Origin of the sequence: Streptomyces sp. SID12488 (assembly GCF_010548275.1) — a bacterium.
Taxonomy (GTDB): domain Bacteria; phylum Actinomycetota; class Actinomycetes; order Streptomycetales; family Streptomycetaceae; genus Streptomyces.
Genome location: NZ_JAAGLT010000015.1, coordinates 57,672 through 171,957 on the forward strand (window position 1 = coordinate 57,672; position 114,286 = coordinate 171,957).

Sequence of the window (114,286 nt, forward strand, 5' to 3'; positions counted from 1 at the left end):
CTGCTGGGCATCGCGGTACGCGGTTCGAGCGATGACGTACCCCGCCTGTGGGCGCGAAACATCCTCTTCGCCCCGCCTGCGGCGGTCGCCGTCATTTGGGCAGTAGGGCTGCTCGTCTGGCTCTACGTCATCAACATGCCGCTCGATGTGACCAATCAGGTGAGCATCGAGGGCGAACAGCCAGTTCGGCCGGGCAATTCGATTACGGTCAAGCTCCACGCTGGCCAGCCACGCCAGCATCTGGAGATCACTCTCAGGGCTGTCGACAGCGCCCCTGAGCAGCCCATCTGCCTGCCGACCAGCCGGTTTACGGCGACCCTGACGGTAGGCGGCAGCCGGCGCGACTCGCTGGAGCAGCCCCCCGGTACGCCTATAAAGATCGAACTCGGATCCGGGCTTCGTGACATCACGCTGGCTGTGCGACTCGACGCCGAGGAGGGCTGCGCGCTGAACGTTTCGGTCTCCAAGGCGATCCTCAATAACTGACATATCATCAGGAGATGAAGTGACCCTTAAATCGAGGCGCAGTGCCAGCGTACTGGCTGCCCTGGTCCTACTGCTCATCACCGTGGCATGCGGCGATAACGGACCGTATTTGACCGGCGTGGTTCACATTGGGGCGAAGTACGAGCAGCCTGGCTTCGGGATGCATGACGGCGAATCGCACACCGACGCGGGGTTCGATACCGATCTCGCCAACTATCTCGGGGCAAAGATCGGTTTCACGCCCAAGTTTGAAGACGTCCCCTCTGGTAAACGTGTGTCTGCGCTCACCGATAAAACCCACTGGGACGTCAAGCTTGACATCGAGACGTTTTCGATCACTGAGGACCACAAGAAACACATCGACTTCGTCGGCCCGTATCTGCTGACCTATCAAGGGTTCCTGGTGCTCAAGGAGGATCAGTCGATCAAGACGAAGGCCGATTTTAGCTCGGACATGACCATCTGTACGGTTGAGGGGTCGACGTCCGACATGCCCCTACCAGGCGGTGCTCACTTGGACACCAGGTCCGACTACAAGGCATGTATCGAGGAACTCAAGGATGGTAATGCGGCCGCAGTCTTCACGGATCTCTCCATTCTCTACGGGTACGCCCAGGTGGACAAGCAACTGAAGGTGGTACCGAACCTCACCTACGGTCGCCGTCAGCGATACGGTATCGGTCTGGCCAAGGGGCACATAGAAGACTGCAAGAAGCTTCTGCGCGCGCTGCGCGACTACATGAAGGAAGACTGGGCCAAGGACTTCAAGACGGAACTCCCTGCGATCGTGGAGGCATATCCTGATGATTGGGAGACGCAGTTCAGGCCAGACCCGTCAGATCTAAACCAGTGGTCTTCGTGTCAGGCCTGATCGTGAGTCATGCGATTTGATTCAGGTTATCTATGCAGTAGGGGGTTGAGACTCCCACTGGAGGCGGGCATTTCGCCGAGATTTGGCATTTTTTAAGAGTGCGGGCTCAGCGATGAGTGCTCCTGCGGTCCCGAGAAGGACACCGATCAAGGTGAGGACTGTGCCTCCAGCAATGGTCAACGTGACGTCAGAAGCAGGATGCACAACCGCCGCAGAGGGGCCACAGTCTGCGCACTTCCGGGCGCGTGCCGTCAACGTGTGCAACGGACATGCCGTCAGTATCTGTCACGGTAAGCCGGAGGATTCCGTCGGGCCTAGCGATGTTCATGCCCATCCTGATTATTGCGTCCGGATCAGGCCGAAGAAGTACAGGTTCACCTCTGGTGGCCATGGCTGCCCAAAGTGAGAGTTGCTGCGGCATCTCGCCGGTTTTCCGTAGGACTCTGAGCAGGTCCGGAACCGCTCCATTTGCGGCGAAACCATCCTTGGCCTTCCACGTCAGCCCCGTGTAGTGAACCCGAGGATGGTGGCTCATCAAGATTGTCTTGATGAGCCACCGGGACAGCGGAGCGATATCACTCTGTGTTGACGTGAATATCATCCGGCCCTGGATCAACTTCGGCAGGTGCTCAGCGGCCGGCTTTTCGAAGGTCTCGTTCAGCCACTGGTTGCATGAGACACAACAAGGCACCCGGATGGCGCTGAGACTGTTGTCCAGCTTTCTGGTCTCTTTCTCCCTGTGCCCCTGATAGGTCGCGGCGTACATGTCGTACGTCTTGCCAAGAACGAGATTGTTGGCATCGCCCAGGAGCTTCAGCAGTTGCTCAGGCAGAGCATGCTCGCCGGTGGCCTTCTTCACTTGAGCCCGGCAGAGTGCACAGGTGTGCCTCTTCGTCGACATGAGTCAGAATCTTAGCGACTTCCGTGTCTGACACGGCAGCAGTAATTCCGATCATGAGGCGGCGGTGACCTCGTTCCAGTGGCGGTGGCAGGTCGCGGCCTGGTGCTGGTGGCGTCGCCGCCATCTCGACCAGCGCAGGATGTGTTCCGGGTCGGCCACCGGCTGTGGCAGGACGAAAGCCCGCAGGATCCGGAGGAGTTCGGGGCGGGTGAGGGGGATCATGGCGGCCTCCGCCGGAGCGGACTCGTCGGTGTGAGCGACGTCAGCGATGCGGTGGAGGGCCGTGCTCACGGACAGCCGGGCGGCGGCGATGAGGCTGATTAGGCTCCAGCGGTGCCAGGAGTTCCAGCAGGTCACCTGCCCCTGATCGAGACCGGTCAGCGACTTCGCAGCCTGGAAATCCTCCTCGACCCGCCAGCGGGGGCAGACCACGTCGACAAGATCGCCGAGCGCGACCGAGGCAGCGGAGTGACAGCGGTAGAAGGACAGTTGACAGGTGTAGCGGTGGCGGCGGATGAGCAGGAAGCTGTGTCCGGCCTCCTGACCGGGTGGGGTGTCGTCGCCGACAATCTCGATCGTCGCCCAGTCATAGTGCCGGTCGCCCTTGGTGCCGTGTCCGGTCCGCATCCGCTGCCAGGCCCGACGCGGCAGTTTCGCCAGCACGGCGGCGGTCTGCGCACCGTCGGTAGTGGCCGCGGTATTCCTCCTAGTCGTCATGACCATCCAGCACAGTGTCATGAAAGACGCGACCACCAACGCCAGCTCGATGTTCTACCCGGTGCCCTCACCCGAGCGGTACACCCACTCCATGGCCAAGGTGGAAGAGGAGTTGGAGGACCTCCAGGAGGAGATCCGTCTCATCGGGGCTGGTGTCACGCCGTCCTTGCAGGAACACCGGAACCTGTACCGCGAGGAGATGCCGGCCGTCATCGAGCAGTACCGGTCGGAGAGCCGGCGTTACCGCAGAGTCCACAACTCCTTGCAATCGCTGATCATGGTGGGATCCACCGCGGTGACCACCCTGGCTGCCCTGGAAGCGAAGAGCTGGACCTGGCAGACCATCGCGACGGTCAGCCTCGGGTTCTGCGTCACCATTGCCACAGCTTTCACCGGTTACTACAAGTACCGAGAGCGGAGCTACTTCCTCCAGCAGACAGCGGACGCCATCGAGGAGGAAGCCAACGCCTTGATACTCGGTATCGGGGCGTACATCGATCAGCCGGCGGATCAGGCCATGGGGCTGTTCACGCAGCGCGTGGAGGCCCTCCGCAATGAGCAACGCCGCCGACAGCAACAGCTAGATCAGCCTGTCCACCAGGCTCAGGAGTCCGGCCAGCCGGTCAGTTGACGGTCTACCCCACTGCAAGCTTTCGCTACTGCCACTGGCAGCGTAGCGTTGTCAGTCGTCGGGGGTTGGTCCGCCGCGCGGACCCTGTACCGATGCGAATCGCCGCCATGATGTCGCCTGGCCATCCACCTGAGGGTGGTGCGCCCATTCCGGGCGGACGTCGCACCGCCTGTCAGTGGGTACGTCTAGGCTTGACGCCATGCCTGCCAACCGGCCTGCGATGCCTCGCGAACTAGAACGCCGAATCCTTGTTGAAGCTGGACATCGATGCGCCATCCCCACGTGCCGCGCGACTCTTGTCGAGATTGCGCACATTGAACCATGGTGCAAGGTTCTTAAGCATGAATTCGAAAATCTTATCGCCCTTTGTCCTAACTGTCACACCCTCTTCGGTCGGGGAAAAATCGACAGGAAGGCAATGTACGAATATAAAGCGCGCCTGAGTCCATTCTCGACTGCCTATATGGCAAGTCACCCACACCACATCCCACTGTTGGCACAGTGTGCGCACTTCCGCTTCCTATGTGAAGAATATCTAAAGGAATTATTGCGACGACAAGAAGCGGTATTTTCTGGAGCCTCCGCCGAAGAAGTGAAAAAGTTGGCGACCCAGGACGTGGGAGCGTTCGCCAACTTCCTCCTGCTCACGCTGGATCTAAAATCTCAGGTACCGGAATATCTTTACGAAATCATGCTCGCGATATTCTGGCACCTGGCCGAATGGGGAGATGCCTTGAATGAGCCCGACCTCGCCAAATCGAACCACAAACGCGATATACGCGATGAGCTAGCTGATGCTTGGCTGAAGTTGGATCACGAAATCCACAATGTCGTGGAAGGACGCCCGACCCCGCTACCTTCCGAGGCAGGTGGCTGAGCCACGTATGCCAGCATTGAGGACTTGACGTCAAGGCTGGACTGGGGATCTCGATAACAGCGAGCTTTGGATGTGGCCTCTGGCGCCCTTGAATACGCCTCAGAGTTGGTCACAACGTTCGGGCGCGGGAGTGGCACCAGATCACCACGCTCAGTACCTACGGCGGCGAACGCTCCAAGTTCCCCCAGGTCATCGTCGCCGCCGTGGCCTGCCTCTCGGGCGCCAGCCGTACGCCTCAAGGCCGGCGCCGACCGCGCCTGCCCCGTTCCGAGAGCTCAGGCCGTGAGCCGGATCAGGAAGTCGCCCTGTCGCGGGTCGACGGGCAGTCTGCCGACGCCGAGCGCGCTGAGCAGTTCGTACGGGTCTGTGCCGAGGCGAACCGTCTGCGGCGCGTCGTCGAGCCGCACTCGAAGGAGGCCTAGGTCCAGCTCCAGTACATCGGTCAGCCAGGGGACACGCGGGCGGGTCCGTCGGAGGTCGGTAGCGAACGCCTCTGCTTCCTCCGTGGCCAACAACTCGGGTGGATGGGAACTGGTGTAGTCGTCCAGCAGGGCGCGCACTCCTGCCTCACCGAGGGTGAGTAGGAGTAGCCGGATGGTGTTCACGAGCGTGCCAGCCAGTGCGCTCGCCCGGAACTCCATGACGAGTTCCCGCAAAATCGCGATTGCCGGATCGGCCGTCAGCTCCCGGGCGAACGCGCTGTCTGCCTCCCGGCCGATCGTCAGCGTTCCCAGTGAGTGCTCCCATTCCTCAGGGTTCGGTCGAGTGGCCGGTCCGTCGCCGAGAGGGAAGCTTTGCGCCACTGGAGCCAGCAAAGGCCGCCCTGCCGTCAATGACGGCCGCCATTGCTCGCGGACGCGGATCAGCAGGTCCCGGACGGCCTGCGGGTCGAGGCCCGGTAGGGCCGAGCTCATCACCTCGAATAGGACCGCCCGCAGTGCGGGTAGCCGGGGCAGCACCCGCTCCGCTAGGGCGAGCAACTCCTCGTCGGGCATGCCACTGTGCGAGTCCAGCCAGTAGCCGCGGTGCTCGAAGCCACCGGCCAGATGCACCTCCCAGACCCGATCCAGCGGGAGTTCGTCGAGTAGCCGGTCAACGGGGGCCCGGCCGTTGCGCTGGTTGGCGAGGACGTTGTGCAGGTCGAGCAGTAGCCCGCAGCCTGCCCCCTCGGCCACGGCCGCGACGAACTGACCGTCTGGCAATTCGTCGGCGCGAGGCTGTAGGTAGTTGGCGCCAATCTCGACGGCGAGCGGCACCGGCAGGGCGTCAGCCATGACCCGCACCGAGGCCACGCTGCGCCGTACGCCCTCGGGGGTCTGCCGCGGTGGGAGTATGAAGCCGGTGCGGAACCCGTCCCTGCCCCGGCCGGTTCGGTTGAACGCCAGGTGTTCGCTGACCCAGGGTGTATGTAGGCGCTCGGCAAGCTCGCCGACGAGGGCGGTCTGTCGGGGATCGGGGGGCCGGCAACCGCCGACCGGGTTGCCGACGCTGTGCAGGAGCCGAGCACCGGGGAGGTCGGCGAGGCGGCGCAGCGCTTCCTCGTCGCAGATGGTCGTGCCGTCCGGCCATGAGCGCCAGAGCGTCTGTGGTTCGATCTCGACGACCTCCAGCAGGTCGGCGCAAGCTTCAAGGATTGGCTCGGCGCCGGGGACGTGGGTGAGGCCGACGCCGAGTCCCGTCACGTCGGCCTAGCTCACGAACGGCTGGGGGATGGCCGGCGCGACGTTGCCCTTAGGGGAAACCACGAAGTCCAGCGACTGCCGGAACCTCACGTCGAATCCGGAGTGGCACGACGGATGGCCGAGCTGGGTCATCACCTCTTTGAGTGTTTCCGTCATCCGGTCGAAGTTGCCCAACACTCCTGCGGGCACGGTGATGTTGACCTCCCGTCCGGTCCACGTGTCTGGGGGTCCTCCCATGAATTCGCCGTTCGACATCGCGCCTCCTCGCTGTACGCCGCGGCCCCGTGCCGGCGGGTGCCGACACCCTGAGCCCGGCCGGGACACAGCATTCCGCCTGGCTGGCGCGCCAACAACGTACGCGCCCGAAAGGTCACCCAAGGGGCTCACTGGGGTTCCCGCTATCGGGTCACTGAGCTGTGGAAACGCCCGGGGTCGCATTGGATGCGGAATTTTCGCATCCAATGCGATAGGTGGAGAGTGATGAACGGATGGTTGGGAACGTCGTTCATCCCTCGGGGAGGCGGGCCTTCTCCTTGGACGGACCTTGCTGCGCAGATGAGGACCGCCTAAAAGCAGCGATGGTCCGTCGAAACAGTCTGTCGTGTTGCTTCTGCTGCCGTACAGATTCGAGCAACTTCTCTCTGCCGTAGACCAAGGCGGCAGCCCAGTCCTTCTTCTTCACATCGGCGCCGAACGGCCGAGCAGTGATTCGCAAGAGGTCATCGGTCACCTCTTGCACAGCTGGATCGCCCTCCGTTTTGACCGACTCAGCAGAGAAGAAGAAGCCAGCCTGGTCTAGAGGCTTCCCCAGTTCGGTTGGCGACTTCGAAGCCATCCTGTACGCCATGATGCGGCTCAACGCTCGCGTGAACTCGTTCACCGCGCGGTCCAGCTCAGCGGACTTGCGTGCTCGGGACTCACGGTAGCCGCGCGACAGTTCTCCAACAATGACGCCTGCCACCGCGGACAACGGAGCGACCCACCAGGGCGTGGTTGGAGAAGCAGCCAGTACGGTTGACATGCGCGGTCCTTTAAACTCGGTAACCACCGATCCACCCAAAGTGGATCCTATGGGATGAAAGAACCGCTAGCGCCTTAAATGCGGCCAGCTGAGTTTGCCTCCGCAGGGAAGCTGCGGCGTCCAGCCCTCACTCCGTCTCGACTGCCAGGTGCCAGAATCGGCCTTGCAAGGCTGGCACGAAGGGTACGGTCGGCCCGTGGCAGAGAATTCCCTCGGTGAGATCTGCGAGTCAGCGTCAGACCGACTACGCGCCGACTTCTTCAGCTCCAGCGGGTTCGTGCACCGCGGCGAAAAGGGCGGCGCACGCGAGAGACTGTTGGTCGACTTCATCTCGAAGTACCTACAGTAAGGAGGGTTCACGCGTTCGGGACGGCTCACGCGTTCCACAGCTCGGTGAGCAGCGCCTGCACGAGGGGGTTTGAGCTCGTGGGATGCGCGCAGAAGTAGTTCTTGAACTGCGACGCGATGTTCTTCGCCTCCGTGCGGATCGCCGGGGGGTCGTAACGCGCGTACTTGTAGACCCACATGACGTAGAGCGTCGCGCGAGCGAAGCCGCTGCCGGGTTCGAACTTCGCGTCCATGCCGTTGTCGACGGCGGGAGCGCCCGTCCACGCGGTGCACGTGGCGTGGCCGGGGTCACCCGGCTCGTTGTGCCGGCTCTCGTGGTTGAACAGGTACAGCGAATGGACGTACGGGGCGGCCACGGTAGGCGTCGCCGGGTTGTTCCACCACGTGGTGAACGTGCGGTTGAGGTTGATCACTCCGCCGCCCGCCATGTTGAGCGGGGTGTCCAGCGAGACCCGGATGGTGTGCGTGTTCAGCCGCACCTGCTCGTAGGCGGTAGCGGCCGTCCCGTAGGGCAGCGGTTGGGAGAATCGCTGGTGGCGTAGCACGTCGAGCTTGGCGATGACGGCGGTGCGCGACGGGTTCGGGGAAGTCTGGTCGAAGGGAAAACCGGGATACGAGGCCCACTGCTGGGTTGGGTCGCCGGAGGTGCCGTCCACCCAGTAGAACGTGAAGTCTCTGAGTACGCGGCCGATCTCCGCCGGCGAGGGCGCCGCCTGGTACAACGCCCCCAGGTCAGCGAACACGCGTACGGTGACGCTCTGCTTGAGGCGCTCCTTCGAGGCGGTGATCACATGTGTACCGGGTGACAGCGTGACGGTCGGCGAGCCCGTGCCGAGCGCGCCGTCGATGCTCGACTGCCAGGCGACGCCGTCGCTATTCCAGAACGGCCTGGTCGCGTTGAGGATATTCGCGTCGAGCGAGGTGGTCTCGCCGCTGACGAAGCGCTCTCCTTCGAGCAGGCTCTTGATGTTCATGGACCCGCCGAACCACGGGGACATGCTGATGCCAGCGTGGTTGAAGTTGTACCCCAGGCCCATCCGCTTCACGACGCTGCCGCTGAGCGCGAGCGTCCACAGGTAGGAGAAACCGTCCTCCTCGTTCGCCACGAAGTAGAAGAGGTTCTCCGACGGCGAGTGGCACAGCCCGCCGAACACGCGCAACCCGGCGCCGAAGAGCTTGGTCACGGTGCTGCTCTTCTTGATGGAGTAGAACCAGGTGAAGTTGTCCTGCGTGATCAGCGCGTAGAAGGTGTCGCTCGCCTGCACGTAGGTCAGGCCGACGGCCACGCCGAGGGCGATCGTGAACAGTTCGCTGGCCTGGCCGCTCATGGTGATGCGGTAGAGCTTGACAGATCCGTCGAACTCGTTCGAGAGCGCGTAGAAGCAGTCGTCCGCGCCGTGGTAGGCGATCCCGCCGGTCATGTTCTGGCCGGTCGGGCCGAGGATCTCCAGCGCTCCGGCCGTGCTGATGCTGCACAGGAGCGGGCCCTCGGGATTGGTCGGTGCCACAGTGTAGTAGAGCCGCGTCGCCGGTTTGTACGTCAGCCCCGCCAACTGCCGCGCCGGGGTGATGGGTTGGTCCTTTACCGTGCCCTGGATGTCGATGGTGGTCCAGGTGGGATCGGTACCCGGGTGCTGGGAGCCGATCGTGTACAGGTCGATCATGCGAACCGCCGCTTGCCTAGAGGATCGCTGCGCGGGCGAAACTGCCGCGATACGGACAATGCTGGCACGGGCGGCGGGGCTGGTGTGCGAGGCGCGCATGTTTACCCAGGTGACGCGGGGCTGCGCGCGGGGCAGCCGCAGGTGCTCTTCGTGAAGTCGTCTGAACCCTCCGGATGATTCGCCCTGTACGCCCTGTTTCGCTGCACACAGCTCCATGCAAGCATCGACTGGGCCACGCTGCCATTCGATGGCAGGCTCTCCACGACCTCACTGATTTCCTGCCCGAGAGTAGGAAAGGTGGGGTCTGGTTGGCTCCTGGCGCACGTCCGCGCTGAGTTGGCACTGCCAGGGCGTGACCGCCAGCAGCGCGGTGACAGGCCTCATGGCGCTGTCCAGGCCGTCGTTTGCATGCACAACCTCAGCCCCGCGCCCCGAGTGGACAATCCCCAATCACAGACTCTGGCCTGCCCGAGCATGGCCCATGCGTAACGAGCTTGGCGTCCGCCTCGTTGGAACGGTTTCCGCCGAGGTGTGGCTCCTCGTAACGAGTAGAAGACAATCGGCTACGGACAGCGGCGGACGCCGCTACCATCGCGACATGCCAGGGGAAGCGATGCATCAAAAAGGGGCGGATGGAGCAAGACGGGCAAGGCTGTGGCTCATTGCGACAACCCGAGTGAGTCAGTCATGGACCAATGAGGACGCCGTCCAAGCCGCCCGCCTTGAATTCAACTGGCCTCATGGCGAGCAACGACCGTACTCATTCGATGTTGGCGGCATCCTGAGCGGTGGAGAGTTCGACGGGCACTTCTTTGTAGCGGAATGTAAGAACTATAGTAGCGCTGGCGACCAAGGCGCCCACTATGACGACTGGGTTGCCAAATGCTATCTCCTGCGCCGGGATCAGCGACGGTGGGCCGACCACTTTATGTGGATCACTTGGCATCCATTTCGACAGGAGTCATGGAAGGAGTTGTGTACTCCCGCAGCAGTAACTAAGGGACTCCTTGTATCACGCAATTTGAAAAGGGTCTTCGACACCGAAGACGAACAGGCGGCGCGAGAGAAAATTGACCAGGAGATCGTGGCCGAGGTGGCGGAGCGACTCTGGGTGATCGTTCTCTCTGGCAAGCAAGAAAAGCTAGTGATTACTCCTAGGCATCGTGGTCTGTTGCTTTCACACCGAGCCGAGATGGGAGAGATCTGATGAGTGAGTACAGTGTCGCCATTGCTAATCTCGTCGACGACGATCCGGCTCGCAATGTGCAGTCGATTAAGAATGCGGTCATCGCAAACCTTCTCTCCTCCGACTCCTCCGTGAGGATCGAGACGACGGAGTATTTCAATCATACCTATGCGCCCGATCTGGTCCTGCGATGGGATGGAGTCAAAGAGGAGCGTCAGGTATTCCTCAGGACAAACACAAACCCGCAGTATCTGCGTGAAGATGTCGAGGTTATCTCTGAGAAAAAACCCATCCTGATGCCCCTCGCCCCACTGGTGGACCCCAGGAATCACGAGGAATTGGGCCGTGAATCGGCCAACGCCAGAACGCTTGTCGCGGACCCTGACAGCCTGTATGCCTTCTCAGCTGAGGGGCGTGGGCAACGATCAGTTCTAGGACTGTTTTCGCGTGCTGTGCTCCAAGGTGGCAAGGGTCTGGTCGATCAGGAGCGGGCCCGCTCTACCAGCGATGCGGTCGGGCTCGGGTTTGTTGGCGCTCAGCATGCGGAGGTTGACCAGACGCGCGAGGCTGTAGAGGCGACGGAGTCGCTGCTGGACCCGTCCCACGCTGACCAATTCACCCGCTTGCTGCACGCAGTGTGGCTGGGGTCCGGAGCCTCCCCAGCGAGCTTCCCTGGTGCTACCGACGTTAGGGTGGATCTGGATGCTCCCGGCCTAAAATTGCTGCTCGAAATCGCTGTAGCAGATGACAGTGAATTCTGGAGGCGCATTGGCGGCGGCGTCACCCTGAGTCAACTGTGCGAAATCGATATTCCAACCAGCTCGGAGAATCTGCAAAGGCTCGTGAATGTGAACCTAGATTGGTTCAAAGCGAAGAGCTGCCTTGTATCCGACGCTGCGTTGACCGAGGAATACGGGTACGAGCCACGGTGGTTCACCCAGTCCGGACTCCTGGGATACACCACCGACCGGTATCAGACCTTCTTCTCGACAGGTCGAACCTCGTCGCTGCCCTCCGTCGAAGACATTGAGAGCGGTGAGGTGGACCTGCCGGAGCTACTCGACAGGGCCAATGCTGCTGGGTTGAGCATCAGCGAGCTCGTGATTGAGTCCGCCGCGGGTGGTCAGATTGAGTACAGGGCACCGCTCAGCTCGGAGTTCGGCCACGACGAGATCCTTGAGGACCTAAGAGGTGCGCTAGGGAGACGATCATCGGTGAAGGCAGTAGCCATCGCTCTGGGTGGAGGAAGCCGGCACCTGTGGTGTGACCTGATCAAACGGACCGCGTCCGGTCGTACGAAGGCCACTTTCCCCCTTTCAGATTTCATGGCTAGTGCCATTCCGATGCTCAGGAGCCTCCGGCGCGGCGAATACGGAGAGATTTCGAGGCTATTTGAGCCCCTGGACCTGTCGCCAATCGCGCTCCGAGTCGTCGCCGATGAAGAAGCCGAAGACTAGGCCGGACAGCAGAACGGCCTAGTTTCGTCGCATACTGCGTCGCAGGGTGAGGTCTGGCTGCAGACAGGCTTGCCGTGACTTGCTTGGGCCTGATCCCGTTGGCTCAGTCATGGACGACTACAGCCACCTTGACCTGGATGAGATCGACTTCGACATGGAGCCCATGGCGGATCGGCTCGCATTGCTCACCCTGGAGGAAGCGCACGATCTGCGCCAGCTGCTACTGGCCGTCGCGGAGGAGCGAGGACCCGAGTCAGCGAAGGCAGACCGGTGGGCACGGGAGATCGCTGCTCGTGTCCCCTCGGAGGACTGGAACTCGCCCGCAGCCGCATGAGGCCAGCAGGGCTTCCCCTCTTGGGGCAGCATATCGGGGCATATTACGTAAATCTCTGCTTCGGTGAGTGATGGCAAGTGGACGCTCGCAGGAGCATCGCACCCGCTCCAACTGGGCCAGCGGTGCGCGAGCTGTTCTCCCTCCTCCACGAAAGGACGCCTCCCTTTCATGCCCACCAACAACAAGAAGAAGACCGCGTCAGCGCCCAGAGGGGCAGCCTCGTCCGAGGGCAAACTGATCGAGTCCCTGAAGCAGTACATCCGCGTACAGGGGCCGGATCTGCTCAAGGATCCAAACGTGTCGTCCGTCGGCATCGGCCAAAAGATCACGGGCGGCGCACGAGGGAAGCAGGTCGTGCTGCAGTTCACGGTCAAGAGCAAGGCTGAGCCGGAAGCACTCGAAGCCCTGGGCACGACCCGAATCCCGGCAACCATCACTGTCGACGGCAGAGAAGTGCCGACCGATGTCGTTGAACGGCGCTACGAGTCTCACTTCCGTGTGGTGCCCGAGGTCGCAAAGCCGGAGCGGAAGACCCATCTCAACCCGATCGCCCCGGGTGCGAGCGTTGGGGGCGTGACTGTCACGGCCGGCACCATCGGCTGCAAGGTGTTCGACAAGGCTGACGGCACCCCGTACGTACTGAGTAACTGGCATGTACTACAGGGCCCAGACGGTGAGCCGGGCGAAGAAATCGTTCAGCCTGGTCGGTTCGACGACAACCAGATCTCCCACAACCACCTCGGTGTCCTGAAACGATCCCACCTGGGCCCGGCCGGCGACTGCGCCGTAGCCACCATCGACAAGGGTCGTACCTTCGACCCCAAGATCTTGGAACTCGGCGTGGCGCCCGAGGAGTTGGGCGAGCCGGACCTGGGCGACAAGGTCATCAAGAGCGGACGCACGACGGGCGTCACTCACGGGATCGTCCGCCGCATCCACACCATGGCCAAGATCGACTATGGGGGCGACGTCGGCGAGAAGACCATCGGCTGCTTCGAGATCGGGCCTGACGACGAGCACCCGGCGGCGGACAAGCAGATCAGCATGGGCGGCGACTCAGGTGCGGTCTGGCTGTTCAAGCAGAATGGCAGGCCGAGCAAGGTCATTGCAGGACTCCACTTTGGTGGTGAAAGCGCTGGCGAACCGGACGACCATGCGCTGGCCTGTCTGTCGAGCTCGGTGTTCGAGAAACTCGACATCACCCTGCAGCAGCCGTCTCCCGAAGAAGTGCAGCCCCTCCAGGGCTACAACCCTGACTTCCTCGGCGAGCAGATCGACATCCCGCAGCTCACCGCAGAGATCAGCGGTGACGCCGTGCGGCTCAACGGCTCCGAGGCCATCCCTTACACGCACTTCTCGCTGACGCTCAGCAAGAAGCGACGTTTCCCGTTCTGGGTGGGGTGGAACATCGACGGCGGCAGCCTCAAGAGGCTCAGTCGGTCCGGCATCCCGTTCACCAAGGACCCGCGGCTACCCGCGAACGCCCAGGTTGGGAACGAGCTGTACGAGGCCAACCGCCTCGACCGCGGCCACATCGCACGCCGCGCGGATCTGCTGTGGGGCAGCCTGCCCGAGGCGCAGAAGGCGAACACCGACTCGTTCTTCTACACCAACATCACCCCGCAGATGGACGATTTCAACCAGAGCTCCAAGAACGGGCTATGGGGCGAGCTGGAGGACGCAGTCTTCGCGGACGTCGATGTAGACGACCTCAAGGTCAGTGTCTTCGGTGGACCGGTCTTCCAGGACGACGACCACGTCTACCGCGGCGTGAAGATCCCCCGAGAGTTCTGGAAGGTTATCGCCTTCGTAGAACATGGTGAATTGAAGGCCAAGGCCTTCCTGCTCACCCAGGACCTGGACCAGCTCGAAGCCTTGGACCTCAGCGAGTTCCGCGTCTTCCAGGTCACCCTCGACGAGATCGAGGCACGCGCCCACATTCGTTTCCCCACCGCTCTCCACAAGGGCGACCATCTGCTCGTACCCGAGTCGGTCGCTGAGCGGACGCCACTGACGAATCTGGGCGCCATCCACTGGGATTGATCTGTCAACTCCACCAGAAGGGCGGACGCCAGGCATCGGTGTACTTCCGTCTGATCTAAGCGGCGGGGTACACCGATAGGGCCAGTTCGTATTAGACGTACCGGATTCAGCGGGGACAGGGGGCAGTGATGGCGACAGGTCCTACGTCACCCACCTGATCGAGGACGGCCACGACCACGCCTCCACCACGGCGATCCACTCCTCCGTCTCTTCCGACGTCCGCACCCGGTCTCGTCCACCGTGGCGCAGGAGCGGACGGCTACCCGAACGGCGGTTTCTTCCTATATGACACCGTTTTAGTCTGCCGAAAAGGGGAGCGGAGGCGCTCCGCCTCGGCGGACTGGGATCGGGAGGCTCCATGCGCGGCCGGACGACTGGTTTCTGGAACAGACCGGGGGGCGTGCTTCTCGCACTCGTTCTCTGCGCAGCAGCAGCCCTGCTGACCAGCTGCGGCTCCGGCGACGACTCCGATCCGCGCCCGGATACCGACGTGACCGCCCCGACGGCGGCGGAGGACGGGCAGGAGACGGAGCAGGAGAAGCAGGAGAGGCAGGAGAGGGAGAAGCGGGAGAGGGAGAAGGAGAAGGACGACGGGAGCTTCAACCGCGCGGGCCGGCTCTCCGACGGGTTCTCGGGCCACTGGCCGCAGAGCTACAAGAAGACGGTCACGAATCCGTCCTCCGAGACCTACGTGGGCACGCTCGAAGTCCTGGACTGCACACCGGGCGAGGAAAGCCGGCCCGCCATTCCGCCTAGCCAGAGCGTGACCGTGCCCGCCGGGGGCGAGGTCGCGCCGGAGTTCAGGTTCTCGGAGGAGGGCGGGAACTCGAAGTCAACCCGCCAGGTCTGCGCGACGCTCCGGAACGAGGCCGGGGTCGCCGACGAGGTCAGCGAGCCGATCTCTGCAGATCCCGTGCCGCCGCCCGGCGGGACCACCGGCGAAACGACCGGGGAGACAACCGGCGAAACGACGGGCGAAACCACTGGGGAAACGACCGGGGAAACCACGGGCGAGACCTCCGACGGGGGCACATCCGAAACCGGCGGATCCGATGACAACGGCTGAGCCCGCCCACGCGAAGGGGGCCTTATGACCGAAGCGGACTCCGACAGCGGAACGCGCCCCTGGGGCAACTGGGTCGCGACCTTCGCCACACTGGCCGCCCCGACCACGTTCTTCGGCGCCCTGCTGCTCTACTTCGGCTTCGCCTACACCGACGCTCTCTACGCGCACTTCGGCGTCGACGCTGCGACCCTCGGCTTCTCCACCCAGGAGTACGCACTGCGCAGTGCCGGGGCCCTCTACGTCCCCGCGGGCGCAGCGCTCACCGTCGCACTGGCCGGCGTTCTGGTCTACTACGCGGCACGCATGCTGGGAAACCGGGACGCGCCCCTGCCGTCGGGGAGCCGGCTGGCGCCGTATGCGGTCTCGGCCTGCGGCCTGGTCATGTTCATCCTGGGCGTGCTCGGCGGTTTCGCTGTGTGGCGTGCCGGAGCGATGGATACCCCGCTGCTGATCGGCGGCGGTCTGGTGCTTGTCGTGTTCGGTAGGGCCCTGTCGTTCAAGCTCACCGGCGCTGGCTACCCGGTAGCACGCGAGCGGCTGGCGCTCGCCCTCGTCGCCGCGCTGGTCGGCCTATCCTGCTTCTGGGCGGTGCACGCGTACGCGAAGAGGCACGGCGCCGACGACGCTCGGTACCTGGCGCGGCACCTGTGGCTGCGTCCCGCGGTGACCGTCGATACGGCGGAGCGCCTGTACTTTCCCCCTCGACAGGTACGCGAGATGACCCTGCCGGTCAGCAATCCCCCGCAGCGGTTCCGGTACCGATACGAGGGGCTGCGGCTCCTCGCGGAGGTCAAGGACCGCATGTTCCTCATCCCCGAGGACTGGGCGAAGACGGGTGGCCGCGTGCTCGTCGTGCCAGCGGATGGCGCGGTGCGCGTCGCCTTCCGATCGGGCTGAGGAATCCGCGGTGGCCGTGGCCCGCAGTCCGAGCGTTTCTCCCATGCCCTGGTCCTTGAGACTAGGACCGCCGCGGCTCCGGGGCGAACTACGCCTCTTTGCTTTGCCTGCGGGACCGTTCTCCAGGGCCAAGGTGAAGGAACGGGCTAACTCAATGTCATCGCACGTCAGAGCTGGCAGGACGCGCCACGAATGGCCTGCCAGCTTCATGCTGTCACCAATGGTCCCCGGTCCGGCGCGTCCGCTTGAATTCCCGGTGTCGGCGCCAGCAGTTCGGCTGATGCTGCCGCCGACACGGCGGGCCCTCGTCAAGTTGGCAGCTCAGGGGCAATCAGTGAGCGACCTCGTACTTCTCGATCACGTCACGAGGTACCCGGCCGCGGGCATTGACGTCAAGGCCCGCGCTCTTGGCCCATTCACGTACCTTGATGGGGTCCGGGCCATCAGTCCGCTTGCTGCTACCACGGTGACGAGGTGCGCTGCCCGACTTGCGGCCGACCTTGAGGAAGGGCGCCAGGGCATCCAGTAGTAGCTGGTGGCTGTCAGGATTGAGGTCAATTTCGTAGCTGACACCATCGAGGCTGAAAGTGTGGGTAGCGATGTCCTCACCCTCGGTGTCCGTTAGATCGTCGGTGAAGACGGTTACAGTGCGCTGAACCATAGGAATTTCCTCTTTCAAGTTGGACTGTAAGAAGTCTAATAGGCCGAGGGCTCAACTTCGCCATCAGTGTGGGGCATGACTTGTCGTCAAGGCTGGCATGTCGCGCGAGCGGTACATGCCGAAAGAGTCCTATTCGTTGCGAACTGAACGAGCGGACGGGCCCAGTTCGCTTCAAATTGATACTCTTCTCGACGGCCGCGTACTAGCGTTAGAGTTAACGGAAGATTCGGATCGGCTGACTCAGAATTGGTCCAGTTCTTTCCGTGGGTTCGTGCTATGGCTGGCGCTTCAAGCTGGACTGCATCACAGACCATGCAGTGGGTTACGCCTACCTCTGTTGGCGCGTGGCCGGCGTGCGGAGCGGCCACCCAGAGGATGCTCGGTTGGAAGTGAGCTTCGCTTCTGTCAGACCAAGCGTCTAGGCTGCGCCTGTGGTTCAGCAGCTAGAGATGGTCTATGAGTCAGCCCCCGCGGTGGATGAGTCGGCGGAGGGAGACGGGCAAGTGCAGCTGATGCACGGTGACGCCTACGACCTGATGGAGAAGTTGGAGCCAGAGTCCATCGATCTGTTGATCACCTCTCCGCCCTACTGGGGCTTGCGGTCGTACGGCCAAAAGCACAACGAGGACATCCTCAAAGAGTGGCTGGCCGAGGACGAGTCACGAGAACAGACGGACGTGCCGTCGTACGACTGGTACCGCAACCACGGTGGCGTGCTGGGTCTGGAGCCCTTGCCCGAGTGGTACATCGCTCATCTCGTCGAGATCTTGCAGCGTGGCGCAGCTGCCCTGAAGGCTGGCGGCAGCATGTGGATCAACATCGGTGACACCTACTTCGCTCGTTGGTCCAGCATCCGCCACGACGGCCGGCAGGGTCTGGGTGACAACCCGCGCTCCCGGCGCCGCACTCCCATGGGTGGCTATCGCCAGGAGAAGCAGTTGCTGCTGGTCCCTACCCGCTTCGCCATCGCCATGCAGGAGAAGCGGTGGATCGTGCGCAACGACCTCATCTGGCACAAGCCGAACGTGCCGCCGCGGCCCGAGAAGGACCGACTGCGCCTCGGACATGAGCACTTCTTTCACTTCGTGAAGCGGGCCAAAGAAGGCCGTCCGAAGTACTACTACGACATGAGCAAGGTCGAGCCAGGCGCTCTGGACGTGGTGAAGACGATGGCTCGATCTGGCTCGGACGGTCACTCGGCGACCTTCCCGGAAGATCTGATTACGCCTCGCATCCTCAGCTCCTGCCCGCCAGGCGGAACGGTCCTTGATCCGTTCTGTGGCACAGGGCGGTCGCTGTCCGTGGCTGCGAAGTATGGTCGGCTCGGCATCGGCTTCGAGTTGCACGAGCCGTTCCACCAAGCGGCGACAGCCAACGTGGCCAAGGCCGTGAAGGCAAGCCAGCCAGTCAAGCCCACGACGAAGAGCAAGAGGAAGACGGAGGAATAGTTGTCCGGGGGGACCATCCCAAAGCAGAAGCAGAAGAAAGAGCCCAACAACTTCATCGGCGAATGGTTCGGCCATCGGGTCTACCCGGTAGTTGCCCAGACGGCAGAGAGCCTTTACGACCAGGAGCACCAGCGGTGTCCGTTCTTGACGATCGTCAAAGGCGAGGACACCTCATGTACGAAGCGGGAGGCATCGAAGGGCGTCTGCTCGATCAGCAGCACCAGTAACGGGGTGCGGCAAGACTGGTTGGTGTGTCCCCACCGAGCTCTCGACACCTCGATGCTTGAGTCAGCAGCTCACCGTCTGTTCGGCTTCGCCGAAGGCGCAGACGTCGAGGTTTTAGCCGCCACAGTTTTGGACCACAAGGAGACGGCTGAAGCGGTTCGCGAGCGGGTCGCGGCTGGTCTGCCCACCATCGTGTACTTCCAGGAGAAGCTGGGTGGCGAGATCGGGATCAGCGCCGGCCACCGCTCGCCGGAGTTGTCGTTCGACGCGACGATGATCGAGTTGGTGGCCGACGAGCAGGGCAAGCTCTGCCTTGGCCGGTACGGCATCTTTGAGATCCAGACCATGGACTTCCACGGCGGGTACAGCAAGGCCGTGGCTAACCTCAACGCCGCGCTGCACATGCACCAAGAGGGGTTCGGCGATGCGGTCAGCGAGAAGCCGTGGTGGCTGGCGGAGAAGGTCGAAGGGCCGAACATCGCCAACGTCTTCAAGCGCACCTTCTACCAGATGATGTTCAAGTTCCAGCTCGGTGCGGATGATTCGTCGGCCGGCTGTATCTTCGCCATCCCGCGCTCGGTCTGGGACAGCTGGCAGCGGCACCTCGGCAGGCCCGAGTTGATCGACTATGAAGACGGCACTTGGCGCCTGATGAAGCCTGACCACGAGCCGGTTGAGAATCCACCAGCGTGGATCTATGTCTTCGACACCGAACTGTCCGAGACAGAGACTCCGAACTCGTTGAAGCTGTGGCGAATCATTGGCACCGATGCAGCCACGCTGAGCTACTACGCGTTGGAGGTGTCTCCGGACGCGGCTCTGAAAGACGGCACCGCAACGGACAAGCTCCAGCTGTCTATGAAGAGCCGGCTGGGCGAGTTCTTGCCGGAGTTGAAGCCGCCGCGGCCCCCACGCAAGAAGGCGATGAAGAAGGTCGTGGCCAAGCCGCCCAAGACAGAAACGCTGCTCTAACGGCCAGGTGGCATCGAGTAGATGTTCACCTACTCGACGAGAGCAGCAGATCGTCCGTGACTGCTGCTCTCGTCGGGCCCGATGTACTGCCGTGCCACTGCCAACGTCGCGTTCATGACGCTCTCGGTCTCTGCGGGTCAGGCTGTCGATCTACGAGTGCAGCCAGTTGACGAGGTTCTGGATCGCATCGAACGGTGGTGCCTGCCGGGCTCGATTCGACTCCGGTCAGGCCACCACCTTCCAACAGTCGCCTCCCGGGCCTGGCCTTCGCACTCATCGATGACTGGGCACGGCCTACCCGGTGGCGAGGGCCACACCCATGGAGCCCGTGTTGCTTGTTGTCCGCTGGCAGCGGTCGGACGCTGCTACACCTCCGGACCCAGCCAGGCTCATCGGGACTCATTGGAAGGCCTAGGCCGCAGTCCGTAGCATTTGCACGGACCAGCAGCCACGCCCACAGTGGTAGGGAAGGGCTTGCCGCTCGGATCAGCGCCAAAGGATTCGCGCAGCTAAGAAGCCCACCGAAGGTAGGTGCGTTGCCATGCGAATCGTTTCTCGCAAAGAGTTTGAGCATGACCCCGTCCATCAGGTGAGGATCGCGTTCAAGAGCGAGGAGCCCACTCTGATCGGTGACCAGGGTGGCCAACAGATGATTCTGGGAGTCAACACTTCCACTGATATGCCGCCGGTGGATGCGGAAGAAGCCAACCAACTTCCGACCGAGCGCGAGTTCGCCTTGGGTAACGAGGAGGCGGAGGAATGGCTTCGCTAGACGAACCGAGCGGCGACTCAGTGCCGTCACGCGAATCTACGAGTAAACCCCGTCTTCTTAAGTCAGTCCCACGCTCCCTGGCTGATGGAAAGGTGCGAAGTTTCCCCGGCTACGACGACTATGTGCAGTGGCTTATCGAAGACGGCCAGATCGAATCACCTGATGATTTGGCCGCTCGTTCTGATCTGGTCAGCAACATCCTCTATAACTGGATCAGCCAGGGTCAATCCTCTTGTCTGTTCGCAAGTAGCCTCGCTAAAAAATTTGACCGCGCCAACTGGAAATCCGCCTGCATTCCCGGTCGTGTCAATTCGCAACTCTTGCGCCGTGACGTCGCTAACCTTCTCGACGCAGTGGAAGACTCTACTGAAGCCATCCAGATCATATTCCCCTATGTAGACTCACTTGAGTGCTTGATCGAGTTGATCAACGACCTTTGTGAATCTGAACGATGGTGGTGGGAGAAGATCACAGAGGATCAAGATGGAAATCCGACAGCGGAGGATGAAATCATCGTTGGTCTTCGATATGTACTCTTGGGTGAGCAGCACGAAAGCTGGACACTAGGGTTCGCTCCATTTGATTTCATGCCCTTCACTCGGCAGGCTCCACATACGGCACTCGTGCTGCGTGCAAACAGTCACAAACGCGTTTCCAAGGATGTCCCTGGACCCAACGGAATGCTGGCAGTTCACCTTGCCGACATGGACTCATTGCTAACTACTGTCGCACACAAGAACATGACTAAAGAGACCAATAAGAACAAGGGAAGGATCTTGAACGGCGAAATGGCGCACGCCGCACGAGGCCGGGTCACGTTCAGACTCCCAGCTTCGGCCGCTCCGAGCTTGTGCTCCCCGGGCTGGCTCGCCGAGAAGTAAAGACCTCCTGAGGCGCGTGCCCCAAGAGGTGATATTTCTGACTACCGGATAAGTTCCCGCTATTTGTCGAGAGTCGACGCCTCGAATTCAGCAAGGGCTTCATCGTCAGCTTCTGGCATTCTGCCAGCCCCGTCTACGCCCAACACGGCGAAAATTCGTCCGCTGTCGTCCACCACGGCAACCGGCTCTAGTGGGTCAGTGTCAGGGATTTCACTAGAGTGAATCTTTCGCATCTCGACTGTGCTCCTTTCCGGTATGGCTTGAGGTGTGTTTATGTCACCTCTAAACCATGATGTATTTATGCGAAATGGTGATCGCATGCTTGGATCATGATCCAAAGGTGACATCTCGTCAATGTAGCGACAGGTTCATCTGTCAGTGGGGGCGCTTCGAGCCACACGATAGTGGGAGGCAGGTTGAGCGTCAGCGACTGTGGCGAGGGTAACGGGAGTTGTGATCCACTTCCTCGTGATCAGCTCGGGCCGTCCCATGCGGTCAGCGGCATCCACAGAGGCGAGAATTCGGCGTCTCAAGGTCAAGCGGCGTGTCAGTACGTGAACCCGAGCGAGGTCAGCCCTTCAGATCGGCAGAGTCGATCTGAGGCTCCTCCAACCTCAGTTTGGAGGAGCTGGTAGGTGGCTCCGTTGCTCTGTCCCCAGTGCATCGCGGCACGCCACAGCTGCCGTCCCAGTCCCTTGCCGCGATGCTCCTGGAGGACGCCGAAGTACTGGGGCATCAACTGAGGGGTGCCGATCGCGTCGGGCCGGATCTCCATGGGGCCGATGGCGCCAGCTACCTTGCCGTCCAGGACAGCGGTGAGAACCGGACCGACGGTCGCGGCCTGCATCTGCTCGTAGAGGAAGGTGAAGCCGTCGGGGGCCATCTGCTCGGCGAAGGGGGCAAAGGTGCCTCGTACCTCCGCCGGCCACTCGTTGAACGGTCGTACGGGGCCGTCGGGTGCTGGACGGATGGTCGCCCTGAAGTCTTGGAGCTGGATGCGCGTACCGCGCCCCTCCGAAGACTCAGGGCCGAGAAATCGCACGATCCGCGCCTTACCCGCGCCGTGCTCGGCGGCCAGCTTCTGAGCCAGCTCGGTGGCGGCGAAGGCGCTGTCGGGCTCGATGCCGTAGACGTGGACCTTGACTATGCCGGAGCCTCGCCGTGACAGCGTGGGAACCAGCGTCTCGCCGGGCCGGTGAACGATGGCCTCGACGAGAACCGTCTCGTCCTTGCGGTCGGACCAGCGGATGTCCTTGTCGTAGCGCAAGAACCACTGGTTAGTGGAGGCTGCAATCAAGGTGTCCGTGAACAGGTCTTCGGTGAGGACCGACGGGTGGACCGGTCCGATCGTCGGCACGTAGGGCGCCAACACCACTGGACGTAGCCAGTCCCAGCGGAATCGCATGTGCTCAGGGTACTCATCTCGTGCTCAGGGCTCAGGCCCCGACGTAGATCCGTCAGGGCCTGGGCGCAGATGACCGGACGGGGTTCGGTCAGTTCGGGTTGTCGTCGCCAGCCGCGCAGGAGCAGCCGCTGCCTTCCATCAGGGCGTCGGCGTCGGACTCGATGACGAGCGCCGTGGTTGCGACGAGGGTGGTGGGCAGAGCCGGGCGGATGGCTGGCGGGCGGCTGGTCTGGATCTCGACGGGAACGGGACTCATGAGTGGACCATCTCCTTGGTGTCTCCGTGCTGGCAGTAGGTGTTCAGTGGTGCCTTCGCCTCCTGGTAGACCTTGGCGAGCGGTCGGCACACCCGGCAGGAGCCGGAGAGCGAGCAGCCCGTGCAGCCACCGGTGCGAAGCATGAGCCGGTCGGAGATCGCTCCGAGTCGGCGAAGGCCATCGATGCCCTCGGTCATGAGGTTGATCTGGTCGTCGCGGCCGATCTTGCAGATCGAGACCATGGCGTGCGGGTCGGCGTGGAAGAAGGTGACGCCGGCATTGCAGCCCTGGAAGACGGGACGCTTGCGAAGGAATTCGGTGGACTGGACGAGCAGGGGTTCACCCGTGCCCGAGAACGTCGGCTGCATATTGGTGTAGACGTGGTGGTCCAGACCCCAGCTCTTCACCAGGGCCACCATCGCGTCGACCTCGTGGGCGTTGTCCTCCGTGACGACGACGGATACCCGCAGCGGCAGGCCGGCAGTTCGAGCCGCGGCCATGCCCTTCTGGAAGTTCTTCCAGGCGCCCTTGCGCTGGGTCAGCTCGTCGAAGGACTCTTCCGTGGCGCCGTACATGCTGACGACGACGCGATACGGCGGGCAGTCCCGGAACAGACGGAGCAACTCAGGTTTCCACAGGCGCGAGGCGTTGGTGGAGACCGTGAGCATCATGCCCTGGCGGTACGCGTATCGGTAGGCGCCCTCGAAGTCCGGGTCGATCGTCGGCTCGCCACCCGTGATCTGGAGCCAGAGAACGCCCGAGTCGCGGAAGATGTCGATGAGCTTGACCTTCTCGTCCCAGCTCAGACCAGCCAAGGGGCGTTCGCCGAGATAGCAGTGCTTGCAGCCGAAGTTGCAGTAGAGGTTGATCTCCCAACTCGCCCGCGCGAAGGCGAGTTCGGTCGGCTCGCGCACCAGGACCGTCGATTGGGCGGCCTGACCGTCCAGGTCGAGATTCCACGCTTCGGCGGCGGTCCCGACCAGCCAGGCCGGCACCTGGTCATCGGAACCGGCCCGCTGCCGTAACTCCTCGTAGCGCTCGGCTGGCAGTCGCACACAGGTGGCGCTCCCCGGCTGGACGGCCAGGTAGCCATCCAGGAACGGGCTGACGATCAGCTTGTGCATCTGGTACCTCCTGAAGGCTGAGCCCCACCCCGGCTCGTACGGGGGAACCAAGCCGGGGTGGGAGCTACATGGCAGGACGCGCGTCCCACCGCTGGTTGTAGGAGCGGACGACTTGGCGACACCACTCGCAGCAGTCGCCACAAGCGAATGCCGGGGCCGATAGGCCGCCTACTTCGACCGGGCCTATGAAGATCACGAGCTGATCGGAGCGACGGCAGAGCAGACAGGTGCCCCTGACCCACTGGCGCCGGGTCATGCTCCGGCCTCGGCGCGCTCCTGCCGAGTCCGCGTCACAAGGAGCTGGTCCGGGTTGTCGGCCGGCCACTCGGAACGAGCAGCGGCCCGAAGGATGAGCACGCCCTGTCTGACGTCCGTCACGATCGCCCGGCAGCCCGGTTTGTACTCGACCTCGTCTCCGACACCAGGCCGCTCTCTCTGCGTCACTGCAGTGCCCCGCCGTTCCTCTCGACATAGACCCACATCAGGCGTCGGGTGAGGTTGGCTACCTCACGCATGAAGAAGAAGGCAGTGAAGCTCGGCGTCTGTCTGCCGGGGCGGCTGGTCAGGTCCAGCAGCTTGTACGCCTGATGGAACAGGTCCATGACGTCGTCATCGTCGTTCGCGCCCAGCTCTTCGGCCAGGAGCAGGCGCAGGAAACCGATGCCCCTCGTCGTCTTGAAATCGATGTCCTCTCGGGTAGACGTGCTCAGCTCCATCTTGAGCACGTCATCCGTGATGCCTGAGATCAGCTCGACATCGATCGGCAAGCTGTCGACGCCGGCCTCGGGTTCCTCGGTCACGCTCGCCACCACGCTTCTCCCCTCGATGCCGCCTGCGCGGGCTTGGGTTCGAGAACGAACGTAGAACGGCCGCGGTCCAACTCCCAAGAAGATTGCGTGAGTTTGCAGCAAGTCGATTGACGGCCTCGAACAGGCCCTCGACCATCGAGGTGTCGCGCAAACAAGCGCAAGGCAGCAGACAGGAGAGCGCCATGAAGCTACGGTTCCTTGGTAAGAACTCCACCGTGGGCGACTGCCCAACGCTCTACGCCACGGATCGGGAGACGTACCTCGTCCAGGGCTGGAAGATCTTCGCGAACGACCTGCTGATGCAGCTCGACGTTCCCGAGGGGCAGACGGCTGTAGAAGTACCGACGGAGCTGTTCGAGTTCCTGAAGGAGGACGGACTGGCGGCCGGCGAGATCAGGCGGATCGAGGACCCGATCATGATCCTGACGCCTGGCGGCACGTACGTCGTCCAGGGCCTGGAGGTCACCGACCCCGAGGCCCTGTCCCAGATGGAGATTCCGGACTACGAGACCGTGGTCGAGGTCCCCAAGGCCGCGATCACCGCCCTACTGGAGGAACCGCGTGGAGTTGATCTCCAGCGCCAAGCGCAACCGGCTCTTTGAGACCTTCACGGAGGACGCCTTCCATCTGGAGATGAGGGACGACTACTCCGTTCCGGATGAGGACGGCCCGTTCGAGAGCTGGCTCCGCGGAGAGGCTGTCGACTACTCCTACATGGAGCCGTGGACCCAGCTGATCCAGCACGTCACCGGCGAGGGCAAGACCGTCCGTCGCGTACGCGTCATTGCCGAACCGCACACGCCCTACATCCAGTGGGAGTACGCGGCCACCAGCTACAACGAGGCGGCCGGCGAGGAGATCCGGTGGATTCCTCGGCAGCTCGTTCCGCCCGAGCTGGTCTTCCCCGCAGGCGGCAACGACTGGTGGCTGTTCGACAGTCGGCTCCTGGCCGTGGGGCACTTCGGCGACGATGGCCGGGTTGTCGGCTCGGAGCTAATCGAGACGCCTGAGGTCGTCGCCAAGTGTGTTCGTGTCCGGGACCTGCTCTGGGACCTGGCCACCCCGCACCGCGAGTACAAGCCCTGAACCATCCGTGAGCAACCAAGCACAAGAAACGCGCGAGGCACTGGGTGCCCGGCTGCGCGGCTTCCGCAAGGATGCCGGATTCGCCAGTGGCCGGGCCTTGGCGCGCACCCTCGGCTGGCAGGAATCGAAGGTCTCCCGCCTTGAGCACGGCAAGCAGAACGCGAGCGAGCAGGACATCAGAGCCTGGTGCACAGCGACCCGGCAAGAAGAGCACATCCCTGATCTTGTCGCGACGGTGCGCCACATCGACGAGCTGTGGCTTGAGTGGCGCCGGCAGGTCCAGACAGGCGCCGAGCGTCGGCAACAGAAGTCCCTGCCGGTCTACGCCAGGACCAAGGTCTTCCGGATCTGGCATCCCAACATGATCTGGGGGACGTTCCAGACAGCGGACTACGCCGCCGAGATCTTCCAACAAGCGGTCCGCTTCCTGGAGTTCCCCAACGACACCGAGGCGGCCGTTGGTAAGCGACTCGAACGGCAGCGGTACCTGTATGAGGGCAACCGGATCTACAACGTGCTCCTCGGCGAGCAGGCTCTGTACTCCAACGTGGGCGGACCAGAGGTCATGAGGGCTCAGCTCGACCGCCTCCTGGCTCTGATGGGGTTGCCTCGGCTGAGCCTGGGCATCGTCCCTCGTGCCGCCGCCACGGAGATCTGGCTCGGTCACGGCTTCTCGATGTTCGACGACAAGCTCGTCTTGGTAGAGACCTACTCGGCGGAGTTCTCCGTCACGCAGCCCCGAGAGATCGAGCTGTACACCAAGGCCTTCGCCCTCTTGAAGCAGTCCGCGGTCTACGGCACCGCCGTCCGCGACCTCATCCTCACTGCCAACCAGCACTTCGACCAGATGCCAAGCGACTAGGAGAGCACCACCATGCAGCCTGTGACCCCGAACTGGCGTACCAGCTCCTACACCGGGACCGAGAACTGCGTCGAAGTAGCCGACAACGAACCGATGACGGTGATGGTCCGGGACACGAAAGCCCGGGGCCGCGGAGCCCTGGCCCTCCAGCCAGCCGCGTGGTCGGCGTTCGTAGAGTTCGCCAAGAACAGCTAGTGACGAGCCTGGAAGACGGTTGCCAACGCACTACAACTGCTGGTCAGCAGCAGTTGTAGGAGCTCTCACCACACCTTGCCGAGCGCTCCTGCCGCTCCGTGACCCCGTGACCTCGGTCACATGAATGTAATTGAATGATCACTCAGGGTTTGCGCAAACCGCGGCGGATGTGGGGCTGCTTCGGTGGATGTGCAGTTGGCAGGCGTGGCGAAAGGGGTGGCGTAAGCGAGCGGGGGATAGTGCGAACCCATGTGCGGCGTTTGCCGTAACCGGAAGGCTACTCTCCGTTAAAAACTGGTGGTGAGGCGCTCTGCACGAACTGGCCCCCACGCACGGTTTGCTTCTCGCAGGAGTAACGAGGCTCCAGGTGCCGGAAGTTGACGAGTTGGGGACGAACTGCTGACTGGCGCCGTCTGAGATCAAGAGGACCACCAGGTGACACTCGACGACGTTGCCAGCCTTGTGCTGGCCTCGGCCGCCGCGGCTCGGGCGTTTGCGCCCGACGTGCGTTCCGGTTTCCGGCGCCTTCTGAGCGCCGGCGTACGGGTCGGTGCGGCGACTCTCATCGAGCAACAGCAGCCCGTCGCTCGGCCCGACCAGCCCGGGCTCGACGAAGGAGGCCGTCGATGAACGCCCAGCCTCCGGATGATCGCGACGAGCGCGCCCTGCGCGAGCCGAGCGACATGATGCCGCCGGCCTTCTGGGCCTTCCACGAGCTGTACCACCAGGCCTACTTCGAGTACGCCCAGGTTCAGTTGGGCGACAAGGTCGCCGCTGACCGCCTGGTGGACACCACCTTCGTCTTTTTGGCGGTCATCTGGGAGAAGGTGACCGCCCATGAGAACCCCGGCGCTCTGGCTTGGACCCTGCTCAAAGAGCGAGTCGCCAGCGAGCTGGAAGCCCAGGGCCGCGATCCGGCCGCCCAGGCGACACTGGCCTTCGAACGCGCCATACGCGCGGCCTGTGATCCCATCCTGGACAGTTTCCGCCAGGAGTTCCGTGCGCAGGTTACCGAACTTGAGGACGGCTTGGGCCTTTATGCAGCAATGGCCCGCTTACCGGAGCGCCAGTTTGATGTGATGGTGCTCCAGTTCGCCCTCGGCTTCGATACCAAGCGCACTGCGCTGGTCATGGGCATCTGCGAGGCGACCGTCCGTTCGACGCGCCGCGCTGCCAAGCGGCGGCTGGCTGCGGACCTTGGACTGGAGATCGACGAAATCGGGGACGTCGATGATGAGGAGTGACTAACCATGGGCTCGCAACGCCCGCGCACGATCGAAGAAGCGCTCGCTCGGGCTCGCATCTTCGCCGGCTCATATACGTCGGCGGACCTTGAGAGCTCCCAGCAACGCATCACGGAGCAGTTGCTGGAACTGCGTTGGATGCAGGCATTACCGTCCCCCACCATGGTCTCGGGGGGCCGCTCAGCGTGGGCACCGCTGATGCTTCATGAGCGTGCGGCTCACGACCTCCGAGCCCTGTGCCAGGGCGTCATCCACGATGACGATGCCGTCCATCGCCTGGCTCACTTCGATGACGCACGCGATCCTGGGGGCGCCCTCGCCTTCGCCTGTCTGCTCATGCTGGCCGACCGAGAGGAAGGAGCGCAGTTCTGGCTTCAGTTCGCGGCTGGCGGCGGCCAAGCCACCGGAGCTCTGTGCCTGTACCTGCTGCACCTGCGCCGTGGCGAATGGCGCGATGCCCAGCACTGGGCCAGGCAGATGGCCTGCCTCGAACACGAACCCTGCCAGTACTCGCCGGTCGCCCATGAAGTCGTCGAGACGACCTCAGCGGCTGGCGGAGTCACCGTGTTTATCGACTTGCCAGATGACCAAGTGGTTGTACCGGAGGCTGCGGTCAAGGACGCGTTGGAGGACTTGGACGTCGAGCTCATTGATGAGCTCGGGGCAATTCCTCAGCCCAGCCCCGGGCTGGCGCACCAGCTCGAAGATCTGGTCACTGCCGGTCGTTAGCCCTCGGACGCTCATCGTCTGTGTGGTGTGCGACAGGCACGCGATGTCCGAGATCGGCCAGGCTGGTTCGGCGAGGATCAGTTGGCCAGGCGGCGATCTGAACGGGCCCTCGGCGCCATGGGCCTCCTGGAAAACAGCGTTAGTTCGGTACGCCGTGGGCCGGTTGAAGGCGTTCTCGGCCCGACTCGAACTGCGCAAGTACATCCCGGCTGTCCGTGAGTTCCGCGAACGGCCAACCGAACGCCTTCGGGCACACCGGTCGTGGCGGTTCACTCGGCTTCGCCGACCCGGAGTAAGGCATCGCCTTCGGCTCTACGCGGTGAACAACATCATCAGCGGCTCGGAGGACGTGCGCGCCACATTGCTGGTCGAGGCGGTACGAGGTGCTTCGGGTAGCGATCGGAACGGTTTAACGACTCAGCATCTTGAAAAAGAAAGACCAGGCTCCGAATTATGGAACCTGGGTATATTAGTGGCGAGATCCTAAACCTCTGGAAGTGTCATGCCCGCTTCCTCTCGCAAGCGCCGGACGTATTCTCTTATATCGACGACTTCATAAAGGATGCGATCGAATTCGGTCGGAGTCCTTACCGTCGAAGTCTCCGGGAACGGGGTGAGGCCATTTAGGAGGCAAGCTGCCGCCATCTCCCCAACAATTCGTTCCGCCAGATCATGATTCATTGTTTCCTCCGTTGACAGATTCGACAGTCTTCTTCTTTTTGCGGAGTTCTCCGCGTAGCCACTCTTCAATGAATCGCTGCTTGTAGGTTTCTGCGTCCCCGTACTTTGATGGGAAGATGCTCGACCTGATCCTAGAATCGTGCGCTTTCCATGTTACAGCTTCCCCGTCATATTTCAATGGTTGATTTTTCCGCTTGCGAGTGTCATCGATTTTCCTGTGCTCGCTTGAGAATAGTTCCGCGAAGCGCCAGTAGACAAATCCCGAGAAGGGTTCAAATGCGATTTTATCTTGGCGGCTTTCCGTCCCGTAAGCTTCAAGGTAGATTGAGTCGGATTGTAGATCGGCGCCTTTGCTTTTCGGGTAGGGCTCCAAGTAGACAACTCTTCCAATGCCTGTCGCAATGATGTTGCGAGTGCATTCATGACAGGGCAGGGTAGTTGTGAACAACGTTGCGCCCTCGACCGCAATTCCCCTTCTGGCGGCGGCGGTGATCGCTACCATTTCCGCGTGTGTGGTCCGCGTGTATTCAATAACGTCGAGTAGCTTGCAGCCTCGAAGCTGATTGGCCATCGCCACTGCCAGTTTCCTCGGCGCGAGAGTCTTCTTGTCCTCTGGGGCTTCCCAGTTGGCCTCCTTCAAGAGCTCAAGAAGGTCGGTCAAAATATCGATCTTGATATGGTCGCTTGGGTCTCTGCCGAGCTGAAAATCCCTAGCATCGAGTCCGCTTTTCCAGCTTTCTTCATGGTAGGTACCGCCGCCTGCCCTTGGAACCTCGTTTGATCCAACAGCTACAATCTGTTGGCCAATCATGATGGCGGCCCCGACTCTGCGAGATAGTGCTGCTGAAGTCAATGCAGTCTGATACGCAAGTGCCATGCCTAGTTCATCAAGAGTGGGGGCGTGAAATGGGTGGCTAAAAATGCATTGAACGAGGCGAGTGATGATCTCGCGCGTTTTCTCGGGTGCGTCTCCTCGAACGAAAACATCGGCTAGTTCTAGGGTTTCGCCAACTGCAACCCGGTAACGCTTATCGATCTTGCTGCACTGGGCGTCCTTGGATTGTGCCTCGCCAGCGTCGCGATTGATCGCATGGACAGCAGCCTGCATCGCCTCATCTGCGTTAAGGCTGGACTCCATGAATTTTGCCTGCATCTCCTTGAGGCGCATGGATCTGGGGGCATCGCACGCGATCAGAAAGAGTCGACTACCATATGTTGCGCGCAGAACTTCTACTTCGTCTGGGCGTACCAACTTATCGAGAAAGAAGGCAGTCTTTACACCCTTGCGTCGTAGATTACTGATCCGCTCAATGGCGCTGATGGCAAGAGGACCAGGAATCCTGATGGTATTGCGGTATCTGTCGCCAGCGTCCATCAAGGCCTCGTATCGCTCTGCCATGTGCTGGAATTCTTGCTGCCCGCCGAGTTCGTCGCTGATCCTCACAGGCTGGAGGGCGTGACCACATGCGGCAAGCTCGCTCTCCAGATGATGCTGGAGCACGCGGTAGTCGGCCCCAAGCGTGCAGACCAAGGCGAACACCAACTCCGGAGATGAGGCAATCTCGGCCTGCTCCAGAGGCCGTGAAGATTGAGGAAGCGTAGGCCGATCCAGGCCTTGATCGGTAGTTTCACGATTTGGAGCGGGCTCAACACCCTCCGGAGTCGTCATGTACGAACCGTACGGCCACAGGCTTCGAGCGGCCTCTTGGGTAACGCCTACTGGGCGACGAGCTGCCACCGGGCTTGGTGAGAGACCTTGCTGACAGTTCGCCGCTCGCAGCCGCAGAGTCTGATTGCGAATCAGTCCTGTAGCGAGGCTCGACATATGGCCATGGCTTCCTTGAAGCACTCAAACGCCCTCGAACTGTATGCCCCAACCTGGGCGATGTCCGCGTTGCCGGGCGACAGCTCTATGAGCCGAAGTTCATGCACGAGGAGGTAGAGAGCCTCCATGAAGTTTCGAGCCGTACGCACGAGCTCGGGCGGCGCTTCGAGCGCCATGGCGGCTTCGGCTTCCTCGATCTCGTCGTATGCGGCAGAGCACTGCGCGATCAGGGTGCCGAGCTCGCCACTCTCGATGCCGACGAAGCCGATTGTCTGGTCTCGGTCGAGCGCCTCCTGGAACGGCCCATCGAGTGCGCGGCGAGCTTTGATCAGGAACGCTACGTACACGTCCCGTCGGACCTGGCGGAGCCACTGCTCGTGACTGCTCTTGGCCTGAGTGTCGGCTTGGTAGCGGGCTGCGCGGAAGGCGATCAGGGCTGCACCCCAAGCGCCGGCGGCCCCAATCACGCCACCGCCGAGCGCCCCGACGAGTCCTGCGAGTGCTGCGTCCATGAGGGGAATTGTGGCTGATGGACCGAACTTCGATCATGCCGGGGTCGAACTAAAGTTCTAAACAGGTCAGTTTGGTCGTTTCTGGCCGCGCTGGGTGATACGCCTGCTAGCCTCCTGAATCCCGGCCACACCGGTAGGCATGTATGACAACTGCCGTCACTGCTGTGCACTTTGGGCTCGCAAAAAGCGCCGGGTGATCATAAAATGGGACGTATGTAACCCGGGGGAGCAGTGCTCACTAAGATCGTCATCAAGAATTACCGGACGTTTCGAGATTTCAATCTCGATTTCGACCCGAAGATGAACATCTTGGTTGGTGACAACGACCGGGGGAAGTCCACCCTGCTTGAAGCGATAGGCCTGGCCCTGACGGGCCGGATCCGAGGGCGACTCTTGGCACAGGAACTGTCGCCGTACCTGTTCAACAAGGAAGTCGTCGACGAGTACATCGAGGCTTTGCGTGACGGCCTTGAGGCCAAGCCGCCCGAGATCATCATCGACCTGTTCCTCGACGGCAAGAACGCGCCGCCCACCTTGAAGGGAACGAACAACCTTCTCAAGAGCGACGAGCCCGGCGTCCGTATCCGGGCATCGCTCAACCCGGACTACGAGGCGGAGTACCGGGAGTTCGTCAACGACCCGTTGCAGGTCCGTCTAGTACCGACCGAGTACTACAAGGTCGACTGGCTCGACTTCGCGGGCAACGGCATCACCTTCCATCGCATCCCAGCCACGGCCTCCTTGATCGACGCCACCACCATCCACCTCCAGAGCGGTGTCGACTACTACCTCAACGGCATCATTAGCCAAAACCTGGAGGCCAGCGAGCGCGTGGAGCTGGCCCGGGCATATCGGAGCCTCCGAGAGAACTTCGCCGATGACGACTCCATCGTCAAGATCAATCAGAAGTTGCGCGGTGCTCCGCGGGAAGTCAGCGATCGAGACCTGACGTTGGCTATCGACGTCTCCCAGAAGACCAACTGGGAGAGCAACATCGTGCCCCACCTCGACGACTTGCCGTTCCAGTTCGTCGGTAAGGGCGAGCAGAGCACTCTGAAGATCCTGCTGGCGCTGAACAAGCAGGTGGACGACGCGCACGTCGTCCTGGTCGAGGAGCCGGAGAACCATCTGTCGTTCCCGAACCTGGGCAAGCTGATCCGCAAGATCGGCACCAAGTGCGAAGACAAGCAGGTCTTCATCACGACGCACAGCTCCTATGTGCTCAACAAGCTGGGCCTGGAGAACCTCGTTCTGTTGTCCGCCCGGCAGGGCTTCCGCCTGAGCAGCTTGCCGGCCGACACCCAGGAGTATTTCCGCAAGCTGTCGGGCTACGACACGCTACGCGTCGTCCTGGCCCGCCGCTCGATCCTCGTTGAGGGCCCCTCTGACGAACTGGTCGTCCAGCGCGCCTACAGCGACGTGCACGGTTGTCTGCCAGCCGAGGACGCCGTTGACGTGGTCAACATCCGCGGGCTGTCCTTCAAGAGGTTCCTCGACATCGCATCGCTGCTGGAGCAGAACCAAGTCGCGGTTGTCACCGACAACGACGGCAAGGATGCCGCAGATGTGAAGGCGCGGTACGCCGCCTTCGGCGGGTTCGCCAACATCACGGTGCATGTGGGCGAGGACAAAGACTTCCCAACCCTGGAGCCGCAGCTCCTGAAGGCGAACGGGCGAGATGCGCTCAACACCATCTTCGGACAGACCTTCGCCACCGACGACGAGCTGCTCGCGTATATGAAGGCGCGCAAGACCAGCGTCGCGCTGGCCATCTTCGAGGCCGAGGAGGCCATCACCATGCCGGGGTACATCGCCGATGCCGTCGCATGACAACTTGGCCGTCTTGGCCGCGGCCGGCTCGCGCAAGACGCAGCACATCGTGGACTGCGTGCTCAGCGACCCGAGCCAGCGTGTGCTCGTAACCACGTACACCACCGAGAACATGAATCAGCTGGTCGATCGGCTGAGTGCCGGTACTGGCCTGCTGCCGAAGCACGTCACGGTCATGACCTGGTTCACGTTCCTGCTCAACGAGTGCGCTCGCCCGTACCAGAGCGCCGTGCTCGACGAGGTGGGGGTGATGCGTGGGCTGAACTTTGTTGGCGAGCGCAGCAGGTTCATCCCCAAGACAAACGTCAAGCGGTACTACCTCGACACCAACGGCGACATGTTCCGTGACGCTGTGGCCGCCTTCGCTTACGAGGCCGATCAGCGGAGCGGTGGCAAGGTCGTAGGCCGGCTGGCCGACATCTACGATCACATCTACATCGACGAGGTCCAGGACCTCGCAGGCTACGACCTCGAAATCCTCGACCTGTTGCTGAAATCGTCTGCCCCGGTCACGGTCGTCGGGGACCCGAGACAGGCCACATTCGCTACGAACAACGCGACCAAGAATAAGCGGTACAAGGGTAGGGGCATCGCGGACTGGCTGGACGAGCGCAAGGACATCTGCGAGATCGAGCATCGGCTCGAAAGCTATCGCTGCAACCAGGCCATCTGCGATTTCGCCGACGACCTCTTCCCCGACCTGCCGCGAACGATCTCCAAGAATACCGAGATCACCGGTCATGACGGCGTCTCCACGATCACGCCAGCTGAGGTGGCTGCCTACGTCGAGAGGTACGACCCGGTAGTGCTCAGGTGGGACAAGCGGGCCAAGACCCTGGGGTTCGAAGCCATGAACTTCGGTCAGTCGAAGGGATGCACTTTCGACCGGGTGCTGATCTTCCCGACCCAGCCGATGGTCAAGTACTACCGAGGTCGCGATCCGGAGCAGGCCGGCGATCGCTCCAAGCTGTATGTCGCGGTGACGCGAGCTAAGTACAGCGTGGCGTTCGTGATCCCGTAGCGACCGTGCTTCGAAGGTAAGGAATGTGGGCACAGTGATCGCATGAATAGTGCAATCGCGTGGAACCTGCTTGCTCTACTCATATCAGTAGCAGCACTCGCAACTTCCGTAACCATGGCCCGCAGACAGCTCAAGTTGGCTCATGACTCGAACGTGCTGCCAATCATCATTGACGCCTTTCGAGAGACTCGGAGCCTCCCATTTTCTCAGTCCTTAGAATACGTCCGTGATGAGCTAACGCAAAACTATCCGGCTCTGGATGGATACAGAAACCTTCCAGAGCAAGTTAAGGTCCATATTCGTCGTGTCGGCCTGTTCTACGATGACATCGGAAAGCTCGTCGCTCATGGGATCGTCGATGAACAGCTCATCTTGGGTGCGTATGGGCGTGCGATCCTTAAGGCTTGGGATAAGCTTGCCCCTTATGTCTACGCAGAGAGACAGAAGTTCGGAAACCTGACCATGGTCTACTTCGAGGATCTGGCAAGCCGAGCCAGCTTAACCACCATGCAAGACGTTCATGGAATGCTCGGGCTACGCAGTCGACCTCCAGCCTAGAGCGCCCAACCTTAGCTGCTACCGTACTCCTCGGAAACGGCAGCAGAGCTAGGCTAGGCGTCACGGCGGTGAGGCCGGCAAATAACTTAGTCGTGCTCAAGAAGTACGGCGGCTGCGATCGCGATAACAACCACGACACCCCACAGTTGTCCGCCGTTTGCCAACAGATCCTTCTCGGTGATACCGACCCGCTTGGCGATTTCCCGAGCCTCTCGAAAGTCCTGTCTCAGGATTGCGTTTTGAAGATTCAGGTGCTCGTCGGGGTAGCTCTCGAACGAGGACAGGATGGCCCGAAGGTCGTTTACTGCCAGCGTGATCTTGTCGGGGTCGAGGCGATCAGGTAGCCCCATCTTGATCAGCCGCTGCGCTGACGCCGTCACGCCGTTGGTGTCTTGGGGCATGTCATCAAAGCCAGCAACGAGCTTCATGCCGGTGTTCGTGGGCATAGCGCCCCTTCTCTCGTGTAGGCGTCGGTTCGTCTCACCGTGAGCCCGCAGGAAGTGCTTCGCCACTCATATGCGTCATCCAGGTGATCGCGAGGGAGCCGGAGGGCTCGCTGTCTAACGAGATCTCGTGAGGAAACACCGTGTGGCCTGTCGGGTGAGTGCCGGAAAGCTTGTGGATAAATTGGGGCTGGGCCGCTCGGGGAGATCGAGTCGCGGTGGGCTCTGTGTGGGGCCACAATGGAGATATGGCTGGGCCTCGACCGTTCACAGGCACTGTAGTCACGTGCTCTCTCTTGCTGTGGCGACGACGGGCTGTTCCAGTGGCACAGGCGACGTCGGTTCAGGTCCCAGGGAGAGCGGCAGGAGCGCTGCCATAACGGCCTCTGCTATATATCGACACGACCGCTAGAATGCCTACGGAAGCCAAGGTGCTGGGCACTTTCGGTGCTGGTGAGCAGGTCACGCTTGCAGACTCAAACGGATCGAAATTTGCCCACGCAGTGATTGAGTAGTGTCCCTCTGCGGAGATGATTCATCATGTGTTGCGGCAACGCTTCTAACGAGCAGATGCTTTCGAGCGCCAGGGCGACAGTGGAGAAGTATGTAGCGGCAGGCGAATTGTTCAAGGAAGCGGTGGCCCGGGCCGTACTCGGGAAGATGCTATCCCGGGAGGGGCAGGGAGATTGCGCCTTCATTGAACTCAGCCGGGCTGCTCAGATATTCGAGAACCACGGCCCCATTTCTTATGCTGCTCATGCATTCCTCGACTGCGCGCATGAGCTCGCCATCCAGGGCCAGAGACAAGAGAGCTTGCCCTGGATCGAAAGAGCAATCATAAGCTTCAAAAAGGCAGACGACCGGCCCGGTTTGGCTAAGGCCTGGGCTGCCAAGCTGGAAACTCTTAGCGACCTAGAGTGCTGGGACGCCGTCGATGAATGTGTGCAAATAGTCACGCGTATGAAAGGCGCAAAAGATAGGCAGGTGCTTAAGTTGCGCCTAGTAGCCTTTCAATACCTGACTAGGGCGCGAGATTGTGAATACGGTCGCGGTCCGACGACTGCGCCCGATGATGTCCCGTGACGTGGTGTAGCTGATCTTGACTGGGAAGCGCGCCGATTCCCCTTGCCTTGTGTGCCTCGGCGGCCGGTGAATGCTCCCTGGAAACGGGGCAGGGCATCATGCAACTGTCATTGCCGAACGGTCAGTTCGACGAAACGTCAGCTCAGGCCAGACCTGCGTGGACGTTGTACGACGCGTATGCCGACCGGTAGCCCGGGACATAGATCGTAGCTACCGATGGCTCGGTCACTTCAGCTGGTATGTGGTCTCAACCGCGGCCACTTTTCCCTCCGGGTCGACTACTACTCGGATCGTCCCTCCGGAGCAGCAAACACCACGCCCGACGGTGATCTTCTCCGGCTGGATCTCGCCCTCGTCGTTCGCTCGAACGAGACGACGTTCAGCCTTGTCCTTTGACAAGGTTGTCCCCCGCCCTGCGACCAGTTCCACCCAGACATCGGCGCCCGGCTCGAAGCCTTTGCCGGTCAGTAGGAAGGGCTCGCCGGCGGGACCGAAATGGGGCTCGACTCTGACTGTCGTCAGAGGCGAGCGCTGAGTGTCGCGGGACAAGGCGGAGGCCGTGGCGCGCGAGGCCGTCGCCTCGGCGGATTCCGACGACTGCCCGGTAGAGCCGGACTTCGGCGTCACCGGCGCCCCATCGTCCTTGAACCAGGTCGGCACGTTGACGATCAGGGCCACGATGATCGGGACGAGCATGCCTGTGAGGGCCAGCTTCTCTGCCCGCTTCCAGGGCTCCCGGGAATCATCCTTCAGCAAGATGTACGTCGTAAATCGACGCCGTGCAACCAGCGTGATCAGCAGTGTAGCTACGGAGCAGCAGACCGCGCTGACTACCGCGACCCAGCTGAGCATGAGTGAGGTCATCAAGATGGCGGCCACAGCCATAACCGCTTCCAAGGGCAACAGGCACCAGTCGATGATGCGCCGCGTGTGCTTCGGGAGGGTCCGGTGCAGCCAGGAGGAACTCTTCCTGAGGATGGTCTCGACCTCTTCGCAGAACCCGGCCGGGAAGTGCCGGTCTCCCCCTCCAGCCTTGATCTTGATCAGGCCATTTTTGATCTCGAACGTAAAGCTCTTGTCTCCAGTCTGAGCATTAATCGTCAGATTATTGACGAAGGCGGGGTGGCCCGCCGCCTTCATGACACTCTCAAAGGAGGGGTCGTCGTGGTCACCGTCCTCCACCGTGACGGAGAATACTCGTTCTGAAGGTGAGGGGAACTCACGTTCAACGGCCTCAACGAGAAGCTCCAGCTGATCCTTGCGGATCGGCCGCCCGGGGAACTCGCGCGGCACCTTACGCGCCATCGAACCTTTGAACCCTTCGCTCGTATCGCCCGTATTACGGGTTTGAGTGACGAGCACCGGTGGGAGGCTCCCACTGGCGCGAATCAGAACAAAGCACTCTCGGAGGCGCGAGAGGCGGGCCACCTTGAGTCCAGTCGAAGATTAGTGCATGGATGTCGACCTGGCGTGCGCGCTTACGTCGTCACCAAGTCGACATATCGAAGTGTCGTGACAGTTTGCACCAGGTGCATAAATCCGTGGCCAAAGAAGAATCGTTCAGTCTGTGGTGGATATAGAGCCAAACTGGACGTACCCTGCTGCGCTGCTGGTGGAATTCCCAACATGACGGCACGGAAGTCAACGCGCGCGATCGTCAGTTTCTCTGTCCACGACACGCCGGAGGGTTCGTGTTTCTCTCCCTGAACGAGTTACCCGGGGCGTTCTGACGCCTGCATGCAACGCCTGGGTGTGCGGTCAACGCTTGTCCGTTCGAGGATTTAGGGGCGCATGCGCTGGCTCGTGTGCCCCATCCGCGGACACCGTGCCCGTGGGCTGGCTGGCGGCCGGGTATGCCTTTCGGTGTCGCGCGGGGCAAGGTCTAGCGGTCATTGGGGGCTGGTCGTGGTGGCTATGCCCAGCATTCCAAGCAGGGGTGCGGTGGGTACACGCCAAGTCGCCCCGACGCGTAGTACGGGTACCGGGAACTCGCCGCGGCGGACCAACTCGAAGGCCCGCGTGCGCCCGATGCCCAAGGCGCGGGCGGCGGTGACGAGGTCGATGGCGACCGGCAGTTCCAACAGCTCGGCCTGGCTCATGCCAGGCCATGCGGCTCACCTCACCTGCGGTGGTGTGCTCTGTTCTAAGAGCAGATGATTCGCCCTAGTTTGTTGCAAGTCAACCGCTCTTGTTCATGAGCAGATCACGACGTACCGTTGAGTCACCTTCCTCCCAGAGGTGACTCCATGAAACAGACGCCACAAACCCTGCGGCAGGTACTCGGAGCTGGCCTGCGAGAGATCAGGAAGGCCCGTGGCCTGAAGCAAGAAGAGGCTGCCGCACTGTTTCAGCAGCACGGCCTGACGACCTGGATCCGTGGAACCGTCGCCCAGGCGGAAGTAGGGGCTCGGCGCATAGCGCTGGAGGAAGTGCTCCTGCTGGCGCTCGCCTTCGAGGTGTCGCCGGCCGACTTCGTTGCTGGAGCGTCGGATGACCTCGTGGAACTGTCGCCGGGGGCGCGACTAACGGTTGGCGCGGTGAAGGCATTGCTGTCCGGCAATACGGCTGCTGTTCAGGCCATGCCTGAGCGGGCGGTCGAGATCACCGAGTCGCTGGCTCTGGTCAATCGGACGTCTGACTTCCTGGCGGAGGTACAGCGATGTGGGCAGGCAGACCCTGCTCTCGTTGAACGGGCGGTTGCCAGCGTCGGTGAGGCCGAACGGCACGTTGCCCGCAAGGTCGGAACGTCGCCGGAGTGGGTCAACCTGGTGGCGCTGCAACGGTGGAACCGGACCTTGTCGCAGGAACGGGATCGGCGGCTCCAAGAACGCCGGCCCGAGGCATCCAAGGGGCAACTGGCCACCATGCGAGGCCACATCACCCGGGAGTTGCTGACCGAACTGGAACACGACCTCCGTGGAGCCAAACCTGGCGACGCACAGACGGCAAGGCGCCCCTCGCTAGCATCCGATCCCGAAAGCGGCCCAGGGCGTCCTCCCCCAGGGGAGAGCGTCCAGATCGCAGATGGTGCGCTGTCAGGGACTCGAACCCCGGACCCGCTGAACAAGACTCAGTCGAAAGACGATCCGGATGATGCCGAATGAGCCCGGGATCGTTCGTTCTCGTGGGTCAGCAGGTATGTGACTCTGCCGGCTCCATCCAGGACATTTCAGGATCGTCCGGCGGCGCCGTTGGTCTCGCGCTAGCACGGGGACGGTCATGAACACAGTGTCCATTGATCTGTATGCCGTGCTTGGGCTTTCAAAGGATGCGGACCTGGCCGCCATCCGTACTGCTTTCCGCGCCCGGATGCGGCAGAGCCACCCCGATGGTCGCCCGCCCGCGGAGGCCGCAGCGGCCCACGACGAGATGGTCCTACTCAATCTGGCGTACGAGACGCTGATGGACCCCGGCAAGCGGGCTGTCTACGACCTCGACTGCCGGGCAGCAGGCAACGCGAAGCGCGAGCAGTACCGCGAACCGCCTCCACCCCCTCCTCCGGCGCCACCACCGCAGCCCCGCACAATCGTCCTGAATCACCGATACATCAACCTGGGGCCGGTCTGGACGGGTGCCGAGGCGCAGGAGCAGGTGGTAGAGGCGGGCTTCGATGACGGCTCACCGATTCGCTTCGGGCGAGTCCTGAACACGATGGGTTCGTTCTGGCATGTGACGTCGGAGCCCCTCGTGCACGACGCCACATGTCTGATCATCCGCATCCAGGGTGGGCTAGTCGCACCTGACCACGCTCTCGGCCGGCTCACTGAGCGGCTGAACATCCACCTGGACGGCGTCACCGCCACTGTGGGTGTTACCGCTTTCATCCGGACGCCGCCCGCGCCGCCGCCGAGCCTCGCCAACTGGCGCCACATCCGGCTGACTGTCCTGGGCTGGAAGATAGTCCTCGGCTTCCTGGTGCTGTTGATAGTTCTCTTGCTGGGAGCCGAATACATCCTGGACACCACTGTCTGGGAGCCTGACCGTGGCCAGCATCCGCCGACCAAGTACGCCGTGGACCTGGACTATTACTGCTGGCCCGAAACACCGTGGCTCCCTGGCCAGCGCTCCGCCACCGATCTCACCGGCAGACGCATCCATGCTCCGCGCGCCGCGTTCACCTGGTCATGCGGACGCAACGGTCCCAAGCTGACCCAGAAAGACTTCGATACAGCCTGTCAGGATCAGTACCCGCGAACTACGGCGGAACCAGGCGATCGAAACGACGCATACTCCTGGATGTGTCGCTGACGACGACGGAAACCTACGGTTCCCTGCCCCGCACTCCAGCCTTGATGAGGCTCATTGAATTTGGTTCTGACCGCGATTCCGTGAAAGCCCAGGTCAGAGGGTGAATGCAGGAACGTTCACTCGGGGCAGTTCTCGATCATGGGGGCCTCCGCGATCGAAGACGTGCTGTTTCCCGGGATCCATGTGCGGATGGAGGGCGTAAGCGTCACCGCCGCGATGCTGTTCGTCGACGCCGCAGCGTGCGGACGGCCACCGTCCTGCCCGAGCTGCCGATGGCGGGGACGCAGAGTGCACTCGACCTACCGCCGCAACCTTCGGAGCGACCCCTGGGCGGGCGGAAGTTGGTCGTTCGTCTGCGGGTGCGGCGCTTCTTCTGCGATCGCAAATCGTGCACCCGCAGGACGTTCGTCGAGCAGGTCGGCCAACTGACGGAGCTCTACCGCCGCTCCAGCCTCGGGCTGAAGGAGTGGCTGACGACGGTGGCCGTCGAGCTCGGCGGACGGGCCGGCGAGCGGCTGTGCCGCAAGCTGAACCTGGCGGCGGGCCGGACCCGCCTGGTGGGACTGCTGGAGGAGCCGCGGGCGTCGGTACGGCACCATCCTGGTCGACGTTGAGGCAGGTCGGGTGGTCGACGTCCTGCCCGACCGTACCTCGGAGACCTTCGCCGCCTGGCTGACTGCTCACCCCGGAGCAGAGATCATCTGCCGGGACCGAGCCAGCGCCTACACGAAGGCAATCAAGGAAGCCGCGCCGGACGCCATGGAAATCGCGGACCGCTGGCACCTGCTCCAGAACCTCTCCGACGCGGTTGAGGAGACCTGCCATCAGCACCGGCCGTGCCTGAAGAAGCACGCGGAACGGGGAGGCGACCGCCTCATCCAGATGCCGCTGGTGGACGCCTTGCCGCCCACGCGGATCGTGCAGCGAGTTCTCCATCACCACGCCGAGGTCACGCGCATGGTCGTGGTCGGCCATCCGCTCAGTGACATCGCACGCCGCCTCGGTCTCGACCGCAAGACGGTCCGCCGCTACCGTGACACCAGCCGCGACCACCTCCTCAACAGCACCCGCGACCGCCGCCCCAAGAAGCTGGACGGGTTCAAGCCCTTCCTACAGCAGCAGTACGCTGCCGGCATCACCAACGGCCGCACGCTGTTCAAGCAGATCCGCGAACGCGGATTCCGCGGCGGCTACTCGACACTCACGCCCTACCTGCGAACCCTGAAAGCCTGGCACGGCCCCGGCCGCTCCAGCGGAAATCCCGAGCCCGCGCCGGATCACCTCCTGGATCGTGCGCAACCGCGAGCGCCTCAGCCCCCAGGAGGTCGAGCACCTCGACCGGGCCCGCCTCGCGTGCCCGGACATCGCCCGGGCCTGTGACCTCGCCCGAGCCTTCACGGATCTCGTCCGCAACCGCCGAGGCCAACTGTTGCCCGCCTGGATCCGCCAGGCCGAACAGTCCGACGTTCTCCCGGTCGCCAAGTTCGCCGCGTTCCTCCGCCAGGACTTCGACGCCGTCACCGCCGGACTCACCCAACGAATGGAGCTCCGGCAAGGTCGAAGGCCATGTCAATCGCGTGAAAACGATCAAGAGAGCCATGTACGGCCGAGCCGGCTTCCGACTGCTACGGACCCGAATCCTCGCCCGGCCGCGACCTACAGGGCTCGGATCCCGAGAGCCCACACCTTGATTATGTCGTGTGAGGGGTATCCGGCATGGTCTTTCGAGGCGGCAGATACCCCGTGCCCCTCGGGAGTAGACCCATTCTTTTGCGGCCTGAGTAGCATGAGCATCTGTCCGGGTTCGCTGTAACGCACCTCCGCCCCGATTCCGGTTAGAGCAAATCCAAATGGCAGAATTGCTTCTGCTAGCGGGTGATCTGACGGCCCGGCGAATCCGCTTGATACTCCCACTTCCAGGTCGAGCGTTCCTGAGCTTGCCGTGGTCAATTGCTTGGTGATGGCGACAGCGAAGGATGTGATAGTTGCTTCGGAGGGAACGCCGTGATCCTTTGCCTTGACGCTCCATTCCTGATCGAACTCCGGGTATGAGGCAGTGGCCAGGTTTCCGGGGTCGGTTGGCCGCATGTTCACCCGGAAGCCGCCGCCGATCAGGAAGTGAGAACTCAGCGGCGCCTGTGCAGAGGCCATGGGGTGTGCGGCTGAGAGACCCGTCGCATCGGTGACCTGGATTGCGGACACGAGCTGCTCGCGGGTCATGCCTTTCACTTGCATACCCAGGGCGTAGCACGAGAGAAGGTGCGGCGAGCTGACAAGGTGATCCTTGGAGGAGACCAGCCAGGCCCCGAGGTCTCCTCGCGGGTAGGACGCGAACAGGAGGGCACCCGCCCCCGCATTATTTGCTGACCCGCCCCCGATGACTACGGACTCACTGGGCACCTCACACTCATGATCGATGTGGATGCTGGCTGGGGTCGTTGTGTTTTCCCTGAAAACAGACACGCGAATATTTCCTGACGCGTCGAACGAGTCGAAGACATGCGTAGCCATGAGGCGTACCTCCAAGCCGTATCGACCCCTCGGGACACGCTCTCCTGCGCTCGTACCTGTCCAGGCTAGGCCTTATTGATCGGCTGTGCCTGTCTGAGGCGGGCACGCAGGGACCCACCAGCGCGACCGTAGAAGGCCGGCTCTGGCGCCCGGTGGCCGTGCTCCCTCACTTCGGCTGCTCCTTGCAGATGGGCGCCACTCGGGAGGGCGGACGTTAAGGCACGACCGCAGGCCTCAGGCCAGGGAGGTTGCCGAGAGGGCGAGCAGCCCCCTGCGTTCGGTGCCTACATAGACCACTCCGGCTGGGATGACGGGTGTGGAGGTGGCGCTCACGGAGCCGGGCTGATCACGCCGTTCTTGTCCATGACGAAGACGCCCGTGGTCTCGCCGCCGACCTGCCGGTCCTTGATCCACTGCGTCGACAAGTTGTGTAGATTCTGGTGTTGTTGTTCCCAAGGCATCTGGTGGCTGGCACCGAGTGCTCTGACCATCACCTTGTGGGGTCCGGTGATTGCGTCGTACAGCGCGCGGACCGAGAAGGTGAACTCCGTAGAGCTCGGCGGCGTCGTGTTCGCCGTCCTGTCGTGCTCCCCGTCCACGATCAGCACGGGCACGTCTCCGCCCAGGACCCCGCTCTGCCCCGCGGTTGTCTCGTTCCATCCCCACCGGACAAAACTCCTGATGCGGTTCAGGCCTTCCGGTGGTCCCCAGGTCCTGCCGACCGGATCGCTGTCCATGTGCGCCGCCCACACCGCTTCCACCATGCCGGGTTCCCGCTGGTCCGGGGAGCGCAGCTCAAGGTTCCACGCCTTCTCCAGGCCGTATCTCGTACCGAGGGACATCGGAACCCCCGAGCTCGGTAGCGGGCTTGGTGGGCTCGACGTGGCCTGGGGCGGAAAGATCGGCGCCAGCAGGAACATGCTCTCCACGTTCTCCGGGTGCTGGACCGCGTAGGGTCCCATCGTGAACGCTGCTGCGGACCAGCCGACGAAGGCGACTTTCGGCACCTTGCACTCCTGCTTGATGTACTCCACGACGGTGTGCAGCTCGGCTTGGTCGCTGTCGGAGTTGTTCAGCTGGAACGGGTAGCTGGGGCTGCACGGGGTGAAGCCTGGCGGCCGTGGGGTGAGCAGCTCCTGGTCGGTTTTGCTGAGGTTGCACGGGGAGCCCATCTCGGGACGAGGTGACCGCCCGGAGCCCTGGAGGTCCATCATGAAGACGTCGTAACCGGCCTGCGCCAGTGCCTCAGCCCAGCTGTACGTCTTGTACTGGAGATCGAAGCCGGCGAGCACCGGAGCACTCCTGCCGTGAAGCATGAGCACGGGTTTGCGTACCGGTGAGGGCCACCAGTACCTCCGCTCCCGTACGAATAGCTTGACCGCCTCTCGATTGTTCGCGGGAACGCTGGACGTATGGGTGACCTCATGGTCGAAAGTGACGCTCCAATCCCATGTTGGCCATGGCCACCACGGACCCCACCATGACAAAGGCCTTGGCGCTGGTGGCCATGGTTTTGGCAAGGGCCATCTTGGCTTTGGCAATGGACGTGGCCGCCAGTCCCAACCCATGCGAATCATCCGTTCCGTGCACTTGGTCCGGGAGCTCATGCCCCCTTGAGCCAGCATCGGAAGGCTGCCCGCCCAGCGCTACAGCACGGCCGTCGGCCTAGGCCTTTAGGGTGGCGCGACTCTCCGATTGGCGGTCGCCGAGTTACACGCGTGTCTCCCGCTCGTCGGGTCCACAGGTCGGGCACCTCCTGGCCGAAGAGGTCGAAGGCGAGCTGACTGACTGCTGACCATCGCGGGGACTCCTGGTGGGTGAGGATGGGGCGGGGATTCCGGCCGCTGTGCGGGCTTGGTCGGGGCCGTGGCCGCCTCGTTTCCTCGTGGGGTGTAGTGAGGCGGGGCCGGGTGGCCGCTTAGAAACGCAGGTGGGGCCGTGACCGGGCAGGATCGTGGCCGACGATAACCGAGTGGTGCACGAAGAGCGGCACTGGCCGATTTCACAGATCCCTATCAGCCTCGCTGTGTGTGGGCCCGCCTGTCGGCCAGGGTGCTAGAACTTCCACTTGATCTCTATCTTCTCCGGATCGAAGCGGTAACCATGCCAGTGCTGCGTACCGGGTTGACCCGGGTGGACGATGACCCGGTCGACCACCAAGCGCAGGATGTTGCGCCGCCACTCCAGGCCCGAGGTCTCCCATGCGTCCCGGATCGTCTGTGCTGCTGGCAGGTGGGCGAGGGACGTCTCGCTCTGGTAGTGACTCAAAGCTTCTCGGGCTTCCTGGACCGATGCTTCGGCGATGCCTTTGGCCTGGATGAACTGGTCGCGGCTTAGCACGTCGGTGGCGTAGTCGGTGACTAGCTGGTCGAGCTTGCCCTTGCGTCGCTCAAACTCTTGCACCAGGTGGCGCACCTTGTCCTCGTCCACCTTTGGCGAGAGGAATACGGCGACCTTTGGATCGTCGAAGACATGCCAGACGGCCTGCGTCACCAGCAACTCGACCGGCTCGGCGATACGGAAGGTCTTGTTGCACCCACTGGCGTTGCCGTAGTTGTCGTGCGGTCGGCATCGATACCGACGCTGCGACGGTCGCCCGCACTCTGGCCCCCGGCCGCCGCTGTACATCCTGGAACCACACCGGCCGCAGTAGATGAAGCCGGTGAGCAGATACTTGCGTACGCCGGTCTGAGCCTTGGGCCAGCGCCACTCTTTGCTCAGGCGCTGCGCCTCCATGCGGTCCCACAGTTCGCGGGTGAGGATGGCCGGCCACTCCGCCGGATACTCCTGGCCCTCGTACTCCCGCACGCCGATGTACCGCTTCTTCATGATCGTGCGCTGGAGGTTCTCGATCCGCCATTGCTTGCCGGTGGCGGTCAGTACTGCCCTCTTGTTGAGGTCTCGCGTGATGTCGCCGATGGACTCTCCGGCGACGAAGCGCCGGGCACACTCCCGGACGACCCTGGCTTCTGACTCGCGGATGACCAGGCCGCCAGGTTCGTAGCCAAAGGGCCGGCCGCCGCCGTGAAACTTCCCCTCAATAGCGCGGGCCTTCTGCTTGCGCTTGATGCGCTTAGAGAGGCGGGCCGCCTCCAACATGGCGTTGTTGACCGCGTTGATCGCCGCGTGGATGCCTTCGGCGCTGTCGAGGTTGTAGCTGATGCCGTCGGTCGTCTGGATGCGCTGGAGCTTGGTCGTCTCGGCAAGCTTGATCAGCTCCAGCAGCTCTTCCAGCCGCCGGTACAGCCGAGGCATCTCCGTGATCAGGATGATGTTGACCTGGCCCTGCCTAATGGCGCTGAGCAGTAGGTCGTAATGCTGACGGGGCTTCTTCGAGTACTTCGAGGCGCTGATGTCGTTGTCGGGGAAGACCCCGACCACCGGCCAGGCGTTCTCGTCCGCGTAGTCGCGGCACTCGTGGACCTGGATGGAGACGTTCTCGCTGAGCCCTCGTCGGTCGCGGCTCAAGCGGGCGTAGATGGCTGTGTTCCAGGCTCCTCGGGGGGAGGTAGGGGATATATCGGACATGGCGCACTCTCCAGTGGAGCATGAGTGACGCTCCTAGGGAAGTGCTGACCTGGGACTTTCTCGCCTTGGGGTAGGCGCTTCTAGTGGGTGCCTTCCCCGTCAGTTGCAGAAACCCCCGAATTCGGCAGCCGGGTGCTGGACGCTCTGCGCCAGCCGCTCGAGGCCGGGCATGTGGTGATCGCGCGGAGCGCGGGGGTCGTACGGTTTCCGGCCAGGTTCCTGATGGTCCTCGCGGCCAATCCATGCCCGTGCGGCCGTTTCTCCCAGCGGGACACCCTCTGCGAGTGCCCGCCCTCCGTGATCCGGCGCTATCAGGCCCGGCTCTCCGGACCCCTGCTCGACCGGGTCGACCTGCGGGTCGAGGTGGACCGGGTCACACGCTCCCAACTCGTCGAGCGCGGGGTGCGGGGCGAGTCCACGGCGACGGTCGCCGAGCGGGTGCGAGCGGCCCGGGAGAGGGCGGCGGCGCGGCTGGTGGGGACCCCGTGGCGGACCAACAGCGAGGTGCCGGGACGGGAACTGCGCAGCCAATGGCATGCCGTGCCCGGCGCCATGGAGGAGGCCGAGCGGAATCTGGAACGCGGTGTGCTCACCGCGCGCGGCATCGACCGCGTCCTGCGGGTCGCCTGGACCGTCGCCGACCTCGTCGGCCACGACCGGCCCGACGCGGGGGACGTCGCCCTGGCGCTGCAACTGCGTACGGGAGTGCCGCGAGGGGTGCCGATGGCCATCGGGGCGCTGACGTGACGGGGCATGCGGCCGGGGAGGCGGCCGGCGGCGGGCCCGGCGAACAGCCGGCCGAACGGCTGGTCGCGGAGGGGCTTGCCCGTGTCTTTCTCACCCGGGTCGTCGAGCCGGGGGACGAGGTCGCCGGGCGGTGGCTCCGGGAGTGCGGGGCCGTGGAGGTGGTACGGCGCCTGCGGGACGGTGGGCCGATGCCGACCGGGGTCACCGCGACCCGGTGGGCGGGACTGTGTGCTCGGGCGGCAGAGGCCGAGCCCGAGCGGGATCTCGCCGTCGCGCGGGCGGCGGGGGTGCGGTTCGTGTGGCCCGGCGAGCCGGAGTGGCCGGCCCAGCTCGACGACCTCGGGGACGCGCGGCCCACGGGACTGTGGGTGCGCGGGCGGCCCAGCCTGCGGATGTGGGCGCTGCGGTCCGTCGCCGTGGTGGGGGCCCGGGCCTGCACCGAGTACGGCGCCCACATGGCGGCCACGCTCGCCGCGGGGCTCGCGGAGAGCGGGTGGGTGGTGGTGTCGGGCGGTGCCTACGGGGTCGACGGGGCCGCGCACCGGGGTGCGCTCGGTGCGGGCGGGGCCACCGTCGCCGTACTCGCCTGCGGGGTCGACCGGCCCTACCCGCGCGGACACACCCAGTTGATCACGAGAATCGCCGAACAGGGTCTGGTGGTGGGTGAGTTGCCGCCCGGTGACCATCCGACGCAGAGCCGGTTCGTGATGCGGAACCGGGTGATCGCCGCCCTCACCCGGGGGACTGTGGTCGTCGAGGCCGCGTACCGCAGCGGTTCGCTCGTCACGGCGCGGGCGGCGCAGCGGCTTGGGCGGGTCACGATGGGGGTGCCGGGACCCGCAACCAGCGGGCTCTCCGCCGGAGTGCACGAACTCCTGCGTGGGGAGGCGATGCTGGTCACCGACGCCGCGGAAGTCGTCGAGCTGGTCGGGGACATGGGCGAACTGGCGCCGGACCGGCGGGGGCCCGTGCTCCCGCGCGACCTGCTGGAACCGGCGGCGGTACGCGTCCTGGCCGCGCTGCCCGCGCGCGGGACGGCGACGGTGGACGACATCGCGCGGGGCGCGTCGACGGTGAAGGACGACGCGGTCGCCAGACTGTACGAGCTCCGAGCACTTGGATACGTCGAACGACACGACGACGGCTGGAAGTTGACACGCCAGGCGATGATCTCCGTCCGGTCCGTCCGGGACCGGTGCTGACCGAGCGTGTTCGGCCGTCCGGGGGATGCCCGACGCCCTTGGTAATTCCCGCAGTTGGTCCGCACCGATGGTCACACAGGGCGACGGGTATGACCCTGGAGGGCGTCAAGCGGAACGTATCTGCGTACGCCCTGTCCCCCCGGCCTCGCACACTGCGACACCTCAGTCACGCTACGCTCACGTGGATTCCGACGCAGACCGGCAGTCGGACAGGCAATTCGGCCAGACGGGTAATTCGACATCAGACCGCAACAGACCGACGGCCCACCCGGGCACTCCTCCAGACACCACCGGTTCACGGCAGAACGGCACAAGGCGACGTATGCCCCAGCACACCTCCGGGTCCGACCGGGCGGCGGCCCCACCGGCAGCCCGTGACGGCGGTAACGGGCGCCCGCCCGCTCCCTCGACGCTCGACGAGCTGTGGCGTTCCTACAAGACGACAGGCGACGAGCGGCTGCGCGAGCAGCTGATCCTGCACTACTCGCCGCTCGTGAAGTACGTCGCCGGCCGGGTGAGCGTCGGGCTGCCGCCCAACGTCGAACAGGCGGACTTCGTCTCCTCCGGGGTGTTCGGGCTGATCGACGCGATCGAGAAGTTCGACATCGGGCGGGAGATCAAGTTCGAGACGTACGCGATCACCCGCATCCGGGGCGCGATGATCGACGAACTACGGGCGCTGGACTGGATTCCGCGGTCGGTGCGGCAGAAGGCGCGGAACGTGGAGCGGGCATACACGACGCTGGAGGCGCGGCTGCGGCGGACGCCGACGGAGGGCGAGGTGGCCGCCGAGATGGGCATCGCGGTCGACGATCTCCACGCGGTGTTCAGCCAGTTGTCGCTGGCGAACGTGGTGGCGCTGGAGGAACTGCTGCACGCGGGGGGCGAGGGCGGGGACCGGCTGAGCCTCATGGACACGCTGGAGGACACCGCCGCCGACAACCCGGTCGAGGTGGCCGAGGGCCGGGAGCTGCGGCGGTTTCTGGCGCGGGCGATCAACACGCTGCCCGACCGGGAGAAGACCGTGGTGACGCTGTACTACTACGAGGGCCTCACCCTCGCGGAGATCGGCAACGTGTTGGGCGTGACCGAGAGCCGGGTCAGCCAGATCCACACCAAGTCGGTCCTGCAGCTGCGCGCGAAGCTGGCGAGCTTCGGTCGCTGACCTGACCTGACCTGACCGCTCCGGCGGCCCGGGTGACCGGAGTGACTCCCCTCCGGGGCGGTCCGTCCGTACAGTGGTTGACGTGCCAAGGATTCGAGCGGCCTCTGTGGCCGAGCACCGGTCGATGCAGCGAGCCGCCCTGCTGGACGCGGCGAGGTCCCTGTTGTCCGAGGGCGGGACCGAGGCGCTGACGTTCCCGGCCCTGGCCGAGCGGACCGGGCTCGCGCGGTCGTCCGTCTATGAGTACTTCCGGTCGCGGGCGTCCGTCGTCGAGGAACTGTGCGAGGTCGACTTCCCGGTCTGGGCGGCGGAGGTCGAGGCGGCGATGGCCGCGGCGGAGGAGCCCGAGGGCAAGGTCGAGGCGTATGTGCGCCGGCAGCTCGCCCTGGTGGGTGACCGGCGGCACCGGGCCGTGGTGGCGATCTCGGCGAGCGAGCTGGACGCGGGGGCCCGGGAGAAGATCCGGGCGGCGCACGGCGGGCTCGTCGCGATGGTGGTCGAGGCGCTGCGGGACATCGGGCATGCGCAGCCCCGGATGGCCGCGATGCTGTTGCAGGGGATCGTCGACGCGGCTGTGCGGCGGATCGAGTTCGGGGTCGCCGAGGATCCCGCGGTGATCACGGATGCCGCTGTGGTGATGGCGTTGCGGGGGGTACGGGGCTGAAGCGGCCCCGTGAGGCGGTGCGGGCGTCGAGGCGCTTTCACTTGCCCGCGCTTGCGGGGTGCCGCCCTTGGCGGCACACATGTCCGCAGGCTGCGCAGCTGCCCGCATGTCTGCGGCTAGGTGGGCAGTGGTACGCCCGTTACCGGTAGCAGACGGGACGGGCCCCGGTGCAGTAGCCAGGCAGGGAGCAGCGTCAGGGGGTCCAGGTACGTGTCGCCTCTCAGCAGGCCCCAGTGGACGCATGTCGTCGGGCAGTGTCCCGACCCGGTCTCCACCGTGCCCACGACCTCGCCCGCCGTCACCTCCGTGCCCTTCTCGACCGTGACCGTCACCGGTTCGTACGTCGTCCGCAGGGGTGGGGTGCCCGTGCTCGAGAGTTCCACGGAGACGACTCCCCGGCCCGCCACCCGGCCCGCGAAGTGCACCCGGCCGGCGGCCACCGCGCGAACCGGGGCGCCGGGAGCTGCCGCCAGGTCCACGCCCCGGTGGCCCCTGGCGTAGGGGGTCGGGGGCGGTTCCCAGGCGCGCAGGACCAGGGGGCGGGATCCCACCGGCCAGGCGCGGGCGATCGTGGGTGTGGGCGGGGCGTCCGTAGTGGGTGATGGTTCTGTCGGCGGGGGCGCCCCGGTACTGGTTCCCCGTGTCGCCGACGACGCCGATGACGCCGTCAGGGTCAGCATCAGGGCCAGCGACAGGCCCAGGCCCGCACGTACTCCTCGTTTCGCTCGCATGGGCGGAGCCTGGCGTGATTCGGGGCGCTCCGGTTGGGCCTGTGGAGTACTGACCGGTTGTGGATATCGGCGTCACCCGAGGCCTCGCGGGTCCCGTACACTTCCTTTGGCGATCCGGGCGACCGGGTCGACTTCGCACGCCCCGACATCCGGCCCCTACACGGTGGGTGTCAACGCCTCTCGGTCCCTCGCGGCAAGGCGTATGCGGGCGTCAGGCGCGGGTGCCGTCCGGTACCCGCGGCACAACCGAGAAACACAAGGAGAACGGCCATGGCCGTCGTCACGATGCGGGAGCTGCTGGAAAGCGGCGTCCACTTCGGTCACCAGACCCGTCGTTGGAACCCGAAGATGAAGCGCTTCATCTTCACGGAGCGCAACGGCATCTACATCATCGACCTGCTCCAGTCGCTGTCGTACATCGACCGCGCCTACGAGTTCGTCAAGGAGACCGTCGCCCACGGTGGCACGGTCATGTTCGTCGGCACGAAGAAGCAGGCGCAGGAGGCGATCGCCGAGCAGGCGACCCGCGTCGGCATGCCCTACGTCAACCAGCGCTGGCTGGGCGGCATGCTCACCAACTTCTCGACCGTCTACAAGCGTCTGCAGCGCCTCAAGGAGCTCGAGGTCATCGACTTCGAGGACGTCGCCGCGTCGGGTCTCACCAAGAAGGAGCTTCTCGTGCTCTCGCGCGAGAAGGCCAAGCTGGAGAAGACCCTCGGTGGTATCCGCGAGATGTCCAAGGTGCCCAGCGCCGTCTGGATCGTGGACACCAAGAAGGAGCACATCGCCGTTGGTGAGGCCCGGAAGCTCCACATTCCGGTAGTCGCGATCCTCGACACCAACTGCGACCCCGACGAGGTCGACTACAAGATCCCGGGCAACGACGACGCGATCCGCTCCGTCACCCTGCTCACCCGCGTGATCGCCGACGCTGTCGCCGAGGGACTCATCTCCCGTTCTGGCGTCAACACCGGTGACAAGGGCGAGAAGGCTGTCGCCGAGCCCCTCGCCGCCTGGGAGCGCGACCTCCTCGAGGGCGAGAAGAAGGCCGACGACGCCGAGGCGCCCGCCGCCGAGGCTGCTGCCGCTGAGACCCCCGCCGCTGAGGCTGCTGCCGAGGACGCTCCGGTCGAGGAGGCTCCCGTCGAGGTCGCCGCCGCTGAGACCGAGGTTGCCGCTGAGGCCCCCGTCGAGGCTCCCGTCGCCGAGGCTCCGGCCGCGGACGCCGAGAAGGCCTGACACCCTCACCCCTTCGGGTTGTCGACGGCGGGGGCACCTACATGGGGCCCCCGCCGTTCGATCCGCAGATCTTTCAGACTTCGAGAGAGACTCCCAGAATCATGGCGAACTACACCGCCGCCGACGTCAAGAAGCTCCGTGAGCTCACCGGCGCCGGCATGATGGACTGTAAGAAGGCGCTCGACGAGGCCGAGGGCGATGTCGACAAGGCCGTAGAGGCCCTGCGCATCAAGGGCCAGAAGGGCGTCGCCAAGCGCGAGGGCCGTTCCGCCGAGAACGGCGCCGTCGTCTCGATCATCGCCGACGACAACACCTCCGGTGTCCTCGTCGAGCTGAAGTGCGAGACGGACTTCGTCGCCAAGGGCGAGAAGTTCCAGGCCGCCGCGAACGCGCTCGCCGAGCACGTCGCCAAGACCTCCCCGGCCGACCTGGAGGCGCTGCTCGCCTCCGAGATCGAGGCCGGCAAGACGGTTCAGGCGTACGTCGACGAGGCCAACGCCAACCTGGGCGAGAAGATCGTCCTGGACCGCTTCGCGCAGTTCGCGGACGGTTTCGTGCTGGCGTACATGCACCGCACGATGCCCGACCTGCCCCCGCAGATCGGTGTCCTCGTCGAGCTGGACAAGCCGAACGCCGACGTGGCCAAGGGCATCGCCCAGCACATCGCCGCCTTCGCGCCGAAGTACCTCTCCAAGGAGGACGTGCCGGCCGAGGTCGTCGAGACCGAGCGCCGTGTCGCCGAGGAGACCACCCGCGCCGAGGGCAAGCCCGAGGCCGCCCTGCCGAAGATCGTCGAGGGTCGCCTCAACGGCTTCTTCAAGGACGCCACGCTGCTCGGCCAGCCGTACGCGCTGGACAACAAGAAGTCCGTCCAGAAGGTCCTGGACGAGGCCGGTGTCACCCTGAAGCGCTTCACGCGCATCAAGGTCGGCATCTGAGTCCGTACCGCGATCGACGCGCGGCCCACGTAGGGATACCTATAGGGTCGACGGCAGTCGCGCGCGTACGCCGTCACGCACGCGCGCGTGGCGGACGACAGCAGATCTGACGAGGAGGCCATTGCCGGGCATGGGATGCGATCGACACCCCATCGGCAGTGGCCTTCTTCGTGTGTGTGACACGTGAAGAGGCGAGATTCTCCATGACCACCAAGGCCCAGAAGAGCGACGACGGCAAAGTGCGCGGCAGGTACATGCTGAAGCTGTCCGGAGAGGCCTTCTCCGGTGGCGGGGGCCTGGGCGTCGACCCCGACGTGGTGCACAAGATTGCCCGTGAGATCGCGGCTGTCGTGCGCGACGGCTCCCAGATCGCCGTCGTCCTCGGCGGCGGCAACTTCTTCCGCGGCGCGGAACTCCAGCAGCGCGGCATGGACCGGGCCCGCTCGGACTACATGGGCATGCTCGGCACCGTCATGAACTGCCTCGCGCTCCAGGACTTCCTGGAGAAGGAGGGCATCGACAGCCGGGTCCAGACCGCCATCACCATGGGCCAGGTCGCCGAGCCGTACATCCCGCTGCGCGCCGTACGGCACCTGGAGAAGGGCCGTGTGGTCATCTTCGGTGCCGGTATGGGCATGCCGTACTTCTCCACCGACACGACCGCCGCGCAGCGCGCCCTGGAGATCGACGCCGAGGCGCTGCTGATGGGCAAGAACGGCGTGGACGGGGTCTACGACTCCGACCCGAAGACCAACCCCGAGGCCGTCAAGTTCGACTCGCTCGGCTACGGCGAGGTCATCACCCGGGACCTCAAGGTCGCCGACATGACCGCGATCACGCTGTGCCGTGACAACAAGCTCCCGATCCTCGTCTTCGAGCTTCTGGCCGAGGGCAATATCGCGCGGGCCGTCAAGGGTGAGAAGATCGGCACACTCGTCGGTGAACAGGGCAGCCGGGACTGACCGGGGATCAGCCCTGCCCGGGGACGGACCCTGAGCGGGGGATGGACAATGTCCTGCCGGTCGGGAACCGTGCAGGAAGAAGACGCGACGCAGCCGGCCGCGGACCGCGAAGAGCAGCCGGGCCTACTCAGACACGCAGGAGCAAGTGGTGATCGAAGAGACCCTCCTCGAGGCCGAGGAGAAGATGGAGAAGGCCGTCGTGGTCGCCAAGGAGGACTTCGCCGCGATCCGAACCGGTCGTGCGCACCCGGCGATGTTCAACAAGATCGTGGCCGACTACTACGGCGCGCTGACGCCGATCAACCAGTTGGCCTCGTTCTCCGTACCCGAACCGCGGATGGCCGTGGTGACCCCGTTCGACAAGACCGCGATGCGCAACATCGAGCAGGCGATCCGCGACTCCGACCTCGGCGTCAACCCGAGCAACGACGGAAACATCATCCGCGTGGTGTTCCCCGAGCTCACCCAGGAGCGCCGCAAGGACTACATCAAGGTGGCCCGTACCAAGGCCGAGGACTCCAAGATCTCGATCAGGGCCATCCGTCGCAAGGCCAAGGACTCCATCGACAAGTTCGTCAAGGACGGCGATGTCGGCGAGGACGAGGGCCGTCGCGCGGAGAAGGAGCTCGACGACACCACCGCGAAGTACGTCGCGCAGGTGGACGAGCTCCTCAAGCACAAGGAAGCGGAGCTTCTCGAAGTCTGATGAACGACTCTTCCTGGGGGGCGCCGCCCCACGCCGGGTACTGGGGGCCGTCCGACGGAGGGCCTGTCCAGGGGGCTGCCCCGGCGGGTCCCGCGTACGATGCGCACCGCGCGCAGCAGACTCGCCCCATGCCCATCGTGCCCGACGTACCCGCACATGGCGGACACCAGGAGGACGACCGGGGGGCCGCTCGGCCGGGCGGCCCCTTGTTCCGCGACGAGATGCCGCAGGCACAGCCCTACGGGGCGGTGCCGCAGAAGCCGGATTCCATGCCCACGCCCGACGACGCCCAGCAGCCCGTCCCCGTCCCTGTCCCGCAGAAGAAGACCGCGGGCCGGGATCTCGGCGCGGCCATAGGGGTCGGCGTCGGGCTCGGTGCGGTGATCATCGCGTCGTTGTTCGTCGTCAAGGCCGCCTTCGTCGGCGTGATAACGGTCGCCGTCGTGGTCGGCCTGTGGGAACTGACGTCCCGGCTCCAGGAACGCAAGGGCATCAGGGCACCGCTGGTGCCACTCGCGCTCGGCGGGGCCGCGATGGTCGTCTCCGGATACGTCCGGGGTCCCGAGGGCGCGTGGGTCGCGATGGCGCTCACCGCGCTCGCGGTCCTGGTCTGGCGTATGACGGAACCTCCGGAGGGCTACCTCAAGGACGTCACGGCAGGCGTCTTCGCGGCCTTCTACGTCCCGTTCCTGGCCACGTTCGTCGCGATGATGCTCACCGCCGACGACGGTGCGCAGCGCGTCATGACGTTCCTGCTCCTGACTGTCGTCAGCGACACCGGCGCGTACGCGATCGGCTGGCGCTTCGGCAAGCACAAGCTCGCCCCGCGCATCAGCCCCGGCAAGACCCGCGAGGGCCTGTTCGGCGCTGTCGGGTTCGCGATGGTGGCGGGCGCGCTGCTGATGGAGTTCGCGATCGACGACGGCACCTGGTGGCAGGGACTGGTGCTGGGGCTCGCGGTCGCGGTCAGCGCCACGCTCGGTGACCTCGGCGAGTCCATGATCAAGCGTGACCTGGGCATCAAGGACATGGGCACGTTGCTGCCGGGGCACGGCGGCATCATGGACCGGCTGGACTCGCTGCTTCCCACGGCTCCTGTGGTGTGGTTGCTGTTCGTGGCATTCGTGGGCTGAGGGCGGTCGGAATGTTCCAGTACGGTCCGGGTTTCCTTTGAAACACCTACGTCGGGCTGAAACCACCCCTTTCGAACCTAAGATCGACTTCAGTGCGGTCGATCCGTCCGGAAGGGGTGGCGTGCATGTGGGGACGTAGTCGTGCCAGACGCCAGCGGCAGGCCGAAGGGCTGGCAGCTGTCGCCGGTCCCGTCGAGGCGGCCGACGCGGCTCTCCAGACCCTGCTGGAGCTGCGACGGGCGGCACGTGGCGAGCTGGCGCGGATCGAGGCGCTGCTCGACCGGGGAGACGGACTCCCTTCGGACACCATCCGCGAGCAGACGCTCGGCGCGATGAGTGTCTTCGCCGACCTGGACGGCGTTTCCCAGCGTTACCACGAGGTCCGTACCGCGACCGTCGAGGCGGCCGAGCACGGTGTCGAGGTGGCCGTGCCCTGGCTGGGGGCGCTCGGCGAGCAGGTCAGGTCGATGACCGGGCTGGGGGAGACCTTCGCCGGAGTCGGTGAGTCCCTGGCCTATCTCCGCGAGCGCACCGAACGACTGCGCGCCGGCCTGGCCCCGCTGCGCCAGGGGGCCCACGAGGCCCTGCAGGCCGCCCAGGACGAGCTGACCGCCGCCCAGGGCGCCGACGGCTGGCACGCCTGGCGCACGGACCTCACCTCCCTGAGCGACCGGCTGACCGAACTGGACGGGGGCCGCGTCACACCGACGGCCCGACGCAAGGTCAGCGACCACTACCGCGAGCTGGAGCGGGAGGTGACGCAGCTGAGGGGGGTGATGGCTGCGGCGCCTCGGTGAGTACGTACAGCACGCGCTGAGCTGGGTTTTTCTCTCCGCGCCGCACGTTGTCCACAGGGCGGCGAAGGGCTGTCCGGATGTCTGCGACACTGGTACGGCCATGCCTAAGCCCGGAGAACTGGCAGTAATCCGGCAGCAAAACGGGCCCCCACCTGCGCGTATGGCGCCGGTAGAGGGCCCGTTTTGAGCTGCTGGGCCGTCTCTGGGCCGTGCGGCTCCTGCTGGGTGGTCAAGCCCCCAGGCTTGGCGTACTGCGCTTACGCTCTCGCATCAACGCACTCTGTACCTGTAACAGTTGCGGTTCAGCTGTTGGTTGAGTTGCTTTTGTTCTCGTTTCGCATGTCGAAATCTATTGCAGATCTTTAGATGCTTGGGAGTTCCTAAGCTATGTTCACTTACGAGTTGGTTGCCAAGTTCCTTGGCAACCTTCATTGGTTATTGCTTAATTGGATTTAAGAACGTGCTACCGTAATGGTCTGCAGTCCACAAGTGAAGGTGGGTCCCGTGCGAATCTTGGTGGAGGCACACGGGACCCGATAGCCAGACGTGGACCATGAGAGCCCACCCGATGCTTGGGTGGGCTCTCGCTGCGTCTTCCCAGGTCAGTCCTACAGTTCGTCCTCTACGCGGATCGCGTAGTAGACAAGCTGCAGGATGCTGACCATGAGCCGTGCGGGACGAAGTAGCCGTGTCCAGCAACGACGCTTGGTCTGCGCCGGCCTGGCCTCATCGGGCTCAGATCCGGACTGCATGCGCCTAACCTCCCCTCTGGTGTCAGGGCTGCCAATTGGCGGCCATCCGTCAGGGATATCAAATACCGTACACCAGTGAGAGTGCCGGGAAGGCTGACGGAGTGCCCGTGTGTACCCACCACTTTCCATGCTCCGAATTTGGGGTTGCATGGACAGCCGATAATGGAAGTCGGCTGAAATGCGGAAACCGCAGGTCAGCTCAAAATGGAGTGCGGTCTTACTCTCTTGCCCCATGCAACCTTGACCTGCTCGGGCATCACGAGTGTGATGTGGGTCACGCAATATTTGTTGCGGATGACGGAGCTATCGGCTCGGGTTCACTCGACGGTCACTGGCGCCCTGGCGTGTGCCGGAGGGGACCGGGGCCGGGCAGGAATGCTCTGTCAACGGCATTCCTCGTACGCTCCTGACTCGACGGCATGAGGTGCGCGTACACGCGCAGTGTCAGCCCCGGGTCGGCGTGCCCCAGGTACTGACTTACTGCCTTGATGTTCTCCCCGGCGTCCAGTAGCGCGGACGCGTAGAAGTGCCTCAGTGCGTGCATGCCGTGCTCGCGCGCAGACGCGTACCTGCCGCCCTTCTCGGCTTCCGCGATCAGGCCTGCAGCAGCAAGCGCGCGCTTCCACTCCTGCACGTTGAAGTTGCTTCGCCAGACGATCCCGTTCGCGGTGTTCGTGAACAGGAGGCGAGCCGACACCATCGGGCCGTCCGGCTTGCGCCATGGCAGGGTTATCTCAACGGGCTTGTGCGCGTCCATGTGGGCCCGTATGGCTTCGGCCACCGAGGGCGGCAACGGTACGTCCCGCTCCTTGTTGCACTTCGGCGGGGCGAACACGGCCTTTCCCCGGATGAGCTTCACTTGCCGGACCACGTGCAGGGTGGCGCCATTGGGGTCGAGCGCGTCCTCAGCGAGTCCGACGATCTCCCCCTGGCGTAGCCCGCATCCCGCCCCGAGATTCACCATGGCCTGGTAGCGCTCGGGGAGCGCCGCGCGGACAGCATGCACCTGCGAGGGCAGCCACGGTACGACGCGCCGCTTCTCGACTGTCGGCGGGCGTACGGACTTTGCGCCGCACGGGTTCCGCGGCAACAGCCCATCGTCGACAGCCGCGCTGAGCACTGCCCGTACGTCACCGTAGATGTTCCGCGCGTACGAGCCACTGACGGCGGGGTCCCTCTCCAGGACGCTCACGAGTTCCCGGATGTGTTCGGGGCGGAACGAGTCCAGGGGGCGGGAGCCGAGTACCGGGAGGGCGTGAAGGCGCAGCCTCTGTTCGGTCACGATCTGACTCGACACGTCCGCGCTGTGGGTGGTGAGCCACTTCTCGGCATAGGTCTTGAAGGTGATCCGGGCGGCTTTCGGGTCGATGTAGTGACCGCTGTTCATGTCGGCCTCGATGCCCGTCAGCCACTGCTCGGCGAGCCGCTTCTGACGGTCAGGGAAGCTCTTGGACCTCTCGGTGCCGTCCGGCCCGATGTACCGGGCGCGGTAGCGGAGTCCGGCGCCGTAACGGTCGCTCTTGACTCGGTGGGTCTTGCCGTTGGTGTCGGTTTCGGTCTTGTACCAGCGGTCTTGGATGTGGCCTGCCATGCGGGGGTGGTCCCTTCTGGGCATGGGAAGGGAGGGCCACGGTGTGGCCCTCCCCGGGGTGTTGAGCTGTGTGGTTGTGGCGGTGTTGTCAGGCGGCGGTCCGGTCGTCGGCCATGCATTGGGCGATGTAGGCGTGGACTACGGCGGGGTCGTAGCGCACGTGTTTGCCGATGCGGAAGCTGGGCGGGCCGGTGTTCTTCTTGCGCCACTGGTAGACGGTCTCTTTGGGCACCTTGAACAGCGTGGCGATGTCGTCGGGGGTGAGGTACTGGTCCGGGAGGCCACCTCGGAGGATGGCGCGAGGATCGGCCCGGACGGCGGCGGTCGCGTTCACTGAGTCCTCCGCAAGCTGGAATCACATTGCTCTGAGCCGCGACTCATCGCGACTCAGAGCAGGTTCGTGGGGGCTTGAGTCGCGATGAGTCACGACTCCGGCAGATGTGGTTCGCGTTGGTTGAGCGTGATCCCGCTGTAGACGGCGACCTGTTGGCCGTAGGCGTCGCGGGGGCGGGTGCGGTTGAGCTGGGGGACCACGGAGAGCAGGTTGCGTCCGAAGACCTGTTTGGTGCCGGCGCGTACGCCGTTGTCCTCGGACCACTCGCGCCAGACGGTCCACAAGGTGTCGACGGGGACGGTGCAGGCGGGTCCGGTGGTGCAGCGTTCGCGGACGAATGCGCTGGTGGGTGAGGCGGTGTCCTGCATGGTGGTGACTGCTTCCCGGCTGGACTTGGGTTCGGTGATCCGGCCGGTGCGCTGGAGGCGGGCGAGTCCTTCGAGAGCCCAGTTGAGGATGCCGGGCATCTCCGCGATGAGCCTGTCCATGAGGGTGGGGTCTTCTTTGCCCAGCCACGACACCGTCATGTTGAGCAGCACGAACCGTTTGGCGATGACCCCGGAGGAGTCCCCGAAGTGCGGCAGTTCGTTGGACAGGATCATCAGACGGGTGGGGAGCTTGCCGGTCCACACGGCGCGGTACTTGCGGTCAACGTCGATCGTGTCCTCACCGGAGATGGTCAGCAGCCGTTCGACGACCTGACTGTTGTCGTTGCCGGACAGCCGGGCGTCGGAGATGACCCCGAGCGGCTTGCCGACCAGGGTGGACAGACCGAAATTCGTGCCGAGTCCCGCGAGGGTGGGGCCGGCGAGATTCTCCTTGCCTACCAGCTCTTTCAGGACCCGGGCGATGGTGCCCTTGCCGGAACGCGTGGGACCGACCATGAGAAGAATCTTCTGCTGGTCGGTACGGCCGGACAGGACGTAGCCGAACCACTCCTGTACTGCCTGGATCGCGTCGGGGTCGTTCGGCCAGAGTTGCGCCAGGAAGTGTTCCCACGTCGGCGCCGTGGCGCCGGGATCGTAGGGGAAGGGCACGGACACGAGGTTGAAGAAGTCCGGGTTGTGCGGCAGCAGCGCGCGGTCCCGGATGCGCAACAGCCCGTTCTCACAGGCCACGATCGTCCCGTCCTCGCGCCCGTCGTTGCTGTCGAGCCAGGCGGGGGCGTCGGTGTCGGTGGGCAGGAGCGTGATGGACCCGAGCGCGTCCAGCAGGTTGCTGATCTTCGGTTTGGTGGGTGCCCAGTCGCGTTCCTCACTCTCGCCGTCCTTGGCGGGCGCCCGGTAGACGGCGTACTCAAGGCGCTCGTACATGGCCTTGCGCACCATGGCTTCGTCCAGCTCCCGCCAGCAGGTTCCCGTCCAGCGCATCCACGACGCCCGCCAGCGCCGGTAGACGAGCTGCCCCTCTCCGTTCTGCCAGTCGGGCAGCAGACGGCGGGCAACGGCCATCGGGTGGGACGGCGCGGGCAGTTCCTCGGTGTCGGTGTCGGGGTGGTTCGTCATGCTGCCGTCCTCCCTTCCGTGGTGGTGCGCAGCGGGCAGTGGTCGCGGTGGTCGGTGTGGTCGGTGATCAGGGCGAGCACATGGCGCTCGCCGAACGCTCGTCGGTCCCTGCCGCACAGGCACGTTGACGTGGCGGTGGGGGTGGCGCCGTACGGCGTGCGGATGGTCAGCCAGGCGATGGGGTAACGGCCGTCGCCGCGTGGCGCGTTCGGGCGAACGGCAAGGGGGACGCCTTCGGCGACCACCTTCGGTTCGCCCACGGCCGTTCGGGGTGCGGCCGGTTCGGCGGCGCGCGGGCGGTCGGTGGGTCCGGTGAAGCTCTTAGAGGGGGAGGGGGCGGTCATGCGGCCCTGCCCCGGGGCGAGTTGTGGGTGATGGACCAGTCCAGAGCACGTCGGATCACATCGTCGTAGTAGCGCTGAGACTCTGTGGCGTTGCCCCCCGCCGCCCCTCTAAGAGCCTCCTCGACCCGAACGCGGGTGAGGTCGCCGGACGCGATGAACCGTCCCAGGGCGCGGGCGGCGCGCAGGAGTGTGGCGTTGCGGGTGCCGTCGGCGGCGGTGGCGACGCTGTGGACCTCGTTGGCGAACGCTACATCCGCATACCTGCCAGATTGCCCCGCTACGGGTCCCGAGGGGGCCCGTACGGGCTTGGGGGCCGGTTCCAGGATGCTCAGCAGCCATTCGGGCACCGGGGCCGCCACGGAGTCGCTGAGGGCTTCGTAGGGTCCGGCGGGGGTGGTGCTGCCCGCCGCGACGACGTATCCGCCGGCGGCGCGGGTGTCGACCAACGGGCCGATGGTTCCTGCGGTGTTGGTCAGCCGGACGCCCAACGGGGCGGCGAGGTACAGGTGCGATCCGCCGCTCGCGGTCCGCACCCGGTAGGTGTCGGGCACCCGGTGTCCGGCGCGCTCGCAGAGCGCCCCAAAGGTCGTCGCGCCGCAAGGCGTGTCCGAACTGCCCTTCCCGTTCTTGCCGTTGAGCTTGGGCATGTCCAGGTCGACGACCAATAGCCCGGAAGGGCCGGTGGCGATGCCGACGTTGTACGGGGCCCGCGACCAGGCAGCGCGAATGCGGTCGGGGTCGGTGGTCGCGCGCTGCTCCCACTTCCGGTGCCCTGCCGCGCACGGGCCGGTGCCGGGGCACGCGGCTTCACCGTGCAGGGCGGGGCGCTTGGTGCCGGGACGGAGGGGGAAGACGTGCCAGCCGCGTGCGGCAGCGTCCAGTGCCGCGCGCAGCAGCGCGGAACGGGGGTCATGGGTCATGCTGGATGCCTCCACAGGTCTGTTGAGGGCAGGTGGATCAGGGCGGCCCCGGATTCTTTGGCGAGATGCGGGGGCTGCCCTGTCTGTTGCTGGATGTGAGCGAGGGGGATGGCGTGGCCGAGGACGTGATCAGTGCTCGTCTGCACGCGAGAGTTCGGCGGGACTTCCCGGATGCCGACGTTGCGCGGGGAGTGGTCGGTGCCCTGCGTGTGCTGGCCGACGAACTCGCCAACTCACGGCAGGACACGGAGCGGCTCTTGGCTGCGGCTGTGCTGAGTGCCGCCGGGGACGTCGACCAGTTCCGTGCGGCGATCCGCCTCGCACGGGCGGACTGGCGCGATCTCCTCATGGCGGGAGAGCTGGGTCACGGGAATTGGCCGCACGTGCTCGATGAGGAACTGGGTTCCCCGTAGCTGTCGGTCAGCCGTAGAACTTGTTGCGCTTGATGACTGCCTTGCGGATGTTGACCGTGGTCCCGCCCTGGTGGCTGCTCGCGCTGAAGACCTGGACGGCGATCCAGCCGCCGAAGATGACGGCGGCCAGGGTGATGAGCTGGGTGACGAACGCGGTCAGGGCCGCGATGAACGTGGTGAGCAGCAGCAGTCCGCCGCACACCGCGAGGAATCCGACACCCCCGAGGGCGACGTTCACCGCCGCGCGGGAGACGGCCGGCGGGGCGGCGACCGGTTCGGGCCGCACGGGGTCGATGGCGTAGCCGGTGACGACCCGCCCGTCCGGCAGGACGATGGACGCGACCGCCGGGACGGTGCCCGGCTGGACGGGAACGAGCGGCGCCGGAACGGCGACCAGGGGCTGTATCGGGGTGGGGTGGTGGACGTCCAGGGCCCGCTGTTCGGGCGCGGGTTGGGTGTGGTCGGGGTACATGCGGAATCCCTTCCGGCGGTAGGCCAGGGAGGTAGGGACACCCCCTGACGGATGGGCTGTGGAGGGGGTTTCAGGGGTCTGACCTGCAGTGCCTCCCTGACTCCCTGACGATCATTTGTGCAGGTCAGAGCCGGGGATGTGGGGCAGGGAGGGGGTTGGGGGTGTATCCCCGCCTCCCTGCCGTGAGAGGGTGCGCCTCCCTGCTACTCGACGGCGGAAGCGGAACCGTCGCCGTCGCGGTTGGCGAGGGCGCGCAGGACGTGATCGCGGTGGACGACCATGCGCCCGTTGGACTTCTTCGGCTCCTCGCCCTCGGCCTCCAGCACGCGCTTGAGGTCGCCGAACGTCCAGCCGTCATAGGCCGTCTCGTCCAGCACGGCGAGGCGCTTGAGGATGTCGAGCGTGAGCAGACGAGGTGCGTCACCCATCGCCCCGAGGATGTCCGCGAGCGCGTCCCGCTCCTCACCCCGCTCGATCAGGGTCAGCGGGGTGACTCCGTCGCGCAGCGCCTCGGCACGTTCGACGATGGCTTGGGCCGCTTCGTCGTCGATGTAGTGCGTGCGGACCGTGATGGACGCCTGCCCGGCGGGAATGGCGATGCCATCGGACGCGACGACCAGCGTTCCGCGGTCGAGCCCCGGACGCAGCAGGTTGGGGGCCGCACCGCCGTCAACTGCCTTGTCCCCCAGCGCCATCCGCGCCTGAGACTCTGTGCCCAGCGCGAGGGAGGCACGGGTGTGGGCGCCCTCGCGGACGAGCTTGGGGAGGTTCTGGTCGGTGGGGTCCTGCGTGCCCTGCCACATCAGGACGTTCACGGCACGGCCCTGGTTGTGGATCTTGCGGACCGCCATGTAGTACCGGGAGGTGGCCTTGGAGCCGCCGTAGGGGCGCTTCTCGTCGTCCTTGACGGGGCACATGAACGCGACCTGCGCCTCGTCGACCAGCACGATCAGCGGCGGGAACACCGTTTTGGGCGGGGCCTGGATCCGGCGGTTCATCTCGTCCACCGCGCCCTCGACCATCTCGGTCACCCGGATGACGTGGTCGTCGGTCGGGCCCTGGATGAACACGCTGGCCAGGCGCTCGAACATGGCCCAGTCGCCCACGCCCTTGAGGTCACCGATCAGGAACTGCACCGACTTGTCCAACGCGAGCCACAGCGCGAGGGAGCGTAGGGCGACGGTCTTGCCCTGGTTCGACAACCCAGTGATGAGCAGGTGGCGCTGATACACGCTCAGTGCCGCCATGTCGCCGCGCAGGTCCTGCCCCCAGGGCGCCTTGCCCTTGGTGTAGTCGGCGGTCATCGTCTCGTCGGTGACCAGCGGGGACGGGCCGATCGGCTCGTCCAGTGCACCCGAGTCGGCCACCCACAGCCGCACCGTGCGCGCCGCTTGCGGGATGGTGATGAACACTTCGTGCTCGTGCCGGGTGAGGTTCTCGGCGAGCTTGCGGCGCCGGTTCTGCACTTCGATCGTAGAGACCCCCGAGGGCAGGGTGACGTCGACTTCGACGCCGCATCCGGCGATCCGGATCGGTCCGAGCATGGACGCGCCGGCGTCGCCCATGTCCTTGATGGCGTTGCGCAGTGCGGGTACTCCGAGGTCGCGCAGGGCCTTGACGACGATGGACGGGGTGACCGGCTCACCCTCACCACTGCGGACGGTGGCGGGCAGCGCCCACTGCGGGGCGGCCTGCTGCTTGCTGCCGACCGCCCACAGCGCGAACAACGCGAGCAACGGGCCGACGATCAGCGCAGTACCCCACGTGACCTGCACAATCCGGATCAGCAGGGCGATGAACTCGATGGTCGCCTTCAGCGGGGTGATGACGTCGGTGATGTCGTGGTTGTTGATCGCCATGACGACCCCGAGGGCGACCAGCACGCCGATGCTCACCCCGGTACCGACCGCGATGCCCTTGGCGGCCTCTACGGGTGAGTGCAAGAGGTCCATGCGGCGGTGGTGGCGTGCCTGGCGGAAGCGCGTGAGCCGCTCCTCCCACTCCTCGGCGGCCTCCAGGTTCCCCGCCGCTTCGGCTGTGCGGATCATGCGTTCGTAGCGGGCGCCGGTCTTGCCGTCCCAGGTGCGGCGGGCCACGATCCGGCCCCCGTTAAACGTGTAGAGACTGTGCCGCGCCACCGCACGAACAGTGCTCTTCGTGTTCTCGTGCGTGACGGCGGTTTTGACGGCACGTCCGGAGCGCACCCACAACGGCGTCAGGGGCGCGGGCGGGGCGTCGGGTACCACGGTCAGCACGGTGGGGGTCACGTCCGGCTCAGGGCCGGTCGGCTCGGTTTTGGTGAGAGGGATGACGTTGTCGGTCATGCTGGTACTGCTCCTGACTGCCCCTCTTGCGGGGCGGGATGGGTGAGGGTGCCGGGGTGCCTGTGTCCGTGGAAAGAGGCGGGCACCCCGGCGGTTGTTGCGTGTGTCAGTGGTGGCGGGCGCGGTTCTCGGCATGGCTGAGCTGGGACGGCCCGGTACGCGGTCCGTTGACCCAGCAGAAGGGGCGGATGCCGTCGGCGGCGTTGAACACGCGGATCGCGGCGCCCTGCGGGGCGTCGGGCAGGGGGTAGACGCGACCGCGGTTCAAAGAGGCCAGCATCCGGGCGCCGTGGTGCTCACATCCGTCCGCGCCGGCGTTGACCGCGTCCAGGACGGTCACCACGGGCGGGCCGACGCACGGGGTCGGGTCCTGCGGATGAGCGGCGGGGCAACGGGCGTCCATGCTCACCACCACCCCGACGCCTTCTTGGCCGCCTTCTCGCGGGCAGCTTCCGTGATGAGTCGTTGCTTCTCGCCGTGCAGGGCGGCCAGTTCGGCCGTCAGCCGCATCTCAGCGTTGGCGGTGGTGGTGTCGATCTGCTGCTCGGCACGGGCGGTGCTCTTGCCGCGTACGACCTTGTAGGAGCCGCCGGCGATGGCGCGGGCCATGGCCCGACGCTCCGCACCGTTGAGCGGCCACGACTCGCCCCGCTTGACCGCCGTGAGCTTGGCGGCGGCCTTGTGTATCTCGCGGTCCAGACGGCGGATCTCGGACTTGGACACGGTCAGCCCTCTTTCGGGGTCGGCTCGGGGAAGGCGCACAGGACGCACATGCCGAGCGACGTCGGCATGCAGTAGCTGTAGATGACCTGGCAGTTGGGGCAGGTGCGGCGGGCCAGCATCGCCAGCGCGAGCGCACCCCACTTCCGGGACGTCATCGGCCGCACCGGAAGCGCGAGGTCGATCCGGTAGAGGTAGGCGACGCGCACCCCGCCGGCTCGCCGGTTGACGCGCATGACCTGCGCAGCTATCGGCTGGCCCCCCGGACGCAGTCCCCGCGCCCGTAACTGTCGGCGGGTGGCGAACTGCTCGTCGTCGGGAACGAACTTCCAGGGGAAGGTGGGGATGCCGTACCGGGCGCCGGTCGGGTCGAAGCACTTGCCGTAGGCGGCGGACATCAGGCGACCCGCTTCCAGGCGGCCCTGAGGCGGACCTCGGATGCGGAGTGGCCGGCCGCCCGGAAGCGGATGGCCATCTCCCGGTAGGACAGGGCGGGCGTCTGGCTGTGGCGGATCTCGTCGACCAGGTCGTCAAGCTCCTGGTCGGTGAGTGCGGGTACCGCTTCCAGCGAGCGGGCTGTGATGGGTTGGGTGGGTCCCCAGACGGGGAGTTCCCAGCGGGGTGTGACGTCGGGTGTGACGCGGCTCGTCACGCTGGTCAGCGCCCTGCCGGTGTCGTCTCCCTGACGCGCCGCTTCCAGCGTCGACCAGGCGCCGGCAAGGGATTTGGCGGTCTTTGCCTGGACGCGTGCGACGCGGGCCCCGGCGTGCGTCACGGCCGTCAGCCGCGTCTCCTCGGTCGCAGCCTCAGCCCGCAACCGGGCACGAGCAACGGCCGCTTCATCACGGGCCTCTTGCTGGATACCCCGGATCGCTCCGAGCGCGGACTGAGTCAGCGCTGTGCGCTCCCACAGTCCGTGCACAAGCCACAAGGCCTTCGCCGCGATCGGCAGCCACGCCACGGCAAGCCACGCGCCGGCGCCCTGCTCTGCGGTGAGCGCGTGGGCGACAAGGACACCAGCCGCGACCAGACCGAACGACCAACCGACGGCGGTCACGATGCGGTTGTGGTCCCCTTGCGCGGCGAGGCGGCGCTCGTAGGCGAGGGTAGCCAGCCACCCTCCGTCGATGCCGAGACCGACGACCAGCGCGACCGGCCACGGCACCGCCGTCCCGAGCCACATCATGACCACGGCCAGGGTGAGGACCATGGACACCGCCGTCATCGCGACAGCGGGCAGAACGGTCTTGGCCTTCATGCCGCACCCCCCACCGCGAGCACAGCGGCGACGATGAGCAGGGCGCCGCCGACGCAGGTGAGGTCGACCGCGCGCTTGAGGCCGGTGAACTTCGCCACCGCGATCCGGGACAGACCCGCGATGTCCGCGCCGATGTCCTCAGACAGGGCGGCGGCGATCTGCTCGGCGGTGAGCGTGGCCCACAGAGGGAACCCGCGCCCGCCGCTCAGGTTCGGGCGTACCGACCGCAGCAGCAGACCCGCCGCCGCGACCAGCGCGAGGATGCCCGTACCGCCGATGGTGAGGGCGGCGGTGTTGAGGGGGAGGTCGCGGGCGACGGTCCAGGTGCCGGCCAGGACCGCACCGACGAACGCCAGCAGTAGACCGGTCTTGGTGTCGGTCCGCGCGATCTCTGCTTTCACCTCGGTGTGCGCGGCCGTCAGGTTCTGTTCGGTGGTCCTCACGCGCCCACCTCCGGAAGGAGCGGCGCGGCGGTGTTGGCCAGTTCGCGGCCGACGGCGAGCACCTTGCGGCGGGCCCGGCGGAAACGCCGGACGTCCAGCTCGGTGGGGGTGCGGTCCATGGTGGTGATCTGCGCGTCCAGCAGGTCGACCTGCGCGAGGATCAGCGGCATTTCGCGGTCGATGCCGTCCAGCTCAGCGGCCGTCGGCTCCATCCAGTCGGCGAACGCGGTAACAGTGTCCTGAACAGTGACGATGTGCTTCATGGGTCGTGGTCTCCCGAGAAGGTGTTACGGCCCGAAAGCACCCCCGGAGCTGTAACTCCGGGGGTGCGCGCCGTTGATGTGGTGGGTTGGTCAGCTCGTGCGGCCGTAGGCCTCGTTCAGCTCCGCCACCGCGTCCGTGCACTCGCCGGACGTGATGCGGTCGTAGACCTCCTGGCCGCTCTTGACGGCCTCGGGGGAGGTCAGGTCGGTCGGCTCCTGCGGCTTCATGCCGAACATGCGGGACTCCTGACGTGTCCTAGGTGTGGGCCGGCGCCGAACGGATCGGCGGGCCACGTGCCCCTGCCTGCTTTGCTGCGTACGCCCGTGTGGCCGGGCAGGGACTGAGATTTCGTCGACGGTCATCACCCGGCCGTCGCGGGGGCGGGATTCAAGGTCCCGCCAATGCAAATCACTGTTCAGTTTTCAAGGAACGACCAGGTCAGGGCCCCACGTAAAGGCGAGCTATCCCGAACCAGCACGGCTACGAAGCAGCCCAAAGAAGGCTCTTCCGATCCGCTGTCCTAGGACTGCGACCGGCCTGAGAAGACGATGACACGCAGTCCCAGGACTGTCAACAGTCCTGGGACTGTGCTTCACTGGGACGCGTTGAAGGGAGTTCGGCTTGGCACCCAAGTGGCGTGAGCTGGCTGATCGGCTCGCGGAAGAGATCAGGAACGGCGACTATGCGCCGGGGGCTCAGTTGCCCCAGATCAGAGACCTTGTCGAGGCTGGGGAGGGCTCCAAGTCCACGGTCCATCAGGCGTACAAAGCGCTTGAGGCCGAGGGACTGGTGACGTCGGTACGCGGACACGGCACGGTCGTGCGCCCACGCACCCCGCTCAAGCGGCTCGGGGTTGCGCGGTACGACAAAGCGAAGTGGCGCGATGGCGATGAAGTCGCGTTCATCGCGGACCGTGTGGCGTCAGGACGTGAATACAAGCGCAATGAGCAGACACAGACCGTGAGCCGCGTCGAGGCGAGCGCTGCCGTCGCCGAAGGGCTCGGCGTCCCGATCGGCTCCGGGGTGTACGCACGCGCCCGCCTGGTGAAGGAGGGCACCCAACCCACCCACACTCTGACCAGCTACTACCGGCCCGAACATGTCGAGGGGACACGCATCGTCGACCCCACACCGGGCCCTGCCGGCCGTGGCGGCGGATACAGGGTGCTGTACGACGCGGGTTACGAGATCGACCACATGCGAGAGGCGCTGTTCGCCCGTGTCCCCACGGCGGACGAGGTGAAGCTCTTGCAGTTGCCGCCGGGCGAACCTGTCGTGGAACTGCACCGCACCACCTACACGGCCGAGGGCACGGTCGTCGAGTACGCCATCGGCATCCACTCGGCATCGCGCTTCGCATGGGAGTACGACTTCAAGGTTCCGGACTCGGCACAGGACGGAGAGAGTCAGAAATGATCTCGGCACAGGCATGGGCGGACGCCCGACTTCTGTGGGACTACCACCTCATGCACCACGCCCCACGGCCCTGCTCGGTCGCCGTCGGCCTGGGGAGCCACGACCTTGGCGTGGCCGATGTGGCAGCGGAGCTGTATCACCAGGGCATGGCCCCGGTGATCGTGTTCACCGGGGCCACCAGCCCTACGACCCGAGCACGTATGCCGCGCGGCGAGGCCGTCCATTACCGCGAGCGGGCGTTGCAGCTCGGGGTGCCCGACTCCGCCGTATTGCTGGAGCCGCGCGCCACGAACACCGGCGAGAACATCGAGTTCACGAAGGCGGTACTGGTCGAAGCCGGCATCAAGGCCTCGTCTGTCCTACTCGTCAGCAAGCCGTACGAAGAGCGACGCTCGTACGCCATGATGCGAAAGCTCTGGCCTGAGGTCGAGGTGGTGTGCGCGTCCAGCCCGCTGGGCTTGGAGGAGTACGCCGACTCCATCGGGAATGCCCGCATGGTGATCGACATGATCGTAGGCGCCCTGCAACGAGTGCTTGTCTTTCCAGGCTTGGGTCTGGCTATTGAGCAGGTGGTGCCGGAAGCCGCGGTGGCCGCTTACGAGCGGTTGTGCGGCGCGGGTTTCACCAGCCGAATCATCCCTGAGGCAACCAGCGCTTGAGTTAGCGCCGCCCGGTAAGGGCAACGGCAGGCTCATCCCAGTAGCAATCTTCTTGATTTCTTCGACGATCGGGAAGTCCATTCCATATCCAGTAGCCCGCCCGGATCCCGCTGGGCGGGCTACTGCGTTTCTTGAGTGCATCGAGGGCTTCACCAGCCGCCTCTTGCTGACGGATGTCGCCGACTGCTCTGGCCGTGCGAGCACCCGGCCGTGCTGTGCCGGGCAGACTCCCGGCCCCGCTCGGGGCTGCGCTCATGTCTTCGGCTCGCGCTGCCTCGGCTGCCCCGATGCCCGCCCACATGTGGATAGGGACTGGGGCCAAGAGTCGAGCAACCGACGTGCGCGTCCCACTGTTGAAAATATGCCTCCAGCGGGGGATCGGCGGACGCCAGGATGGAGAGGGCATCGTCCGGACTGCGGGCACATCGTGGCGTGCATGGGTGGGCTCCCCCGCTCCACGGGTGTGTAGGTCGACGACGGACGGGATGGGAGGCGCGGGCTGCTGTTTTCTCCTGGGATCCCTCCGCTGTCCACAAAAGGATCGGCAGGAAAGGCATCGTGTGCCAACCTGATCAAAAGCTCGATCGGAAGGCTAGAAGAGTCATGACATTTCCTGAGGACCGTCGGCACCACCTGGCTGGCGCGTTGACGCACATGGCATCGCGACTCTCTGACCACATTGACCGGGTCGATCATGGCAACGTGGCAGCGATTGACGACCTTGCCGTCACCCTCCGGTCGCTCGTTGGAGCAGGCAAGGGGAACGCCGTACTACTCACAGCCTGTCGAGTGTTCAGGCTTGATCAACCCACGATTCAAGCTTCACGCGCACCGGCAGGTTCTGGATCCTACCTGTCAATAGGGTCGATACCTGTAGAGGAACCGGGCGCTACCCTTCATGGGGCCCGAGAATTGAAGCTTTCTAAATGGGTTCAGGAACCCGTGCTTCGCTTCACCATGAAATCTGGAACTGTTTCGTACAGTTGGGACAAGTTCATCCGCGAATACGCCAACAAGTGGGGCGGAGCCCATTTTGATTCTGAGATTCCTGACGAACTCTTCACGATTGACCGACATGCGGCGGCCGGCGTTGTCATGAGTACCTATCTGCTACGCACCGCCGGAGTGGCTGTATGGGGGATGGTGCAGAGCGTTCTGACTAAGATCCTTAAACCGAATGCCGAAGCTGGAGAAGTAAAGTTTTTTGCCGCCCCGGGGGCGAGCTCGCCAATGCCCGACTACAAGAAACAATGCGGGCAATTGCAGTGGCTTACGCTGTCAACCGACAACATGGATTTCGGCTGGTACGTGGATGACGACAGCCAGCAAAACATTATGAGGCTATCTTTCGGTGCCATCCCCTACGATATTCACTACCAGTTCGAGGATATCGGCCAGGAAGAGAAATTTAAGCATTCAGTGCCTCAAGGGCCGCGCCATGAGTCGCTCGAATCACCTATTGTTGTAGACCCCTCACGTAAAGGTATCGCCACGGGAGTCGCGATATCGATTCAGCAATTGGCGACACTGTCCGGGCGGTGACCTGACGACAGTGCAGCAGTGGATCCAACGGACGCCAGCAGGCCATCGGTACAAGTGGCGAAGGTGTCGGCCCGAGGGTAGCGATCATCCCAAGTTGCTTCGGAACGAAGTTGTATGGCGGATTTTATGTGGCCAACCTACGGGCCCAAAGTTGGTTTACGTGAGCTCCGTGCCGATTATACAACCAAGTTGGAGTAGGTGGCGCTCCTGAAGTAGCGACGCAGTAGTCGCCGTAGGCTGAAAGTAGGGCGCCAACTCGGCTCGATCTAAGTTCCTCATCTGTGCAATCTGCGAGCGCCTCCAGGCGTCGGTCGAGTAGTTCGCTCTTCGAATGAGCCGAATGCCATGCTGCAACTTCCGACCATTGCGTGAAGGCAGCTCCAGATGCCAGGGCAACAACTATCAAACGAGCCAAGATTAAGTTCTGCCCATCGGACGCGAGGGGAATGGCCACAAGTACAGCAGTTACTGCGACGACCACAAACCCCCACAGGATTCTTCCGTAGTAGTCGGCAGCCTCCTTGTACATAAACTTGTTCCAGAATGCGTTCTCCTGGAGGTGGTCGCATAGGCGTCGCATTCCAACAGGAGCAGTACTAGAAAAATAATTTGGGGGGACTGGTTCGGGAAGTGCCTCTCCCTGCCGGGGCCAAACTCGAATCAGCCAATTATTTAGATCCACTCGCTCCTCGGCCGCTCCCAGAGCATCTAGCAGCAACCCTCTCGTTCGTCCTTCCTCTCCCTCGTTATGGCGGTTCCCGGCACCCCGCCGAACAGACCACACGTAAACTTGTACGCCGAGAGCAAGTAATGCCGGAATGTAGGTATAGGGATTTGCAATAAAGATTGACAAGACGCTCAGTAGAAATGTGGCCACCTGAAGCCATCTGCTTCTTCTGTATAGCTCTCCAGCCTTCTCTAGCTGACTATTGGCCAGAGCGATGATCTCAGAAGACGATAGTTGGGAATTGTTCACCGAGCAAGCACCTCCAGCATTCTATGGATCCCGCAGTGTCACCCTGTGCGGCCAGTTCAAGCGCATCTTGAGCCGTCAGTGCAGCTTTCCTAATGACACTTTTTCCGTGGCCCGTCACCTTATCGGGCTTATTCGCGTCGGCATCTCTGAAGAAAGCAGCAAGTGCCTCGGGTGGTGTGGGCATTTTTGTCCACTTGAGGAAGGTTCGGCTCATGACGCCTTCGATTTCATATGAAGGGATCGGGCTGCCGTTCGCTCGGCTCCACCACTTTGCTAGGCGGATAGCCTGCTTGAATTCGTCGCCGAGCTGTAGAGAGAGCTGCTCGATTCGTTGATCCTGTCCCGCAGGATCATAATTAATCCAGGCTCCCTGTTCGGCGGGAATCTTGAAGAGCGAATGGCCTGACGTATTTTTTCCTGCGATAAGCGCAGGTACAACGTCAATTCCTGGACCGTCATTTAGTGTAATGTGAACCGCACTGTCAAAGTCTTCGATGCTGGCATATGTGCGCGCCAGATAGCTCGAGATAGCACTAATTGCCAGGTTCGAATTTTCCATCATTTTCGGATCATCGTTAATTATGGCGATGATGTCCACGTCTGAAAACTTTCGAATTGCCGTGGATCGTGCCATAGAGCCTGTTACGGTACATTCCTGTACTAGCGGACAATCCATTAGGATCTCGCGAACCGACTCTGCTCGGTTTAAGGCCTCGTCCCTCTCAGGCACGGTCAGACTGATGCGGTCTAGCAGTACGTGAAAGTTCTTTGTTGGTGAGTTGTTCATGGAGTTCTGTACATCCGATTCCTGCTTACTTTGGTGCGTGGGTGCCGCTATATGCCTCAACGGTTCCTCGCAAGTCAGCTCTCCGACAGCGACTGCAGCCACAGGCAAGCTAGATGCTTCAGTCCCTTGCGCGGAGAGGATCGGCATGAACACGTTGCCAGCATGCCAGTTGGTGATCTGTGAGGAGCCTGAACCGGAGCATCAGGTGGTGGCACTGGCCCCTCCCTTTGTCATACGAGCCCACTAGGTAGCGCCTCATGGCGACAACCGGTGGCACGCCAGAACTGTGCGACAGAGGACTGTCAACCACTGTCAACGACGGCTCGCTGAGGTTGAGAGGGACCGCTGACCCGGCGTGCCACGATTGCCGAAGTCACCTGGGCGTCCCGGCAGCAGATCACCTCCGCCCTTACAAGGCGGATTTCACCAGCACCGACGCGCATCCGTGCCCCATATCTCGGCAGGTCGGAGCCCATCTCCGGGGCCGTCTGTGGGCCGTCCGAGGGTGGCCGACGACGACCAGCAACGACGGTCAACGACCACCCCCCGAACCTTCCGGCGCAGGTCACACGAATCGATCTGCGACACTGGTACAGCCATGCCTAAGCCCGGAGAACTCACATTCGTCGCCCCGCGCGGAGCTCAGAAGCCGCCGCGGCATCTTGCCGATCTCACGCCCGCCGAGCGTAAAGAGGCCGTTGCCGCGATCGGTGAGAAGCCGTTTCGTGCCAAGCAGCTCTCGCAGCACTACTTCGCGCGGTTCGCGCACGACCCGGCCGAGTGGACGGACATCCCGGCCGCCTCGCGCGGCAAGCTCCAGGAAGCGCTGCTTCCGGAGCTGATGACGGTCGTCCGCCATCTGTCGACCGACCAGGACACCACCCGTAAGACACTGTGGCGGATGGTCGACGGGACGCTCGTCGAGTCGGTGCTCATGCGGTACCCGGACCGGGTGACCATGTGCATCAGCTCGCAGGCGGGGTGCGGGATGAACTGCCCGTTCTGCGCGACCGGGCAGGCCGGGCTGGACCGGAACCTGTCCACCGCCGAGATCGTGCACCAGATCGTGGACGGGATGCGTGCGCTTCGGGACGGGGAGATCCCCGGTGGCCCCGCGCGGCTCTCCAACATCGTCTTCATGGGGATGGGCGAGCCGCTCGCCAACTACAAGCGCGTCGTCGGTGCCATCCGTGCCCTGACCGACCCCGCTCCGGACGGCATGGGGCTGTCGCAGCGCGGGATCACCCTCTCGACCGTCGGGCTCGTGCCGGCCATCAACCGGTTCTCCGACGAGGGTTTCAAGTGCCGGCTCGCCATCTCCCTGCACGCGCCCGACGACGAGCTGCGCGACACCCTCGTCCCCGTCAACACGCGGTGGAGGGTCCGGGAGGTCCTGGACGCCGGGTGGGAGTACGCGGCGAAGTCGGGGCGCCGACTGTCCATCGAGTACGCGCTGATCCGGGACATCAACGACCAGGCCTGGCGCGGTGACCGCCTCGGGCGGCTGCTCAGGGGCAAGCCCGTGCACGTCAACCTGATCCCGCTGAACCCGACTCCGGGGTCCAAGTGGACCGCCTCGCGGCCCGAGGACGAGAAGGCGTTCGTCGAGGCCATCGCCGCGCACGGAGTGCCTGTCACCGTTCGGGACACCCGGGGGCAGGAAATCGACGGGGCGTGCGGGCAGCTGGCGGCCACCGAGCGGTAGGCTTACGCCGTACCTACATATCTTCATATTCCGACAGGGGAGCGCCACAGCGCTGAGAGTGCGGCAGCCAGATCACATTGGTGGGCCGCAGACCCTCTGAACCTCGCCCAGGTCATTCTGGGTAGGAAGTTCGGTCATCACTCTTGCTGTTGCGCCCTGCCCGGAAACCTTCACGGGGTTCCGGGCAGGGCCGCGTCTCTTCCTGGTCATCCCAGGAGGAAAATTCCAGTGAGCATCACCAGGCAGGTCACGGCCCTGGCCGTCGGGCTCGGGCTTGTCAGCTTGTCCGCGTGCGGGTCGGAGGACGGCGGCAGCGGTTCGGCGGCCGGCTCCAAGACCGTCACCCTTGTCAGCCATGACTCGTGGGCCGTGTCGAAGAGCGTCCTCGCCGCCTTCGAGAAGCAGTCCGGGTACACCGTCAGGGTCCTCAAGGACGGCGACGCCGGCCAGGCCGTCAACAAGGCGATCCTGACCAAGGGCAACCCGCAGGGCGATGTCTTCTTCGGCGTCGACAACACCCTGCTCTCCCGCGCGCTCGACAACGGGCTGTTCCAGTCGTACGAGGTGAAGGACGCCGCCGCGATCCTGCCCGTGTACCGGACCGACGAGGCCGAGCACCGGGTCACCCCGATCGACACCGGCGACATCTGCGTCAACTACGACAAGGCCTGGTTCAGCGAGCACAAGCTGACCCCGCCCGAGTCCTTCGACGATCTGATCAAGCCCGCCTACAAGGATCTCCTTGTCACGGAGAACGCCTCCACCTCCTCGCCCGGACTCGGGTTCCTGCTCGGCAGCGCCGCCAAGTACGGCGATGACGGGTGGGCCGCGTACTGGACGAAGCTGAAGGCGAACGGCGTGAAGGTCGTCGACGGCTGGGAGCAGGCGTACAACGAGGAGTTCTCCGGGTCGGCCGGCGGCAAGAAGGCCAAGGCCGACCGGCCGCTCGTCGTCTCGTACGCCTCCTCGCCGCCCGCCGAGGTGATCTTCGCCGACCCGAAGCCGACCACCGCTCCGACCGGCGTCGCGACCGGCACCTGCTTCCGGCAGATCGAGTACGCCGGGCTGCTCAGCAACGCCGGCAACAGCGAGGGCGGCAAGGCGCTGCTCGACTTCCTCGTCGGCAAGTTCTTCCAGGAGGACATGCCGCTCAACATGTTCGTGTATCCCGTGCGGGAGGGTGCCAAGGTACCCGCCGAGTTCACCGAGTTCGGGCCGCAGGCCAAGGACCCCGAGACCATGGACCCCGCGAAGATCGCCGAACACCGTGACCAGTGGGTCAAGTCGTGGACATCGCTCGTACTGAAGTAACCGAAGTGGCTGAAGCAGCCGGCGTAGTCGAAACGGGCCGTGCGGTCGCTCGTGGGAAGGGTGCCGCCGTGCGCGGGGCCCTGCTCGCGCTGCCTGTCGTCTTCTTCGCGCTCTTCTTCGCCTACCCCGTCGCCGCGATCGTCGCGCGCGGTCTGCACGTCGACGGGGTCTGGCGGCTGGGGCAGGTGGGGGGCGTGCTGGGGGACTCCGGCATCCGGCATGTCCTCTGGTTCACCACCTGGCAGGCGCTCGCCTCCACCGTGCTCACGCTGCTGATCGCGCTCCCCGGCGCGTATGTCTTCGCGCGCTTCGATTTCAGGGGCAAGCAGATTCTGCGGGCCGTGGTCACTGTGCCGTTCGTGCTGCCGACCGTCGTCGTCGGTACGGCGTTCCTGGCGCTGGTCGGACGCGGTGGGCTGCTCGACGAGTTGTGGGGCGTACGGCTGGACACGACCGTGTGGGCGATCCTGTTCGCGCACGTCTTCTTCAACTACGCCGTCGTCGTACGGACCGTCGGTGGGCTCTGGGCGCAGCTCGACCCGCGCCAGGAGGAGGCGGCGCGGGTGCTCGGCGCCTCGCGGTTCGCGGCCTGGCGGCAGGTCACCCTGCCCGCCCTGGCACCCGCCGTCGCCGCCGCCGCGCTCATGGTCTTCCTCTTCACCTTCACCTCCTTCGGCGTGGTGCAGATCCTCGGCGGACCGACCTTCGCCACCCTCGAAGTGGAGATCTACCGGCAGACCTCGGAGATCTTCGACCTCGGTACGGCCGCCGTGCTGACCATCGTCCAGTTCGTGGCGGTGGGCGCGGTCCTGGCCGTGCACGCCCGCACGGTACGGCGGCGGGAGAGCGTGCTGCGGCTCGTGGCGCCGGAGACCACCGCACGCCGACCGCGCGGCCGGGGCCAGTGGGCGCTGCTCGGCGGGGTGCTGGTGAGCATCGCCGTCCTGCTGGTGCTGCCGCTGGCCGTGCTCGTGCAGCGGTCGTTCGCCACACCCGGCGGTACCGGTCCTGGCTATTACGAGGCGCTCACCCGTGACGACTCCGGCATCTTCCTGGTGGCGCCGATCGCCGCCATCGGGAACTCGCTCCAGTACGCCGTCGCCGCCACCTGCATCGCCGTCGTCGTGGGGTCGCTGGCCGCCGTGGCGCTCACCCGGCGCGATGCCGGGCGGATCGTACGGGGGTTCGACGCGCTGTTGATGCTGCCGCTCGGGGTGTCGGCGGTGACCGTGGGCTTCGGGTTCCTCATCGCGCTCGACGAGCCGCCGCTGGATCTGCGCGGCAGCTGGATCCTCGTACCGCTCGCGCAGGCGCTGGTCGGGGTGCCGTTCGTCGTGCGGACCATGCTGCCGGTGCTGCGGGCCGTGGACGGGCGGTTGCGGGAGGCGGCGGCCGTGCTCGGGGCCTCGCCCTGGCGGGTCTGGCGCGAGGTCGATCTGCCGATCGTGCGGCGGGCGTTGCTGGTCGCGGCCGGGTTCGCGTTCGCCGTGTCGCTGGGTGAGTTCGGGGCGACCGTGTTCATCGCCCGGCCCGACAATCCGACCCTGCCGGTCGCCGTGGCACGCCTGCTGGGCCGCCCCGGGGACCTCAACTACGGCCAGGCGATGGCCCTTTCGACGATCTTGATGCTGGTGTGCGCGGTGGCCCTGCTCGTGCTGGAGCGGCTGCGGACCGACCGGACGGGGGAGTTCTGACCATGCTCAGTCTCGACGGAGCGACGGTACGGTTCGGGACGCGGGCCGTGCTCGACGGCGTCGGCCTGGATGTCGCCGAGCACGAGATCGTGTGCGTGCTCGGACCGAGCGGCAGTGGAAAATCGACACTGCTGCGGGCGGTCGCCGGACTCCAACCCCTGGACGCGGGGCGGGTTTTGCTCGACGGCCGGGACCTCGCCGGGGTGCCCGCGCACAAGCGCGAGGTCGGCCTGATGTTCCAGGACCACCAGCTGTTCCCGCAGCGGGACGTCGGCGGGAACGTCGCCTTCGGGCTGCGTATGCACCACGTACCCAAGGTTCAGCAGGATGTCCGTGTACGGCAGTTGCTGGACCTGGTCGGGCTGCCGGGCGCCGCTGGACGTGCCGTGGCCGCGCTCTCCGGTGGGGAACAGCAGCGCGTCGCCCTCGCCCGCGCTCTCGCGCCCCGCCCCCGGCTGCTGATGCTCGACGAACCGCTCGGCCAGCTGGACCGCTCGCTGCGCGAGCGGCTCGTCGTCGAACTCCGGGAACTCTTCGGCCGGTTGGGCACCACCGTGCTCGCCGTCACCCACGACCAGGGCGAGGCCTTCGCCCTGGCCGACCGGGTGATCGTGATGCGCGACGGGCGAATCGCCCAGTCCGGTACGCCACTTGAGGTCTGGCAGCAGCCCGTCGACGAGTTCGTGGCACGCTTCCTCGGCTTCGACAACGTCGTCGAGGCGACGGTGAGCGGGCAGGTCGCGGACACCCCCTGGGGCAAGGTTCCGGTCCCCGAGGGCGCGGAACAGGGGGTGCGCACGCTGCTCGTACGGCCCGCCGGTGTGCGACTGGTGCCCGCCGCCGAGGGACTGCGCTGCACGGTGGCCGCGCGCACCTTCCGGGGTACGCATGTCGCCGTACAGCTCCAGCCCGAGGACGCGCCCCGGCTGGAGGCCGCGTGCGCGCTGCGCGAGGCGCCGACGCCGGGGGACGAGGTCGGGGTGACCTTCGACGCGGCCGAAATTGTCGTGCTCGGCTGACGGGACCGCCCATAGGGTGCGGGGCATGACGACACTCGCACATGACCGCTATTGCGATGAAATCGCACACCAGGTGGGGCAGTTGAGGGGGGTGGTGACCTCCGGCACTGATCTGTCCGCGACCGTGCCGACCTGCCCGGACTGGTCCCTGGAGCAGCTTGTGCGGCACACCGGGGGTGCCCTGCGCTGGGCGGAACTACTGGTGCGCACGCGGGCCGAGAAGGAGGTCGAGGAGGATCAGGTACCGCTGGGCGGCGGGCCGGAGCCGACGGGCGACCCCGCCGCGCTCGACGCCTGGCTAGCCGAGACCGGTGAGCTGCTGGTCGGCACCCTGCGTGCGGCCGGGCCCGACACCAAGGTGTGGTCGTGGGCCGAAATCCACAACTCGGGGTTCTGGGCGCGCCGGATGGCCCACGAGATCACCGTGCACCGCGCGGACGCGACGCTCACCGCCGGACTGCCCTACGAGGTCGCGCCGGACATCGCCGCCGACGCGATCGACGAATGGCTGCAGATCGTCGAGTTCGCGCAGCGGACCGATCCGGACGACCCGGCGAACGAACTGCGCGGGCCGGGGCGCAGCATCCATCTCCACGCCACCGACGGCGCCCCCGAGTTGAACGCCGAGCGAAGCGAGATGGGGGTCCCCCCGCCCGAAGGGTGGGGGAGGCTGGTCGAGCTGGCCGAGGACGGTCTCGTGTGGCGGCGCGGTCATGAGAAGGCGACGGTCGCCCTGCGCGGCCCGCTCACCGACGTCATGCTCGCCTTCTACCGCCGACTTCCGCTGGACAGCCCGCGGTTGGAGATCCTCGGGGACCGGGAGCTGCTGGAGTTCTGGCTGGCGCGGACCAACTTCGGATGACGGACGACCGGTGACAGCGGAGTGGCCCGCCCCCTGATCCGGGGACGGGCCACAACGTACAGCCAGGTACTGCGGACACGGCGAGCGGAACGTCAGCTGTTGCTGGACGCCCCACGACGACGCATGCCGAAGAAGACGGCGCCGCCGCCGACGGCGACCAGGGCAGCCGCGATGCCGGCGATCACACCGGTGTTCGAGCTGGCGCCGGTCTCGGCGAGGTTGGAGCTGCCGCCCGCAGGGGTCGGAACGCTGCTGGCAGGGGCGCCCGGGGTGCTCTCGGACGCCGACGGAGTCGGGGTGGCGGACTCCTCGGGCTCCGACGCCGACGGGGTCGGGGTCGGAGTGGCGGACTCCTCCGGCTGCGAAGCCGACGGGGTCGGCGTCGGGGTCGGGGTCGGGGTGGACTCCGGCGTGCAGGCCTCGTCCGGAGTGTTCACGCCCGACTTGATGTCCTTGTCGACCTGGCGGCCGGCCTTGACGTGAACGCGGTACGTCGTGTTCGGCGCCCAGTCCTCCGCGAAGTCGACGGTGACGCCCTCGCGGGTGCCCACGACGTCCTGTGTGCCGATGAGCTTGTCGCCCAGGAAGACGGTGATCGTCGCGGGGGTGCCCGACGGGTCCTTGTCGGTGACGCTGATGACGCCCTTTTCGCCGTCGCACTTGGCGACGGCGGAGAACTCACTGATGTTGCAGGCGAACGCGTTGCCCGCGACGCCCAGCGCGAGCGCGGCCGAGGCGGAGGCGACACCGAGAATGCGCACGGAACGCGCGGTACGGAGAGATATGGACACGGTTGCCCTTCACGGGGTGCACAACTGAGGGGGGTGGCAGGGGCGAAGAGACCTCATCACCTCATCACCCCCTGGAGTCTCACAGGTCTATAAGCGCGGCATAAGAACTGTCAATGTGTATGCAGGCTCCAGGCATTTGTTTTGCCTACCCGTTAACCAGCGAGGCGTTTCAAAGCCTCCGGAGCGTCCTCGATCCGGTCGACCAGGGCGATTCTGTCCTCCATGGCCCGCGCCCGCGCCAGCGACTGGAGCAACGGCCAGGCGGGCAGCCGCTCGGTCCAGTGGGCGCGGTCCACCAGCACCATGGGTGTCGGCTCGCCGCGCGACTCGTAGTAGTTCGGGGTCGCGTTGTCGAAGATCTCCTGTACGGTCCCGGCGGCGCCCGGCAGGAAGACGATCCCCGAGTTCGAGCGGGCCAGCAGCCCGTCCTCGCGGGTGGCGTTGGCGAAGTACTTGGCGATGTGCGAGGCGAAGGCGTTCGGCGGCTCGTGCCCGTAGAACCAGGTCGGGATGCCCACCGAGCCTGCCCCTTCGGGCCAGCGGGCGCGGACCTCGAAGGCGGCGCGCGCCCAGTCGGTGATCGAGGGCGTGAACGACGGCGCTCCGGCGAGGAGTTCGCAGGCCTCGTCGAGCATGGTGTCGTCGAAGGGGGCCGCGTACGCGCCGAGGTTCGCCGCCTCCATCGCGCCCGGACCGCCGCCCGTGGCCACCGTGAACCCGGCGCGGGTCAGTTCGCGCCCCAGGCGCGCGGCACCGGCGTACGCCTGCGTACCGCGTGCCATCGCGTGACCCCCCATCACCCCCACGACCTGTGTCGCGCGCAGGAGTTCGTCGAGGGCGTCGGAGACGGCGTCGTCGTGGACGGAGCGCAGCATCGAGGCGAAGATGTCGCCGTCGGCCTTCGTACGCTGGAACCAGGCGTACCCGAGGGCGTCGGGTGTCCGCTCGTAACCCTTGTCGAGCCCGGCGAACAACTCGTCCGGCGAGTAGAGATGGCCGCGGTACGGGTTGACGGGCAGGTCCGGGAGGGGCGGGAAGACCAGGGCGCCGTCCGCGCGGACCTTCGCCGTCGCGTCCGGACGCATCGGGCAGCCGAGGAAGACGGCGCCCGCGGTGTCTCTGGTCAGCAACTCCTTCGTACGGTCCGTCAGATCGACGGCCTGGACGCGGAATCCGGCGAGGGTGCCACGGGCCGAGACGGTCGCGTCGAACTCCTGGAGCGTCTCGATCTCACGGTCGTCGTGGTGGGCCGCATGGGCGGGGCTCGTCTGCACCCGCCCATGTAAGCACGGTCGGATCAGCCCTGGACGGCCGCCGGGTCCATCCACATGACTTCCCAGGTGTGGCCGTCGAGGTCGTCGAACGCACGGCCGTACATCTGGCCGTAGTCCTGCGCGTCGCGCGGTTCGGTGCCGCCCGCCGCGAGTGCTCCGTCGACCAGCTCGTCGACCTTCGCGCGGCTCTCGGCGCTCAGACAGATGAGGACCTCGCTGGTCTTCGTGGAGTCCGCGATCTCCTTCTTCGTGAAGTCGGAGTAGCGCGGCTTGCTCAGCAGCATCGCGATGATGTTGTCGCTGATCACGACACACGCGCAGTCGTCGGTCGTGAACTGCGGGTTGATCGTGTACCCGAGTTCGGTGAAGAACTTCTTCGAGGCGGCGACATCGCCGACAGCCAGGTTCACGAAGATCATCTGCTGGTACTCGCTCATGAGGGTCTCTCCCGGTCGGTGTGTTGCTGTTCGATGGGGTAGACCCGGGGGCCGGGCGGAACTCATCGGCCGGTGCGGAATTTCTTCGTACGAGTTTTCGTACGGGTTTGCCCACGGGTTCTGTCGGGGTTCTGTTCGGGGTTCAGGCGGTCAGCGGCAGTGCCGCCAGCTCCGCGATCAGGAAGGTCAGCGGGGCGAACAGGGCGAGGAGGGCGGCGGCGCGCAGACCGGCGGCGGTGCGCAGTGTCGTGGCCGGTGCGCCCAGGCGGACCAGGGCCGCGGTGGTGTCCGCGCGGGCGTGCCTGGCCTCGGCGGCGGCCGTGAGGAGCGTGGCGACGGCGCAGCCCGCCACGACCAGGGCGCCCAGCGTGGTGAGGGGGCCGAGGGACGGGTCGTCGGCGTCGTACAGCACGACCATGGCGTACGCGCCCGACGCGACCGCGCAGACGACGCCCAGGGGGCGGCCGATGCGGGTCGCCTCCTGCATGAGGACGCGGCCGGCGAGAAGGCGGAGGGCGCCGGGGCGGACGGCCTGGAGCAGGCGTCCGCAGAGGTGGGTGAGGCCGGGGCCGGCCAGGGCGAGGCCCAGGGCGGTGAGGGTCCAGCCGACGAGTACGGCGGCGGGGCTGCCGGTGGCTCCGCCGGGCATGGCGAGGCGTGTGTGGGGGGCGCGGGCGGCGTAGGCCTCCACGGCGAGGCCGGCTGCCAGCACGGCGATGCCCCAGGGGAGGTCCCGGGGAGGCAGGTGGGGGGAGGGGAGGCCGGGTTCCTGGGCGGCGGTCTCAGCGGGACCCGGGGTTGGTGCCGCGGGCCGGGACGCGCTGTCCGGCGCTGACGCCGACGGGGTGCCGCTCGCGCCCGTGGTTCGGCGGCGGGCGTCCCGGGGGCGCAGGACCAGGGCGACGGCGATCGACGCCGCCACCGGTACCAGGGTCAGCAGGGTCAGGGCGGCCGGGAGGGGGAGGGGGTGGTCCGCGGCCAGGAAGTCCGCCGCGTCGCCGTCGAACGGCATGCCCGTCAGGTCGCCCCGCAGGTGGAGGAAGAACAGCAGGGCCAGCATCGAACCCAGGGTGCAGGCCAGGGCTGTTGTCGTGGCCGAGACGGCCATCAGGCGGCCCGGGCCCAGGCCGATCGCCGACAGGCCGGGGCGCGGTTTCGTACCGGGGTCGGTGCGGGCCACCGTCACCGCGAAATAGACCGTGGCCGCCAGGGGGGCCAGGCACCAGGCCAGGCGCAGGGCCGAGCCGCCGGGGGTGTCCTGGTGGGCGAGGGCGTGGCCGAGGGTGCCCAGGAGGAGGAAACCCGTGGCCGCCGACGCCGTCGCGACCAGCAGTCGGCGCAGCTGGACGCCCGGGTGGGCGCCGCGGGCTAGACGGAGAGCGAGCACGCGGCCCGGCCTTCCGTGTCGGTCCCGGTCCCAGGCACGGTCTCCGTGCCGGTCTCGGCGACCGGGGGCAGGTGGACGGTGTTCACGCGCCGCCCGTCGAGCAGCGAGACCGTGCGGTCCGCCAGCGCCGCCGTGTCCGCGTCGTGCGTCGCGAGGACCACCGTGATGCCGTGCGAGCGGGCCGCTGTCGTCAGCGTCCGCAGTACCTGGGCCCGGTCCGCCTGGTAGAGGGGCGCCGTCGGTTCGTCCGCGAAGAGGACCGTGGGGGCCGGTGCCAGCGCTCGCGCGATCGAGACGCGTTGGCGTTCGGACTGGCGCAGCTCGTACGGGCGTTTGCGGGCCAGGCCGCCGATGTCCAGGCGCTCCAGCCACTCCAGGGCCGCCGTCTTGGCGCGCCGGCGGCTGGTGCCGCGCAGCATGAGGGGCAGGGCCGCGTTCTCCCAGACGTTCAGTTCCGGCACGAGGGCGGGGGCCGGGTCGATCCAGCCGAACCGGTCGCGGCGCAGCCGTTCACGGGCGAGCGGGCCCATCGTGTGCACCGGCACGCTGTTGAACCAGACCTCGCCCCGCAGCGGTCGTACCAGGCCCGAGAGGCAGCGCAGCAGGGTCGTCTTGCCGCTGCCGCGCGGGCCGCTGACGGCGAGGATCTCGCCCTCCCGGACACCGAGCGAGATGCCGCTCAGCGCGGGTGAGCCGTCGTTGTGCTGGAAGTGCAGGGCGCGTGCCCAGAGCACGTCGTTGTCCGGCGGGGCCACCATCGCGTACACCTCGTTCTGGTCCGTTTTGCCTTGCAGTCCCCCGTGCGGGGGAACGAGAGCAGGGCCGATCGGTTACCAGGCACGCTAAGGATCCTGGGTGTGCACCCCGGACAGCACGCGGCCCGGGGCGCACCCTTCTCACTTGTATGGGTGCAATCCCGGGCCGTAACGAGCGGCTGAACCACTGAACCACTGAACCGCCGGAGGCTAGAGCTTCGTCCACGCCTCCGTCAGGGTCGCGCGCAGGATCTGCTCGATCTCGTCGAACGTCTCCTGGGTCGAGATCAGCGGCGGGGCGAGCTGGACGACCGGGTCACCGCGGTCGTCGGCGCGGCAGTACAGGCCGTTCTCGAAGAGGGCCTTGGAGAGGAAGCCGTAGAGGATGCGTTCCGTCTCGTCCGCGTCGAAGGACTCCTTGGTCACCTTGTCCTTGACCAGCTCGATGCCGTAGAAGAAGCCGTTGCCGCGGACGTCACCGACGATCGGCAGGTCGTGCAGCTTCTCCAGGGTCGAGCGGAAGGCGCCCTCGTTGTCCAGCACATGCTGGTTGAGGCCCTCGCGCTCGAACAGGTCGAGGTTGGCCAGGCCGACCGCCGCCGACACCGGGTGGCCGCCGAACGTGTAGCCGTGCAGGAAGGTGTTGTCGCCCTTGTAGAACGGCTCGGCGAGGCGGTCCGAGATGATGCACGCGCCGATCGGGGAGTAGCCCGATGTCATGCCCTTGGCGCAGGTGATCATGTCCGGCACGTAGTCGAACTTGTCGCAGGCGAACATCGTGCCGAGGCGGCCGAAGGCGCAGATGACCTCGTCCGAGACGAGCAGGACGTCGTGGCGGTCGCAGATCTCGCGGACCCGCTGGAAGTAGCCCGGCGGGGGCGGGAAGCAGCCGCCCGCGTTCTGGACCGGCTCCAGGAAGACCGCGGCGACCGTGTCCGCGCCCTCGAAGAGGATCTCCTGCTCGATCTGGTCGGCGGCCCAGCGGCCGTAGGCCTCCGGGTCGTCGCCGTGGATCGGGGCACGGTAGATGTTGGTGTTCGGGACCTTGTGCGCGCCGGGGACCAGCGGCTCGAAGGGGGCCTTCAGGGCCGGCAGGCCGGTGATGGACAGGGCGCCCTGCGGAGTGCCGTGGTAGGCGACCGCGCGTGAGATGACCTTGTACTTGGTGGGCTTGCCGACCAGCTTGAAGTACTGCTTGGCGAGCTTCCAGGCGGTCTCGACGGCCTCGCCGCCACCGGTGGTGAAGAAGACCTTGTTGAGGTCACCGGGCGCGTAGTTCGCCAGACGTTCCGCCAGCTCCACCGCCTTCGGGTGGGCGTACGACCACACCGGGAAGAACGCCAGCTCCTGCGCCTGCTTGAACGCGGCCTCGGCGAGCTCGACGCGGCCGTGACCGGCCTGGACCACGAACAGCCCCGCGAGACCGTCGAGGTAGCGCTTGCCCTTGTCGTCGAAGATGTAGGTGCCCTCACCCCGGACGATCGTCGGGACGGGGGCGTTCTCGTACGACGACATACGGGTGAAGTGCATCCACAGGTGGTCGTACGCGGTGCGGCTGAGGTCCTTGGAGCCGGAACCGGAGCCGGAACTGGGGTTGTCGGTGGTCGTCACGGTTATCGGGTTCCCCACATGTAGGTCTGCTTCTTGAGCTTGAGGTAGACGAAGCTTTCGGTGGAGCGCACGCCGGGCAGGGCCCGTATGCGTTTGTTGATGACGTCCAGCAGGTGGTCGTCGTCCTCGCAGACGATCTCGGCGAGGATGTCGAAGGAGCCCGCGGTCATCACCACGTACTCGACTTCCGGCATGGCGCTCAGCCCGTCGGCCACGGGGTCCAGGTCGCCGTCGACGTTGACGCCGACCATCGCCTGTCTGCGGAAACCCACGGTGAGCGGGTCCGTGACGGCGACGATCTGCATCACGCCCTGGTCGAGCAGCTTCTGGACGCGCTGGCGCACGGCCGCCTCCGAGAGGCCCACCGCCTTGCCGATCGCCGCGTAGGGCCGGCGGCCGTCCTCCTGGAGCTGCTCGATGATGGCGAGGGAGACGGCGTCCAATTGGGGAGTGCCGTTCCTGGACTCGCGGGAGTCCCTGTGCTCTGCGCTTCGACTGGCCACGCGCTCACTTTGCACGAGGAGTCGACGGTTTCGCAAGGCTCGATCGATGAAATTCGTTGTTCATGGACGCTTATCTTGCGGATTTCGCAGCTGGAGGGGGATCGGGGGTGTTGAAAACGTCGGACTGCGGAATAGGGTGGGTGTCTCAGTCAATGGACACCCGAATCTGGAGGGCCGGCAGTGAGCACCGAGCTGCGTCGTCTGCGCAACTACATCGATGGTGAGTTCCGGGACGCCGCCGACGGGCGGACCACCGAGGTGGTCAACCCCGTGACGGGCGAGGCGTACGCGACCGCGCCGCTGTCCGGGCAGCCGGACGTCGACGCCGCCATGGCCGCTGCGGCCGCCGCCTTCCCCGCCTGGCGCGACAAGACCCCGGCCGAGCGGCAGAAGCAGCTCCTGAAGATCGCGGACGCGTTCGAGGAGCGCGCCGAGGAGCTCATCGCGGCCGAGGTGGAGAACACCGGCAAGCCGATCGGGCTCACCCGGGACGAGGAGATCCCGCCGATGGTGGACCAGATCCGCTTCTTCGCGGGCATGGCCCGGATGCTGGAGGGGCGCAGCGCCGGCGAGTACATGGAGGGGATGACGTCGATCGTCCGGCGCGAGCCGATCGGTGTCTGCGCGCAGGTCGCGCCCTGGAACTACCCGATGATGATGGCCGTGTGGAAGTTCGCCCCGGCCATCGCGGCCGGCAACACCGTGGTGCTCAAGCCGTCGGACACGACGCCCGCCTCCACGGTTCTCATGGCGGAGATCATCGGTTCGATCCTGCCCACGGGCGTCTTCAACGTCATCACCGGGGACCGTGACACCGGTCGGCTGATGGTCGAGCACCCGACCCCGGCGATGGCGTCGATCACCGGTTCGGTACGGGCCGGTATGCAGGTCGCCGAGTCCGCGTCGAAGGACCTCAAGCGTGTCCACCTGGAGCTGGGTGGCAAGGCGCCGGTCGTCGTGTTCGAGGACACCGACATCGCCAAGGCCGTCGAGGACATCTCGGTCGCCGGCTTCTTCAACGCGGGCCAGGACTGTACGGCGGCCACGCGTGTCCTCGTCCAGGAGTCCATCCACGACGAGTTCGTCGCGGCGCTCGCCAAGGCCGCCGCCGAGACGAAGACCGGCCAGCCGGACGACGAGGACGTGCTGTACGGGCCGCTCAACAACCTGAACCAGCTGAAGCAGGTCTCCGGATTCATCGAGCGGCTGCCCGCCCACGCCAAGGTCGAGGCGGGCGGTCACCGGGTCGGCGAGAAGGGCTACTTCTACGCCGCGACCGTCGTTTCGGGCCTGAAGCAGGACGACGAGATCATCCAGAACGAGGTCTTCGGCCCGGTCATCACCGTCCAGTCCTTCTCCGACGAGGCGCAGGCCGTGGGGTGGGCCAACGGCGTGGACTACGCCCTCGCGTCGTCCGTGTGGACGAAGGACCACGCACGCGCGATGCGGATGTCGAAGGTCCTGGACTTCGGCTGCGTGTGGATCAACACCCACATCCCGCTGGTCGCGGAGATGCCGCACGGCGGCTTCAAGAAGTCCGGCTACGGCAAGGATCTCTCGGGGTACGGGTTCGACGACTACACACGGATCAAGCATGTGATGACGTCGCTCGGCGGCTGAGGGTGGTTTGAGGGCTGTCTGTAGCACGCGTGCGGCCCCGGGCGGGAGTTCTCCGTCCGGGGCCGCACGGCTGCGTGGCCCCGGCGGCTCGGCAGGCCCGCCCGCAGGCGACACGATGTCGCACCGGCGCCGTGCTGCTCGACACGGCGTCGACTTTCCCGGCCTGCGTACCGGTGATGTCCCGCCTGATCGTGGGAACGCCCGCGCTGTGCGCCCGCAGTAAGGAGAAGCAGGCCGGCCGGCGGCCCGTCATCGCCGCGGCTCTCGCCGAACGCGCGGGCTTGTCCTCGCCCACGGGACCGGTCCCACTGGTGCGCGGCGCCGCCGCGGTGGACGCCCTGAACATCGAGTCGACCTTTGGACCTCCTCCGACGGTGACCCGGACCTCGATGCCCTCCTCGTCGAGGTCTTCGCGGCCCTCGCGCTTTCCACGGTACGAACGCCGCCGGTGACCGTTGCCGTCGACGGGCGGGCCTGTCCGGTGGCATTTTTGAACGTGTTCAACTTGGGCGTATGCTGCCTCCATGAGTGACAGAGCCGCCCTGCTCAAGGGCATTCGCGCCTGGTTGGCCGTCTTCGTCGTGGGTCTGGTGCTCAGTGGCGCCACAGCTTTCCCCCTCGTGCACGAACTGCGCTGGACCGAGGGAGTGCTGCGGGCCCTGTCCGTCCCCGAGCGGTTGCCGGGGATGATGGCGTGGATCGAGCGGGTACGCGAAGGCATCGACGCCACCGACCAGCGCTACCCCTTCGTCCTCTACGGCACGGACTGGCTCGCCTTCGCCCACCTCGTCATCGCGGTCGCCTTCTACGGGCCCTACCGCGACCCCGTACGCAACATCTGGGTCGTCGAGTTCGGGATGATCGCCTGTGCCGGGATCATCCCGCTCGCGCTGATCTGCGGGCCGATCCGGGGGATTCCCCTCTGGTGGACGGTGATCGACATGTCGTTCGGGGTGTTCGGGGTGATTCCGCTGTACGTCGTACGGAAGCGGATCAAGCGGCTGGAGGCGCTGATGGCGGCGCCTCCGACCACGGCCCACGTCACGGTGTGAAGGCCGCCTGCGCGATGCGTGCGGCGACGGGATTCAAGCCCTGGCCCTTCGCGTCGGTCGAGTTGACGCTGTAGACGAGGGTGCGGGACAGGTCGCGGGTGGCCGCGATGACCGAGTTGTAGCCCCATCGGCCGCCCGACTTCAGCCACACCTCCGTGCCGTCGGGGGTGACGTACCGCTGGAGGCCCGCGCTCATCGTGGCGCCGGGTACGCCGGCCGGCAGCGTGAACATCTCCTCCAACTGCGTTCGCGGCACGACCCGCCCGCGGAACAGGGCGGTCAGGAACCGCTCCAGGTCGGCCGTCGTGGAGATCATGGCGCCCGCCGCCCAGCTGTCCGTGGTGCCCCACACCGTGACGTCACGGAACTCCGTCGTGCCGTCCGCGCGCGCCACGGCCTGGTAGCCGTGGTTGTGCGGCCCCCGGATGTCCGGATCGCTGCAGGGAAAGTACGTGTTCCGCATTCCCAGCGGGGCGAAGACCCGGCGGGTCGTCTCCTGCTCGTACGAGTGGCCGGTGGTCCGCTCGATCAGCAGCCCGAGCACGGTGTAGTTGATGTTGAGGTAGTGCTGCTCGGTGCCCGGGGCGAACTCGGGCTTCTTGGCGGTGGCGTCGGCGACCATCTCGCGGGGCGAGTGGAGGTCGAAGCGGCGCGCGTACCACTCCTCGAAGGTCGTACCTGTGCCGTCGGCGGCCGGGATGCCACTGGTGTGGTTCAGGAGTTGGCGCACGGTCACGTGCTCGTACGTGCTGGGGATCAGGTCCGGAAGGTAGTGCCGGGCCGGTCGGCCGAGGTCCACCCTGCCCTCCGCCGCGAGTTGGAGCACGACCGCCGCCGTGACCGCCTTCGTCGTCGAACCGGCCCGGAAACGCGCGTCCGGGTCCGCCGCCCGCCCGCTCGCCAGGTCGTGCACACCCGCGCTGCCGCGCCAGACGCCGCCGGTGCCTCCGACCCGTACGAGAGCCGCCGTCGCGTCCGCGTCCGGTAATCCGGCGAGCGCGGTCCGCAGCGCCTCCGCGTCCGGTGCCGTGCCCCGCGCGGTCGCCGGGTCGGAGGCGGCCGACGCGGGAACGGCGAGGGCACCGGCCGGCAGGGCGAGGGTGAGGGTGAGGACGGTCGCGAGGGCTGTGGCGCGGGCCGCGGTACGTGTGCGCATGTGCATCGGCTTCTCCTGCTGGTGGCGGCTGGTGTTGATGCTCACATCCTTGATCCTTACGGGCTGACGTGGATCGTCGTCGAGGAGGACACCGACCCTGGTCCCGGCCTGGGGGCAACAGGCGTACCGCATCCGGATCTTGCCGGGGTTCGCACCTAGGGCCCGTGTCCCGGGCGGCCGTGGGCAGGGGGCGAAAACTGTTATCGGTGGTGCCCCCCGACCGTCTCCTCGGGCGACCTGGCGGCGAACTGGTGTGCAACAGGGCGACGTAAGGTGCACACACGTACGAGAAGGGGCTTTTGTGGACGGGCGCCAGTGGAGTTCCACCATCGCTGCGGCGCAGGCCGGTGACCGGCGGGCGCTGGACGAGCTGGTCGCGGGCTGGCTGCCGTTGGTCTACAACATCGTCGGCCGGGCCCTGAACGGTCACGCGGACGTCGACGACGTCGTGCAGGAGACCATGCTGCGGGCCGTGGACAACCTCGGCTCACTTCGCGACCCGGACAGCTTCCGGTCGTGGCTCGTCGCTATCGCGATGCGGCAGATCCGGGACCGCGCCCGCCGCCGTACGACCGACACCCTGCGTGACGAGACCGCCGACGGAGCCGCCGACTTCGCCGAACTCACCGTGCTGAGGCTCCAGTTGGAGGGCCAGCGCCGCGAGGTCGCGGAAGCGGTGCGCTGGCTCGACGACGAGGACCGGCAGCTGCTGTCCCTGTGGTGGCTGGAGGTCGCGGGCGAACTCACCCGGCGTGAGCTGGCGGCTGCCCTCGGGATCAGCCGGCAGCACGCCGCCGTACGCGTCCAGCGGATGAAGGAGCGTCTGGAGGCCTCGCGCGGAATCGTACGGGCGCTCGGCGGCGCCTGCCCCGACCTGCGAGAACTGACCGTCCGCTGGGACGGCGACCCGGACTCGGTGTGGCGCAAGCGGCTGGCCCGGCACATCAGGGGGTGCGCGTACTGCGCGGGCCCCGGCGAGGCGGTCGTCGTACCGGCGGAACGGCTTCTCGTCGGCATCGCGCTCGTCCCGCTGCCCGTCGGCTTCACCCTGTCGCTGGCCTTCGGTGGCAAGACGGCCGTCGCCGCCACCACCGGTGCCTCCGTCGGCTGGTCGGGCAAGGTGCTCGGCGCCCTGACCAAACCAGCCGTCGCCCTGAGCGCCGGGGCGACGATCGTCGCGGGCGGCGCCTACGTCACGACGTACCCCGCGAAGGACCCGCCGCCGGCCGTCGCGGCCCCCACGGCCCGCCCCCATTCCCAGGCGCCCGTCACCTCCCCGCCCCGGTCCCCGTCGGCGTCGCCCTCTCCCACCCTTTCCCCCTCACCCTCCACCTCGCCCACTCCCACCCCGTCGGCGACGCGGCCGAAGTCGGCCCCGTACGGCACGGTCGTCGACGCCGTCGACACGGCGCCCGACCCGAACGCACGGCCCGCGGCCCTCCCGCGCCGGCCCGAGGCCGGGATCACCAGCACCGGCGGCGCGCACGCCACCATGAACCACCGCGGGGACAGCGTGACGCTCACCGGCCAGGGCTATGTCCTCGTCCGCTGGCAGATCTCACCGCAGTACCGGGCCGGCAGCCTGGTCATGCCGGCCTGGACCGGCCTGAAGGGCAGGCTCTTCCACGTGGCCTCGGGCGGTGGCCGCCGGATGGACGACCGGGTCAGCGGCACCGACAGCTCGGCCACCGGCATGGGCAGCTCGGCCACCGGCTACGCCGTCCCGCCGGCCGGCACCCAGCAGATGTGGCAGAACGAGTACTTCTACGTCGACGGCAGCGTCACCCTCACCGTGAACGAACGGGGCGCCGACTACGGCCTGAACGTCTTCCCGACGACCTGGGACAACGTGGAGGGCGACGTCACCAGCGGACCCCCCGATGGCGCCACCCGCTACGGCCTGGTCCGCGACACCGGCAAGGACGACACCCCCGTCCCGCAGTACGTCACCCGGGCGACCCCGGCCGATCCGGCGACCGTGGCTCAGGAGTCCCGGGTGTAGGGAGCCGCCAGCAGCGGAGCCGCGTCACCCCTTGCGCAGCGCGCACAGCGTGTCGATCCGGTTGGTGGTGATCGAGTCGACGCCGGCGTCCAGCAGCCGCCGGATGGAACGACGGGTGTCCGGAGTCCACACCGACAGCAGACAGCCGTCCCGGTGCACCCGCGCCACGAGCCTCCGGTCGACCAGGGTGAAGCGGTAGTTGAGCCAGCGCGGGCGTACGGCCGCGAGCAGGGCGGGGCGCGGCGGTGCGACGCTCTTCCAGGTCAGGGCGATCTCGGCGGACGGGTCGGCCGCGCGCACCGCGAGCATCGCCGAGGCGTCCGCGCAGTAGTACACGCGTTCCTCCGCCGCGCACTCCCGGACCATGTCCGTCACCCGTCGTACCGCGCGCGCGTCGGGCGACCCCGGCAGATCGATCATCACCCGGCTGCCCTCGGTCGCGGCCAACGCCTCCGCGAGCGTCGGCACCCCGCCCTCCGTCAGCCCGCGTACCTCGGCCGCCGACAGCACGGCCAGCGGCCGGTCCCGCTCCCACAGCCGCTTCAGCGTCGCGTCGTGCAGCAGCACGGGAACGCCGTCCCGGGTGAGCCGTACGTCGATCTCGACCGCGTCCGCGCCCTGGTCGAGCGCGGAACGCAGCGAGTCGGTCGTGTTCTCACGGACGCGGTAGGGGTCGCCGCGATGGGCCACGGCGGTCACGTTCTGCATGGGCCCATTGTGCGTGGGCGGGGCCGGTGGTGTTTGTCAGGGGGCGAGCCATGCCGAGGTGTAGGTGTCGATCTCGGCGGCCAGCGCGGCCTTGCCCGCCGGGTCGAGGAAGGAGGCCTCGACGGCGTTCTTGGCGAGGTCGGCGAGACCCCACTCGTCGAGGTCCAGCAGCCGGGCGGCGACCGCGTACTCGCTGTTGAGATCGGTGCCGAACATCGGCGGGTCGTCGGAGTTGATCGTGACGAGGACGCCGGCCCGCACGAACTCCTTGATGGGGTGCTCGTCGAGTGTGCGGACCGCGCGCGTGGCGATGTTGGAGGTCGGGCAGACCTCCAGGGCGATGCGCTGCTCGGCGAGGTGCGCGAGCAGTTCGGGGTCCTGCGCGGAACTCGTACCGTGGCCGATGCGTTCCGCGCGCAGATGGTTCAGCGCGTCCCAGACCGTCTCCGGGCCGGTGGTCTCGCCTGCGTGCGGCACCGACCGCAGTCCGGCGGCGATCGCCCGGTCGAAGTACGGCTTGAACTGCGGCCTGGGTACGCCGATCTCGGGTCCGCCGAGCCCGAACGAGACCAGCCCCTCCGGGCGCAGCCGGTCGTCGGTGGCGAGCCGCACGGTCTCCTCGGCCGCTTCGAGCCCGGCCTCGCCCGGGATGTCGAAGCACCAGCGCAGTACGGTCCCGAACTCGGCCTCGGCCGACTTGCGGGCGTCCTCGATCGCGTCCATGAAGGCGCGCGCGTCGATGCCGCGGCGGACGGAGGAGAACGGGGTGATGGTCAGCTCGGCGTACCGGACCTGCTGCCGGGCCATGTCCCGGGCGATCTCGTACGTCAGCAGCCGTACGTCCTCGGGGGTCCGGATGAGGTCCACGACGGACAGATACACCTTGATGAAGTGGGCGAAGTCCGTGAACGTGAAGAAGTCGGCCAGGGCCTCGGGATCGGTGGGCACCTGGGAGTCGGGGTGGCGGGCGGCCAGCTGCGAGACGATCCGGGGGGAGGCGGAGCCGACGTGGTGGACGTGCAGTTCGGCCTTGGGCAGCCCGGCGATGAAGGCGTGCGGGTCAGGGGCGGCGGCTGCGGCAGGCTGGTGGTGGTCGCTCAAGGGTTCCTCCCCGGGAACGGCGCCCCGGATCGTGCGACGGTCGGCGGGACGCAGGTGATCGGCTGATCGATGACTCGGGGATCATCGTAGGCCGGGCCCACGGGGAGACGCCTGTGGATTCCGCCGCAGGGCGGGAGGGGGCGGGGAGAGCGCAGATGCCCCGTCGCCCGGTGATCGCGGGCCGTAGCATGACGGAACGCACGAACGAGGGGACCCCACGCATGTCCGACGCCGCGCAGCCGCCGCACCCACCGGAGAACATCCCCGGGGAGGGGGCGAGTTCCGAGGGCGCGGCGACCGGGGAAACCGTCAGCGCAAGCCCCGCGAACGGCACACCCGCGCGGGTCCCGCTGGACAAGCCTCCGGCCGGACCCGCCACCGGCGGCACGACCGTCTCCGACGCCGAGTTCAATCCCTGGGCACCGCCGGCAGCGGAGACCCCTCGCTCGGGTTCCGCCCCCGAGGGCCCCGGCAGCACGGTGTTCTGGAACAACGGCGACACCACCCCGCCACCCCCCGGTGTCCACCACCACCCCACGGCCACCTCGACGCCCGCGGCCACCACGCCCCCGCCGGGTGCCCACACAGGTCCGCCCATACCCCAGGCCTCCCAGCCCTGGGCCAACCCCTTCGCGGCCCCCGGCGCTCCCGCGGCAGGCACCCCGCAGGACAACCCCTTCGCACCCCCCACCCCGCACTCCTCCTACGCCCAGCCCGCCGCGCCGGGTGAGCCGGTCCCCCCGCCGCCCGTAGCACCCGACGGCCCCGGACAGGCCCCGTACGGCTACCCGTCGTACCCGACCTACCCGTCCGATCGGCAGGACTACGGCTACCCGCAGCAGCCCGGATACGCCGTCGGCCCCGCGCATCCCGCGCCCCCGATGTACGGCGGCACCGGCTACGGCTGGGCCCCCATGGCGCCTCAGCCGATGAACGGCATGGGCACGGCCTCGCTCGTGATCGGCATCATCTCGGCTGTCTTCTTCTGCCTCTGGCCGCTGGCGATCATCCTGGGCATCCTCGCCGTGGTGTTCGGCCTGATCGCCCGTGGCAGGGCCCGCCGGGGCCAGGCGACCAACGCGGGCCAGGCGCTGGCCGGAATCATCTGTGGTGGCGTCGCCATCGTCCTCGCCGTGACGGTCGGCGTCCTCATCATCGCGTTCGGCGAAGAGGGGTCCGCGGACGACTTCGATGGCGGTTACTCGACCTCCCTGTCCCAGCAGGTCTAGCGAGCGGGCCCGGTGAGCGGGTCGAACGGGCCGCGTCGGGCAGGCGGAGCCGAGCGGCCCCGGGAAGGCCGGGTGCGAAATCCGTACCCCGGTGTCCGTGGCGTGGGCCCCGGGACAGGCCTTTGCCCAGCCTTAGCCCCGCAACCGCTCCCGTGCCGCCATCAGCGCGAACCCGAGCAGGTTCGGCCCCCGCCACCGCTCGGGGTCCATCGCCGCCTCGTCGTCCGCGGCGAGTCCGATGCCCCAGACGCGGTCGACCGGGCTCGCCTCCACCAGGACGCGCTCGCCGGTACCCAGCAGAAAGCCCTGCAGGTCACTGTGGGCGGCGAACTTGTGGACGCTGCCCTCGACCACGATCCCGAACCGCTCGCGCTCCCACACGGCCTGGTCGAAGCCGCGCACGAGCCGGCCGGCCTTCTTCGCCAGTGCCGGGTTCGGTGCCGAGATCGCTCGCTGCTCCGCCTCCGCGTCCTCGAACAGGCGGGCCTTGGCGGCCATCATCCAGTGCTCGGCCGTCGCGTACTCGACTCCGTCGACCGAAAACGCCGCCGGCCACCACTGGCTGAGACAGCTCGCTCCCACGCGGCCGTCGGGGCGGGGCCGGTGCCCCCAGAAGTGCAGGTACTTGACCCGGGCCCCCGCACGGACTTCCCTGGTCAGGGCCTCCAAAGAATCGATCTGCCCCGACTGCTCCGGGTTGGCGGTGTTGGCGGTGTTCGTGCCGAGTTTCCCCATGCACGCGAGTCTGGCAGCCACCACTGACATCGCGTCCCTCATTTCCCATCCCGCTGGACACCTCGTCGACAGATTCCGTCGCGTAACCAAATGGCAACAACGGAATCCCTTGTTGGAGTCCACTTACTCTGTCAGGATCGGCACTCAAATCGACCTGGAGCTACGTTGACCCCCGCAGTACGGGGCGGGCGACGGAGGAGAGCGACATGCACATTCCGGGCCATCGCTTCCCGGCGCAGGAGCGGCTCGCGGCCGGCGCGCAGTACATCGCGGGCCGTCTGACGCGCGGCACCTCAGGCCGTACGCACGAGGTCGTCGATCCAGCCACCGGCGAGGCGGTCTACACCTACGAGCTGGCCGGTCACGACGACGTGGACGCCGCCGTCGCCGCCGCACGCGCGGCCTTCCCGAGCTGGGCCGGGGCCACGCCGGGCGAGCGTTCCGACGCGCTGCACCGTTTCGCCGCCGTCCTCGCCGAGCGCGCCGAGGAGTTCGCGCGCGCCGAGTCCCTCCAGTGCGGCAAGCCGCTCAAGCTGACCCGCGAGTTCGACGTGCCGGGGACGATCGACAACACCGCGTTCTTCGCCGGTGCCGCCCGGCACCTCCAGGGACAGTCGGCCGGGGAGTACTCCGGTGACCACACCTCGTACGTCCGCCGGGAACCCATCGGCGTCGTCGGGTCCATCGCGCCCTGGAACTATCCCCTCCAGATGGCCGCCTGGAAGATCCTCCCGGCGATCGCGGCCGGCAACACGATCGTGCTCAAGCCCGCCGAGCTGACCCCGCTGACCTCGCTCCTCTTCGCCGAGGCGGCCACCGCGGCCGGCATTCCGGACGGGGTGATCAATGTCGTCACCGGGACCGGCAAGGAAGCCGGTGAGTATCTCGTCGGGCATCCCGATGTCGTCATGACGTCCTTCACCGGGTCCACCGCCGTCGGCAAGCGTGTCGCCGAGGTCGCCACCGCCACCGTCAAGCGGCTCCATCTGGAACTGGGCGGCAAGGCACCCTTCGTCGTCTTCGACGACGCCGATCTCGACGCCGCCGTCAACGGCGCCGTCGCGGGCTCGCTCATCAACACCGGGCAGGACTGCACGGCCGCCACGCGCGCGTACGTGCAACGGCCGCTGTACGAGGAGTTCGTCGCGAGAACGGCCGCCCTCATGGACACCGTCCGGCTCGGTGATCCGTTCGCCCCGGGCACCGACCTCGGGCCGCTCATCTCGCACGCGCAGCGCGACCGCGTCGCCGGTTTCGTCGAGCGGGCGCGTGCCTACGCGCGCGTGGTGGCAGGCGGGGAGGCTCCCCAGGGGGAGCTGAAGAGCGGCGCCTACTACCGGCCCACCCTGATCGCCGACGCCGCCCAGGACAGCGAGATCGTGCAGTCCGAGATCTTCGGGCCGGTGCTCGTCGTACTCCCCTTCGACAGCGACGACGAGGGCATCCGGCTCGCCAACGACACGCCGTACGGGCTTGCCGCCTCCGTCTGGAGCCGGGACGTCTACCGGGCGAACCGCGCCACCCGCGAGATCAAGGCGGGCTGCGTGTGGGTCAACGACCACATTCCGATCATCAGCGAGATGCCCCACGGGGGGTACAAGGCGTCCGGCTTCGGCAAGGACATGTCCACGTACTCGTTCGAGGAGTACACACAGATCAAGCACGTCATGTTCGACAACACCGCGGTTGCCCGCAAGGACTGGCACCGCACGATCTTCGGGGACCGCTGACCGGACACAGGCCGACCGACCAGCGGCCGAATCACCCTCCCGAAAGGGCATCACGCGCATGGAGCAGTACGAGCCCGACCGCCTTTCCCCTGCCCAGGTGGCCGCCATGCGGCGCAGCTTCCGCAACGGCAGGGCCGCTCTGACCCGCCGGTCCCTGTTGCGCGCCTCCGCGGGCGGCGCCCTGGTGGCCGGCGGCCTCGGCGCGCTGACCGGCTGCGGCATCCCCGCGGCGGGCAAGACCGCGGGAGGCGTCTCCGCGGACGACCACTCGGCCAAGGAGAAGACCGTCAACTTCTCCAACTGGACCGAGTACATGGACGTCGACGAGAGCGAGAAGCACCACCCCACGCTCGACGCGTTCACCGAGCGGACCGGCATCAAGGTCAAGTACACCGAGGACATCAACGACAACGTCGAGTTCTTCGGCAAGATCAAACCGCAGCTCGCGGCGGGCCAGGACACCGGGCGGGACATCATCGTCCTCACCGACTGGCTGGCCGGCCGGCTGATCCGGCTCGGCTGGGTCCAGAAGCTGGACGCCTCGAACCTCCCGCACGCGTTCGCGAACCTGTCGCAGCAGTTCCGCAGCCCCGACTGGGACCCGGGCCGCGCCTACTCCTACCCCTGGCAGGGCATCTCGACCGTCATCGCCTACAACAAGAAGGCGCTGAACGGCGTCGAGGTGAAGTCGGTCTCCGACATGCTCGACAACCCCAAGCTGAAGGGGCGCGTCGGGTTCCTCAGCGAGATGCGCGACAGCATCGGTATGACCCTGCTCGACATGGGCAAGGACCCGGCGAAGTTCACCGACGACGACTACGACGCGGCGATCGCCCGGCTCCAGAAGGCCGTCGACAAGGGCCAGATCCGCCGCTTCTCCGGCAACGACTACACGGCCGACCTCACGTCGGGCGACTTCGCCGCCTGTATCGCCTGGGCGGGTGACGTGGTCCAGCTCAAGGCGGACAGTCCGGACATCGACTTCCTCATTCCGGACAGCGGCTACATCACGTCGAGCGACAACATGCTGATCCCCAACAGGGCGCGCCACAAGACGAACGCCGAGCGGCTCATGGACTACTACTACGAGCCCGAACCCGCCGCCGAACTGGCCGCCTACATCAACTACGTGTGTCCCGTCGACGGAGTGAAGCCGTACCTCGCGAAGATCGACAAGGACGCGGCGGACAACCCGCTGATCATTCCCGACGCGGCGATGGCCGCGAAGTCCCACGCCTTCCGGTTGCTGAGCCAGAAGGAAGAGACGGCGTACGAGGAGAAGTTCGCGAAGTTGACGGGGGCGTAGCCCCGCCTGCCCCCAGCGGTGCGAAACCCCTCCGACTCCCCAAGGACCACACCATGACCAGCACAGACCACGGCGGCGACGTCCGTCTCTCCGGGATCAGCAAGACCTACGGCTCCTTCACCGCTGTACACCCCCTCGACCTCACCGTCCCCCAGGGCTCCTTCTTCGCCCTCCTCGGTGCCTCCGGCTGCGGCAAGACGACCACCCTGCGGATGATCGCCGGCCTGGAGGAACCTTCCTCCGGCACCGTCTTCCTCGGGGACCAGGAGGTCACGAACCTGCCGCCGTACAAGCGGCCGGTGAACACGGTCTTCCAGTCGTACGCCCTCTTCCCGCACCTCGACATCTTCGAGAACGTCGCCTTCGGTCTGCGCCGGCGCGGTATCAAGTCGGTGAAGAAGCAGGTCGAGGACATGCTGGAGCTCGTACAGCTCGGCGAGCAGGCGCGCAAGAAACCGCACCAGCTCTCCGGCGGCCAGCAACAGCGCGTCGCCGTGGCCCGCGCGCTGATCAACACCCCCAGGGTGCTGCTCCTCGACGAACCGCTCGGCGCCCTCGACCTCAAGCTGCGCCGCCAGATGCAGCTGGAGCTGAAGCGCATCCAGACCGAGGTCGGCATCACGTTCGTCCATGTCACGCACGACCAGGAGGAGGCCATGACGATGGCCGACACGGTCGCCGTGATGAACGCGGGCCGCGTCGAGCAGCTCGGGTCGCCCGCCGATCTCTACGAGAACCCGCAGACCACCTTCGTCGCGAACTTCCTCGGCACCTCCAACCTCATCGAGGCGGAGGTCGACGCCAAGAGCGGCGACGAGATCGTCCTCAAGGCGGGCGGCGGCAAGCTCCTGCTCCCCGAGGCCCGATGTTCCGCGCCGACCAGAACCGGCGGCAAGGTGCTGGTCGGGGTCCGCCCCGAGAAGATCTCCCTCACGCACGCGGACGCCGCCGGCGACATCCCGGCCGGCCGCAACCGCATCACCGGGAAGATCGCCGCCACCAGTTTCATCGGGGTCTCCACGCAGTACGTCATCGACAGCCCCGTCTGCCCCGAGTTCGAGGTGTACGTCCAGAACATCGACCGCGACGCCCGGCTGGCCCCCGGCGCGGAGGTCGTCCTGCACTGGAACCCGGCCCACACCTTCGGCCTGGACGCCGATCAGGACATAGACGCGGGTGTCGGGACGGTCGACGACGAGGCGGCCGTCTGATGACCACCGCGACCCCCGACGCGCCGCCCCTGGCGCCGGCGCCGACGAAGAAGCCCTCGCGCCGAAGAGGCCGCTGGACGCCTTACTGGCTGCTTCTGCCCGGTCTTCTCTGGCTGTTCGTGTTCTTCGCGCTGCCGATGGTCTACCAGGCCTCCACGTCCGTGCAGACGGGCTCCCTGGAGGAGGGCTACAAGGTCACCTGGCACTTCGCGACCTACTGGGACGCCCTGGTCGACTACTGGCCGCAGTTCCTGCGCTCGGTGCTGTACGCGGGCGCCGCCACGATCCTCTGCCTGGTACTCGGTTATCCGCTCGCCTACCTGATCGCGTTCCGCGCGGGACGCTGGCGCAACCTGATCATGATCCTGGTCATCGCGCCGTTCTTCACCAGCTTCCTGATCCGTACGCTCGCCTGGAAGACGATCCTCGCGGACGGCGGCCCGGTCGTCGGCGCCCTCAACTCGCTGCACGTCCTGGACGTCACCAGCTGGCTCGGCATCACGGCGGGGGACCGGGTGCTGGCGACTCCGCTCGCGGTGGTGTGCGGTCTGACGTACAACTACCTGCCGTTCATGATCCTGCCGCTCTACACCTCGCTCGAACGCATCGACGGACGGCTGCACGAAGCGGCCGGGGACCTCTACGCCAGGCCGTTCACGACCTTTCGCAAGGTCACCTTCCCGCTGTCGATGCCGGGCGTCGTCTCCGGCACACTCCTCACGTTCATCCCGGCGAGCGGTGACTACGTCAACGCCGACCTGCTCGGCTCCACGGACACACGCATGATCGGCAACGTCATCCAGACGCAGTTCCTGCGGATCCTCGACTATCCGACGGCCGCCGCGCTCTCCTTCATCCTCATGGCCGCGATCCTCATCATGGTGACCCTCTACATCCGCAAGTCCGGGACGGAGGACCTGGTTTAAATGGCCTTCGTGAATTCGATCGGGCGCTGGCTCAAGAGCCATTTCGTCGTCATCGCGGGACTCGTCACACTCGGCTATCTGCTGCTGCCGAACGTCGTCGTCACAGTGTTCTCCTTCAACAAACCGAAGGGCCGCTTCAATTACGAGTGGCAGCAGTTCTCGACGGACGCCTGGCGTGATCCCTGCGGGGTCGCCGGGATGTGCGAATCGCTCTCGCTCAGCCTGCGGATCGCCTTCTGGGCGACCATCGGGGCGACCGTCCTCGGTACGATGATCGCCTTCGCGCTCGTGCGGTACCGCTTCCGCGCGCGGGGAGCCGTCAACTCGCTGATCTTCCTCCCGATGGCGATGCCCGAGGTCGTCATGGCGGCCTCGCTGCTCACCCTGTTCCTCAACCTGGGCGCACAACTGGGCTTCTGGACGATCCTGATCGCCCACATCATGTTCTGCCTCAGCTTCGTCGTCGTCGCCGTGAAGGCACGCGTGATGTCGATGGACCCGCGGCTGGAGGAGGCCGCCCGGGACCTGTACGCGGGCCCGGTGCAGACCTTCGTACGCGTCACCCTGCCCATCGTGGCCCCCGGAATCGCGGCGGGCGCGCTGCTCGCCTTCGCGCTCTCCTTCGACGATTTCATCATCACCAATTTCAACGCGGGCTCGACCGTCACCTTCCCGATGTTCGTCTGGGGTTCGGCGCAGCGCGGAACACCCGTTCAGATCAATGTCATCGGTACGGCCATGTTCCTGATCGCCGTACTGTTCGTGCTGACCGGAATGGTCATCGGCAACCGCCGAAACAGGCAGAAGAGCGCATAGTTTCGTTCTCGGCAATTCGTGTTCACAGGCATTCGTAGGGAGTTGGAATCATGGCCCCAAGCGCCATGACCCATGGAAATGCAAGTCGCTGGACGAAATCCCTTTCGGACGCCCAGCCGGTCGCGTACTGGCTGGACGACCCCGGCAAGCCGCACCCCGAGCCCGCCCTCACCGGCGCCGAGAGCTGCGATCTGCTGGTGGTGGGCGGCGGGTACAGCGGGCTGTGGACCGCGCTGATCGCCAAGGAGCGCGACCCGCAGCGGGACGTCGTGCTCGTCGAGGGCCGCGAGGCGGGCTGGGCCGCCTCGGGCCGCAACGGCGGCTTCTGCGCCGCCTCCCTCACCCACGGCCTGGCGAACGGCCTGGCCCGCTGGCCGGACGAGATCCACCGGCTCCAGGAACTCGGCGCACGGAACCTGGACGAGATCGAGAAGTCCGTCGCCCGGCACTCCCTCGACTGTGACTTCGAACGCACCGGCGAGATCGACGTCGCCACCGAACCGCACCAGGCCACCGAACTCCGCGCCTGGTACGAGGAGTTGGACCGCAAGGGCCTCGCGACCGGTACCGAGTTCCTGGACACGGAGGCGGTACGGGAGCAGGTCGCGTCCCCCACCTTCCTGGCCGGCCTGCACGACCGCACCGGCGTCGCGATGCTCAACCCGGCGAAACTGGCCTGGGGGCTGAAGAGGGCCTGCCTGCGCCTGGGCGTCCGCGTGTACGAGCACACCCCGGCCCTCACCCTGCGGAGGTACGGCGCCGGCATGGCCGTACGCACGCCGTACGGGTCGGTCCGGGCCCGCCGGATCGCGCTCGGGACGAACATCTTCCCGAGCCTGGTCAAGCGGGTGCGCGCGTACACGGTCCCCGTCTACGACTACGCGCTGATGACCGAACCCCTGAGCGAGACGCAGCTCGCCGACATCGGCTGGCGGAACCGGCAGGGCCTCGGGGACAGTGCCAACCAGTTCCACTACTTCCGGCTGAGCGCCGACAACCGCATCCTGTGGGGCGGTTACGACGCGATCTACCCGTACGGCGGCCGGGTGCGCGCCGAGTACGACGACCGCCCGGAGACCTACGCCAAGCTGGCCGACCACTTCTTCACCTGCTTCCCGCAGCTGGAGGGCGTCCGCTTCACGCACGCGTGGGGCGGCGCGATCGACACCTGCTCGCGCTTCTCGGCGTTCTTCGGCACCGCGCACGCGGGCAGGGTGGCCTACGCGGCGGGGTTCACCGGCCTGGGCGTCGGCGCGACCCGCTTCGGCGCGGACGTGATGCTGGACCTGCTGGCGGGGGAGCGCACCGAGCGCACGTCACTGGCGATGGTCCGCAGGAAGCCGCTGCCGTTCCCGCCCGAGCCGTTCGCCTGGACGGGCATCGCCCTCACCAAGTGGTCGCTGGCAAGGGCGGACGCACACGGCGGCCGACGCAACCTCTGGCTGAAGACGATGGACCGGCTGGGTCTTGGGTTCGACAGCTAGGGCCGCCCTGGGGCACGTGCGGTGCTCGGTGATCCACAGGCGTACGCCAGGCGTACGCCCAGCTCATCGGCTGTGATCTGATTCACTCCCACGACATGGCGGAACCCGCGTAATGCTCCCGGGAAACCTCGCTCTCTCTCGTGACGCGACCAGCGTTCACAGAGAGAGGGAGGTTCCTCATGGCAGGGGCGAAAACGGCGGTCGAGTGGCTGGCGTCCGTTGCTCCGGATCCCGAGGCCTGCCGCTGGGAATGGGAGCGCAATCCCCTGGGGATCGCGCTGCTGCCCGCGGGCAAGGCCTGGGACGTACTGATCCTGCGGGGTGAACTCGGCTACCCGACACTCGACGTCCTCACCCGAGTCATCGACCAGCCCGGCCCGGTTCTCGTCGACTTCGGCGACTCCCGGATGGGGTTCTTCGTGCCACCGGGCACCGCGGCCCGCTGGCTGGGCACGGGGGTGCGTACGGCGGGACGCGGCACGTGGATCGTCGTCCCGTACCCGGGCCGTGCGACGGGAGGCGTCCGCTGGTTGGTCCCGCCGGACGGCTCCGGCACCCTCACCGACCCGGCACTCCTCGAACTGGCCATGCACGAGGCGGCGGCGGGTCTGGCGACCGACGAGGACAGGTGACGCCGCCGAGGCTCTAGCGAATCTCACGAATCCCGCGTGACCACGCTCTCGTCGGCCGTCCGTGCGGTCGACGCGAACCGCGGACAGGTGGGCGCTCGGGTGTGTCGTGCGGTGTGCCGCACAACCGACAGGTGGGCAATGCCGGGCAGTCGACGGCGACAGGAGCTGCCCTGACGACGGCCCAGCCGGCTGCATGAGCCGCGCGAGCCGGTGAGCCGCGAGGTGACGTCCCGGTGAGCGAGCAGACCATACGGTTGTATGTCACGAACCACCGGCCGATGCAGGGGCCGGGTCTCCGGCCGCAGACGGGAACAGCCGTCGCGATCAGCCGGCGGGATCAGGGTGAAGGGATCAGGGCGAGGGCCTGCGGACGAACAGGCGCAGCAGGATCAGCAGCGCCCCGCACAGGCACCAGCTCGCCACCACGTCGAGCGGCCAGTGGAAACCGCGGACGACGAGCCCGACGGCGACGGCGGCGTTGAGGGCGAGGCAGCCGATCAGGACGAGCCGACGGGCGTACGTACGCCGCAGCCACGGCAGCAGGAGCAGTGTGGCGGAGCCGTAGGCCACGACGGCTGTCGCGGTGTGACCGGAGGGGTAGAACCCGGTGCCGGGACCCATGACCGGCGGCCCGGCGCGGGCGACCAGCTCCTTCATCGGTACGACGATCGCGGGTACGGCCGCCATCAGCACACCCGCGCCGACCGGTTCCCGCCACCAGCGCTCCGTACCCGCCCGACGCGCGCGCAGACCGACGTACACCAGGACGGCGACGAGAACGGGAACGGCGACCACGATGCTGCCGAGGTCGGCGAGGAGGGCCCAGCCGCGGGACGGGTGGACGAGCGAGTCGCTGAGGCGTTGGTCCGCGCGGGCGAGGGGGCCGTGGACGGCGACCTGCCAGGTGATCAGCGCGAAGAGGACAACCGCGAGGGCCAGGACGGAGAGAGGACTCCGAGAGGTCGGCCACCCTGGAACAGGGGGGGGAGCTCCAGGGTGGCCGATCAGATCGGGTCGTCGCACGCCCCGGGGGGTTTGGGGCGGGCGACTGTCCGACCGGTGAGGAGACCCGGAACCAGAGGCTCCGGTGGTGTGCGCGAGGGCACGACCGGATCGAAGCTGGGGAGGCCCCGACCAGGCACCACCCACAGTTTCCTGCGAGCGGGGTGTATCTCTCATCTGGATAGAACCTACGTCAGGGGATGGGTCTCGGACAGACAGAATGACATCCCGCCATCCTCCTCGCACACCTTCTTCACACGCTCTGACGGTGCCCGCCGGGGCCCGGAAACAAGCGGAATCCGGGGCCGGTCGGCCGGCACGCACGGCCGGACGGAGGGCCGGCGGGCGCCGAGGAGGCGTCAGACGCTGGTGAAGGCCTGCTCGATGATGTCGAGGCCCTCGCCCAGGAGGTCGTCGCCGATCACCAGCGGGGGCAGGAAGCGGAGGACGTTGCCGTAAGTGCCACAGGTGAGGACCACCAGACCCTCTTGGTGACAGGCCTTGGCCAGAGCTGCGGTCGCCTCCGGGTGGGGCTCCTTGGTGGCGCGGTCCTTGACCAACTCGATGGCGATCATGGCGCCCCGGCCGCGGATGTCACCGATGACCTCGTATTTCTCGGCCATGGCGGTCAGCCGGGCCTTCATGACGGCCTCGATGTGCTTGGCCCTGGCGTTGAGGTCGAGCTCCTTCATCGTCTCGATCGAGCCGAGCGCGCCCGCACAGGCGACCGGGTTTCCGCCGTAGGTGCCGCCCAGGCCACCCGCGTGCGCGGCGTCCATGATCTCGGCGCGCCCGGTGACGGCGGCGAGCGGCAGCCCGCCCGCGATGCCCTTCGCGGTGGTGATCAGATCGGGCACGATGCCCTCGTCCTCGCACGCGAACCACTGCCCGGTCCGGCAGAAGCCCGACTGGATCTCATCGGCGACGAAGACGATGCCGTTGTCGGCGGCGAACTTCCGGATCGCCGGCAGGAACCCCTTCGCGGGCTCGATGAAGCCGCCCTCGCCGAGCAACGGTTCGATGATGATCGCGGCGACGTTGTCCGCCCCGACCTGCTTGCTGATCTGGTCGACGGCCTGCGCGGCGGCCTCGGGACCGGCGTTCTCGGGGCCGGTGGGCCAGCGGTAGCCGTAGGCGACGGGCACGCGGTACACCTCGGGCGCGAACGGTCCGAAGCCGTGCTTGTACGGCATGTTCTTGGAGGTGAGGGCCATGGTGAGGTTCGTACGCCCGTGGTAGCCGTGGTCGAACACGACGACGGCCTGCCGCTTGGTGTAGGCGCGGGCGATCTTGACCGCGTTCTCGACGGCCTCGGCGCCGCTGTTGAACAGGGCGCTCTTCTTGGCGTGGTCGCCCGGCGTCAGCTCGGCGAGCGCCTCGGCGACCTCGACGTACCCCTCGTACGGCGTGACCATGAAACAGGTGTGCGTGAAGTCGGCGAGCTGGGCGGAGGCCCGGCGCACGACCGCCTCGGCGCTGGCGCCGACCGACGTCACGGCGATGCCGGACCCGAAGTCGATCAGCCGGTTCCCGTCGACGTCCTCGATGATCCCGCCGCCCGCCCGCGCCGTGAACACGGGCAGCACCGAGCCGACACCGGCCGCGACGGCGGCGAGACGCCGGGCCTGGAGCTCCTGCGACTTCGGGCCGGGGATTGCGGTGACTACGCGGCGCTCCTGGGGGAGGGAGGTCATGAGGGGCTCCTGGGTGCGTGACGGACGCGGGGGTGAGGTGGGACCGAGGCGGGACCGAGGTCGGGCTGACGCGGGACTTCGCCGCGACTCTCCTCGCAGGCTAGGCCTGGGGGGTGGGGGCTGGCATGCACCGTTTAGGAGTGGTGGGGGTGTGTCGTTGTCCTTGGTGGACAGAGGGGTACCCCCCTGAGGGGCCTCGAAGCAGGGGGTGCGCGGCAGGGTCCGCTCAGCTTGGTCGGCCCGGTAAGCGGTGAACTCCCCTTGTGGGAGCGTTAGATTGGCCGTTGTCGACTGATGGTGGTCGGAACGGCTGGTCAGGGGGCAGGGCGATGGACAGCGACGGGACGCAGGACGCGCGGGGTACGCATGCGAATCCCGTGCCGCGTCCGGCGGGGCCGCCGGGCGTGCCCTCGGTGCCGCCCCGGCCGGGGCGGGCGCCTCGGCCCGTAGAGCAGGGGGCGCCGCAGAGTGTGCCCGCGCGTGCCTCCGTCGCCGAGTGGCTCAACGAGCCACGGCCCGACGCCGAGCCCGGGATCTGGCGGTACGGGTACCGGCTGCCGAAGGGCGCGCAGGCGGCGGAACGTCTCTCCCCGGTCACCGTCGTCGGGCTGCTCGTTCCGCTCGTCGTGGGGCTGTTCCTGTGGTCGCTGTGGCGGCGGGGAGCGATGCCGTACGAGTCGGTGCTGCTGAAGCTGTTCACGCCGGAGGACTGGTGGTGGGGCGGCACCGTCGCGCCCAAGGGATGGGAGGGCAGCGCGGCCGTCCTCGTCTACAACGGGGCCTTCTTCCTTGTGCTGCTCTATGGGATGGGTCGGCTCGGTAGCTGGCCCGACATCGCCCGGCACTTCGTCGGGCGTCGGCCGCAGCCCGCGCGGGCTCTGCTTGCGGCACTCGGGGCTCTCGTCACGCTCAGCTTCGTGTTTCCGAACGCCTTTCCGGGGGTCGGCTGGGACGCCCTGCCGATCGTCGACGCGGTCGTCGCCCTCGTCGCGTTGATCTCCGGCGGATTCGATGTGTTCGGGTCGACCGCCTTCAAGGTCGGTCTCTACACCGTCATCACTTTGCTGGTCGTGTGGCCGTTCGCGCGGATCGGTGGCTGGTGGGCGTACGCGAAGGCGCGTCTCGCCGCCCGCACGGCCGCCGCCGGGCCCACCGGACCCGCTCCCGCCGACCGGCCGCGCGAGCAGTGGCCCGACCTGCGGGAGGCCGGTCAGTACGAGGCCGCCGAGCTGCTCACCGCCGAGGTGACCGGCGGTCGTATGAACGACGTGGACTGCGCCCGGGTCGAGCACGCCTGGAAACTCGCCATGCGGGACGGGCAGCTCCCGGGCTTCCGGGACACCGTGCTGCGGCAGGGCGCGGCGGCCTGGGTCCACCCCTCCGGAGCCCGCGACCTGGCCCGGCGTACCGCGCCCCACGACCTGGCCGCGGGACAGGTGCGCATCGGGCGGTGGGTGGCGGCCGAGCGGGCCCCCCTCGTCTACCAGGGTGCCGGCGCGGCTCTCGGGCCCGAGGTGCTGGGCACCTCCCTGCTCGCGGTCGGACCGTCGGGGGCGGGCAAGACACGGCATCTGATCGAACCGGTGACCGAGGCGCTGGCTCTGCGGGCGCTCACCGGGCAGTGCGCGTTCGTCACGGTGTCCGCGCCGGGGACGCCGCTCGCCGCGGATTCGGGGTTCGACGTCGTCGTACGGATCGGTGACCGTTCCTCCGTCCACGACCTCGACCCGTACGCCGACTCCGACGACCCCGACGAGGCGGCCTCCTTCCTCGCCGAGGCGCTGGTCGGCGACCTCGACACCGTCGGCACCGAGAGCGCGGCCACCGCGCTCGCCCAGGTGCTCGGCCCCTACCGGGCGGCCCACGGACGCTTCCCGGTCCTGCCGGTGCTGCGGGAACTGCTGGAGAGCGACCCGGCGGCGCTGTCCGGCCTGCGGGACGCCCTGGCGGGGGACGAGTTCACCGTCATGCGGCGCGAACTCGACGTACGCATCCGGCAGGCGGCGAGCCCGACGGATGTCGGCCGGGCCCTCGCCGACCGGCTCGCGCTGCTGAACCGGCCGGTCTTCGACGGTTTCTTCGGCGGGGGCGGCACGGTTCGGCCCTTCTCCCTGCGCTCCCTCGCCCAGTACCCGCTGCGCGTCCGCGTCGACCTGCCCGAGCACGGCCACGAGGAGGCCGCCCGGCTGATCACACGGCTGGTCCTCGCCCAGTTCTGCGCGGTCGTACGCGACGGACGGCGCCCCCACTTCGCCTGCCTGGTCCTCGACGACGCCACCGGGACGGTCACCGCCGGTTCGGTGCGCCGTGTCCAGCGGCTGCGCACCCAGAACGCGGGCGTCGTCCTTGCCCTGCGGACGATCGGCGACGTCCCGGAGGCGCTGCACGGTCCGCTCTACGGTGCCGTCGGCTGCCGGATGGCGTTCTCCGGCGTGACGACCTGGGACGGCGGCCGGTTCGCCCAGGCCTGGGGCACGGCCTGGGTGGAAACCCGGGACGTGGCCAAGCACACCGTCTTCGCGGACCAGCCGATGACCCGCGCCATCCACGCCCTGCGCAAGCTGGTCACCGGCAAGGCGGTCACGACCGACGCGGTGACCGTACGTACGGTCGAACGGGAGCGGTGGTCCGCGTCCGAACTGGCGCACGAGGTGCCCTCGGGGCACGCGGTGCTGTCCTTGACCACCGTCGAGGGCGAGCACGCCCCTCCGCTGCTGGTGAATCTGCGGGGCTGAGCGGAGCACGCTCTACGTACGGTGAGGCAGAATCGGCGCAGGTCGTTCATACGCGGCGGCCAAAAGTTCACGGAGACCACACAGACCTGAAGGCCTCATGCCCCCGACGCTCGCCTCGCTCGTCCACCACTCCGCACTCAAGCTGACCGTGCGGGCGGGCGGCGACCGCCTGGACGTCCCGGTGCGCTGGGCGCACGTCAGCGAACTGGCCGACCCCGTCCCCTACATGGAGGGCGGGGAACTGCTCCTGATCACCGCCCTCCAGCTGGACGCCGAGGACGCCGAGGTCATGCGGCGCTATGTGAAGCGGCTGGTCGGGGCGGGTGTCGTCGGACTCGGCTTCGCCGTCGGAGTCAACTACGCGGACATCCCGAAGGCGGTCGTCGAGGCCGCGGAGCACGAAGGGCTCCCGCTCCTCGAAGTGCCGCGCCGCACGCCCTTCCTCGCCATCAGCAAGGCGGTGTCGGCAGCCATCGCCGCCGACCAGTACCGGGCGGTGACCGCCGGATTCGCGGCGCAACGCGAACTGACCCGGCAGGCGCTGAGCGACGGTCCGGAGGGCCTGCTCGCCTCGCTCGCCTCACAGGTCGACGGCTGGGCCGCGCTGTACGACGCCTCGGGCGCCGTCGTCGCCACCGCGCCCGAGTGGGCCGGGCGGCGGGCGGCGCGGCTCACGGCGGACGTGGAACGGCTGCGGGAGCGGCCCGCGCCGGCGAGCGCGGTGGTGGGCACGGGCGGCGGGGACGACGACGGGGAACGGGACCGGGTCGAGCTGCACTCCCTCGGCACCGGGCGCCGGCCGCGCGCCGCGCTGGCCGTCGGTACCGCCGCCACGCTGGGTACGGCTGAGCGGTACGCCCTTCACTCGGCCATCGCCCTGCTGACCCTCACCACCGAGCGGTCCCGTTCCCTCCAGGCCGCCGAGCAGCGCATCGGGGTCGCTGTGCTGCGCATGCTGCTGGCCGGCGAACCCGACCACGCGCGCGCCGTCGCCGGGGACCTGTACGGCGAGCTGCTCGACGCGCCGTACCGGATCGTCGTCGCCGAGTCGGCGTCCTCTCCGGCGGGCGCGACGGCGCCGGTGGGGGCGGGGACGGGGGAGATGAGCAGGCCCACGGCTGGTTCTCTGGTCGCCGCCGACACCAACGGCGATCCGCTGGGCGGGCTCACCGAGTGCCTGGAGTCGGCCGCCGCGCGGGCCGGGGAGGCGGTGCTGGTCGTGCCGGAGGGGGAGCGGCTGGTCGTGCTCGCGGTGGACGGGGGTGCGGCGGTGAGAGCCTGCGAGGAGTTCGCCGCGGCGCTGGAGGAGACGCGGGCGGAGGTCAGGGAGCGGCGGGCTGCGGATACCTCGGCTTCCGCTTTCGGTTCCTCTGGTTCCTCCGGCGCTTCTGGCTCCAGTGGGTTCCGTGGGTCCTCGGGTGATGAGGACGAGCTTGTGGTGGGGATGTCCGGGCCGGCCGGGCCCATCGCCGCGGCGGCGGCCTACAAGCAGGCCGAGCAGGCGTTGTCGGTGGCCCGGCGGCGGGGGCGGGTGCTGGTCGGGCACGAGCAGTTGGCCGCGGGGTCCGTGGTGCCGTTGCTCGCGGACGACGCGGTGCGGGCGTTCGCGGACGGGTTGTTGCGTCCGCTGTACGCGCACGACGCGACGGGACGGGGCGACCTGGTGGCGTCGTTGCGGGCGTGGCTGTCCCGGCACGGGCAGTGGGACGCGGCTGCGGCGGATCTTGGTGTGCACCGGCATACGTTGCGGTACCGGATGCGGCGGGTGGAGGAGATTCTGGGGCGGTCGCTGGATGATCCGGATGTGCGGATGGAGTTGTGGCTGGCGTTGAAGACGACGGCGGCTGTGGGGGAGTGAGGCGGGGGTGGGTGGGGTTTGTTTCGCCCCCGCCGCCCCTACCCGTCCCGTCCCTGGGGGCTGTGCCCCCAGGCCCCCCTTCGCGCTGAACGCGCTCGTCCTCAAACGCCGGACGGGCTCGATGGCCTCCGCCACGCCAAAATGTCCCGTCCCTCACCCCCCACCACTCCACCCCGGACAAACACCCCCTCACCCTCCCCGCCCTACCGTGTACCCATGACCTCCACGCCGCCCCTCACCCACGCCTTCTGGCTCGCCGGCCGCCAGGCCACCGGCGAGACCACCTTCGATGTCACCTCCCCCTGGGACGGACGCCTCGTCGGCAGGGTCGGCGTGCCGACCGAGGCCCAGGTCGAGGAAGCCGTCGCCGCCGCGTACGCCGTCCGCGACGAGTTCGCCGCCACCCCCGCCCACCTCCGCGCCGCCGCCCTCGACCACGTCAGCCGGCGGCTCGTCGAGCGCACGGAGGAGATCGCCCAGCTCATCTCCGCCGAGAACGGCAAGCCGATCAAGTGGGCCCGTGGCGAGGTCGGCCGAGCCGTCTCCGTGTTCCGGTTCGCCGCGGAGGAGGCCCGGCGTTTCAACGGCGGCGAGGCGCAGCGCCTCGACACCGACCTCGGCGGTCAGGGCCGGCTCGCCCTCACCCGGCGCTTCCCCAAGGGCGTCGTCCTCGGCATCGCGCCCTTCAACTTCCCCCTCAACCTGTGCGCCCACAAGATCGCCCCGGCGATCGCGGCAGGCGTCCCCATCATCCTGAAGCCGGCCCCGGCCACGCCCCTCTCCGGTCTGGTCATCGGCGAGCTCCTCGCCGAGACCGACCTGCCCGCCGGTTCCTGGAGCGTCCTCCCGGTCGCCAACGACCGCATGGCCGCCCTCGTGCAGGACCCGCGCCTGCCCGTGATCTCGTTCACCGGGTCGGAGAAGGTCGGCTACGCGATCATGGACTCCGTGCCGCGCAAGCACTGCACCCTCGAACTCGGCGGCAATGGCGCGGCGGTCGTCCTCGGTGACTACGCCTCCGACGCCGACCTCGACTGGGCGGCGACCCGTATCGCCACGTTCTCCAACTACCAGGGCGGTCAGTCCTGCATCTCCGTGCAGCGGGTCATCGCGGACGCCTCCGTGTACGACCGGCTGCTGCCCCGCATCGTCGCCGCCGTCGAGGCCCAGGTCACCGGCGACCCGGCCGACGGCGCCACCGACGTCGGACCGCTGGTCAGCGAGGACGCCGCCAAGCGGGTCGAGACGTGGGTCGACGAGGCGGTACGGGCCGGCGCGAACCTCCTAGCCGGCGGCAAGCGCGACGGCGCCTCCTACGCGCCGACCGTCCTCACCGACGTACCCGCCGATGCCACGATCTCCTGCGAGGAGGTCTTCGGCCCGGTGCTCACCGTGCTGAAGGTGGAGGGCGAGGCCGAGGCCTTCGCCGCCGCCAACGACTCCAAGTACGGCCTCCAGACAGGCGTGTTCACTCACGACCTGCAGGCCGCCTTCCGGGCCCACCGCGCCCTGGAGGTCGGCGGTGTCGTCATCGGCGACGTGCCCTCCTACCGTGCCGACCAGATGCCGTACGGCGGCGCCAAGCAGTCCGGTGTCGGCCGCGAGGGCGTCAGGTTCGCGATGGACGACTACACGTACGAGCGCGTCCTCGTACTGACGGGCCTCGCCCTCTAGATAATGGGAACCGTTTCCACATAAACTCGCCGATGACGCGAACGCGCCGTCACGAAAGGGTCCGGCACCGATGCCTTCCGGTGCCGGACCCCTTCCATGCGCCGACCGCTCCGGACCCTCAGCCGGAGAAGCCGACGTGCGCGAGCCGCAGCGGGCCGCGCAGCCTGAGACG

General features: G+C 66.4%; 108 protein-coding genes, 3 pseudogenes and 1 riboswitch (2 of these 112 only partly in view). Of the genes and pseudogenes, 62 read left to right on the forward strand and 49 right to left on the reverse strand.

Annotated features, from left to right (window positions below):
- Positions 1–486 carry the 3' portion of a hypothetical protein gene (locus G3I56_RS22750; protein WP_164411805.1) on the forward strand. Its footprint begins 273 nt before the window's first position, so only the last 486 of its 759 coding nucleotides appear in the window; its start codon lies beyond the left edge, outside the window; it ends in the stop codon at positions 484–486.
- 19 nt (positions 487–505) lie between these two features.
- Entirely contained in the window at positions 506–1,357 is an 852-nt protein-coding gene (locus tag G3I56_RS22755) for a transporter substrate-binding domain-containing protein (protein ID WP_164411807.1), read from the forward strand.
- Positions 1,358–1,544: 187 nt separating this feature from the next.
- Here the strand turns inward: G3I56_RS22755 and G3I56_RS22760 are convergent, their stop codons facing one another.
- Both G3I56_RS22760 and G3I56_RS22765 read right to left on the reverse strand, forming a co-directional pair.
- Positions 1,545–2,216 carry a hypothetical protein gene (locus G3I56_RS22760; protein WP_164411809.1) on the reverse strand — a complete coding sequence of 224 codons (672 nt, stop codon included), beginning with the start codon at positions 2,214–2,216 and terminating at the stop codon, positions 1,545–1,547.
- Positions 2,217–2,309: 93 nt separating this feature from the next.
- Positions 2,310–2,975, reverse strand: coding sequence for a hypothetical protein (locus G3I56_RS22765; RefSeq protein ID WP_164411811.1), 666 nt, complete (start codon positions 2,973–2,975; stop codon positions 2,310–2,312).
- On the opposite strand from G3I56_RS22765, the gene G3I56_RS22770 reads away from it, so the two are divergent.
- A complete protein-coding gene (locus tag G3I56_RS22770) occupies positions 2,974–3,606 on the forward strand; it encodes a DUF4231 domain-containing protein (protein ID WP_239135034.1) in 633 nt (210 codons plus the stop codon). The genes G3I56_RS22765 and G3I56_RS22770 overlap by 2 nt on opposite strands.
- Positions 3,607–3,805: 199 nt before the next feature.
- On the forward strand, positions 3,806–4,483 hold the full coding sequence (locus G3I56_RS22775) for an HNH endonuclease signature motif containing protein (RefSeq protein ID WP_164411813.1): 678 nt from the start codon (positions 3,806–3,808) through the stop codon (positions 4,481–4,483).
- Positions 4,484–4,758: 275 nt separating this feature from the next.
- On the opposite strand, the gene G3I56_RS22780 is transcribed toward G3I56_RS22775, so the two are convergent.
- From G3I56_RS22780 to G3I56_RS22795, 4 genes are all read right to left on the reverse strand, one after another.
- The gene (locus G3I56_RS22780; RefSeq protein WP_164411815.1) at positions 4,759–6,165 is read right to left on the reverse strand and encodes a DUF692 family multinuclear iron-containing protein; all 1,407 of its coding nucleotides are present in this window, start codon (positions 6,163–6,165) and stop codon (positions 4,759–4,761) included.
- Between the two features lie 6 nt (positions 6,166–6,171).
- The gene (locus tag G3I56_RS22785; RefSeq protein WP_164411817.1) at positions 6,172–6,420 is read right to left on the reverse strand and encodes a hypothetical protein; all 249 of its coding nucleotides are present in this window, start codon (positions 6,418–6,420) and stop codon (positions 6,172–6,174) included.
- Between the two features lie 250 nt (positions 6,421–6,670).
- Complete coding sequence (locus G3I56_RS22790; protein ID WP_164411819.1) at positions 6,671–7,186, reverse strand: hypothetical protein; 516 nt, start codon at positions 7,184–7,186, stop codon at positions 6,671–6,673.
- A gap of 374 nt (positions 7,187–7,560) precedes the next feature.
- Entirely contained in the window at positions 7,561–9,198 is a 1,638-nt protein-coding gene (locus G3I56_RS22795; RefSeq protein WP_164411821.1) for a hypothetical protein, read from the reverse strand.
- Positions 9,199–9,796: 598 nt separating this feature from the next.
- On the opposite strand from G3I56_RS22795, the gene G3I56_RS22800 reads away from it, so the two are divergent.
- The 6 genes from G3I56_RS22800 (at position 9,797) to G3I56_RS22825 (ending at position 16,181) form a co-directional block, all read left to right on the forward strand.
- The gene (locus tag G3I56_RS22800) at positions 9,797–10,405 is read left to right on the forward strand and encodes a hypothetical protein (protein ID WP_164411824.1); all 609 of its coding nucleotides are present in this window, start codon (positions 9,797–9,799) and stop codon (positions 10,403–10,405) included.
- On the forward strand, positions 10,405–11,841 hold the full coding sequence (locus tag G3I56_RS22805; RefSeq protein WP_164411826.1) for a hypothetical protein: 1,437 nt from the start codon (positions 10,405–10,407) through the stop codon (positions 11,839–11,841). Before G3I56_RS22800 ends, G3I56_RS22805 begins: the two co-directional genes overlap by 1 nt.
- Before the next feature lie 109 nt (positions 11,842–11,950).
- Entirely contained in the window at positions 11,951–12,175 is a 225-nt protein-coding gene (locus tag G3I56_RS22810; RefSeq protein ID WP_164411678.1) for a DUF6417 family protein, read from the forward strand.
- 168 nt (positions 12,176–12,343) lie between these two features.
- Positions 12,344–14,218 (forward strand): DNA/RNA non-specific endonuclease, encoded by a 1,875-nt coding sequence (locus G3I56_RS22815; RefSeq protein WP_164411828.1) that lies wholly within the window; start codon positions 12,344–12,346, stop codon positions 14,216–14,218.
- A gap of 400 nt (positions 14,219–14,618) precedes the next feature.
- Positions 14,619–15,284, forward strand: coding sequence for a hypothetical protein (locus G3I56_RS22820; RefSeq protein ID WP_164411680.1), 666 nt, complete (start codon positions 14,619–14,621; stop codon positions 15,282–15,284).
- A 24-nt stretch (positions 15,285–15,308) separates the two neighbouring features.
- On the forward strand, positions 15,309–16,181 hold the full coding sequence (locus tag G3I56_RS22825; RefSeq protein WP_164411831.1) for a hypothetical protein: 873 nt from the start codon (positions 15,309–15,311) through the stop codon (positions 16,179–16,181).
- A 331-nt stretch (positions 16,182–16,512) separates the two neighbouring features.
- On the opposite strand, the gene G3I56_RS22830 is transcribed toward G3I56_RS22825, so the two are convergent.
- Positions 16,513–16,842 (reverse strand): Lsr2 family protein, encoded by a 330-nt coding sequence (locus tag G3I56_RS22830; protein ID WP_164411833.1) that lies wholly within the window; start codon positions 16,840–16,842, stop codon positions 16,513–16,515.
- A 512-nt stretch (positions 16,843–17,354) separates the two neighbouring features.
- Here G3I56_RS22830 and G3I56_RS22835 point away from each other — a divergent pair.
- From G3I56_RS22835 to G3I56_RS22850, 4 genes are all read left to right on the forward strand, one after another.
- The gene (locus G3I56_RS22835) at positions 17,355–18,290 is read left to right on the forward strand and encodes a site-specific DNA-methyltransferase (RefSeq protein ID WP_239135049.1); all 936 of its coding nucleotides are present in this window, start codon (positions 17,355–17,357) and stop codon (positions 18,288–18,290) included.
- Positions 18,291–19,487 carry a NotI family restriction endonuclease gene (locus G3I56_RS22840; protein WP_164411835.1) on the forward strand — a complete coding sequence of 399 codons (1,197 nt, stop codon included), beginning with the start codon at positions 18,291–18,293 and terminating at the stop codon, positions 19,485–19,487.
- Positions 19,488–20,028: 541 nt separating this feature from the next.
- Positions 20,029–20,259, forward strand: a complete 231-nt coding sequence (locus tag G3I56_RS22845) for a hypothetical protein (RefSeq protein ID WP_164411837.1) — start codon at positions 20,029–20,031, stop codon at positions 20,257–20,259.
- A gap of 92 nt (positions 20,260–20,351) precedes the next feature.
- Positions 20,352–21,140, forward strand: a complete 789-nt coding sequence (locus tag G3I56_RS22850) for a hypothetical protein (protein ID WP_164411839.1) — start codon at positions 20,352–20,354, stop codon at positions 21,138–21,140.
- Positions 21,141–21,687: 547 nt separating this feature from the next.
- Here the strand turns inward: G3I56_RS22850 and G3I56_RS22855 are convergent.
- The 4 genes from G3I56_RS22855 to G3I56_RS22870 form a co-directional block, all read right to left on the reverse strand.
- Positions 21,688–22,545, reverse strand: coding sequence for a GNAT family N-acetyltransferase (locus tag G3I56_RS22855; RefSeq protein ID WP_164411841.1), 858 nt, complete (start codon positions 22,543–22,545; stop codon positions 21,688–21,690).
- A gap of 88 nt (positions 22,546–22,633) precedes the next feature.
- Positions 22,634–22,801, reverse strand: coding sequence for a hypothetical protein (locus tag G3I56_RS22860; RefSeq protein ID WP_164411843.1), 168 nt, complete (start codon positions 22,799–22,801; stop codon positions 22,634–22,636).
- Complete coding sequence (locus tag G3I56_RS22865; protein WP_164411845.1) at positions 22,798–23,925, reverse strand: radical SAM protein; 1,128 nt, start codon at positions 23,923–23,925, stop codon at positions 22,798–22,800. Before G3I56_RS22865 ends, G3I56_RS22860 begins: the two co-directional genes overlap by 4 nt.
- Positions 23,926–24,365: 440 nt before the next feature.
- Positions 24,366–24,725 carry a hypothetical protein gene (locus tag G3I56_RS22870; protein WP_343240031.1) on the reverse strand — a complete coding sequence of 120 codons (360 nt, stop codon included), beginning with the start codon at positions 24,723–24,725 and terminating at the stop codon, positions 24,366–24,368.
- Between the two features lie 191 nt (positions 24,726–24,916).
- Here G3I56_RS22870 and G3I56_RS22875 point away from each other — a divergent pair, with 191 nt between their 5' ends.
- The 8 genes and pseudogenes from G3I56_RS22875 to G3I56_RS44020 all read left to right on the forward strand — a co-directional run.
- Positions 24,917–25,336 (forward strand): hypothetical protein, encoded by a 420-nt coding sequence (locus G3I56_RS22875; protein WP_164411849.1) that lies wholly within the window; start codon positions 24,917–24,919, stop codon positions 25,334–25,336.
- Entirely contained in the window at positions 25,296–25,820 is a 525-nt protein-coding gene (locus G3I56_RS22880) for a DUF6879 family protein (protein WP_164411851.1), read from the forward strand. Before G3I56_RS22875 ends, G3I56_RS22880 begins: the two co-directional genes overlap by 41 nt.
- Positions 25,821–25,827: 7 nt before the next feature.
- Positions 25,828–26,682 (forward strand): helix-turn-helix transcriptional regulator, encoded by an 855-nt coding sequence (locus G3I56_RS22885; protein WP_164411853.1) that lies wholly within the window; start codon positions 25,828–25,830, stop codon positions 26,680–26,682.
- Between the two features lie 12 nt (positions 26,683–26,694).
- Positions 26,695–26,877: a DUF397 domain-containing protein gene (locus tag G3I56_RS22890; protein ID WP_164411855.1), complete on the forward strand. Its 183-nt coding sequence runs from the start codon at positions 26,695–26,697 to the stop codon at positions 26,875–26,877.
- A 435-nt stretch (positions 26,878–27,312) separates the two neighbouring features.
- A complete protein-coding gene (locus G3I56_RS43260) occupies positions 27,313–27,507 on the forward strand; it encodes a hypothetical protein (protein WP_203690443.1) in 195 nt (64 codons plus the stop codon).
- Positions 27,504–28,121, forward strand: coding sequence for a sigma factor-like helix-turn-helix DNA-binding protein (locus G3I56_RS22895; protein ID WP_239135035.1), 618 nt, complete (start codon positions 27,504–27,506; stop codon positions 28,119–28,121). Before G3I56_RS43260 ends, G3I56_RS22895 begins: the two co-directional genes overlap by 4 nt.
- A 6-nt stretch (positions 28,122–28,127) precedes the next feature.
- Complete coding sequence (locus tag G3I56_RS22900; protein ID WP_164411857.1) at positions 28,128–28,850, forward strand: hypothetical protein; 723 nt, start codon at positions 28,128–28,130, stop codon at positions 28,848–28,850.
- 236 nt (positions 28,851–29,086) lie between these two features.
- A pseudogene (locus tag G3I56_RS44020) lies at positions 29,087–29,232 on the forward strand (esterase); the annotation flags it as partial.
- A gap of 288 nt (positions 29,233–29,520) precedes the next feature.
- Here G3I56_RS44020 and G3I56_RS22905 read toward each other — a convergent pair.
- Both G3I56_RS22905 and G3I56_RS22910 read right to left on the reverse strand, forming a co-directional pair.
- Positions 29,521–31,200 carry a deaminase gene (locus G3I56_RS22905; protein ID WP_164411859.1) on the reverse strand — a complete coding sequence of 560 codons (1,680 nt, stop codon included), beginning with the start codon at positions 31,198–31,200 and terminating at the stop codon, positions 29,521–29,523.
- A 131-nt stretch (positions 31,201–31,331) separates the two neighbouring features.
- A complete protein-coding gene (locus G3I56_RS22910) occupies positions 31,332–31,868 on the reverse strand; it encodes a hypothetical protein (protein ID WP_164411861.1) in 537 nt (178 codons plus the stop codon).
- A 231-nt stretch (positions 31,869–32,099) separates the two neighbouring features.
- On the opposite strand from G3I56_RS22910, the gene G3I56_RS22915 reads away from it, so the two are divergent.
- Genes G3I56_RS22915 through G3I56_RS22925 form a run of 3 tightly spaced genes read left to right on the forward strand, consistent with a single transcriptional unit; the run spans position 32,100 to position 35,277 of the window.
- A complete protein-coding gene (locus tag G3I56_RS22915; protein ID WP_164411863.1) occupies positions 32,100–33,698 on the forward strand; it encodes an AAA family ATPase in 1,599 nt (532 codons plus the stop codon).
- A complete protein-coding gene (locus G3I56_RS22920) occupies positions 33,685–34,719 on the forward strand; it encodes a UvrD-helicase domain-containing protein (protein ID WP_164411865.1) in 1,035 nt (344 codons plus the stop codon). The genes G3I56_RS22915 and G3I56_RS22920 overlap by 14 nt, the downstream gene beginning before the upstream one ends.
- 42 nt (positions 34,720–34,761) lie before the next feature.
- Positions 34,762–35,277, forward strand: coding sequence for a hypothetical protein (locus G3I56_RS22925; RefSeq protein ID WP_164411867.1), 516 nt, complete (start codon positions 34,762–34,764; stop codon positions 35,275–35,277).
- An 86-nt stretch (positions 35,278–35,363) separates the two neighbouring features.
- Here the strand turns inward: G3I56_RS22925 and G3I56_RS22930 are convergent, their stop codons facing one another.
- The 3 genes from G3I56_RS22930 to G3I56_RS22940 form a co-directional block, all read right to left on the reverse strand.
- The gene (locus G3I56_RS22930; protein WP_164411870.1) at positions 35,364–35,723 is read right to left on the reverse strand and encodes a hypothetical protein; all 360 of its coding nucleotides are present in this window, start codon (positions 35,721–35,723) and stop codon (positions 35,364–35,366) included.
- 1,305 nt (positions 35,724–37,028) lie between these two features.
- Entirely contained in the window at positions 37,029–38,165 is a 1,137-nt protein-coding gene (locus G3I56_RS22935) for a hypothetical protein (RefSeq protein ID WP_164411872.1), read from the reverse strand.
- A 527-nt stretch (positions 38,166–38,692) separates the two neighbouring features.
- Entirely contained in the window at positions 38,693–38,902 is a 210-nt protein-coding gene (locus G3I56_RS22940) for a helix-turn-helix domain-containing protein (protein WP_164411874.1), read from the reverse strand.
- Between the two features lie 147 nt (positions 38,903–39,049).
- On the opposite strand from G3I56_RS22940, the gene G3I56_RS22945 reads away from it, so the two are divergent.
- The 4 genes from G3I56_RS22945 to G3I56_RS44025 all read left to right on the forward strand — a co-directional run bounded on the left by G3I56_RS22945 (position 39,050) and on the right by G3I56_RS44025 (position 42,431).
- Positions 39,050–39,907: a hypothetical protein gene (locus tag G3I56_RS22945; protein WP_164411876.1), complete on the forward strand. Its 858-nt coding sequence runs from the start codon at positions 39,050–39,052 to the stop codon at positions 39,905–39,907.
- A gap of 115 nt (positions 39,908–40,022) precedes the next feature.
- On the forward strand, positions 40,023–41,051 hold the full coding sequence (locus tag G3I56_RS22950; RefSeq protein ID WP_164411878.1) for a J domain-containing protein: 1,029 nt from the start codon (positions 40,023–40,025) through the stop codon (positions 41,049–41,051).
- Between the two features lie 239 nt (positions 41,052–41,290).
- On the forward strand, positions 41,291–41,665 hold the full coding sequence (locus G3I56_RS22955; RefSeq protein ID WP_164411880.1) for a hypothetical protein: 375 nt from the start codon (positions 41,291–41,293) through the stop codon (positions 41,663–41,665).
- A 10-nt stretch (positions 41,666–41,675) separates the two neighbouring features.
- Positions 41,676–42,431 (forward strand): transposase, encoded by a 756-nt coding sequence (locus tag G3I56_RS44025; RefSeq protein WP_343240032.1) that lies wholly within the window; start codon positions 41,676–41,678, stop codon positions 42,429–42,431.
- Between the two features lie 276 nt (positions 42,432–42,707).
- On the opposite strand, the gene G3I56_RS22965 is transcribed toward G3I56_RS44025, so the two are convergent.
- From G3I56_RS22965 to G3I56_RS22975, 3 genes are all read right to left on the reverse strand, one after another.
- Positions 42,708–43,562, reverse strand: coding sequence for a hypothetical protein (locus tag G3I56_RS22965; RefSeq protein WP_164411882.1), 855 nt, complete (start codon positions 43,560–43,562; stop codon positions 42,708–42,710).
- 329 nt (positions 43,563–43,891) lie between these two features.
- Positions 43,892–44,878: an alpha/beta fold hydrolase gene (locus G3I56_RS22970; RefSeq protein ID WP_239135036.1), complete on the reverse strand. Its 987-nt coding sequence runs from the start codon at positions 44,876–44,878 to the stop codon at positions 43,892–43,894.
- A gap of 739 nt (positions 44,879–45,617) precedes the next feature.
- Positions 45,618–47,090 carry a recombinase family protein gene (locus G3I56_RS22975; protein ID WP_164411884.1) on the reverse strand — a complete coding sequence of 491 codons (1,473 nt, stop codon included), beginning with the start codon at positions 47,088–47,090 and terminating at the stop codon, positions 45,618–45,620.
- A 108-nt stretch (positions 47,091–47,198) separates the two neighbouring features.
- Here G3I56_RS22975 and G3I56_RS22980 point away from each other — a divergent pair.
- From G3I56_RS22980 to G3I56_RS22995, 4 genes and pseudogenes are all read left to right on the forward strand, one after another.
- Positions 47,199–47,837: pseudogene (locus G3I56_RS22980) on the forward strand (ATP-binding protein); the annotation flags it as partial.
- Positions 47,838–47,896: 59 nt separating this feature from the next.
- Positions 47,897–49,039 carry a DNA-processing protein DprA gene (dprA, locus tag G3I56_RS22985; protein ID WP_164412079.1) on the forward strand — a complete coding sequence of 381 codons (1,143 nt, stop codon included), beginning with the start codon at positions 47,897–47,899 and terminating at the stop codon, positions 49,037–49,039.
- A 322-nt stretch (positions 49,040–49,361) separates the two neighbouring features.
- Positions 49,362–50,204 (forward strand): RNA polymerase sigma factor WhiG, encoded by an 843-nt coding sequence (gene whiG, locus G3I56_RS22990; protein ID WP_164411886.1) that lies wholly within the window; start codon positions 49,362–49,364, stop codon positions 50,202–50,204.
- A gap of 106 nt (positions 50,205–50,310) precedes the next feature.
- Positions 50,311–50,868, forward strand: a complete 558-nt coding sequence (locus G3I56_RS22995) for a TetR/AcrR family transcriptional regulator (RefSeq protein WP_164412081.1) — start codon at positions 50,311–50,313, stop codon at positions 50,866–50,868.
- Positions 50,869–50,984: 116 nt separating this feature from the next.
- On the opposite strand, the gene G3I56_RS23000 is transcribed toward G3I56_RS22995, so the two are convergent.
- Positions 50,985–51,599, reverse strand: a complete 615-nt coding sequence (locus G3I56_RS23000) for a M23 family metallopeptidase (RefSeq protein ID WP_164411888.1) — start codon at positions 51,597–51,599, stop codon at positions 50,985–50,987.
- Positions 51,600–51,869: 270 nt separating this feature from the next.
- Between G3I56_RS23000 and rpsB the strand changes: the two genes are divergently transcribed.
- The 6 genes from rpsB to G3I56_RS23030 all read left to right on the forward strand — a co-directional run bounded on the left by rpsB (position 51,870) and on the right by G3I56_RS23030 (position 57,374).
- On the forward strand, positions 51,870–52,838 hold the full coding sequence (gene rpsB / locus G3I56_RS23005; protein WP_164411890.1) for a 30S ribosomal protein S2: 969 nt from the start codon (positions 51,870–51,872) through the stop codon (positions 52,836–52,838).
- Between the two features lie 101 nt (positions 52,839–52,939).
- Positions 52,940–53,776, forward strand: coding sequence for a translation elongation factor Ts (gene tsf, locus G3I56_RS23010; protein ID WP_164411892.1), 837 nt, complete (start codon positions 52,940–52,942; stop codon positions 53,774–53,776).
- A gap of 203 nt (positions 53,777–53,979) precedes the next feature.
- A complete protein-coding gene (gene pyrH, locus G3I56_RS23015) occupies positions 53,980–54,738 on the forward strand; it encodes a UMP kinase (RefSeq protein ID WP_164411894.1) in 759 nt (252 codons plus the stop codon).
- Positions 54,739–54,886: 148 nt separating this feature from the next.
- The gene (gene frr, locus G3I56_RS23020; protein ID WP_164411896.1) at positions 54,887–55,444 is read left to right on the forward strand and encodes a ribosome recycling factor; all 558 of its coding nucleotides are present in this window, start codon (positions 54,887–54,889) and stop codon (positions 55,442–55,444) included.
- Entirely contained in the window at positions 55,444–56,577 is a 1,134-nt protein-coding gene (locus tag G3I56_RS23025; protein WP_164411898.1) for a phosphatidate cytidylyltransferase, read from the forward strand. The genes frr and G3I56_RS23025 overlap by 1 nt, the downstream gene beginning before the upstream one ends.
- 125 nt (positions 56,578–56,702) lie before the next feature.
- Complete coding sequence (locus G3I56_RS23030; RefSeq protein ID WP_164411900.1) at positions 56,703–57,374, forward strand: hypothetical protein; 672 nt, start codon at positions 56,703–56,705, stop codon at positions 57,372–57,374.
- A gap of 1,080 nt (positions 57,375–58,454) precedes the next feature.
- On the opposite strand, the gene G3I56_RS23035 is transcribed toward G3I56_RS23030, so the two are convergent.
- The 5 genes from G3I56_RS23035 to G3I56_RS23055 all read right to left on the reverse strand — a co-directional run bounded on the left by G3I56_RS23035 (position 58,455) and on the right by G3I56_RS23055 (position 62,820).
- A complete protein-coding gene (locus G3I56_RS23035) occupies positions 58,455–59,717 on the reverse strand; it encodes a site-specific integrase (RefSeq protein WP_164411902.1) in 1,263 nt (420 codons plus the stop codon).
- 88 nt (positions 59,718–59,805) lie between these two features.
- Positions 59,806–60,051, reverse strand: a complete 246-nt coding sequence (locus G3I56_RS43265) for a helix-turn-helix domain-containing protein (RefSeq protein ID WP_164411904.1) — start codon at positions 60,049–60,051, stop codon at positions 59,806–59,808.
- 89 nt (positions 60,052–60,140) lie between these two features.
- The gene (locus tag G3I56_RS23045; RefSeq protein WP_239135038.1) at positions 60,141–61,556 is read right to left on the reverse strand and encodes a phage/plasmid primase, P4 family; all 1,416 of its coding nucleotides are present in this window, start codon (positions 61,554–61,556) and stop codon (positions 60,141–60,143) included.
- Positions 61,553–61,900, reverse strand: coding sequence for a hypothetical protein (locus G3I56_RS43270; protein WP_203690445.1), 348 nt, complete (start codon positions 61,898–61,900; stop codon positions 61,553–61,555). Before G3I56_RS43270 ends, G3I56_RS23045 begins: the two co-directional genes overlap by 4 nt.
- Entirely contained in the window at positions 61,897–62,820 is a 924-nt protein-coding gene (locus tag G3I56_RS23055) for a bifunctional DNA primase/polymerase (protein WP_164411906.1), read from the reverse strand. The genes G3I56_RS43270 and G3I56_RS23055 overlap by 4 nt, the downstream gene beginning before the upstream one ends.
- 113 nt (positions 62,821–62,933) lie before the next feature.
- Between G3I56_RS23055 and G3I56_RS23060 the strand changes: the two genes are divergently transcribed.
- The gene (locus G3I56_RS23060) at positions 62,934–63,233 is read left to right on the forward strand and encodes a hypothetical protein (protein WP_164411908.1); all 300 of its coding nucleotides are present in this window, start codon (positions 62,934–62,936) and stop codon (positions 63,231–63,233) included.
- Positions 63,234–63,240: 7 nt separating this feature from the next.
- On the opposite strand, the gene G3I56_RS23065 is transcribed toward G3I56_RS23060, so the two are convergent.
- The 9 genes from G3I56_RS23065 to G3I56_RS43275 all read right to left on the reverse strand — a co-directional run bounded on the left by G3I56_RS23065 (position 63,241) and on the right by G3I56_RS43275 (position 68,950).
- Positions 63,241–63,705 (reverse strand): hypothetical protein, encoded by a 465-nt coding sequence (locus G3I56_RS23065; protein ID WP_164411910.1) that lies wholly within the window; start codon positions 63,703–63,705, stop codon positions 63,241–63,243.
- 203 nt (positions 63,706–63,908) lie between these two features.
- Positions 63,909–66,029 (reverse strand): FtsK/SpoIIIE domain-containing protein, encoded by a 2,121-nt coding sequence (locus tag G3I56_RS23070; protein WP_164411912.1) that lies wholly within the window; start codon positions 66,027–66,029, stop codon positions 63,909–63,911.
- 106 nt (positions 66,030–66,135) lie between these two features.
- Complete coding sequence (locus G3I56_RS23075) at positions 66,136–66,444, reverse strand: hypothetical protein (RefSeq protein WP_343240033.1); 309 nt, start codon at positions 66,442–66,444, stop codon at positions 66,136–66,138.
- Entirely contained in the window at positions 66,435–66,752 is a 318-nt protein-coding gene (locus G3I56_RS23080; protein ID WP_164411916.1) for a hypothetical protein, read from the reverse strand. Before G3I56_RS23080 ends, G3I56_RS23075 begins: the two co-directional genes overlap by 10 nt.
- 2 nt (positions 66,753–66,754) lie before the next feature.
- Positions 66,755–67,147 (reverse strand): RRQRL motif-containing zinc-binding protein, encoded by a 393-nt coding sequence (locus G3I56_RS23085; RefSeq protein WP_164411918.1) that lies wholly within the window; start codon positions 67,145–67,147, stop codon positions 66,755–66,757.
- A complete protein-coding gene (locus G3I56_RS23090) occupies positions 67,147–68,007 on the reverse strand; it encodes a protein spdB (RefSeq protein WP_164411920.1) in 861 nt (286 codons plus the stop codon). The genes G3I56_RS23085 and G3I56_RS23090 overlap by 1 nt, the downstream gene beginning before the upstream one ends.
- Positions 68,004–68,450 carry a Pycsar system effector family protein gene (locus G3I56_RS23095; RefSeq protein WP_164411922.1) on the reverse strand — a complete coding sequence of 149 codons (447 nt, stop codon included), beginning with the start codon at positions 68,448–68,450 and terminating at the stop codon, positions 68,004–68,006. Before G3I56_RS23095 ends, G3I56_RS23090 begins: the two co-directional genes overlap by 4 nt.
- Positions 68,447–68,713: a DUF6284 family protein gene (locus tag G3I56_RS23100; protein ID WP_164411924.1), complete on the reverse strand. Its 267-nt coding sequence runs from the start codon at positions 68,711–68,713 to the stop codon at positions 68,447–68,449. The genes G3I56_RS23095 and G3I56_RS23100 overlap by 4 nt, the downstream gene beginning before the upstream one ends.
- 90 nt (positions 68,714–68,803) lie before the next feature.
- On the reverse strand, positions 68,804–68,950 hold the full coding sequence (locus G3I56_RS43275; RefSeq protein WP_203690447.1) for a hypothetical protein: 147 nt from the start codon (positions 68,948–68,950) through the stop codon (positions 68,804–68,806).
- 385 nt (positions 68,951–69,335) lie between these two features.
- Between G3I56_RS43275 and G3I56_RS23105 the strand changes: the two genes are divergently transcribed.
- The 3 genes from G3I56_RS23105 to G3I56_RS23115 all read left to right on the forward strand — a co-directional run bounded on the left by G3I56_RS23105 (position 69,336) and on the right by G3I56_RS23115 (position 72,331).
- A complete protein-coding gene (locus tag G3I56_RS23105) occupies positions 69,336–70,130 on the forward strand; it encodes a GntR family transcriptional regulator (protein WP_164411926.1) in 795 nt (264 codons plus the stop codon).
- A complete protein-coding gene (locus tag G3I56_RS23110; RefSeq protein WP_164411928.1) occupies positions 70,127–70,789 on the forward strand; it encodes a YdcF family protein in 663 nt (220 codons plus the stop codon). The genes G3I56_RS23105 and G3I56_RS23110 overlap by 4 nt, the downstream gene beginning before the upstream one ends.
- Positions 70,790–71,491: 702 nt before the next feature.
- On the forward strand, positions 71,492–72,331 hold the full coding sequence (locus G3I56_RS23115) for a hypothetical protein (RefSeq protein ID WP_164411930.1): 840 nt from the start codon (positions 71,492–71,494) through the stop codon (positions 72,329–72,331).
- A gap of 947 nt (positions 72,332–73,278) precedes the next feature.
- Here G3I56_RS23115 and G3I56_RS23120 read toward each other — a convergent pair.
- Positions 73,279–73,905: a hypothetical protein gene (locus G3I56_RS23120; protein WP_164411932.1), complete on the reverse strand. Its 627-nt coding sequence runs from the start codon at positions 73,903–73,905 to the stop codon at positions 73,279–73,281.
- Positions 73,906–74,692: 787 nt separating this feature from the next.
- Here G3I56_RS23120 and rlmN point away from each other — a divergent pair.
- The 5 genes from rlmN (at position 74,693) to G3I56_RS23145 (ending at position 80,685) form a co-directional block, all read left to right on the forward strand.
- Complete coding sequence (rlmN, locus tag G3I56_RS23125; RefSeq protein WP_164411935.1) at positions 74,693–75,799, forward strand: 23S rRNA (adenine(2503)-C(2))-methyltransferase RlmN; 1,107 nt, start codon at positions 74,693–74,695, stop codon at positions 75,797–75,799.
- 25 nt (positions 75,800–75,824) lie between these two features.
- A riboswitch (TPP riboswitch) is annotated at positions 75,825–75,945 on the forward strand.
- 82 nt (positions 75,946–76,027) lie between these two features.
- Positions 76,028–77,110 (forward strand): thiamine ABC transporter substrate-binding protein, encoded by a 1,083-nt coding sequence (locus G3I56_RS23130; RefSeq protein ID WP_164411937.1) that lies wholly within the window; start codon positions 76,028–76,030, stop codon positions 77,108–77,110.
- A gap of 68 nt (positions 77,111–77,178) precedes the next feature.
- Complete coding sequence (locus G3I56_RS23135; RefSeq protein WP_343240034.1) at positions 77,179–78,804, forward strand: iron ABC transporter permease; 1,626 nt, start codon at positions 77,179–77,181, stop codon at positions 78,802–78,804.
- Positions 78,805–78,806: 2 nt separating this feature from the next.
- Positions 78,807–79,823, forward strand: a complete 1,017-nt coding sequence (locus G3I56_RS23140; protein ID WP_164411941.1) for an ABC transporter ATP-binding protein — start codon at positions 78,807–78,809, stop codon at positions 79,821–79,823.
- Positions 79,824–79,848: 25 nt separating this feature from the next.
- Positions 79,849–80,685 (forward strand): maleylpyruvate isomerase family mycothiol-dependent enzyme, encoded by an 837-nt coding sequence (locus tag G3I56_RS23145; protein WP_164411944.1) that lies wholly within the window; start codon positions 79,849–79,851, stop codon positions 80,683–80,685.
- Between the two features lie 92 nt (positions 80,686–80,777).
- On the opposite strand, the gene G3I56_RS23150 is transcribed toward G3I56_RS23145, so the two are convergent.
- From G3I56_RS23150 to G3I56_RS23180, 7 genes are all read right to left on the reverse strand, one after another.
- Entirely contained in the window at positions 80,778–81,476 is a 699-nt protein-coding gene (locus G3I56_RS23150; RefSeq protein WP_164411946.1) for an LAETG motif-containing sortase-dependent surface protein, read from the reverse strand.
- A gap of 152 nt (positions 81,477–81,628) precedes the next feature.
- Complete coding sequence (locus G3I56_RS23155; RefSeq protein ID WP_164411948.1) at positions 81,629–82,750, reverse strand: LOG family protein; 1,122 nt, start codon at positions 82,748–82,750, stop codon at positions 81,629–81,631.
- Positions 82,751–82,773: 23 nt separating this feature from the next.
- Positions 82,774–83,187: a VOC family protein gene (locus tag G3I56_RS23160; protein WP_164411950.1), complete on the reverse strand. Its 414-nt coding sequence runs from the start codon at positions 83,185–83,187 to the stop codon at positions 82,774–82,776.
- Between the two features lie 142 nt (positions 83,188–83,329).
- Positions 83,330–84,574 (reverse strand): hypothetical protein, encoded by a 1,245-nt coding sequence (locus tag G3I56_RS23165; protein ID WP_164411953.1) that lies wholly within the window; start codon positions 84,572–84,574, stop codon positions 83,330–83,332.
- Positions 84,556–85,332, reverse strand: a complete 777-nt coding sequence (locus G3I56_RS23170) for an ATP-binding cassette domain-containing protein (protein WP_164411962.1) — start codon at positions 85,330–85,332, stop codon at positions 84,556–84,558. The genes G3I56_RS23165 and G3I56_RS23170 overlap by 19 nt, the downstream gene beginning before the upstream one ends.
- A gap of 207 nt (positions 85,333–85,539) precedes the next feature.
- On the reverse strand, positions 85,540–86,940 hold the full coding sequence (locus G3I56_RS23175) for an aspartate aminotransferase family protein (protein WP_164411964.1): 1,401 nt from the start codon (positions 86,938–86,940) through the stop codon (positions 85,540–85,542).
- Positions 86,941–86,942: 2 nt separating this feature from the next.
- Complete coding sequence (locus G3I56_RS23180) at positions 86,943–87,458, reverse strand: Lrp/AsnC family transcriptional regulator (protein WP_164411966.1); 516 nt, start codon at positions 87,456–87,458, stop codon at positions 86,943–86,945.
- A gap of 165 nt (positions 87,459–87,623) precedes the next feature.
- Here G3I56_RS23180 and G3I56_RS23185 point away from each other — a divergent pair, with 165 nt between their 5' ends.
- Together G3I56_RS23185 and G3I56_RS23195 are read left to right on the forward strand one after the other, a co-directional pair.
- The gene (locus tag G3I56_RS23185; RefSeq protein ID WP_164411968.1) at positions 87,624–89,063 is read left to right on the forward strand and encodes a gamma-aminobutyraldehyde dehydrogenase; all 1,440 of its coding nucleotides are present in this window, start codon (positions 87,624–87,626) and stop codon (positions 89,061–89,063) included.
- Positions 89,064–89,587: 524 nt separating this feature from the next.
- Positions 89,588–90,115, forward strand: coding sequence for a hypothetical protein (locus tag G3I56_RS23195; protein WP_164411972.1), 528 nt, complete (start codon positions 89,588–89,590; stop codon positions 90,113–90,115).
- Here G3I56_RS23195 and G3I56_RS23200 read toward each other — a convergent pair.
- Positions 90,105–91,277, reverse strand: coding sequence for a serine hydrolase domain-containing protein (locus G3I56_RS23200; RefSeq protein WP_164412087.1), 1,173 nt, complete (start codon positions 91,275–91,277; stop codon positions 90,105–90,107). The genes G3I56_RS23195 and G3I56_RS23200 overlap by 11 nt on opposite strands.
- Positions 91,278–91,572: 295 nt before the next feature.
- Here G3I56_RS23200 and G3I56_RS23205 point away from each other — a divergent pair, with 295 nt between their 5' ends.
- Positions 91,573–93,273, forward strand: coding sequence for a sigma-70 family RNA polymerase sigma factor (locus G3I56_RS23205; protein WP_164411974.1), 1,701 nt, complete (start codon positions 91,573–91,575; stop codon positions 93,271–93,273).
- A 24-nt stretch (positions 93,274–93,297) separates the two neighbouring features.
- On the opposite strand, the gene G3I56_RS23210 is transcribed toward G3I56_RS23205, so the two are convergent.
- The gene (locus G3I56_RS23210) at positions 93,298–93,981 is read right to left on the reverse strand and encodes a glycerophosphodiester phosphodiesterase (RefSeq protein WP_164411976.1); all 684 of its coding nucleotides are present in this window, start codon (positions 93,979–93,981) and stop codon (positions 93,298–93,300) included.
- A 36-nt stretch (positions 93,982–94,017) separates the two neighbouring features.
- Positions 94,018–95,183 (reverse strand): annotated as a pseudogene (locus G3I56_RS23215) (adenosine deaminase).
- Positions 95,184–95,303: 120 nt separating this feature from the next.
- Between G3I56_RS23215 and G3I56_RS23220 the strand changes: the two are divergent.
- Positions 95,304–96,311 (forward strand): DUF4190 domain-containing protein, encoded by a 1,008-nt coding sequence (locus G3I56_RS23220; RefSeq protein ID WP_164411980.1) that lies wholly within the window; start codon positions 95,304–95,306, stop codon positions 96,309–96,311.
- 132 nt (positions 96,312–96,443) lie between these two features.
- Here the strand turns inward: G3I56_RS23220 and G3I56_RS23225 are convergent, their stop codons facing one another.
- Positions 96,444–97,046, reverse strand: a complete 603-nt coding sequence (locus tag G3I56_RS23225) for an NADAR family protein (protein ID WP_164411982.1) — start codon at positions 97,044–97,046, stop codon at positions 96,444–96,446.
- Between the two features lie 206 nt (positions 97,047–97,252).
- Between G3I56_RS23225 and G3I56_RS23230 the strand changes: the two genes are divergently transcribed.
- The 7 genes from G3I56_RS23230 to G3I56_RS23260 all read left to right on the forward strand — a co-directional run bounded on the left by G3I56_RS23230 (position 97,253) and on the right by G3I56_RS23260 (position 105,151).
- The gene (locus G3I56_RS23230) at positions 97,253–98,776 is read left to right on the forward strand and encodes a gamma-aminobutyraldehyde dehydrogenase (protein WP_164411983.1); all 1,524 of its coding nucleotides are present in this window, start codon (positions 97,253–97,255) and stop codon (positions 98,774–98,776) included.
- Between the two features lie 58 nt (positions 98,777–98,834).
- Complete coding sequence (locus G3I56_RS23235; protein WP_164411985.1) at positions 98,835–100,082, forward strand: spermidine/putrescine ABC transporter substrate-binding protein; 1,248 nt, start codon at positions 98,835–98,837, stop codon at positions 100,080–100,082.
- Positions 100,083–100,135: 53 nt separating this feature from the next.
- Positions 100,136–101,293, forward strand: coding sequence for an ABC transporter ATP-binding protein (locus G3I56_RS23240; RefSeq protein ID WP_164411987.1), 1,158 nt, complete (start codon positions 100,136–100,138; stop codon positions 101,291–101,293).
- A complete protein-coding gene (locus G3I56_RS23245; RefSeq protein WP_164411989.1) occupies positions 101,293–102,219 on the forward strand; it encodes an ABC transporter permease in 927 nt (308 codons plus the stop codon). The genes G3I56_RS23240 and G3I56_RS23245 overlap by 1 nt, the downstream gene beginning before the upstream one ends.
- Positions 102,220–103,035: an ABC transporter permease gene (locus tag G3I56_RS23250; protein ID WP_164411991.1), complete on the forward strand. Its 816-nt coding sequence runs from the start codon at positions 102,220–102,222 to the stop codon at positions 103,033–103,035.
- 50 nt (positions 103,036–103,085) lie between these two features.
- Positions 103,086–104,519: an FAD-dependent oxidoreductase gene (locus G3I56_RS23255; RefSeq protein ID WP_164411993.1), complete on the forward strand. Its 1,434-nt coding sequence runs from the start codon at positions 103,086–103,088 to the stop codon at positions 104,517–104,519.
- 179 nt (positions 104,520–104,698) lie between these two features.
- Positions 104,699–105,151 carry a hypothetical protein gene (locus tag G3I56_RS23260; RefSeq protein ID WP_164411995.1) on the forward strand — a complete coding sequence of 151 codons (453 nt, stop codon included), beginning with the start codon at positions 104,699–104,701 and terminating at the stop codon, positions 105,149–105,151.
- Positions 105,152–105,502: 351 nt separating this feature from the next.
- Here G3I56_RS23260 and G3I56_RS23265 read toward each other — a convergent pair whose 3' ends face one another.
- Positions 105,503–106,174 (reverse strand): phosphatase PAP2 family protein, encoded by a 672-nt coding sequence (locus G3I56_RS23265; protein WP_164411997.1) that lies wholly within the window; start codon positions 106,172–106,174, stop codon positions 105,503–105,505.
- A 338-nt stretch (positions 106,175–106,512) separates the two neighbouring features.
- Positions 106,513–107,847, reverse strand: coding sequence for a 4-aminobutyrate--2-oxoglutarate transaminase (gabT, locus tag G3I56_RS23270; RefSeq protein ID WP_164411999.1), 1,335 nt, complete (start codon positions 107,845–107,847; stop codon positions 106,513–106,515).
- A gap of 329 nt (positions 107,848–108,176) precedes the next feature.
- Here gabT and G3I56_RS23275 point away from each other — a divergent pair, with 329 nt between their 5' ends.
- From G3I56_RS23275 to G3I56_RS23285, 3 genes are all read left to right on the forward strand, one after another.
- Positions 108,177–110,582, forward strand: coding sequence for an ATP/GTP-binding protein (locus tag G3I56_RS23275; RefSeq protein WP_164412001.1), 2,406 nt, complete (start codon positions 108,177–108,179; stop codon positions 110,580–110,582).
- A 97-nt stretch (positions 110,583–110,679) separates the two neighbouring features.
- Positions 110,680–112,440 carry a PucR family transcriptional regulator gene (locus G3I56_RS23280; RefSeq protein WP_164412003.1) on the forward strand — a complete coding sequence of 587 codons (1,761 nt, stop codon included), beginning with the start codon at positions 110,680–110,682 and terminating at the stop codon, positions 112,438–112,440.
- A 216-nt stretch (positions 112,441–112,656) separates the two neighbouring features.
- Entirely contained in the window at positions 112,657–114,114 is a 1,458-nt protein-coding gene (locus tag G3I56_RS23285) for an aldehyde dehydrogenase family protein (protein WP_164412005.1), read from the forward strand.
- 118 nt (positions 114,115–114,232) lie between these two features.
- Here G3I56_RS23285 and G3I56_RS23290 read toward each other — a convergent pair whose 3' ends face one another.
- Positions 114,233–114,286 carry the 3' portion of a glycoside hydrolase family 3 C-terminal domain-containing protein gene (locus tag G3I56_RS23290; RefSeq protein WP_164412007.1) on the reverse strand. The gene runs 2,841 nt beyond the window's last position, so only the last 54 of its 2,895 coding nucleotides appear in the window; its start codon lies off the right edge, out of view; the stop codon is at positions 114,233–114,235.

Excerpts from the sequence above, each read along its gene's own strand:
- G3I56_RS22775 (WP_164411813.1), top strand. The coding sequence starts at position 3,806 with ATGCCTGCCAACCGGCCTGCGATGCCTCGCGAACTAGAACGCCGAATC.
- G3I56_RS23070 (WP_164411912.1), bottom strand. The coding sequence starts at position 66,029 with ATGACCGACAACGTCATCCCTCTCACCAAAACCGAGCCGACCGGCCCT.
- G3I56_RS22905 (WP_164411859.1), bottom strand. The coding sequence starts at position 31,200 with ATGACGACTCCGGAGGGTGTTGAGCCCGCTCCAAATCGTGAAACTACC.
- G3I56_RS23245 (WP_164411989.1), top strand. The coding sequence starts at position 101,293 with ATGACCACCGCGACCCCCGACGCGCCGCCCCTGGCGCCGGCGCCGACG.
- G3I56_RS23255 (WP_164411993.1), top strand. The coding sequence starts at position 103,086 with ATGGCCCCAAGCGCCATGACCCATGGAAATGCAAGTCGCTGGACGAAA.
- G3I56_RS22785 (WP_164411817.1), bottom strand. The coding sequence starts at position 6,420 with ATGTCGAACGGCGAATTCATGGGAGGACCCCCAGACACGTGGACCGGA.
- G3I56_RS22945 (WP_164411876.1), top strand. The coding sequence starts at position 39,050 with ATGAAACAGACGCCACAAACCCTGCGGCAGGTACTCGGAGCTGGCCTG.
- G3I56_RS22940 (WP_164411874.1), bottom strand. The coding sequence starts at position 38,902 with ATGAGCCAGGCCGAGCTGTTGGAACTGCCGGTCGCCATCGACCTCGTC.
- G3I56_RS23000 (WP_164411888.1), bottom strand. The coding sequence starts at position 51,599 with ATGCGAGCGAAACGAGGAGTACGTGCGGGCCTGGGCCTGTCGCTGGCC.
- rlmN (WP_164411935.1), top strand. The coding sequence starts at position 74,693 with ATGCCTAAGCCCGGAGAACTCACATTCGTCGCCCCGCGCGGAGCTCAG.
- G3I56_RS22970 (WP_239135036.1), bottom strand. The coding sequence starts at position 44,878 with ATGCTTCACGGCAGGAGTGCTCCGGTGCTCGCCGGCTTCGATCTCCAG.
- G3I56_RS23240 (WP_164411987.1), top strand. The coding sequence starts at position 100,136 with ATGACCAGCACAGACCACGGCGGCGACGTCCGTCTCTCCGGGATCAGC.
- G3I56_RS23085 (WP_164411918.1), bottom strand. The coding sequence starts at position 67,147 with ATGTCCGCCGCCTACGGCAAGTGCTTCGACCCGACCGGCGCCCGGTAC.
- G3I56_RS23280 (WP_164412003.1), top strand. The coding sequence starts at position 110,680 with ATGCCCCCGACGCTCGCCTCGCTCGTCCACCACTCCGCACTCAAGCTG.
- G3I56_RS23160 (WP_164411950.1), bottom strand. The coding sequence starts at position 83,187 with ATGAGCGAGTACCAGCAGATGATCTTCGTGAACCTGGCTGTCGGCGAT.
- whiG (WP_164411886.1), top strand. The coding sequence starts at position 49,362 with ATGCCCCAGCACACCTCCGGGTCCGACCGGGCGGCGGCCCCACCGGCA.
- G3I56_RS22910 (WP_164411861.1), bottom strand. The coding sequence starts at position 31,868 with ATGGACGCAGCACTCGCAGGACTCGTCGGGGCGCTCGGCGGTGGCGTG.
- rpsB (WP_164411890.1), top strand. The coding sequence starts at position 51,870 with ATGGCCGTCGTCACGATGCGGGAGCTGCTGGAAAGCGGCGTCCACTTC.
- G3I56_RS23030 (WP_164411900.1), top strand. The coding sequence starts at position 56,703 with ATGTGGGGACGTAGTCGTGCCAGACGCCAGCGGCAGGCCGAAGGGCTG.
- G3I56_RS22805 (WP_164411826.1), top strand. The coding sequence starts at position 10,405 with ATGAGTGAGTACAGTGTCGCCATTGCTAATCTCGTCGACGACGATCCG.
- G3I56_RS23035 (WP_164411902.1), bottom strand. The coding sequence starts at position 59,717 with ATGGCAGGCCACATCCAAGACCGCTGGTACAAGACCGAAACCGACACC.
- G3I56_RS22975 (WP_164411884.1), bottom strand. The coding sequence starts at position 47,090 with ATGTCCGATATATCCCCTACCTCCCCCCGAGGAGCCTGGAACACAGCC.
- G3I56_RS22965 (WP_164411882.1), bottom strand. The coding sequence starts at position 43,562 with ATGGCTACGCATGTCTTCGACTCGTTCGACGCGTCAGGAAATATTCGC.
- G3I56_RS23145 (WP_164411944.1), top strand. The coding sequence starts at position 79,849 with ATGACGACACTCGCACATGACCGCTATTGCGATGAAATCGCACACCAG.
- G3I56_RS23225 (WP_164411982.1), bottom strand. The coding sequence starts at position 97,046 with ATGGGGAAACTCGGCACGAACACCGCCAACACCGCCAACCCGGAGCAG.
- G3I56_RS22810 (WP_164411678.1), top strand. The coding sequence starts at position 11,951 with ATGGACGACTACAGCCACCTTGACCTGGATGAGATCGACTTCGACATG.
- G3I56_RS23055 (WP_164411906.1), bottom strand. The coding sequence starts at position 62,820 with ATGACCCATGACCCCCGTTCCGCGCTGCTGCGCGCGGCACTGGACGCT.
- G3I56_RS23285 (WP_164412005.1), top strand. The coding sequence starts at position 112,657 with ATGACCTCCACGCCGCCCCTCACCCACGCCTTCTGGCTCGCCGGCCGC.
- G3I56_RS23140 (WP_164411941.1), top strand. The coding sequence starts at position 78,807 with ATGCTCAGTCTCGACGGAGCGACGGTACGGTTCGGGACGCGGGCCGTG.
- G3I56_RS22825 (WP_164411831.1), top strand. The coding sequence starts at position 15,309 with ATGACCGAAGCGGACTCCGACAGCGGAACGCGCCCCTGGGGCAACTGG.
- G3I56_RS22920 (WP_164411865.1), top strand. The coding sequence starts at position 33,685 with ATGCCGTCGCATGACAACTTGGCCGTCTTGGCCGCGGCCGGCTCGCGC.
- G3I56_RS23025 (WP_164411898.1), top strand. The coding sequence starts at position 55,444 with ATGAACGACTCTTCCTGGGGGGCGCCGCCCCACGCCGGGTACTGGGGG.
- G3I56_RS22855 (WP_164411841.1), bottom strand. The coding sequence starts at position 22,545 with ATGCGATTCCGCTGGGACTGGCTACGTCCAGTGGTGTTGGCGCCCTAC.
- G3I56_RS22865 (WP_164411845.1), bottom strand. The coding sequence starts at position 23,925 with ATGCACAAGCTGATCGTCAGCCCGTTCCTGGATGGCTACCTGGCCGTC.
- G3I56_RS23195 (WP_164411972.1), top strand. The coding sequence starts at position 89,588 with ATGAGTGACAGAGCCGCCCTGCTCAAGGGCATTCGCGCCTGGTTGGCC.
- G3I56_RS22895 (WP_239135035.1), top strand. The coding sequence starts at position 27,504 with ATGAACGCCCAGCCTCCGGATGATCGCGACGAGCGCGCCCTGCGCGAG.
- G3I56_RS23220 (WP_164411980.1), top strand. The coding sequence starts at position 95,304 with ATGTCCGACGCCGCGCAGCCGCCGCACCCACCGGAGAACATCCCCGGG.
- G3I56_RS22890 (WP_164411855.1), top strand. The coding sequence starts at position 26,695 with ATGCAGCCTGTGACCCCGAACTGGCGTACCAGCTCCTACACCGGGACC.
- G3I56_RS23090 (WP_164411920.1), bottom strand. The coding sequence starts at position 68,007 with ATGAAGGCCAAGACCGTTCTGCCCGCTGTCGCGATGACGGCGGTGTCC.
- G3I56_RS22800 (WP_164411824.1), top strand. The coding sequence starts at position 9,797 with ATGCCAGGGGAAGCGATGCATCAAAAAGGGGCGGATGGAGCAAGACGG.
- G3I56_RS23260 (WP_164411995.1), top strand. The coding sequence starts at position 104,699 with ATGGCAGGGGCGAAAACGGCGGTCGAGTGGCTGGCGTCCGTTGCTCCG.
- G3I56_RS23200 (WP_164412087.1), bottom strand. The coding sequence starts at position 91,277 with ATGCACATGCGCACACGTACCGCGGCCCGCGCCACAGCCCTCGCGACC.
- tsf (WP_164411892.1), top strand. The coding sequence starts at position 52,940 with ATGGCGAACTACACCGCCGCCGACGTCAAGAAGCTCCGTGAGCTCACC.
- G3I56_RS22845 (WP_164411837.1), top strand. The coding sequence starts at position 20,029 with ATGCGAATCGTTTCTCGCAAAGAGTTTGAGCATGACCCCGTCCATCAG.
- G3I56_RS23230 (WP_164411983.1), top strand. The coding sequence starts at position 97,253 with ATGCACATTCCGGGCCATCGCTTCCCGGCGCAGGAGCGGCTCGCGGCC.
- G3I56_RS22950 (WP_164411878.1), top strand. The coding sequence starts at position 40,023 with ATGAACACAGTGTCCATTGATCTGTATGCCGTGCTTGGGCTTTCAAAG.
- G3I56_RS22765 (WP_164411811.1), bottom strand. The coding sequence starts at position 2,975 with ATGACGACTAGGAGGAATACCGCGGCCACTACCGACGGTGCGCAGACC.
- G3I56_RS23210 (WP_164411976.1), bottom strand. The coding sequence starts at position 93,981 with ATGCAGAACGTGACCGCCGTGGCCCATCGCGGCGACCCCTACCGCGTC.
- G3I56_RS43275 (WP_203690447.1), bottom strand. The coding sequence starts at position 68,950 with ATGTTCGGCATGAAGCCGCAGGAGCCGACCGACCTGACCTCCCCCGAG.
- G3I56_RS22770 (WP_239135034.1), top strand. The coding sequence starts at position 2,974 with ATGACCATCCAGCACAGTGTCATGAAAGACGCGACCACCAACGCCAGC.
- G3I56_RS23045 (WP_239135038.1), bottom strand. The coding sequence starts at position 61,556 with ATGACGAACCACCCCGACACCGACACCGAGGAACTGCCCGCGCCGTCC.
- G3I56_RS22860 (WP_164411843.1), bottom strand. The coding sequence starts at position 22,801 with ATGAGTCCCGTTCCCGTCGAGATCCAGACCAGCCGCCCGCCAGCCATC.
- G3I56_RS22900 (WP_164411857.1), top strand. The coding sequence starts at position 28,128 with ATGGGCTCGCAACGCCCGCGCACGATCGAAGAAGCGCTCGCTCGGGCT.
- G3I56_RS22815 (WP_164411828.1), top strand. The coding sequence starts at position 12,344 with ATGCCCACCAACAACAAGAAGAAGACCGCGTCAGCGCCCAGAGGGGCA.
- gabT (WP_164411999.1), bottom strand. The coding sequence starts at position 107,847 with ATGACCTCCCTCCCCCAGGAGCGCCGCGTAGTCACCGCAATCCCCGGC.
- G3I56_RS23250 (WP_164411991.1), top strand. The coding sequence starts at position 102,220 with ATGGCCTTCGTGAATTCGATCGGGCGCTGGCTCAAGAGCCATTTCGTC.
- G3I56_RS23170 (WP_164411962.1), bottom strand. The coding sequence starts at position 85,332 with ATGGTGGCCCCGCCGGACAACGACGTGCTCTGGGCACGCGCCCTGCAC.
- G3I56_RS22795 (WP_164411821.1), bottom strand. The coding sequence starts at position 9,198 with ATGATCGACCTGTACACGATCGGCTCCCAGCACCCGGGTACCGATCCC.
- G3I56_RS22925 (WP_164411867.1), top strand. The coding sequence starts at position 34,762 with ATGAATAGTGCAATCGCGTGGAACCTGCTTGCTCTACTCATATCAGTA.
- G3I56_RS22930 (WP_164411870.1), bottom strand. The coding sequence starts at position 35,723 with ATGCCCACGAACACCGGCATGAAGCTCGTTGCTGGCTTTGATGACATG.
- G3I56_RS23065 (WP_164411910.1), bottom strand. The coding sequence starts at position 63,705 with ATGTACCCCGACCACACCCAACCCGCGCCCGAACAGCGGGCCCTGGAC.
- G3I56_RS22790 (WP_164411819.1), bottom strand. The coding sequence starts at position 7,186 with ATGTCAACCGTACTGGCTGCTTCTCCAACCACGCCCTGGTGGGTCGCT.
- G3I56_RS23235 (WP_164411985.1), top strand. The coding sequence starts at position 98,835 with ATGGAGCAGTACGAGCCCGACCGCCTTTCCCCTGCCCAGGTGGCCGCC.
- G3I56_RS22875 (WP_164411849.1), top strand. The coding sequence starts at position 24,917 with ATGAAGCTACGGTTCCTTGGTAAGAACTCCACCGTGGGCGACTGCCCA.
- G3I56_RS43270 (WP_203690445.1), bottom strand. The coding sequence starts at position 61,900 with ATGACCGCCCCCTCCCCCTCTAAGAGCTTCACCGGACCCACCGACCGC.
- G3I56_RS22830 (WP_164411833.1), bottom strand. The coding sequence starts at position 16,842 with ATGGTTCAGCGCACTGTAACCGTCTTCACCGACGATCTAACGGACACC.
- G3I56_RS22835 (WP_239135049.1), top strand. The coding sequence starts at position 17,355 with ATGCACGGTGACGCCTACGACCTGATGGAGAAGTTGGAGCCAGAGTCC.
- pyrH (WP_164411894.1), top strand. The coding sequence starts at position 53,980 with ATGACCACCAAGGCCCAGAAGAGCGACGACGGCAAAGTGCGCGGCAGG.
- G3I56_RS23275 (WP_164412001.1), top strand. The coding sequence starts at position 108,177 with ATGGACAGCGACGGGACGCAGGACGCGCGGGGTACGCATGCGAATCCC.
- G3I56_RS23100 (WP_164411924.1), bottom strand. The coding sequence starts at position 68,713 with ATGAAGCACATCGTCACTGTTCAGGACACTGTTACCGCGTTCGCCGAC.
- G3I56_RS23110 (WP_164411928.1), top strand. The coding sequence starts at position 70,127 with ATGATCTCGGCACAGGCATGGGCGGACGCCCGACTTCTGTGGGACTAC.